The organism is Roseateles sp. GW821-FHT09H11 (assembly GCF_059415845.1).
Genome location: NZ_JBWKOA010000004.1, coordinates 55,633 through 170,254, shown reverse-complemented (window position 1 = coordinate 170,254; position 114,622 = coordinate 55,633). Strand labels below are relative to the sequence as shown.

Below are 114,622 nucleotides of genomic sequence, written 5' to 3'. Positions count from 1 at the left end.
GTTCCAGACCAGCCGAACGTTCCGCCATTGCAGTTGCTCGAGGACGATGCGGTCCTCGGTGCCGGGCAGCACGAGCTCGGCGCGGTCGACATCGAAGTCGCCCAGCAGCCGGCCGCGTGCGTTCTGCAGCGACAGGCCCGGCACTTTCGCCAGGATGTAGGCGGTGCCGCCTTCCGTCTTCAGCGCCCAGGTCAGGGCGAGCGCGATCAGGCCGATCAGCACCGGGATCGTGAGCAGCACCCACAGCAGGCCACGGCCGCGACGGCGGCGACGCGGTGCGGCCTCTGCCTCTGCCTCGACCGAAGCGGCGGGTGCCGCCGCCGGCGCGGGCGCGCCGCCGGGCGCCGCGTCCGGAGACGAGGGCGTGGGAAGGTCGTCGCGCGGGTCGCTCATCGGATTACAGGTTGATGCCGACGCTGAAATGCAGGCGCCACTTGTCGACCAGGTTGCCCTTGGCGAAGTCGAAGCGCAGCACGCCGACCGGGCTGCGATAGCGCAGGCCGGTGCCGTAGGCCCAGGCGGGGTGGTAGTCGCCCCAGTTCTGCGCGGCCTGGCCGGCGTCGATGAACACGGCGCCCATCAGCTGCGGGATGCGCGGCGTGAGCGGATGCGAGACCTCGACGCTGCCGTTGAGCAGCACGCGGCCGCCGGTCTGCGCGCCGGTGGAGTTCACCGGGCCCAGGTCGTTGTAGCCGTAGCCGCGCACGCTGTCGTCGCCGCCGGTGCGGAAGCGCAGCGCCTCCGGCAGGCCCAGCTTGCCCTTGGCCAGGATCTGGCCGCCCTCGAGCCGTGTCGAGAACAGCCAACGCCCCGACAGCGGCGAGTACCAGTAGACCTTGCCGGTCGCCCGCGCGAACGGGCCGTTCTTCTCCGCCGAGCTGTCGGCCCAGCCGCCGCCGACCGTGGCGGTGGCGCTCCAGCCCTTGGTCGGCAGCACGCGCGAGTCCAGCCGCCGCCACGTCATCTGCTGGTTCAGCGACACCGCGCCGGCCACCGTCGTCGGAACCGCCGGCTTGTGTTCCCAGGACCGGATGACCTCGACGTAGGTCAGCCGGTCCTCGGGCTCCGTCTCCTTCGCATAACCGAAGCGCGTGCTGAGGTTGAGGTTGACCTGGTCGTTGTCGTCGATGCGCTCGACCTTCACCAGCGCCAGGCTGCGCTGCATGTTGGGTTGCGGATGGGAGCTGATTTCCGTGTCCAGCGCCTGGCGGACGCGGGACAGCTCGAGCTTGCTGCGCTCGCGGATGTTGAGCCCGAAGGGCTTGCGGTGCGTGTATTCGATGTTGGCGCTCGGGCCGTCGACGGTCCGGTAGCCGACGCCCAGCGTGACCTGCTGGCGCGCGGCCTCGCGGATCTTCACGGTCACCGGCACCTCGACGGTCTCGGCGCCGGGCGCCGGGGTGACGCTCTCGGGCTGGATCTCGACGCTGGCGCTGTCGAACAGCTGCGTGCCCACCAGCCGCTCCTGGAAGTCGAGCAGCAGCTTCTCGTTGTAGGGCTGGTGCAGCTGGTAGCCCGCCAGCCGGCGCACGCTTTCCTCGGGCTGGTGGTTCAGGCCCTCGACGGTCAGCTCGCCGAGCGTGAACAGCGGCCCGCTCTCCAGCGTGACGGCGATGTCGACCTGGTTGTCGTCGGCCTGCACGACGGCCTCGCTGTGCGTCATCCGGGCCAGCGGATAGCCCTGCGCCCGCGCGCGCGTCAGCAGCGCGTTCTTGGCGGCGGCCCAGTCGCCCTGGCTGAAGCCCGTCTGCGGCGGCAGCAGCCAGCTCTGCGTCAACGTGCGGTCGAGGGCCACCGCGAGCTTGTCGCCGCGCTCGGTGGCGGTCTTCAGCGGGCCCTCGATGCGCAGGTCCATCTGCCGGACCAGCGCGCGCGGGCCGGTGTCGACGATCAGCCTCAGGTTGCGCACGCCGTCGGACAGGTCGCCCACTTCCTCGGTCCGGACCTTGGCGTTGAAGTAGCCGGCGGTCTCCAGCAGCTTGGTGGCCTGCTCGGGCGCGACGGCGGCAAGCCGGCGCAACTCCCCGGCGGTCAGGCGCATGTCCTCGGGCGTGTCGCGGAAGCGCGCCAGGTCCAGGTGCTCCATCAGCAGCGAGCGCAGCTCGGGCGGCGCCTCGACGGTCAGCTCATAGGCCGAGATCTTGCGCGTGCTGGTCACGTAGGGATTGTTGGCATCGGCTTCTTCGGTCGCCGCGACCTTCAGCTGCGCCTTGCGGTCGGTGGGCAGCAGCGAGCAGCCGCCCAGCAGCGCGAGCGCCGCGCCGATCGTGAAGATCGGCAGCGCGCGCCGCAGCCAATGAGTCACCGGACGCGTCAGGGTCGTCGCCGTCATCGGTTGAGCACGCGCATCGCCTGTTCGAGTCCGCCCATGGTGAGCGGCATCATGCGTTGCTGCATCAACTGCTGGATCAGCGAGATGCTCTGGCGGTATTGCCAGACCCCGGCCGGTTCGGGGTTGATCCAGACGTGCTTGTTGAAATGGGCGGTGAGCCGCTGCAGCCATTCGGCGCCGGCTTCCTCGTTGTTGTACTCGACGCTGCCGCCGGGCTGGAGGATCTCGTAGGGGCTCATCGTGGCGTCGCCGACGAAGATGAGCTTGTAGTCCCGGTTGTACTTGTGGATCAGGTCCCAGGTCGAGGTCTTCTCGCTGAAGCGGCGCCGGTTGTTCTTCCACACGAAGTCGTAGACGCAGTTGTGGAAGTAGAAGAACTCCAGGTGCTTGAACTCGCTCTTGACCGCGGAGAACAGCTCCTCGACGCGGTGCACGTGCTCATCCATCGTGCCGCCGACGTCCATCAGCAGCAGCAGCTTCACCTTGTTGTGACGCTCCGGGATCATGCGGATGTCGAGCATGCCGGCGTTGGCGGCGGTCTTGTGGATGGTGTCGTCGAGGTCGAGCTCCAGCTCCGACCCCTCGCGCGCGAAGCGGCGCAGCCGGCGCAGCGCGACCTTGATGTTGCGGGTGCCCAGCTCGATGTTGTCGTCGTAGTCCTTGTAGGCGCGCTGGTCCCAGACCTTGACCGCGCTGCGCTGGCCGCCGGGGCCGCCGATGCGCACGCCGCGCGGATTCGCGCCGCCGTTGCCGAAGGGACTGGTGCCGCCGGTGCCGATCCAGCGGCTGCCGCCTTCGTGGCGTTCCTGCTGTTCCTCGAGCCGCTGGCGCAGCGTGTCCATCAGCTCGTCCCAGTCCAGCGCCTTCAGCTGCGCGAGCTGTTCGGGCGTCAGCTCGCGTTCGAGCTGTTTCGTCAGCCATTCCTGCGGCAAGGCCTTGAACAGGTCGCCCATCAGCTCGACGCCCTTGAAGTAGGCCGCGAAGGCGCGGTCGAACTTGTCGAACAGCGCCTCGTCCTTGACCAGCGAGGTCCGGGCGAGCGCGTAGAACTTGTCCACCGTGGGGCCGCTGCCGCCGATGTCGGTGTCGTCGAGCACGCCGGCCTTCATGGCCTCGAGCAGGGTCAGGTACTCCTTGACGGAGACGGGCAGCTTGGCGGCGCGCAGCGTGTAGAAGAACTGGATCAGCATGGGCCTCCCCCTGGACTCCGGGGCATCAGGGCATTATCCATGCCGGCCGGCGGGTCCCAGGCGTAGCATCGGCGTCAAACACGGCTCCGCGGTCGCGGAACCGCGCAGCCTCCAACGTTGGGGTCGGGCGAATGGATCACGGGACAGGCAGCGGCGACGACAACGCCGAGGTCGAAGGCATGCTGCAGGCGCTGTACGGCGCCGTCGGCGAGGAGCGCGGCCGTTGGGTCGGCAGCTTCCAGAACTACCGGCTGACCAGCGCGTTCCAGCCGGTCTACAGCTATCCGCACCGCCGGCCGGTCGGCTACGAGGGCCTGATCCGCGTCGAGGACGAGCGCGGCCGTCCCATCACCCCGGTCACCGCCTTCGAGGGCGTCGGCAGCTTCGAGCAGCAGATCTGGCTCGACCGCCTGTGCCGGCTGCTGCACGTGCACAACTTCGTCGCGCAGCGGCAGCCGGACTGCTGGCTGTTCCTGAACATCCATCCGGCCGTCTTCATGCACGCGGCGCTGCAGGTGCGCATGCTGGCGCGCGCGGTCGAGGTCGTGCATCAGCTGGGCCTGCCGACGCATCGCCTGGTCTTCGAGGTCACCGAGGACGTGATGGCGCGCGACGACAGCTTCGAGGAGGCGGTCGAGGCCGCGCGCGCCACCGGCTGCCTGCTGGCGCTGGATGACTTCGGCGTGGGGCACTCGAACTTCGATCGCATCTGGCGGATCCGGCCGGAGATCGTCAAGCTGGACCGTTCGCTGCTGATGCGCTCGCGCGGCTCGCGGCGCATGGCGAGGGTTCTCTCGCAGATGGTGGCGCTGCTGCACGAGTGCGGTTCGCTGGTGCTGCTGGAGGGCATCGAGACCGTCGAGGATGCGCAGCTCGCGATGGATGCGGACGTCGACCTGGTGCAGGGTTTCGCCTTCGGCCACCCGGCGCCGTTCCTGCGCGACGGCGAGGGCGTGTCCGCGCTGGAGGATGTCTGGCGCCTGTTCAACGAGCGCCAGGCGCAACTGCGGCGTGATCACCTGGACCGGCTGACGCCGTTCCGCACGGCGCTGGCGCTGGCGCTGCAGACGGTGCAGCAGGGGCGTCCGCTGGTCGAGGCCTGCCAGCCCTTCCTCAAGCTGGACGGGGCGCAGATGTGCTACCTGCTGGACGACGACGGCCGGGAGATCGGTGCGCGCGCGGTGCCCGCCTCGGGCCCGGCGGAGATCGATCCACGTTTCCTGCCGATGGAGCGTGCGGGTGATGCCCGCTGGGCGCGCCGACCCTATTTCCGCCGCGCGGTCGAGACGGTCGGCGAGATCCAGACCACGCGCCCCTACCTGAGCCTGCACGGCGCCAGGATGTGCGTGACCGTATCCGTCGCCTACTGGCAGGACGGCCGCCTGCGCGTCCTCTGCGGCGACCTCGACTGGGACGAGGTGTAGCCAGCACCTCGCACATCCAGGCCCGCAGTCAACGGGCGATGCTGGGGCCGGAATGGTGCTGGGGGTTCCCGGAGGGATGCCCCCTGCGCCGTGGAGTGCCCGCGCTTGGCGACACGCAGTCGCGCCACCCACAGTCGCGCCACCCACAGTCGCGCCACCCACAGTCGCGCGACGCTCTCGGCGATACGCAGTACGCCTTGCGCAACACCTGTCCCCGGGTCCCGGTCTTGCCAAAGGAAGCTCGCGTTCAACTTTGCCGAGGTCCCACAGGGCCGTCGCCCTCCCATGTCACGACTGCAGTACCTGTTTGCCGCCTTTGCGGTTGGGGCGCTCCTCGCCCACGTGCCGGCGCGGGCTGCCGCGTCTGCCGCCTGTTCATGGGACCGTCCGGGCCACGACAGCTTCATGGGCGACGTGCCCGCGGCCGTCGACCGCTACACCGATCTGGCGCCGGCGGTGCGTGAGCGCCTCAAGACGCGGATGCGGGCGCACGAGTACGACGACGTCGTCGAGATCTCGCGTGATCGCATCGAGGGGAACGCGGGCTACGAGCCGCAGATCCGCGACATGCATTTTGGCCAGGGACGCGTCTGTGCGAGCGTCACGCGCGATCGCTGGTCCGACGTTCAGCGCGAGCGTGCGCTGGTCTATTGCGAGGGCACGGCCTGCGTGATGGTGCCCACCGTGTGCCGCAACGTGAGCCGCATCGCCCGCGTGCCGGGCGGCGGCGGGGGTGGAGGCGCCACGCCACCCGGCGAAGGCGAACTGCTCTTCGATCCGCCGGGTGCCGGTGCGCCGACACCGGTGCCGGCGGACACGCCGCCCTTGTCGACATTGCCGCCCACGCCCTTGACCGGCGTGCCGGAGACGCCGCCGGGCTCGTTCTCGAGTCCGCCGCGCGTCTCGATCGGGCCACCGCCCGCGGGACCGCCACCGTTCTCCGTGCCGACGCCGCTGTTCGTGCTGCCACCGCGTACCGAGCAGCTGCCGCCGCCGGCGGTGCCGGAGCCCTCGACGCTCGCGATGGCCGCGGCGGGCCTCGCGTTGCTGGTGCTGCTCCTCAGGCGCGCTGCTTCTTCGAGCCGCTCCTTGCGCCCGCTTTCGCTCCCGCGCCCGCTTTCGCTTTCGCCTCCGACTTCGCGCCGGCCTTGATGCCCGCCTTCGTGCCGGTCGTGTCGTGGCGCTTGAGCCAGTCGAAGAACTCGCCGTACCAGAGCCTGGAGTTGCGCGGCTTCATGACCCAATGGTTCTCGTCGGGGAACCAGACGAGCCGGGCGTCGACGCCCTGCGCCTTCAGCGTGTTGTAGAAGGCCAGGCCCTGCGCGTCGGGGACGCGGTAGTCGAGCTGGCCGTGGATGACCAGCGTCGGCGTGTTGAAGTGCTGCGCGTAGCCGATCGGGCTTTGCGCGGCGACCTTGGCCGGATCCTTCCAGTACGCCGTGCCCAACTCCTTGGCATGCCACAGGTAGGCGTCGTTCGCGAACATCGCCGTCCAGTCGAAGCAGCCCGCGTGGCAGACGTAGGCCTGGTAGCGGCCGGCCGGCACGTGGCCGTTCATCCACGCGACCATGTAGCCGCCGTAGCTGCCGCCCGTGGCGAAGACCCGCTTCTGATCGGCCCAGGGCTGCTTGAGCAGCAGGTCGGTCGCGATTTCCACGTCCTGCAGTTCCAGCTCGCCCCAACGCCCGGTGATCGAGTCGGCGAAGCGGTTTCCGAAGCTCGACGAGCCGTGGTAATTCACGCAGGCGACGACGTAGCCCTGCGACGCCATCGCCTGGTGGTTCCAGCGCCAGTGCCAGCTGTCGCCCATGGCGGTGTGCGGGCCGCCGTGGATCAGCTGCATCAGCGGCACCTTGGTCTTCTGCTTCGGGTCGAAGCCGGGCGGGTGGTAGAGCCACATCTGGACGAGCTCGCCCAGCGCCCCTTCGTACCAGAGCTCTTCGATCTCGCCGAAGCGCAATGAGGCGAGCGCCTCGTCGTTGAAGGATTCGATGCGGTGCAGCACCTGCTCCTCGGCGTCGCCCTCGCGATCGACGACGGAGACCTGCGGCGGGAAGGACGCGCTGTCGTGCAGCACGACCAGCGTGCCGGCCTCCAGCGCGAACGCGCCGACATGGCCGCCCTCGCACAGCGGGAACGCGTGCAGCGTCTTCACGTCGAAGCGGTAGAGATGGCGGCGCCCCTGGTCCTCGGCGCAGAAGAGCACGCCGAGGTCGTCCTCGTCCCAGCGCAGCGGGGCGGCGACTTCCTGGTCCCAGTCCTCCGACAGCACGGCCCAGTTGCCGTGCGTGTCGAGCACCGCCAGCTGCTGCGGCATCGTGTGCTTCAGGCCCTGGTGGGTGGCGATGAAGGCGATGTGGTGGCCCGCGTGGCTGTAGACCGGCGCGACCAGGTCCCAGCCCGGCTCGTGCAGCAGCACCTGCGCGCGGCCCGAGCGGACGTCGATCTCGGCCAGCGCGTTGCGGTGCTCCAGCGTCTTGGGCGTGTTCGGGTCGAAGCTGAACACGATGCGGCGGCCGTCCGGCGAGATGTCGAAGGTGTCGGCATCGGGCTCGGCGCGGCTGAGTTCGAAGTCGGTGCCCTCGAACAGGTCGCGGACCTCGCCGCTGGCCAGGTCGATCACGTGCAGATGCGGCACGCGGTTCATCGGCAGCGAGTGGTCCCAGAAGCGGTAGAAACCTTCCTCGGTCACGTAGGCCGATTCCTTGCGGTCCTTCTCGGCCTTGCGGCGCTCGGCCTGCGCGGCCTGGCCCTTCAGGCCCGGGTCGACCCAGGACACGAAGGCCAGGCGCTTGCCGTCCGGGAACCACTTGAAGGACTCGACGCCGAAAGGCAGCTTCGTCACGCGGCGGGCCTCGCCGCCATCAGGCGGGATCACGTAGAGCTGCGGTGCGTCGTCCTTGTCGCCTTCCTGGTCGCGACGCGCGATGAAGGCGACGGATTCGCCGGTCGGGCTCCAGCGCGGCTGGCCGTCCTTCTCGCCGGCGGAGGTCAGCACGCGCGGCTCGCCGCCCAGCGTCGACAGCAGCCACAGCGCGGTCGCCCCCTTGTTCTTCTCCATGTCGTAGCGCGTCACCGGCACGACGGCCTGCGCGCCGTCCGGCGACAGGCTCGGCGCGCCGATGCGCGCCAGCGCCCACAGCGCGTCGACGTCGAAGGTCTTCAACGCGGAGGCGTTCTTCTTCGATGCGCTCTTCGTGGCGGCGGGCTTCCGGATCGGGGGCTTCTTGGCGGGAGTCTTCGCGGGGGTCTTCTTCACGGCGGGCATCAGGCGCTCCGGGGTTTGTCGAGTAGCCACTGCAGGTGGGTCTGGATGGTCGGCCATTCGGCCGCGGTGATGCTGTAGACGGCGGTGTCGCGCGGCAGGCCGCTGGGCATGATCACGTGCGAGCGCAGGATGCCGTCGAGCTGCGCGCCCAGGCGCTCGATCGCGCGGCGGCTCTGCGTGTTGAGGCGGTTGGTGCGGAACTCCACCGCGATGCAGTCCAGTGTCTCGAACGCGTGCCGCAGCAGCAGCAGCTTGCACTGCGTGTTCAGCCCGCTGCGCTGGCTGGACGCGCGGGTCCAGGTGGAGCCGATCTCGACGCGGCGGTTGGTCGCGTCGATGTTCATGTAGGTCGTCATGCCGGCGACGCGGCCGTCGGCATCGAACACGGTGAAGGGGTTCATCGAGCCCGCGTCGCGCAGTCCCAGGCGCCGTTCGATCTCCGCGCCCATGCGGTCGGGCGCGGGCACGGTGGTGTACCAGAGCTTCCAGAGCTCGCCGTCGGCGACCGCGTCGACCAGCGCCTCGCGGTGATCCTGCGACAACGGCTCGAGCCGCGCATGCGGGCCGGTCAGCGTGACCGGCGCGGTGAAGGGGGTGGGTGCGGTCATGAGTCGAGCCGACCCTCGGCCGGCGGTGCGAGGAAAAGGGGGAGGGTGAAGGACGGGCGAGGGCAGGGCGGGCCTCAGCCCTTGTTGCCGAGCAGCAGCCGGCGCAGCAGCCAGCGGCAGCCGCCCATGCCGACGAGGATGGTCAGCAGGCCCAGGATCTGGGTCGGGCCCCAGCCGGGCTCGCCGATGAATTCCCATCCCAGCGAGCGGCCGACCAGCAGGCCGATCACGCCGCCGCCCACGAATCCCAGCGCGTCGGCCAGCGCGGTGCGCCAGGCGGCGTTGAAGTCTTGGCTCATGCCTGTCTCATCCTTGTTCCGTTCTTGTTCTGGCCCGGCGGCTTCGGCGGATCCTGCTCAGCTGATTCTGCTCAGCTGATTCTGCTCAGCGGTTGCGGCTCTGCATGTAGACGAGCTTCTCGAACAGGGTCAGGTCCTGCTCGTTCTTCAGCAGCGCGCCCACCAGCGGCGGGATCGCGACCTTGTCGTCCTGCGTCTGCAGCGCCTCCAGCGGGATGTCCTCGGCCAGCAGCAGCTTGAGCCAGTCGATCAGCTCGGACGTGGAGGGCTTCTTCTTCAGCCCCGGCAGCTTGCGCACGTCGTAGAAGGTCTTCAGCGCGGCGGCCAGCAGGTCCTTCTTCAGCCCGGGGAAGTGGACGTCGACGATGGCCTGCATCGTGTCGGCCTCGGGGAACTTGATGTAGTGGAAGAAGCAGCGGCGCAGGAAGGCGTCGGGCAGCTCCTTCTCGTTGTTGGAGGTGATGAACACCAGCGGCCGGTGTTTCGCCCGGACCCACTCGCGGGTCTCGTAGACGTAGAACTCCATGCGGTCGAGCTCGCGCAGCAGGTCGTTGGGGAACTCGATGTCGGCCTTGTCGATCTCGTCGATCAGCAGCGCCACCGGCGTGTCCGACGCGAAAGCCTCCCACAGCGTGCCCTTGACGATGTAGTTGGCGATGTCGCGCACCTTGTCGTCGCCGAGCTGGCTGTCGCGCAGCCGGCTGACCGCGTCGTACTCGTACAGGCCCTGCTGCGCCTTGGTCGTGCTCTTCACGTGCCACTGCAGCAGCGGCAGTCCCAGGGCCTTGGCGACTTCCTCGGCCAGCAGCGTCTTGCCGGTGCCCGGTTCGCCCTTGACCAGCAGCGGCCGCGTCAGCGTGATGGCCGCGTTGACCGCCAGCATCAGGTCGGGCGTGGCGACGTAGTCCTGGGAACCTTGGAATTTCATGAGGGGCTTCTCTAGCGCAGGGGTGAAAACCAGTATATAGGGCCCCCCCTATAATCGCGCCGCCCCAAATCCTAGAAGATCGGGACCATGAGAAGACAACTGCAGATCTCCCTCGCGTTGATGCTGGCCGGAAGTGCGTTTGTTGTAGCCGCTCAGTCCAACGCCCCTTCGTCGCCCGCGCCGGGACAAGCGCCGTCGACGACCACCCCCGCCGCGACGTCCGCGGCAACACCTGGCCCCCAGGCCCCGGTGCAGGCCAAGGTGGCCATGTGCATCGGCTGCCATGGCATCCCCGGCTATCAGGCCACCTTCCCCGAGGTGCACAAGGTCCCGATGATCGCGGGCCAGAACGCCAAGTACATCGCCAATGCGCTGACGGCGTACGCCAAGGGCGACCGCAAGCACCCGACCATGCGCGGCATCGCGCTGCCGTTGGGCGACCGGGACATCACCGAGATCTCCGAGTACTACGCCGGCCTGGCCAAGGTCGACGCGGTGCCCGCGACGGTCGAGGCGCCGGCCGACGTCAAGAAGCTGCTGGACAAGGGCGCATGCGCGAGCTGTCATGGCGCCAACTTCAGCAAGCCGATCGACGGCACCTACCCCAAGATCGCCGGCCAGCACGCCGACTATCTGTACGTGGCGCTGAAGTCCTACCAGATCGAGGGCAAGCCGTATCACGGGCGCACCAACGCGGTGATGGCGGGCCAGGTGAAGCAATTCAGTCACGCTGAACTGAAGCTTCTGTCGCAATATTTGGCAGGCTTGCCATCCGAACTCCGTACAGTCCCGCAATCGCGGTTCCGTTGATCCGTGGCAGGCTGTGAGCCAGCCGCGGTGCAAGCGAAGAGCAGTAGCCAACCGCCCGCCAGGGCGGTTTTTTATTGCCTGTTCTGACTGTGCGTGCGCCGGGGAGGGCGCCATACTGTGTTGTCCTGGACGAAAACGCCAGTCATGCTGAAGAAGATCCCGACGGCCCAGGTGAAGCTGGGCATGTATCTGCAAGGGATGGAAGGGTCGTGGCTGTCGCACCCTTTCTGGAAGACGAAATTCGTCCTCACCGATCCCGAGGATCTGAAGGCGCTGAAGGCCAGCGGCGTGCCGTTCTGCTGGATCGACGCGTCCAAGGGCCTGGACGTCGACGCCCCCGAGGCGCCGAAGGCGGCCCTGGCTCCGCCCGCTGCCGCGCCCGCCCCGTCCGCGGCGCCCGCGGCACCCGTGGCGACGGAGCCTCCCGCCGCCCCCGCCGTCATTGCCGCGGCGCCCCGACTCGAGTTGAGCACCGCGCCCGCGTCGATGGGCGAGGAGCTCGAGCGCGCCACGCAGGTGATGCAGCGCTCCAAGCGCGCGGTGATGACGCTGTTCGGCGAGGCCCGGCTGGGCAAGGCGATCGACGCCGAGCAATGCCTGCCCCTGGTCGAGGAGGTCGCGAGCTCGGTGGTCCGCAATCCGTCGGCGCTGATCAGCCTGGCGAGGCTGAAGACCAAGGACGACTACACCTACATGCACTCGGTGGCGGTGTGCGCGCTGATGGTGTCGCTGGCGCGGCAGATGGGTCTGGACGAGCCGCGCACGCGCGAGGCCGGCCTCGCCGGTCTGCTGCATGACGTCGGCAAGATGATGATGCCGCTGAACGTGCTGAACAAGCCGGGCGCGCTGACCGACGCCGAGTTCGCGATCATGCGCGACCACCCGACGCGCGGCTTCGAGATGCTCAAGGAAGGCACGTCGGTGCCCGAGGCGGCGCTGGACGTCGCGCTGCGGCATCACGAGAAGATGGACGGCACGGGCTACCCCGGCAAGCTGGCGGGCGAGCAGATCAGCCTGCTGTCGCGCATGGGCGCGGTGTGCGACGTGTACGACGCGATCACCTCGAACCGGCCCTACAAGAACGCGTGGGATCCGGCGTCGTCGCTGGCGCGGATGGCGCAGTGGACGGGGCATTTCGATCCGCGGGTGTTCCAGGCCTTCGTGAAGTGCGTGGGCATCTATCCGGTGGGGACGCTGGTGAAGCTGCAGTCGGGCCGCCTGGGGGTGGTGCTGGAGCAGAACGCCACGGCGCTGACGGCGCCGCGGGTGCGGGTGTTCTATTCGACGAAGTCGCAGATGCCGATCCCGACGCAGGTGCTGGACCTGTCGGCGAACCACGCGTCGGACCGCATCGTCGGCCGCGAGGATCCGGCCACCTGGGGCTTCCAGCGGCTCGACGAGCTCTGGCAGGCGCCGGCGAAGTGACGCCGGGGGATCGCCTCGGGAGAGACGGTCCACGCGATGACAGCAAGTCTTGGTGGCTGCCGCTGACTCAGAGCGGTGGCGCTCCTCAATCTTTGAGGTGAAAGTCTCCTAGTTCAGGCAATGGTTCGCCTGACGCGTCCGCTCGAAGATGCAGACCTCGCGCTGATGAATGGCGCTGGAGGGCATCTGATGGCAGTTCTTCTGAAGGAAGTGGCGCCGGCCAACGATGTGCCGGCCCAACGATCAAGGGCGGCGCCTCTGGCACCGCCGTTCGATGTAGTGACCTATGCGGGGCCGGTCACAGTCGAGGGCTATGAACGACTGAGCACAGTGCTCGACGAGCACCGCACGAACGAGCATGTCCTTGTCGTATTGGAGACGCCTGGTGGTGATCCGCATGCGGCGTTCCGTATCGCGAGGGCCCTGGGATTTCATTACAAGCGTGTCGAGGCGCTCGTGCCGCGCTACTGCAAGAGCGCGGGAACGCTGATCGTGCTCGGCGCGTCCGTGTTGCACATGGGCGATCGTGGCGAGTTGGGGCCTATCGACATGCAGGTTCCGAGGGTGGGCGAATTCTCGGTTCGCGGCTCCGGGCTCGAGTTCGGCGGCGTCCTGGACCAGCTGCTGCCACACCAGATACAGAGCTTCGCCATCGCGGTGCATGCCATCTCGGCCCAGGGCCTGTCCAACGAGGCGGCAGTCAATGCGGCTTCATTGATGACCGCGCGACTGTTCCGGCCGCTGCTCGAAAAGGTCGATCCTCGTCGGCTCGTCGAGGTGACGCGTGCGATGGCCATTGCCGCCGCCTACGGGGAGCGTCTGGCGCAGAAGGGCGGCAACATCGGTGCGGACGGGATCAATGAATTGATGCGGCGATATCCATCGCATGCGTTCGCGATCGATCGCAAGGAGGCTCAGCGGCTGTTCTACGACGTCCGGGAGCCGATGGATGCAGTGGCCGAGGTCGCGACGCGGCTCGGCCATTCGATGTCTTCGCTCAACACCCTCGCTGCGCCTACGGTCCAACTGCTCCCTTTTCCGTTTATCGACAAGGAACTTTCACATGTACACGACGGAACCCATGCACGAAGTTTTTGCGCGCTCACGCCAGCTGATGTTCGAAGCCATGTTGCGGATGTACCCCGGTCTGTTTGATATGAATCGAAAACGGCTGCCGATGCCCACGCCGACGTCGGGGGTTGCAGGGTCGTGGTCGGAAGAAGAGGCTGCGCGCAGGGCTTGGCACTACGCCCAGAATTTCACTGTCCCTTCTCGCGTACTGCCCGATGAGCAGTGACCCGTCCGGAAAGACCCCGACCTCCCGCTGAGCCCGTGCTCCCTACACTCCCCGACATCACACGACGTCGGGGAGCGCGGGATGACACGACTGCTCATGCTGCTGGCGCTGTGCGCCGGCGTGGTCGGGGGAGCCGTCGGCGGCGCGCCGGCGGCCCACGCGCAGACGCTGCGCTGGGCCAGCCAGGGCGACGCCCAGACGATGGACCCGCACTCGCAGAACGAGAGCCTGACCAACGGCATGAACTCGCAGGTCTACGAGCGCCTCACCGCCCGCGACCGCCAGCTCAACATCGTGCCGGGTCTTGCCTCCGAGTGGACGCAGGTCGGCCCGCTCGTCTGGCGCTTCAAGCTGCGCCCCAACGTCAGGTTCCATGACGGCTCGGCGTTCACCGCCGACGACGTCGTCTTCTCGCTGCAGCGCGCCAAGGCGCCGACCTCGCAGGTCGCCGTCTACGCCAACGCGGTCGGCACCGCGCGCAAGATCGACGAGCTCACCGTCGAGATCACCCAGCCGCGCTTCAACCCGATCTTCCTGCAGCACCTGGACCTGCTCTTCATCATGAGCAAGGCCTGGAGCGAACAGCACAAGGTGACGAAGCCGCTCAGCTTCAAGGACAACGAGGAGAGCTTCGCCAGCTTCAACACGAACGGCACCGGCCCCTTCATGCTGGTCCGCCGCCAGCCCGGCATCCGCACCGTCTACAAGCGCAACCCCAACTGGTGGGGCCGCTTCGAGGGCAACGTGCAGGAGGTGCAGTTCACGCCGATCTCGAACGACGCGACGCGGCTCGCCGCGCTGGTGTCGGGGGAGATCGACCTGCTGCTCGATCCCGCGCCGCGCGACGTGCCGCGGCTGCGCGCGACAGCGGGCGTGCAGGTGATCGAGGGGCTCGAGAACCGCCTGATCTTCGTCGGCATGGACCAGGCGCGCGACACGCTGGTGTACGGCCGCACACCCAACGGCAAGAACCCGTTCCAGGACCTGCGCGTGCGCCGCGCGATGTACCAGGCCATCGACATCGACGCCATCCACAAGCGGCTGATGAACGGCCTGTCGCAGCCCACCGGCGGGCTGACGCCGTCCCCGCTCGGCGCCTTCGGCGATCCGGCGCTGGAGACGCGCCTGCCGTTCGATCTTGCCGCCGCGCGCAAGGCAATGGCCCACGCCGGTTATGCGGACGGCTTCGAGGTGACGCTGGACTGCCCCAACAACCGCTACGTCAACGACGAGGCCATCTGCCTCGCCCTGGCGTCGATGTGGGCGCAGATCAAGGTGAAGGTGAAGGTCAACGCGATGCCGCGCGTCCTGTACTTCCCCAAGCTGGAGCGCTACGAGACCAGCCTCTACCTGATGGGCTGGGGCGGCGCGATCACCGACGCGGAGACCATCCTGACGCCGGTCTACCGCAGCGACGACAAGCCGTCCGGCGCCGGTTACTACAACTACGGCCGGTCGAGGAATCCGAAGTTCGATCAACTCGCGGGCGCGTCCTCGACCGAGGCCGATCCCGTCAAGCGCGAGCAGCTGATCCGGGCTGCGCTGCAGGAGTACCGTGAGCAGATCCACGTCCTGCCCCTGCATCGGCAGGCGGCGCCGTGGGCGGTGCGCCAGGGCGTGAAGGCCGTTCACCGCGCCGACAACTGGCTGGACTACGCCTGGGTCACGCTGCCGAAATGAGGGGCGGATGCCCCTAACATCCGCGCCCATGACCGCGCCTCCCGAGTCCTCGCCTTCCCCCGCTTCCGCCTCCTCCAACGATCCGGCCGCCAAGCAGTGGCTGGCCCGCCTGCGCGCCGACTACCGCGTCGAGCGCGGCCGCTGCGTCGTCAGCCATGACCATGAGGGGCCGCTGCGCCTGCTGAAGAGCCTTTATCCGGAAGGCGACGGGATCTGCCACAGCGTGCTGGTGCATCCGCCCAGCGGCCTGGTCGGCGGGGATACCTTGGACATCGCCGTGACGGTGGGGGAGGGCGCGCACGCGCTGGTGACCACGCCGGGCGCGACGCGTTTCTATCGCAGCCCGTCGGGCGCGCTCGCGACGCAGCGCGTGCAGGCGCAGCTGGGCGATCACGCGCGGCTCGAATGGCTGCCGCTCGAGGCGATCGCCTATCCCGGCTGCGAGGCGCTCAACGAGGCCCGCTTCACGCTCGCGCCGACGGCGGAAATGTTCGCGTGGGACATCACCGCGCTCGGCCTGCCCGGCGCGGGGCAGCCGTATGCGTCAGGACGTTTCCAGCAGCATCTGGAGATCCCGGGCGTCTGGCTCGAACGCGGTCTGCTCGATGCGGACGATGCCTTGCTGATGGACGGAGACCTCGGACTGGCTGGCCACCGTTGCCTGGGCACCCTGGTGTTCGCCGCCGGCACCGCGATCGGACGCGAACGTCGCGAGCAGGCACTGGACGCCGTCCGCGCGCTGATCGAGGCCGATCCGTTACGCCTCACCGCCGGCGCCACGGCGGCGCAGGACGGCGTGCTGGTGGTGCGGGCGCTGGGACCGGTCGTCGAGCCGGTGTCGCTGCTGCTGCGCCGCTGCTGGGCCGCCTGGCGTCAGGTCTTGTGGGGCCTGGACGGCACCTCGCCCCGCCTCTGGGCGATGTAGGCCCCGCATCGGGGCGATGCCAGGGCAAGTCTCCGGCCCGCGCGCATCCCCCACTCTGGGGACGCCCATGCATGTCGTTGTGGCAACGATGTCTCAGAGTTGTAGCCAGCACACTAAGGCAGCGCTTAGCATGGCCGTTCCACAGACGGTCTCCAGGGAGGTGATCGCATGGCTTCACGTACCGCTTCGTGCAGTTGCGGCCAATTGAAGATCGTGGTGCAGGGAGAGCCGTTGGGAACCGGCCTCTGCCATTGCCTGGCGTGCCAGCGTCGCACGGGCAGTGTCTTCGCGACGCTGGCGGCTTTCGCCGAGCCCTACGAGGTCGTCGGCATCGCCACCGAGTTCGTGCGCGCCGGGGACCAGGGCGCCCGTTTCCGCTTCCACTTCTGCCCGGTCTGCGGCAGCAACGTCTTCCACACGGAAGAGGGTGTCGAAGGCTCGGTCGGCGTCGCCGTCGGCGCCTTCGCGGATCCGTCGTTCCCGCCCCCGCAGGACTCGGTCTACACCTGCCGCATGCACGGCTGGGTCCGATTGCCCGAGGAGGTCAGAACCTACGACCGGGATCCGACGTAGCGGTCGAAACGGGAACACCGCGAGCGCTGCTGGGGCCGGAATGGTGCTGGGGGTTCCCGGAGGGATGCCCCCTGCGCCGTGGAGTGCCCGCGCTTGGCCTCCCGCACGTGCAACGCAACCACCGGTCCCGGGCGCCGCGCCTCCGCCATGACTCGTCGACGGGTGCCCGGGCCGATGGAGCGTTTCTCTGATCAGGCCGCCAGTCGCAGGTCCGGGCGGACCTCGGTGAACGTCGAGGGGCGCAGCGGCTGCGCCAGGCGCAGCAGGTGGCCCGGCTCGCTCAGGAAGCGCATGCGATCGGCATTCGACATCGTGTCGAGCGCACCCGGTTGCGCCGTCAGTTCGCTGATGCGATGCCCACGGACCTGTGCGCGCGTGCCCTGGCCGACGTCGCGGCGACCCATCGCTTCGGCTGCCAACGCGGTCAGGCGGCGGCTCGCCAGCAGGTCGGCGAAGCCGGGGAGATGACGCTCCTGGCGACCATAGGCCCAGGCGTTGCGCAGCACGGTCGGCGTGCGGCTTTCCTCCGGGATCACCAGCAGGCCGGCGCGGCGCATGCGCTCGCCCAGGCGGGAGCGGCTCGACAGCACCGTGATCGGCGCGGCCAGCAGCAGCGGCAGGGCGATCGGCGCGATCCAGATCAGCGTCGACGGGCTCAGCGCGCCGATCAGTGCGGTGAGGACCAGCGTCACCGCGCTGATGCGGCCGTAGGCGGCGAACGCTTCGCGCCAGGACACATCCTCGGCGGCACGCGGCGGGGACTTCCAGTCCAGCGAGATCCCCGTCAGCGCGACCACGCAGAAGATCGAGTGGGCGACCATCCGCAGCGGCGCCTGCAGCAGCGACATGCCGGCCTCGGTGGCGCAGGACGCCACCAGCTTCAGCGAGCCGCCGTACTGCGACTGCTCGCCGCGCAGGATCAGCGCGGCCACCGACAGCAGTCGCGGCAGGACCAGCATGCCGATCGTGCCGAACCACAGCGCGGCCACGCCCGGGGCCAGCGAGCCGTCTTCCAGGAAGGGCTGGAAGGCCTCGCTGCCGCCGACGTTCCAGAGCAGCACGCCCAGGCCCACGTACAGCAGCCACAGCGGCGCGGCCAGGTAGGACAGCGCGCCGGTGACCAGCATCGCGCGGTGCACGCCGTGCAGGCCGGGTTCGGCGATCAGGCCGGCGTTCTGGATGTTGCCCTGGCACCAGCGGCGGTCGCGCTGCAGCTCGGCCAGCAGGTGCGGCGGCTGTTGTTCATAGCTGCCCGGCAGGTCCGCCACCAGCCACACCTGATAGCCGGCGCGGCGCATCAGCGCGGCCTCGACGAAGTCGTGGGACATGATGTCCTTGCCGCGCAGCGGGGCCAGGGCGCAATGCTTCATGAAGGGCTCGACGCGGATGATCGCGTTGTGGCCCCAGTAATGGGCCTCGCCCAGCTGCCAGAACTGCATGCCGGCGGCGAAGAGGCGACCCGTCACGCGGCTCGCGAACTGCTGCGCGCGGGCGTGCGGCGTGTCGTGACCGCAGACCTGGTTGGCGGCCTGCAGGATGCCGGCGCGCGGGTGCTTCTCCATCAGACGGACCAGGCCCAGCAGGCAGTCGCCGCTCATTACGCTGTCGGCGTCCAGCACCACCATGTAGCGGTAGTTGCGGCCCCAGCGGCGGCAGAAGTCGGCGACGTTGCCGGCCTTCTTCTTCACCCGGCGCTGGCGCCAGCGGTAATGGATGCGGCCGCGGCCGGCGAACTGCGCGCGCAGCTCGGCCCAGGCGGCCAGCTCCTGCGTGCGGCGCTCGGGGTCGCTGCTGTCGGACAGGATGTAGACGTCGAACAGGCGCAGCGCGCCGGCGGCCGCGAGCGACTCGCAGCTGGCGCGCAGGCCGGCGAAGACGGTGGTCACGTCCTCGTTGCAGATCGGCATGATGAGCGCGGTGCGCGCGTCGGCGCCGAGCGCGTCGTTGCCGGCGTCCTTGATGCTGATGGCGTGACGGTCGCCGCGCAGCATGACCCAGAAGCCCATCACCGCGGTGACGCAGCCGGCGCTGACCCAGGCGAACAGCAGCGCGAACAGCGCCAGGTGCACGCATTGCAGCGCGAAGGCCCAGGGGTCGGCGGCCCAGCCGTTGTGGGTGCGCCAGAGCACGCTGGTCGCCAGCGCGGTGGCGCCGAGGATCGACAGCTTCAGCGCGTTGCGGCGGTGCTTCGCGGCGGTTTCCCAGGCCTCGGGGGGCTGGGCCGCGGGCAGCGACTCGACCGGCGGCGTGCGCTGGCCCCAGGCGCGGGGCACCATCGCGCCGCGCTTGATCGCCGGGGCGCTCGGTCCGACGGGACCCGGCGCGGAAGCCGCCTGATGCAGGGTGCCGGTGGGCAGGGATGCGGTCATGTCGTGCTCCTTCACTGGGGAGGAAGAATCAGGCTCCAGGTCTCGGTGAGGACCTGTTGCTTTGTCTGGAGGAAGCCGCGTAGCTCGGTCGACTGACCGGGGCGGAGCTGCTTGATGCGGACGGCCATGCGCCAGCCGCCGGTGACCGGGTTCGGGTAGGCGTTGACCTCGGTGACCTCGCCGTTGCCGTTCGTGCTCGCGACGGCCTTGACCTCGGCGCCGGCGGGCAGCGCGGCGAGCGACGGGCCTTCGAAGTCGACGATGAACTGCTGCTCGTTCTTGTCCAGCTTGGCGTAGCTGTAGCCGGTGCGCGTCTGCACGGCCCAGGCGCCGGGCGGGCGTTGCTGCTGCTCGCCCTGCAGGTGCAGGCGGTACGAGTAGTCCAGCGGCTGGCCCGGGGCCGGCTGCTTCGCCGGCACCCAGTAGGCGACGATGTTGTCGTGGGTCTCGTCGGGCGTGTGCAGCGACATCAGCTCCACGCGGCCCGGACCCCAGTCGCTGGTCGGCTCGATCCAGGCGGAGGGGCGCATCTCGTAGCGCGCCTCGGTGTCCTCGTAGCTGGCGAAGCGGCGGTCGCGCTGCATCAGGCCGAAGCCCTTCAAGCCCGGCAGCGTGAACGAGGTCGTCAGCGTGCCGTTCGGGTTGATCAGCGGACGCCAGATCCATTCGCCGCTCGCGCTGGCGACCATCAGGCCGTCGCTGTCGTGGACCTCGGGACGGAAGTCGCCCTTCTGCGGCTGGTTCTCGCCGAACAGGTACATGCTGGTCAGCGGCGCCAGCGCCAGCGTCGCGACGGGCGAGCGCAGGAACAGCCGCGCGCGCGTCTCGACGACCGTCTCGGCGCCCGGCTTGATCACGAAGGTGTAGGCGCCGCTGGCGCGCTGCGAGTCCATCAGCGCATGCACGGTCAGCGACTTCGCGTCGGCCGTGGGGCGCTCGATCCAGAACTCGCTGAAGCGCGGGAATTCCTCGCCCTTGCCGCCGACGGTGTCGATGGCCAGGCCGCGCGCCGACAGGCCGTAATGCTGGTTGGCGCCGAGCACGCGGAAGTAGCTCGCGCCCAGGAAGACGGCCAGCTCGTCCTTGTACTTGTCGTTGTTGAGCGCGTAATGCGCGCGGAAGCCTGCGTAACCGACGTCGCCCCACTTCTGCGGCGACAGCTGGCTGTTCTTGCCGTAGTCGAAGTCCTCGCGCTTGAAGGGGACAGGTCTTGCCTGGCCGCCGACGATCTCGTTGATGCGCACGGCCTGGGTCTGGTAGTGGCCCAGGTGGAAGAACATCAGCTCGAAGGGCAGCTTCTCCTCGCGCCACAGCGCGCGCGCCGGCTTGAAGCGGATGTCGCGCATCTGGTCGTAGTTGAGGTTCTTCAACTCGACCGGCAGCGAATCCGGCGGCGCGACGTAGGGCTTGGCGGCGAGCGCCTTGGCGCGCTCGGCCACCTCGTCGAAGCCGAAGGCGTGCGCCGCGACGGAGGCCGCCAGCAGCGCCGCGCCGACCGCGAGCCCGAGAACCGACCCCATCCACCGACGCTGGTCGGCCTGGAGGCGGGCACTGGCCGCCTGGATGAGGACCCGAGAGGAGGGGGAGTGAATATTTCTCATGTGACTGACCTAGTGCAAGGCCTGTGCCACATGGGATTTCCGTTATGAATCAACGACTTGCGTCGTTGGTGCGGTGCCGCACACGGGAATTTCTGTCGCCGTGAGGCGACGGGATTGCCGCCTCTTCTTCCAAGTCGTTGATTTGAAAGGGATTTTCTTGTCGCTAATCGGCGACAGGCCCGTCGGCGCGGAACATCGACGGCTCCAGTCCGTTGCGCTGCAGCAAGCGGTAGAACTCGGTCCGGTTGCGGTCGGCAAGCCGCGCAGCATCGGCGACATTGCCGTCGGTGAGCTTGAGCAGGCCCACCAGGTACTCGCGTTCGAAGCGCTGTCGCGCCTCGGCGTAAGGAAGTACTTCAATGCTGGGCAGGCGCAGCGCGCGCTGCACCAGCGAGAGCGGGATCAGCGGCGACGTGGCCAGCGCGCTGACCTGTTCCACGACGTTGTGGAGCTGGCGCACGTTGCCCGGCCAGGTGGCCATCGTCAGCGCCTTCAGCGCGTCGGGGGCGAAGCCGTTGACGCGCTTGTCGTACTTCGCGGCGAGCTTCTGCAGGAAGTGCTGCGCCAGCAGCGGGATGTCCTCGCGGCGCTCGTCCAGCGTGGGCAGCGTCAGGCTGACGACGTTGAGGCGGTAGTAGAGGTCCTCGCGGAACTGGCCCTCGGCCAGCGCGGCCTCGAGGTCGCGGTGGGTCGCGGACAGGATGCGCACGTCGATCGGCACCGAGGCGCTGGCGCCGACCGGTCGCACCTGGTGTTCCTGCAGCACGCGCAGCAGCTTGACCTGCAGCGGCAGCGGCATGTCGCCGATCTCGTCGAGCAGCAGCGTGCCGCCGTCGGCGGCCTGGAACAGGCCGCGGTGGTTCGCGAGCGCGCCGGTGAAGGCGCCCTTCACGTGGCCGAAGAGCTCGGACTCCAGCAGCGGCTCCGGGATCGCGCCGCAGTTGACGGCGACGAAGGGCCGCTTCGCGCGCGGGCTGGCCGCGTGGATCGCGCGGGCGAGCAGTTCCTTGCCGCTGCCGCTCTCGCCTCGGATCAATATCGGCGCCTGCGAGGCCGAGACCAGGCGGGCCTCGGCCAGCACCTCGGCCATCACGTTGGAGCGGCTGACGATGGACTCGCGCCAGGCCTGGTCGGGGCTGTCGTCCTGGTGGACGGCGGTGAGGGTCAGGGCTTGCGCGATGGTGTCGAGCAGCGCGCGGCCGTCGAAGGGCTTGGTCAGGTAGGTGTAGACGCCCTGCGCGGTCGCGGCGACGGCGTCGGGGATCGTGCCGTGCGCGGTCAGCAGGATGACGGGCAGTGCGGGGTGGCGCTCGCGGATCGTGTTGAACAGCGCCAGGCCGTCCATGCCGGGCAGTTGCACGTCGCTGAGCACCAGCGCGGGCCGCTGCACGTCCAGTTGCGCGAGCGCGGCCTCGGCGCTGCCGACGGCGGTGACGTCGTAACCGGCGGCCTCCAGCCGCATCGACAGCAGCTTGAGCAGGTCGGCGTCGTCGTCGACGATCAGCAGGCGTGCACCACCGCTCATGTGAGCCCCTCGGAACGACCCTGCGCGGCGCTCATGGCTTGTCCAACGCCGAGCGCGGCCCGCCGAGGCTGCGCTCGATCGCCTTCAGCGCCTCGAGCTTGCGGTTCGCCTCATCAAGGCGGCGCTGCAGGTCGTCGCGGGCCAGGCGGGTCTTGTCGAGCTCGCCTTCCATGCGGCGCTGCTCGGCGACGCGGTCGACGAGGAACTGCGCCATGGGGCGCCATTCGTCGGCCTCCGGGCGCGCGTCGCGCAGGACCTGGTCGAGCAGCGTCTGGGCGCGGAAGGTCTCGCCGTTGGCGTGGCTGAACATCAGCGCGAGCGCGAGCTGCACGGCGTTGCCGGGCGGCAGCGCGCCGTCGTCGCGCGGGGCGACTTCCTGCGCGAGTTCGAGCGGGCTCATCTGGCGCAGCCGGTCGTTGAGGTTGAGCACGATGCGCGCCGCGTTGTCCGTGGGCGCGACGACGGGCACCTGCACCGGCACCTGCACGCGCACTTCCTTGACGATGGTCCGGGGCGGCTGCTGCGCGCAGCCGGCGGCCACGATCGTCGACAGGCCCACGGCGAAGCAGGCGGCAAGGCGGACGGCGACGGGCGCGCACCCGCGCGGGCCGGCCGGCGCGGGGCGGGCCGTCAGGCGTTGGTGGACTTCAGGAACCGGGGCGTGTGGGCGCATGGCAGCGTGATTCTGAAATGGGCGCCCTGGTCGGCGGGCAGCAGGTCGATGTGACCACCGTGGGCGGCGATGTATTCGGTGACGATGGACAGGCCGATGCCCGTGCCCTTCAGGGCGTCGTCGGGCTGGCGTTCGCCGCGGTAGAAGGGCTCGAAGATCCGGGCCTGGTCCGCCGGCGCGACGCCCGGTCCGTCGTCCCGCAGGTCGATGGTGAGCTGGCCGCCCTGGCGCGCGAGGTCGATGTCGACGCGGCCGCCGGGCGGGGCGAAGCGTATCGCATTGGAGAGGAGGTTGCCGACGGCGGCCGCGATCTTGGCCGGGTCGACATCCGCCTCGAGCGGTCCGCCGTTGAGCGCGATGTGCAATCCGCGTGCCTGCCATTGCAGCCGCTGGTGGTCGATCGTGCCCTGGATCAGGGACATGAGCTCGGTGCGCTGCGGCTTGAGGTCGCGCGCCTCGAAGGCGGCGGCGTTGAAGCGCAGCAGGTCCTCGATCTGGCGCTGCAGCACGGCGGTGTTGTCGCGCAGGATGCGGGTCACTTCCTTCTGCTTGTCGTTGAGCGGTCCGGCGACCTCGTCCTCCAGCAGCGCCGTGCCTTCGCGCAGCGCGGCCAGCGGGGTCTTGAGCTCGTGCGAGACGTGCCGCAGGAAACGCGCCTTGTCGGCATCGAGTTCCGCCAGCCGCAGCCGCAGCCAGTCCAGGCGCTGGCCGATCACGCGCAGGTCGGCGGGGCCGCGGATCTCGATGCGGTCGTCCAGGCGGTTCTCGCCCAGGCCCTTGATGGCGCGGGCGAGGTGGCGCAGCGGACGGGTCAGGAAGATCCCGAACACCAGCGACAGCAGCGCCGCGACGCCGATCGCGCCCAGCACCTGCTGGCCGAGCAGCACGCGGCCGTTCTCGAGCTTGTCCTGCAGCACGCGGTTGCTGGTCTCGGCGTGCTTGCGGACGTCCTCGGCGAGGCCGCCGGTCTGGCCGCCGAGCTCGCGGAAGCGCGTCATCAGGTCGGTCTCGCGCTTGCGCGGATTGGCGCCGCGGGGCGTGTCCATCAGCGCGCGGATCTCGTCGAGCTTGGTCTTCCAGGCGTCCAGCGGCGCGGGGGTCAGGCCTTGCGCGCGCAGCAGGCCGAGCAGCCGCTCGGCGTCGTCGGCGTCCTCCTCGAAGCGCTGGCGCAGCACGTGGTCCTCCAGGACGGCGTACTGCCGCGCGGCGCGTTCCATGCTGACGCCGCGGTCGCCGAGCTGCTGCACCTCGCTGCTCATGCGCGCGGCGCGCACGACGGCTTCGCGGCTCTGCACGGTCAGCCGCTCGAGCGTCAGCAGGCCGCCCAGCGACGCGGCGGCGAGCAGGCCGGCGATCGACAGGAAGCCGATCAGCAGCATCTGGCGGAAGGAAATGCGGTTGAGCATCGGGCGGCAGTGTAGTGGGCCGGTCTGAGGCCCGGCTTGCGGTCCGGCTCGAACGGCGCGCCGCTGACCTGCAGGCGCGCTCTTTCGGCGAGTTCGGCCGCATGCGTGGTCCGGTCTGCGGCCCGGTCTGAGGTCCGGTTGTCGGATGCCCGGGTTCGCCGTCGGGAACCGTCGGCGAACACGACAACCGCGGGACGGAGGTTGTCACTGAGGCGCTGTTCAGATTTCCTGCGACAGCTTTCATGACTTCCCAAACGCACACCTCCGCTCCGTCCGCTGCTGCTCTCGACGCGCCGTCTCCCGTTCCCCAGCAGGAAGGCGCGACGGCGTGGACGCCACCGATGCGACGCCACCTCGGCCGCAAGACGGAAGCGTTGATCCGCGCGGCGGGCACGGAGCCGCATCGGCTCGAAGCCCGGGCGAACCAGGGTCTGCTCGACCTGCTCTCGCAGGATCTGGAGCGGGTGCTTCCGACGTTTGCGAGCGGCGGCGGCCTCGAATCGACGGCCGTCGACCGCTCGGTCGCCGCGCTCTGGAATGTCCTGACCCTCGATTCGGAGGTGAAGCCGGAGGCTTCGCCGGAGATCGCGACGCGGTCCGCCATGGCCGACATGACGTCGAGATCGAAGTCGGACCCGTCGATCGTGGTGCAGATGGAAGCGCAGCTCCGCCAGGCGGGCGAAACACTCGTCGAGGCGCTGCGCGACGTGGATCCACGCAAGCTGTACGACGCTTACCGGAAGGTCGAGTCGGCGTTCAAGATGACGCGCGGCAAGTTCAGGGATCGCGTGATGCTGCGAAGCGACGCTCCGGGATGGTTTGCGGCGGAACCTGAACTCGAGCTTCGCGGTCGAGCGGCACTGCAGGTCGGACGGGCGGTGAGACGGGACAAGGCCGCATGGCTCGTTGCCATGTCCGACGCGCTGGAGGTCGTGGCGACCGCCCCGGGCATCGACGGCGCGCGGCTGGCGTCGGCGCGCGTGATGGAGCAGGTGTTCAGGGCGGCCGTCCTGCGCGAGCCGTTCATGATCGACGCTGGCGCTGTCACGGCCATGGCCGCCTCGACGGCGGACGCGGACCGGTCCCGGCTCGATGCGCTGCGGTCGGTCTACCCGATGCTGCAACGGCTGGCCAAGCGCGGCCTGTCGAAGACCCCGCGCTTCGTCTCCGACTTCAACCGCCCGGAGTGGCGCGAACTGCCTGACAGCCGACTGATGTTCACCGACGCGGACCTCCTGGACGCGTTGTCGGCACCGTTGCCGCCGCCGCTGCCGATGAGACCGGATGCGCCGGTCGATCCGAAGGCACCCCTGCGCGCGTTCTGGGCCGATCAGGGGACCGTGTCGCAGAGGCTCGATCGCGCCAAGGGGCGCATCGTCGTTGAACGTGGCGCCACGGGGGGCATCGGCGCGTTCAAGTCGATCGTGCGATTCGATCCTCTGCCCGACAAGGCCTCCGCCGAAGCGCGCGCGAATCAGAATCGTCAGATCCGGCTGCTCGACGACTTCGTGCGAGCGCATTTCACGCCGGACATCGTCGATCCGTCGGTCGTCTTCCCTCCGGAGATGCAACTGGACGGAGACAGGATCCTGGCGGGAAAACTGGTCGTCGCCACCCGGACAGGGGGACGCTGGTCCGCCGATGCCGCCGCCATCAACCAGGCCCTCACCGTGCTGGCCTCGCACGATGTCGTCGGGTCCTTTGCAGACATGCAGTCGCGCGTGGCCCCGAGGCGTGCCTCTCAAGACCCAGCCGTGCCCCGTCTGCGCCTCATCCTGCAGCTGGAGCCGGACGGGCCCAGGGAGGTCGATATGCAGGGCACCGCCGCGGCCTTGATGGCGAAGCACCCGGGGGAGTCCGTCCACGTCCAGCTCAATCGCTCCCACGGTGTGCGGGTCGTGTCCGGCGAGGAACTCCTCGGCCGTCTGGCGAAGGACGGCACCGTCAAGCTGGAGATCGTCGGTCACGCCGGCCGGCAGGGGCGCGGGGCGCAGGCCGCGCTCTCCGGTTACTCGCCCAGGGCCCTGGCTCAACGGGTGCGCAAGGCACTCTGGGAGCTGCGACTGCCCACCGGGCTGGTCGACCAGATCACCCTCGACACCTGCGTCCTTGCCACCCCGGTCCTCCCGCATGATTACGGCAGCGAGTTCCTCCGTGCGGCGCACGGCGAGCGCCTGCTCAGCCCCGGCGTCACGACGCTGACCGCCTATGCCCACGCGCTCCGGGTGGCGACGGGCGGATCGCGCGAATTGCAGTCCTACATCGGCGGGCCGTACGAGACGCACGCCCCTGAAGGGACCTTCGTGTACGAGTTCGATCCGGCCACGCGGCAGGTCACCCGGCGCGACAAGTTCCCCCCCGACGTTGCACCGATCGGCGGACCGTCGATGCCGCCGATCGATCGGACGGACGGCGCCGCCGACGAGGGGGCGCGCCGGCTCCCGGTCCTCAAGGACGACTGGGACGGGCTGCCTGATACCGGGGCGCGCTTCATGCACCGGACCAACCCGTACGACAACGGGCCGTCCGGCATCGAGGCGGAAGGGGCTTTGCTCCTGTTGACGCAGCGATGGAAGGCGTCGTGGGCGACCGAGGCGTCGTCCACCACGATCCCCCTCTGCCCACCGGAGCTTGTGGAGGCAGCCCGGCAGATCCTCGGACCGAAGCGGGACGTGACCCGCTCGGGGCCTTCGCATGCGCGGCTGCTGGAAGAGGCTTCTTCGGCGCTCGCGCGAGGGCTCTGGGAAGCTGATCCTGAACAACTCTATCGGGCGTACGACGTCATCCGGCAGATCGTCGGGAAGAGTCATCCGGAGACGTACGCCATCGGCACGACGTCCGAACAGTACGTCAACCTGCTGCCCGATGAGATGTTGAGCGGCACCGACGTGAGTGCCAAGGTGGATCCTGAATCCGTCAAATACGCGTTCTCATCGCACAAACCGAAGAGTGCGAAGCTGTCGAGCGTCACCGCCTTCTTCCTCCAGGCTGTGCAGGCCGTGAACGAACGGATCCGTGACTTGGCATCGTCGGGAGAGTTTCCGGCCGATGCTGCCGGACCCGGCGTGCGGGGGCAGCTGTCCCACCTGATCGAGGAGGTCCTCCGAGCCGCCATGGCCGGACAAACGCTCAGGGTCAACGCGGAGACCATCGAGGCGCTGACCGGCTCCTCGGCACCCCGTGATCAGGCGCGTCTGGAGGCGTTCTGGAAGGTCTTTCCAGACGTGCAATGGGCAGCCGGGCAGGGCGCGTTGGCGCCGCCGGCGATCATGTCCTGGAAGGATGGCGCGGTGGTGTCCAGTGCCGCCGGACCCGCTGGCCAGCCGGTCCGGCGTGAGTCACCGGTCATCGACGAGCGCGAGCCCTGGAAGATCTTTGCGATGCGCTCTTCCGAAGCAGATCAGATCCTGGATCGCGGCAAGGGGACGCTCACGCTCGAACTGACCGACGCGCGCGCACCGTATACCAAGACCATCCGGTTCGAGCCCTGGCAACCGGAGGACGGAGAGGCTGCGCGAAGGCGCCAGGACGAGACGCTCCGTTCGATGGAGGCGTTCGCCGTCGCTCACTTCGACGGTACCTGGAACCTGCCCGACCACCTTGTCATGGAGGCCGGACGCATCAGGGCCGGGCGCCTGACACTGGCCGAGCATGCCCCTGAGGGCTGGCGCCTCGATCGAGCGGCAGTCCGGGAAGCCATCTCCTCCTTCGGCACGTACTGGATCACGGAGGAACCTGCGCTGTCCGAATGGTCGTTGCCCGGCAAGTCGCTGGGTGTCACGCGAACGGCAGGGATCCTGGACGAGTTGCGCATCGTCCTTCAGGTCCAGGCGGACGACGCCAGCCAGGCATTGGGCAACGCGCTGGCCGACAAGGCGCCCGCCTTCACGATCTGGATTCAGCGAGGCCCCTCCGGGGAGTCGCGCATCGTTCACGGCGAGGCGCTCGCGCAGCTGGTCGGACCCGAAACGTCCATCAAGCTGATGATCGCCGGTCACGGATTCCGGGTGTGGAACGACGGTGGAACCATCACCGTGGGCAACCACGGACCGACGGAGTTGTCGCGACTGGCCACGGACACCTTGCGCGGGTACGGGATACACCGGCCGGCGGATCATGTCGTCCTGTTTTCATGCGCTCTGGAGTCCCTGGCAGCCGACACCGGCTTTGCCGAGCCGTTTCTTCGCAGTGCCTACGGCGACGGGCTGGTGACCCCCTCGGCGTCCGTGACCGCCTACAGGCACTTGATGTACGTCCCCGAGAGACACTGGCGGCGCACCTCGTCGCCGTTCAGGGGCGCGGAGAGACGCCATCGCGCGCCCGATGTGACGCTGATCTATCAGCGGCATGCGGAGACCGGAGAAATCACGGTCCGGGACAAGTATCCGGCGATGCCGGTCCAAGCCTTGGCGCTGGGGCTGGGGCGGGGAGAGGTCGATGATCTTTCACCGGAACATCGGCGATCGGCCCTGTCGTTCGATGGTGCCGATGACGTCGGCGTCGCCCCGGAGCGAGCACGCGGGATTCCCCAGGCCGGTCAGGCCGGCAAGCTGTTCGAGCTGTTCTCGACGCTGAAGGGCACGTTGAAGAAGGTGCCGATCGACGCGATGGAGGGATTCCAGGCCGTGCTCCTCGGCGAGACGCCCGATGCGATCGCGACGGCGATCCTGCGCCGCCTGGGGGACCTGGGCGCCGAGCAGCCGCAGGCGGACGCTGACCTCCTGCCGCGCGCCGCGCGGTTGATCGCCGACGGCCTCTGGCGACAGGACCCGGACCTGATGCACGACGGGTTTGTCGCGCTCTCCCGTGCGTACGACCCTTTCCCGCAGGCGCCTCGTCACTGGCAGGTCGACGATCGCCCGATGGGTGTCGTCGATCGAGGGCGCATGCCGTCGGCGCTGCTGTCGCGCTCCCCCAGGACCCTGGCACTCCCAATCGATGAATTCGCGTTCATGGAAAGCGTGGACGCCGGCGTGCGCGCGTTGGACGGGGGGGCCGCCGGGACCGCGAACGATCCGGTCCGTCTTCAGCTGGGGCGACAGACCTTGGCCTTGCTGCAGGCCACGCTGAGTGGACGGCCGTTCACGGTCGATGCGGATCACCTGGATGCCCTGGCCGCGTCCGGAGAGGCCGGTGATCGCGCGCGACTGCGCGTCCTCGAGATCGTGCACGGCACGTCGATGAAGCTCGCCCGCAAGGGCGTCATGCCGGCGCCGGTCTATCTGACGGATTTCGCGCGGGAGCCATCCGACGCCGGATGGGTGCGCCATGAGGACGGCAGTCGCGTCCATCACGGTGATCTCCTGCCGGATCTGCTGGCGGGGCGTCGAGCGCAGATCACGCGGGCGCGGACCAACGGCCGCGCCGACTTCGACGAGGTTCATCCGCTGTCCCGCCTGTTCGCGTTCATGCCGGACGCGAAGCAGCAGCTTGACCGGGGAGCGGGCACGATCACGATCGTCTGGCCCAAGACCCCGGAGGGACCGCAGGCCGATTCGGTGCTGCGGTTCGCGGCGGCCGATGCCATGCCCGGCTCGCACAGCCAGCGCGTTCAGGAGGCCGAGATCCGTGCCGTCGACGAGTTCCTCGTCGGCGCGTTCTTCGACTCGTCCGTGTCGTCGTTGAACGCCGTGCCCGGCGACTTGAGGTTCGACGGGGTCGCGCTGACCGCCGGCCGCGCCACGCTTGCCGGTCGGAAGGACGGCGGGTGGGTGCCGGTCCATGAAGCGCTCCGCCAACATTGGTCGGCCGTGGGGCACGGCGGAGGCTCGGCGGATCGATCGAAGCCGGTGTCGTCGTGGGACTTCGATCTCCACGGCCTGCGCTGGCCGAAGGAAGGACTTCCCCGCGGAGGCGCTTCGAAGCTCCGCGTGCTGCTGCAGATGGAGGACGATCCGGTCACGCTCCGTTATGCGCGTCGGAGCATCGTCCGCCATCGGGATGAGATGGTCTGGATCCAGGTGGACAGCGCCGGCAACCACGTGATCCGGTGGGGAGAGCGCCTGCTGCGGCAGTCCGCCGCCGATCTCCCCGTCAAGATCGAGATCACAGGCCATGGACGACATGACCTGGCGACACGGTCGCAGGCCTTGTCGGGGTATCTCTCCACGACGCTGGTGGACAGGGTCGCCCAGGTGCTCGACCAGCTCCAGCTGAAGGGCCGGGCCGAACAGGTCACGCTGGTCTCCTGCGCGCTCGAGACGCCGTCGGTCCAGCACAGCTTCGGCGCCGAGTTCCTGGATCATGCGATCCGCCAGGGCGTGATCCGCCAGGACGCCGCACTGGTCTCGTACAGCGAGCACTTGAAGATGCACCTGGAGGCGGGCGAAGAGGCGCGGTCCCGGTTCACGCGACGGTATCCGGGCGCGGACGAGACGACCCGTGCGCCCGACGTGACCTGGGTCTTCAAGAAGAACCCCGGCACGGGCAAGATCGTCCGGACCGACAAGTACCCCGCCGGGGAGGGCGATTCCTACGGACTGGCCGCCATCCAGACCGTCGAGCCGTCCGAGGTCCGGGATCTTCGACCGGGCGCGGCCGGCAGGCTCTCCGAGCTGTTCTCCACGCTGACATCGACTCAAGCCAGGGGCGGCCTCATGACACTGACGGCCGGCGCTCCCAACGCCGTGGTCGAGAACACGCGGGCCAATCTGGCAGCGCTGTTCTCCCAACTGGACGACGACATCCCGGTCGGCGCCTTGCCCCCTGTGGCGAGCTTGATCGCCGACGGCGTCTGGCAGCGGGATCCAGAGAAGCTCCGCGCGGCCTACATCCAGCTGTCCGACATCGGCGATCCCCTTGGCCGGGATGTTGCGGAGCTGTCCTGGAGCGGCCTCCCGACGGGTCTGGTCGAACGGGCGCGGATGCCGTCGCAGTTGCTCCAGCGCTTCGACCCGTCGATGGACGTCCCGCTTCATGACGCGGCCCTGCTCTTCGGTTTGCAAAGCGCGGTGAGCGCCATGGACAGGCTCCCCCTCGAGACCCGGCCCGATCCCGTCGGGCGGTCCTATGCGCGGCAGACCCTGGCGCTCCTGGAGGTCATGCTGAGCGAACGCCCGTTCGTCGTCGATGCGGACGCCGTGATCCGGATGTCCCTGTCGGACGACGCGAATGACCACGCGGCACTGGACGTTCTGGACGTCGTGCACGGCACGGCGATGCAACTGGCCCGCAGCCATCTGCTGCAGACGCCGATCTATCTGAGCGACGCCCCGGCCCCGGGCGTGGGATGGACCTCGTATCCTGATGGCAGCCGGGTCCATCGCGGCGATCTGCTGGCCAGCCTGCTGCCACAACGGCAGGCGAGGATGGCCTCGCTGCAGACCCCGATCGATGTCGGGGTGGACGAGGCGACCCCGTTGGCGCGTCTGGCCCGGTTCATGCCCCAGGCGACACAGACGCTCGACCGGGCGGCGGGGACGATACGGATCGTCTGGCCCGGGATGAAGGACGGCCCGCAGGCCGACTCGCTGCTGAGGTTCAGGCCGTCCGATGCCGGGAGCGGCCCGGAAAGCCGACGGCTGCAGGACGCCGACCTGCGGATGCTCGATGAGTTCATCGTCGCCGAGTTCGGCCACTCGCCTGGCCTGGTGCGCAATGGCGTGCCCGGCGAACTGACGATCCATGAGGACCGGGTGACGGCGGGGCGGTCCGTGCTCGCCGAACGCAAGGAGGGGCAGTGGCGCTGGGACGTCCCGGCGCTGCAGGAGCTTCACGGAATTCTGGACCCACGGGAGTTGCCGATCAGGGCATTGGAGCCGGCCACGTCGTGGCGCCCCGCCGATGACGGCGCGCTGCCGGACATGCGCGCCGCCGGCGAAGGGGCCAGGTTGCTCGTCCACCTGCAGATGGAGGACGACCTCGTCATGTGGAAGGGCGCGCATCGGACCCTCCGCAGCCATCCCGACGAGACGGTGTGGATCCAGGTGGATCGGGCCGGCCATCACGTGATCCGGTACGGGAAGGACCTCCTGGAGCGGGCTGGCGCCGCCCTGCCCGTCAAGATCGAGATCAGCGGCCACGGCAGCCACGATCACGCCACGCGGACGCAGCAGTTGTCGGGCTACGGCGCCACGGCGCTGGCGGATCGGGTGGCCTCGGTGATCGAGGACATCGGGCTGACGTCGAGGGCAGGCAAGCTCACGCTCGTCTCTTGCGCGATCGAGACGCCGGTGCTGGCGGACAGCTTCGCCGACGCCTTCATGGCGGCCGCCATCGACAAGGGCATCCTTCGCAAGGACGCGACCATGGTGGCGTATGGCGAAGTGCTGACCCGCAAGCTCGAGCTCGAAGGGAAGGAGCCGTCCCGCAGGACTGTCAGGTATCCGGGGGCCGCGGCCACGAACCATGCGCGCGGCGTGACGTGGATGTTCAGGAGGGATCCCGACACGGGCCGGATCGAGCGGATCGACAAGTATCCGGACGGCGGGCCGGGGGCCGGGGCCGAGGCCGACGATGAGGACTCGGCGTGGAACCGCCTCGCCGAGCATCTGGACGACCGGCACGCGCGGACGCGGGAATCGGTGGCGGACGGACTTGCCGGACGCTCGCTGCACGTGGACGGCATCGAGGTGCCGATGGACTTCCTGGCCACGCTGGGAGCGCAGATCGACGGAGAGCCTTTGACGCGAGATCTGCTGCGCGCGATCGCCGATCTGCCGGGCGATCCCGTGGCTCGCCTCAAGATCGATGCCGACCTCTTCGAGCAATGGGTGACGCTGCTGACCGACCGGCCCGACGCCGAGATCGCCGACCGGCTGCGCGCCATGGGCGAATGGATCGGCGCGCGGGAGAACCAGTCCGGCGCAGGATCGGCGTTCATCGACGAGCCCTCGCCGACGGCCCGTGAGATCGCGGACCGGCTGACGGCGGCAACCGCCCCCGACGCCGATGGGATCTTCTCGAACGATGCCGAGCTGCTCAAGGCAGCGCGCGGCGACGACGCCGCCCCCACCAGCCTGCTCGGCGACATCCTGCGGGACCTGTCGCCGGAGACGCGCGCGGGCTTCGACGACTGGCTGGCAAGGACCGGTCAGCGCATCGACGACGTGGCGGGCATGGCGCCGCCGAGGGGCTCTCACGCGGCGGACACGCCCATCGAGAAAGTCGCGAGGGAGATCGGCCGACGAGCCGGCAACGACGACGGCATCGATTTCAACAAGATGCAGGGCCTGAACAGGAGCAACTCGCTCGCCAGTCTCCAGGAGATCGGCGTGGTGACGGCCGATGGCAGCGGACTGCGGCTGGATGCAGGGCGGATTCAGGCGTTCATGGACAGCAGGGAACTGGTGAAGCTCGCCTATGCGGATCGGGCGTTGCACAAGCTTCCCGACAAGGCCTATCGCCTGCTGGTCGACTCGGCGCCGGACGGCGTCCGGCGCTTCATGACGGCAGCGCGTGAGCGGCCCTCGGCCAGCAGTCAATCCGTCGCAGCGTTCTCCGACAAGCTGGACGGCGCGGTCGACTTCATGGACACCATCCTGGGCATCTCACAGATCCTGGCGAACTGGGATCAGATGAGCCCGACCACGAAGGGGTTGAGCGTCACGCAGAGCCTGAGCATCGTCATCTCCCCGCTCGCGATGATGGCGGGCCGCGCGATGAGCACGCTGGGTCCGGTCGCGCGCTCCGGCGTGCTCCGCGGGATCAGCGCCGGGCTCGCGGGCGGCGTCGCCAATGTCGCGATGGCCGGTCTGGGCGTGGCGTCGTGCGTGCTGCAATGGCAGGACTTCATCGCAGGCGGTCAGGCGTGGGACAGCCACGCCGGCAAGAGCCTCATCGCCAACACCGTCATGACGTCCGTCTCGGCCGCCATGGCGGTGACAGGCGCGGTGATCGGCACCGCGACCTTCGTGGCGGGCGGCGCCGCGGCCGTCTCCGGCACCGCGCTCGGCGTGGCGTCGAGCATCATGGGCAGCGTGGCGGCGCCATTGGCGTTGGCCATGTTCGTTGCCAACGCGCTGACGCAGGCGGTCCTCTGGTTCGACGAGTTCGGCCAGCATCTCCGCGCATCGACCAGCGACGGTGACATCGCGCTGGCCTTCTTCGCGAAGGCCTTCGGATTCTCGACCGAAGTCACCATGCGCGCCGAGAAGGAAAAGAGCGCCTGGTTGAATGCGGTCAGCCTGGAACGGTCGATCGAGGCTCAGCAGCAGGAGCTCCTGGAGTTCCGGGTCGAACAGCTGTCCAAGCAGGGTTACGACCGCTTCGTCGTCCCGAAGATCCAGGCAGGCGCCAGGCCAGCGACCTTCAGGAATGAGACTGCGGACCGCACGGAAGATGATCACTACAGCTACGTGCTGCAGCCGACGCGCACGTCGGCACTGGATGTGCTCAGGATCGTCCGCGATCGCCAGCGTGCGGATCTTCAGCCTGGAACCGCGTGGCTCTCGTTGAGAAGCTACCCCCGCTACCACCGTCAGATGTACAACATCGACACGCGGAACGAGCGATCCCGCCAACTGTTCGAACTCGAGGGCGTGAGGGATGGATCTGTCCACGGCGGTCCGGGGGACGAGATCTACCAGATCGATGGGAAGACCGCAGTCGACATCTTCGGCGGCGGCGGTGACGACGAGGTTCGAATCGACGCCGGACAGTCCAATCTGACGATCGAGTTCACGCCCTTCGCCCACAAGCGAGCGGCCGCCCATCCGCCTCTGTCCCCAGGGTTTCCGTTCGAGCCCGCGGGATCGGATCCCGGCTTCCGCGTGCATTTCGACCACAACAATGTCTTTCAGCCGAGCAGGGTCGTCGGGGTTCATCGGATCAACATCCGGAATGCGAAGAAGGCCGAAGTCTTCGGCTCGGAGAAGGACGAACGCTTCGACATCTCGTCCGAGGACGGGGAGATCCGAGGGCTGGGGGGACGCAACACCTATCTGATCCGCAACGACAACCGGATCTTCGTCACGTCCAATGACGCGGCCGTGTGGACGCGCGGGGTCAGCGGCGCGAGCGTCGACGTGGGTGGCGACGCCACCTCCAGCCTGCTGCTCAAGATCGACGTGCTGCACGAAGCGCTGTCCTTGCGCCGCGACGGACAGGATCTGGTCGTGCTCATCGGCGCGGAGTCGCTGACGCTGAAGCGCTACTTCGACGGGCTCGAGCCGTCGCGCGGCGTCTCCGCGCCGGCGGTGGTGTTCGTCGATGCGGTCGGGACGGTCGTCTCCCTGATCAATCCCGGGATGATCGGGGACAAGGCCGTTCCGTTGACGGAGCTCGACAAGCACCTCGTGATCAACACGGAGCTTCCCGACTCCCGAAGGACGCTCTCCGGCGACGGGGCGTACAACCGTTTCCAACTTTCTTCCGGGGGGGGCGACGTCCGCGTGATGCCGATGACGGGGATGCCGATGGACCTTTCCCTCGACGTTCCCGTCGAGCACCTTCGCCTGTGCGCGGAAGGTGACGACCTGCTCATCGTCGAGACGCCGCCGGCCGACGCCAAGACCGGCTTCGCCCCGTTGCGCTTGCGGCTGTCGGGGCAGCGGAACGTCGCCGCGCCAGCGAGCGCGGTCGGCATCATGGTGTGGGCGAAGGACAAGAGCCATGCGCCCGTCGCCCTGGTCCTGCCGGAACCCGGCCAACCGGCCGACGGGCCGGTTCGCGTCCGTGCCTCGCTCAAGGCCGCCAGCGTGGGTGACAAGGGCTTGCAGCCTGGCCCCGCGTCCGGGATGCCCGCTCCGGCCTCGATCCCGGGCCACGGCACGGAAAAGGAAGACAGGATCGATGCCCGGCAATTCCCGGACGACACCGTCCTGCGGGGCGGCGGTGGTGCGGACACCTACCGGATCCGCGCCGGGCAATCGCTCGTCATCGACAACGCCGCGATGGATCCGGCGCAGGACGTCCTGTTGATCGAGGACATCGGCGCACGCGAATTCCTGGAGGGCATCCGCTTCTCACGTTCGGACGGAGATCTCGAGATCCACGTGGCCGGTGGCAAGGTCACCGTCCGCAACCACGCGACCTCGCCGCGCGCGCGCCACCTCTCGCTGGAGGTGGCTGGCAGGCGCTATGCGCTGCCTGTCATGCAGGGCGGGTTCATGGTGCATCTGGCTGCCGGCACGGAAGGGGACGTGCTGGCCACGGCGCCCGGCGCGCATCTGGTCCTGTTCGACCCGAAAGAGCGCTGGGACCTCTCGGCGGCACCGCGAAAGGTGTGGATGCATCAGTCCGTCGAATGGCGCAGGCACGGAGCGAGCGAGGAGGGCCGCAGCACCGGCGACCACCCGGCGACGGTCCTGCTGATGGACTACCACCGCGATCCCGCGGTCTGGCAGGTGTCGACGCTGGCCGGCCTGGAGGTCTCCCATCTCCGCGCCTCCGAGACGCAGCTCGACGCCGTTTCCAAAGGCGTCGCGGACATTGCCGCCGCGATCCGTGCCGACGGATCCCGCCGCCATCCGCAGGCCGACGTCGTGGCCTATCTGAAGGCGCGGGGAATGCCGGAGCCCGTCGCCACGCAGATCCGCAGCAGCACCACGGACGAATTGCGGCGATTGCATGCGCTGCTGACCGTCTTGATCGATGAGGGGACGTGGTCACTGCCCGCAGCCTTCATCGACGACTACATGGCGAGCGATCTGACGCCGTCCGATCGCCAGGCGCCGATGCTCAGGCAGCTCGCTTCACGCCGTGCGCCCTGGGCGTACGACGAGCGGATCCTGCGTCGCGAACTCTCCATGGCGCAATTCGAGGCTTTTGAGTCCTGGGCCATCGCCCGCTTCCAGAACCAGCGGGGGGACGACGCGCTCGAGGCGCTGGACGACTTCATCCGCATGCTGGATGGCGAGAAGCCGTCGACCCCTTTCGCGCTGCCATTGCTCGCGACGGTCCTGGCACTGAAAGGACGTCCGCCTGCCGTGGTGCACGAGCTGGCACTCGCCATGCTCGCCGCGGACACCATGGATGACCAGTGGACGGCAGGCATGCTGCAGGCGGGTGTCGTCCACCACGGCGCCTTGTCCGGCCTGCGGGAGGCGGGTGTGTCGCCGCAGGACGTGGCGCTGGGCAATGCGAACCGTCGACGCTACGAAGGGTCGGCCGACCGCTCGGGACTGGTCAGCGTCGAGGCCTCGGAGGCGTTCGGGGAGCCGATCATCACCGCCTACCGGTATGTGTCGAAGTACTTCCTCAAGCTCAACGATGCCGGTGACGACTTCAGCGTGAAGGACAGCGAGAGCACGTGGCAAAAAGGTGTCGCGTACGACCTCCGTCCCGGCGCACTCGTCGGTGAGGGCGGGGACGTGCCGAAAGAGCATCCCGACGAGCTGATCGCCAGGCATGACGCAGCCATTCGAGTGCGGGATGCCATACGGAGCAGGCTGACGTACTCGGGCGCTCACAGTCCGGGTCCTTCGCTACCCATCGTTCCCGCATTGCCCGAACTGGTCGTCCTGTACAAGAAGGGTCTTGTCGCTGTCGAGGAATATGAAGCCGGGGGCGCCTGGGACGGCCGCTCCCAGCCTCAGAACCTCGTCGACGGCTTTGAAGGGGCTGACGAGGTCGTCGCGTGGCGACCGGCCACATCGAATCCTTCGCCGAAGGAAGGCAAGCCGAAGCCGGACGTCTCGGTGGATCCCGAGAAGTTCATCCAGTTCGACTTTGCACATCCCATTGCGTTGAAAGGCTTGACGCTGACGCACGCTTCATCATCGTCGTCCCCAGAGCTTTCGCAAGACCAGCGCAATTCACTGTCCGAGTGGAAGGTGGAGGCGAGGCGCAAGGACGGCGCGTGGATGGACGTCTCCATGCCGTGGACCATTCGCGGCGTGGAACACGGCAGGAACGAGTTCGGACTGATCGACACGAAAGGCATTCCCTACCGCCATTACCGCCTCACTGGCGTCAGCGGCGCATTCCCGAAGGAAGCCTGGTTCAGCGAGGTCACCTTCACCACCGTCGAAGCCGGCGCGAGCCCGCGTCCCGCCGTCAATGCGCTGCAAGGCGCCGGATTCGGCGACGAGGAGATCCGGTCCTTGTTCCTGCTTGGCTTGCGTGAGGAGGCGCAGATCAAGCGGGCGATCGACCTGCGGCGCCACTTCGGCCCGCTCCCGCTGGCTGTCCTCATGGACGACGTGCAAGGTCATGATTCGCTGGGTGAGGAGGAGATCAGGATATTGAACGAGCTGAGGTCCCACTGGAGCGATCAGCGTCTGCGGTCTTCCGAGACGCTGCTCGAAGTGGTCCGCCTCCGCGCCGCCGGTCGGCACATCGATCGGCTCAATGCCCAGTTGCCGTTCTTCGACCCCGGCTCGGTCGAGGACGATGAACACCGTCAATTCGTGGCGCAGATCCAGGCGGCACTGAACGCCAGGCGCGATCCGTCCGCGCAGGTGGACGAACAGGAGGGCGACCAGGACGCGACCGCCGATCCGGCGATCATTCCCTTCGGCCCCGTGTTTGCCAGACATCTTGTGGACAGGCTGCGCGACAGGCTTCTGGCGCGCCACGAAGAGGCGAAGGCCATGCGCGTCACCGCGCCGTGGTATCTCCACCTGACCGCGCTGGAGGCCGCAGCCTTCGATCGGACGCTCCACCTGCGGGTGCGGCCAGGGACGTCGCAGCAGGAGGCGGCCCTCCGTTCCGTGATCGAGGACGCCCTGCCTCGGCTGCAGATTGCCTTGGACCATGGCCTGCTCGATGTGGTGTTCGTTTCGTCGATGCCTCCGGTGGGCGAGGCGGCGCCTTGGGCGCCGCTGGGGCCGAACGGGAAGGCCTTGCACCTCTCGCCGGGTGTCGACCTCGTCGCCGAGCACCGCGAGGCTCAGGCCGGCCAGCCCGTCCCGCGCCTGCTGGCCGGCGGCTTCACCGGGGAAGAGGCGAAGGCATTGTTCGAGCGCGGCGTCCAGACGCTGGAACAGGTGACCCGTGCGATCGACTTGCGCAAGCTCTTCGACGGCCTGTCCTGGAAGCTCGTCGCCGAGAACGTGCTGGAGCAGCAACCCTTCGACGACGGACAACTCAAGCTTGCGCATTACCTGAGCTCGTTACCCTGGTGGAGGCGCCGCCCGCAGGCCAGCTCCGCGGCCGTCCGTCACGGTCTCGCGCCAGCCCAGCGCACCGGTCTGATCGACGGACTCCTGCCGGACAACGGCCATCCGTTGATCGAGATGAGCATGCTTCGATCCTTGGTGTCGAAGGTGCGCACGTGGCTGCATGAGGCCCAGGATTCCAATCCCCAGGGTGTCCACGCCTCCGCGAACATCACGATCGCGCTGCGTCTGATCCAGGCGGCGGGCGGCATGAACCGGGCGTTGCAGGACGCCATCGAGCTTGCCGCCAAGAGCGGACTGCGCGTTGCCGGTCAGTCGACGGTGGGCGACTCTTCCGCCTGGGACCCGCAGGCGCTGCGCGGCTTCGCATCGCTGGCTCCGCCGGAAGACGGTGCGCAGACGGTCACCTTCGATGCGCCGCTTTACATCGTCCTCTTCACCTACGAGCGACTTCTCCATACGTTGGACTACGAGCTTCGGAGGATGGGGCATCACGAGGCGGACGTGGCTGAAGCCCTCCGACCGAAATATCTGGACCTGGCCGTGCTCCGCGCCGCCGTCGGCGGACAGCAGCTCCGGCTGCATGTGCCGCCGGGGGAGTCGCCGCGGGAGCAGGCGTTCATGGCCCTGATCGAGGCGAGGCTGCCCGCGCTACAGAAGGCGGGAGAGCTCGATCTCCTCGACGTCGCGATCGCCTCGCCGATGCCCGTCGTCGATCTGCTCCGTCCGTGGACGACCCAGGTGGTGGACGGCAAGACCTGGTACCTGTCACCGGAGGGAGCTCTGGAAGCAGCCTGGCGCTCAGGCAAGGTCAGTCAGGCGATCCCGGTGCTGATGGATGGCGGATTCGACGCGGAGGATGCGCGGAAACTGTACGACCTGAATGTCCGGACGGAGGCGCGCGTGACGCGTGCGATCCTGCTGCGCAAGCACTTCGGCGCACTGCCGGTTGCGCTGGTCGCCAGCGACACGCCCGAGCCGACCCTGCAGATGCCTGAGCAACTGGAGCAGGCCCTCGGCCCGCACCCCCTGCATCTGGCGGCATTGCGCGCAGCCGTCGGCAGGCAGCCGCTGCGTCTGCAAGTGCCCGCGACCGGCTCGCCCGAGGATCGGTTGGACCGGCGCCTGATCGAGGCCGCGCTCCCCTTCCTGGAGCAGGCCAGGCGCGACGGCATCCTGGATGTCGCGATCGTTTCGTCGAGGCCGCCTGTCGGTCGGGAAGACGACTGGACGTCGCAGGACGTGGGAGGCAAGACCTTGCATGTCTCGTCGAAGCAGCCTCTGGAAGCCGCCTGGCGCGAAGGTCTGCTCGGCCACCCGTTCCATCGTCTGGTGGCCGCGGGCTATGGCGAGGACGACGCGCAGGCGCTGCATGACGGCGGCATCCAGACGGCAGAGCAGGTCGACCGTGCGGTTCAGTTGCACGGCTTCTTCGGCGATCTGTCGCCGGAGGTCGTCTTGCAGGACGTCCTCGTCAATCCGCCCTTCAGCCTGCTGGAAACCGAGCTTGGCTCGCGCTTGGGCAGGCTGTTGCGGCATCTCGGGATGGATGCGCTCGGACTCGTCCGGGGCGGACTGAAAGGAACCGCACCGATGATCCAGATGAGCGACGCAAGGAGGTTGAGGGGTCTTCTCAACTTCGATGATGAGATCGCACGCGCTTATGCGGCAAGGTTTCTCGAGTGGCTCTCGGAAACGCAGGGCCCGGAGTGGTCTTCGGACGCCACCGCCGTCACTGCGCTCGCGGGTGCCATGGGCTGGGCGGCAAGCGGGAACTGGCGGGCATTGGCCAATGCGCTCGGCCTCGCCCGAGGGCTGGGCCTGCTGCATCATGGCCAGGCCCAAGTGGTCGACGCCGACGACTGGATGCCGGCGTTCATCGGTCGCCATGCTCGGCTCGTCCGTCCGGATGATGGGGAACAGGCCCCCACCATGGCGGCACCGGATTACGTCGTCCTCCAAGGTCTCAAGCGTCTCCTCGATGCGGTCCGTTCCGAGCACATCAGGCTGCGTGCGTCCTCGGGCGCCGGTGTGGTGCTGGACACGTCCTATCTCCACCTTCAGGCACTGCGCGCCGTCGCGACAGGGCAGCGCATCGAACTGGGCTCGCCGGAGGGCCGTTCCTATCGGGACACCGAGCTTCAGAACTCGTTGAACGACTTGCGGCGTTCACTGGAGGAATCCCGGTCGCTGGGATTTGTCCAAGCCGACATCCTGTTCGAGGTCGCGACTCCGGAGACGGACGAGCCGTCCGTCCCCGATGCACCTGACGCTCAAGCTCAGGACGGGGACAGCACGCACGGTGCGGAGGATGCGGCGTCGGACCGGGCCCATGGCGGCGACTCCGCGCGCCAGGCCAACCTGCTCAAGCAGGCGATGTCGTCGCACCAGGAGGCCGACTTCGGCGGGACCTCATCCTTCGGGGTACCTCGGATGCCGTCACCGCAGGCGCTGCTGTCCGCGCAGACGACCTGACGCAGCGACTGTCGGGCGGTGAACCGCCGCGCCGTCGCCCTCGCGGCGGCGGCGCGGACGGATACTCCCTCCGCCATGAACCTGCATCGCGTCGATCTCGTCTCGCTGTCGCTCTTCAGCCTGGTGGCCCGCACGGGCAGCATCAGCAAGGGGGCGGCGCTGGCCGCGCTGGCGGTCGGCGCGGCGAGCAAGCGCCTGAGCGACCTGGAGCATTCGCTCGGGACGACGCTGCTGGAGCGGCATTCGCGCGGCGTCACGCTGACGGCCGCGGGTCTGGCGCTGCAGCAGCACGCGCAGCGCATCCTCAGCGACGTGGACCAGATGACGGCCGACCTGTCCGACTATGCGTCGGGCCTGACCGGCGTCGTGCGGCTGTGGGCCAACACCTCGGCGGTGACGCAGTTCCTGCCGGCCCAGGTGTCGGCCTTCGTGCGCGACAACCCGCGCATCCGGATCGAGCTCGAGGAAGCCGACAGCCACGAGATCGTGGTCGCAGTGCTGGACGGCCGCGCGGACCTCGGCATCTTCGCGGATCGCACGCCGGCGCTGGGCCTGCACGTCCTGAACTACCGGCACGACCGGCTGGTGCTGGTCGCGCCGGCCGGGCATCCGCTGACGAAACGCAAGACCGTGCGGTGGGAGCAGGCCGTCGAACACGACTTCGTCACCTTGGCGAAGGCGACCTCCTTGCAGAAGCGCCTGGAGATGGAGACCGAGAAACTCGGCCGGCGCCTGAAGAACCGCATCCAGGTGCGCAGCTTCGACGCGATGTGCCGCATGGTCGCCGCGGGCATGGGCATCGCCGTGCTGCCGGACGTGGCGGTCGAGCCGCTGCTCAAGCCGCTGAACCTGCGGCGCGTCGGACTCGACGAGGGCTGGTCCGACCGCACGCTGCTCATCGGCGTGCGCGACCTCGATGCGCTGCCCAGGCATGTGCGGGTGTTCATCGATCATCTGTGCGAGAGCCGTTGAGAAGACTCGTGCCTGCAATCGGCAGCATCGTGCCGGTAGCGGCCTCGCGCCCAGTCAATCGGCAGAGTTTTGCTGCTTAAGGAATTTCATCTGTGCTCACCGATGACGAACTCGAAAAGGGCATTGGCGAGAAGATCCGATTGCTTCGTCTTCAACGCAACCTCGATCAGGCGACGGTGGCGGAGCGTTCGGGTATCAGCGTCCGAGCGCTGCGCAATCTCGAAAAGGGAGCTGGATCGACCTTACGCACATTGCTGGTGGTGATGCGTGTGCTGGGGCGCGAGTCGTGGTTCGACTCAATGGCGCCTCTGCCGACGATCAACCCGCTGACGCTGCCACGCAGGAAGAGTCAGCGGCAGCGGGCCACCGCAACCAAGGTGAAGCAAGCGCAGGAAGCGGTCAGGAAACTGAGGGTCAAGCGGCAGCTCGTCACCCTGATTTAGGGGGCAACCCCACCCCGCTTTCGCGATCCGTGAAAGCTGGCGCCGCCACTCCGTCATTCCCACCGGAGGCGGACCTTCCCAGAATCCGTCTCCATAAACAGGAGACATCGAGCATGGAAGGTCTGCAGGCCCTGCAAGGGTTGCGCATCGTCGAGATGGGGCAACTGATCGCCGGCCCGTTCGCCGGCAAGACGCTCGGCGACTTCGGCGCCGACGTCGTGAAGATCGAGGCGCCCGGCAGCGGCGACCCGCTGCGCAACTGGCGCATGATCCAGGACGGCACCTCCGTGTGGTGGCAGGTCCAGTCCCGCAACAAGCGCTCGATCGCGCTCGACCTCCGTCAGAAGGACGGCCAGGACATCGCCCGGCAACTGATTGCCGAAGCAGACGTGCTGATCGAGAACTTCCGCCCCGGCACGCTCGAAGGCTGGGGCATGTCCTACGAGGAACTCGCGAAGACCAACCCCGGCCTGATCATGCTGCGCATCAGCGGCTACGGTCAGACGGGGCCGTATCGCGACCTGCCGGGCTTCGGCGTGATCGGCGAAGCCATGGGCGGCCTGCGCCACCTGACCGGCGAACCCGGCCGCGTGCCGGTGCGCTGCGGCATCTCCATCGGCGACACGCTCGCCGCGCTGCACGGCACGATCGGCGTGCTGACCGCGCTCTACCACCGCAAGGTCAACGGCGGACGCGGCCAGGTCATCGACGTCGCGCTCACCGAAGCCGTGCTCAACGTGATGGAGAGCCTGGTCCCCGAGTACAGCGCCTTCGGCGCCGTGCGCGGTCCCGCCGGCTCGGCGTTGCCCGGCATCGCGCCGTCGAACGCCTATCCCTGCGCGGACGGCGTGGTGCTGATCGCGGGGAACGGCGATTCGATCTTCAAGCGGCTGATGCAGGTGATCGGCCGCGAGGACCTCGCCAACGACGAGGCGCTGGCCAACAACGCCGGTCGCGTGGCCCGCGTCGAGGAGATCGACGCCGCCATCGGCGCGTGGGCCGCGACGCGCAGCGTCGACGACGTGCTGGCGCCGCTCGCCGAGGCCAGCGTGCCCGCCGGGCGCGTGTACACGGCCAAGGACATCGTCGAGGACCCGCACTTCCGCGCCCGCGACATGATCATCAAACAGCAGACGCGCGACGGCCATGAGCTCGACGTGCCGGGCATCGTGCCCAAGCTGATGGGCACGCCCGGCGCCGTGCGTCGCGCCGCGCCGCGCCTGGGCGGCGACACCGACGAGGTGCTGCGCGAGATCGGCCTCACCGCCGAACAGATCGCCGCGCTCCGTGATCGCAAGATCGTTTCCTGAAGGCTCCGCGATGACTGCTTCCTCTTCCCCTTCCTCTGCTGCTTTCTCCGCTGCCACCGGCGCGGCAGCCCGCGCGCCGTCCGATGTCTGGACCGGCGCCGGCCGCCGCATCTTCATGCAGGACGTCGGCACCCGCGACGGCCTGCAGGCGGAGACGACCTTCGTGCCGACGGCCGAGAAGATCGCGCTGGTCGATGCGCTGTCCGACGCCGGCCTGGCCAAGGTGGAGGTCACTGCCTTCGTCTCCCCGAAGGCGATCCCCGTGCTGGCCGACGCGTCCGAGGTGATGGCCGGCATCGTCCGCAAGCCGGGCGTGATCTACACGGTGCTGGTTCCCAACGTCCGCGGCGCCGAACGCGCGATCGAGGCCCGGGCCGACGAACTCAACCTGGTGATGTCCGCCAGCGAGAGCCACAACCTGTCCAACCTGCGGATGACGCGCGAGCAGTCCTTCGCCGGCCTGGCCGAGGTCGCCGCGATGGCGCACCAGGCCGGCATCGCGGTGAACGTGTCGCTGTCGTGCTCGTTCGGCTGCCCGATGGAAGGCGACGTGCCGGTCGACACCGTGCTCGGCTGGTGCGGCCACTTCCTGGACGACCTCGGCGCGCGCGGCGTGACGCTGTGCGACACCACCGGCATGGCCTATCCGACGCAGGTCGTCGCGCTGGTGCGCGCCTTCCGCGAGCGCTGGCCCGAGGCCCAGCTCACGCTGCACTTCCACAACACGCGCGGCATGGGCCTGGCGAACGTGATCGCGGCGATCGACGCCGGCGCGGACCGCTTCGACGCGTCGCTCGGCGGCATCGGCGGTTGCCCGTATGCGCCCGGCGCGACCGGCAACGTCTGCACCGAGGAGATCGTCCATGCGCTGCAGTGCATGGGCTGCGACACCGGCGTCGACCTCGAACGCCTGATCGCCGCGGCCAAGCGCCTGCCGCCACTGATCGGCCACGCGGTGCCGAGCCAGATCGTCAGCGCCGGCCGCCGGCTGGACCTGCATCCGCGGCCGCGCGACTTCGACGCGATCCGCGAACGCGCGCTGGCCCGCGACGCCTGAGTTCCCACCCGCCGAACGGTCCCCTCAAAGTCTGACCCCGCACGACTTCCCGCTTCACCCCCAACGACAACGCCGCCACGAGCGGCTTCCCGGAGACAAGACCATGAACCGAATCCGCCGCCGCCTCGCCGTGGCCGCTCCCGCCTTCGCGCTGCTCGCGATCGCCGCTGCTGCGTTGGCACCGATGACCGCCGCGCACGCGCAGGCCTATCCGAACAAGCCGATCACCATGCTGGTCGGCGCCGCGCCCGGCGGCACCACGGACATCGCCGCGCGCATGCTGGCCGAGCCGCTGGGCAAGGCGCTGGGCCAGACCGTCGTGGTGGACAACCGCTCCGGCGCCAGCGGCGCGCTGGCCGCCGTCGCCACCAAGCGCGCGGAGCCGGACGGCTACACGATCCTGATGCAGTACTCCGGGTATCACGTGATCACGCCGCACATCCAGAAGGGCGCGTGGGAGCTGAAGGACCTGCGCCCGGTGGCCAACGTGCTGACCGCGCCGCAGCTGATCGTGCTGCGCGAGGGCGTGCCCGCGAAGACGACGGCCGAGCTGATCGCCTATGCGAAGAAGAACCCCGGCAAGCTGTCGTTCGCGTCCTCGGGCAACGGCTCGCTGCAGCACGTCACCGGCGTGATGCTGGAGCAGCAGGCCGGCATCCAGATGATCCACGTCCCGTACAAGGGCACGGGGCCGGCGCTGCAGGATCTGCTGGGCGGCCAGGTCGACCTGACCTTCGGCACGCCGCCGCCGTTCATGCCCTTCATCGCGGCGGGCAAGCTGCGCGCGGTCGCGGTGACGGGCAAGGAGCGCCTGTCCTCGCTGCCGGACGTGCCGACCGCCGCGCAGGCGGGGCTGCCCAACCTGGATGCGGGATCGTGGTTCGCGGTGTTCGCGCCGGTCAAGACGCCGCAGGCGGTGGTGGACCGCTTGACCAGCGAGATCCAGAAGATCATGGCCACGCCCGAGTTCAAGAAGAAGGCCGCCGAGCTCGGCGCCACTGCGGACTACATGAACCCGCAGCAGCTGCAGGCGCATTCGGACGCGGAGTTCCAGCGCTGGGGCAAGGTGATCTCGTCCGCCAAGATCCAGGCGGACTGATCCCACCCTGCCGCCGCTGCTGCCGCTACCGCAGCCGCGCCTGTTCCGACGACTTCAGCCGTGCTGCGGCACGAGCAGCGCCGACGATGACACCCGAGGCGCCGGCGGGAGGGTCAGGTCTGAAGTCCCTGGACGTCCTTCCGCCGGCATGCCGGCGATGAAGGCGTTCAAGCGGAGCGCCTGCAACCGGAAGGTCGCCGCGGTCACGTGACCGGTCTTGTCCATCGTCAGCCGGGGCACCCTGGCGCGCGGGTCGTCGTCGGTGGCGATGGACCAGTCGATCGAGCGTCCGGTCGAGCGGCCGACGTGCTCCTGTGCTGCAACCATGTCCAGCAGGTTGTCGTTGACGAGCTCGCCGAACGACCACGATCCATCGTCCTGGCGGATCCGCGTCAACAGCGCGCGGTCCGTGCGGGACGCCTCGGCGTCGCCGCCCGGCGCGTCGGGATCGAAGAACCACGGCAGACGTTGCTCGTCCCATCCGTCGCCCGATCGCGCGACGAGGTCGCCGCCGTCCCGCGCCAGCGACAGACGACGATCCCTGAGCGTCAGGATCGGGACGTCGAGACGCTCGGTGGGCAAGGCGAGTGCCGTCGAGATCGGGGTCGTCGTCGACATCGCGGCAGCCCCCGTCCCCGTCCCCGTCGCCGTTGCCGTTGCCGTTGCCGTTGCCGTTGCCGTCGCCGTCCCGGGAACGCGCCGGGAGATCGTCAACGCCGGATCGGGCATCAGCACGTGGCCGGAGGCGTGGCCCCCGACGAGCAGGGCGTCGCGGATGCGGATCAGGGGAGAAGCTGGCCGGGCGGCATCGAACACGAGCAGGTCCGGGCCGTTGTAGGCGGACCGGATGTCCGCGCCGGCCTCTTCGTCGAGGCGAAGGCGGCGAGGCGCTTCGTCGACCTCGGGCAGGACCACGGCCTCGTCGATGTCCCGCCTGCGCAGCGTCGACGAGAGGTCGATCTCGCGCCCGTCGCCCTGGATCAGCGTGCGGGAGAAGGGCTCGGGCGGTGTGGCGTCTCCGCGCCGGCGCGACTTCGGCGTCAGGTAGTCGTCGATCTCGATCAGCCGCCGCAGGTCCTCCGTGAACAGCGCCAGCGCGTCGGCGTTGGCGTCGTAGCGGTCCTGGACGCTGCCCCGGTCCACGCCTCTTGGGGAATCGCCGTTGTCGATCACGATGTCCACGCCGGCGCGGCGCAGGCGGAACACGAAGTCGCGCGACTGCGCCGGGGTGTCGCCGAGAGGCACCCACGGTCGACCACCGTCCATCGCCTGCGCGGTGAAGCGCTTCAGATCGGTGAGCAGCGTCCTGCGCTCGGCACGCTGCAAGGCGCCTCGATCCGGCGAAGGCTGGAATGGCGCGTGGCTGACGGATGACACGCCTCGGTCGTCGCCCGCCGTCGTCGTCCGGTGCCAACGCGCGGTTCGGCCGCGGCCTGTGGCGGTGGGAGCAGCAGCGGGAGCGAGCGAGGGCGCGGGGTCGTGGATCCAGAGCGTCTGATCGCCCTGCAGGACCGCATGACCGCTCTTGAGATCGACGTAGCCGCCGAGCGGCGCGCGGCGGCTCGCGCCCGCCAGTGCCAGGTCTTGCGGCAGACCCGGCGTGGAGCGCACGTCATCGCCGGGGATCGACGCGTCGACCGCGTCGGTCTGAGCCGTCAGCAGCACCAGCCCCTCATCCCGTCGTGGCAGGACTTGCGCGGTCAACCCGCCCTCCAGGAGGCGATGGCCCAACGCGTCGAGGTGGGTTCGAACCTCTGCCGCCGGATCGATGTCGTAAGGCGAATAACCGAGATCGACCACCAGCGCGGCCCGCTTCCGACCCAGGTCCAGCCACACGCCCAGTTCGGGCTGCCGGGGGTCGACCACGGTCACGGGCGTGCGTGGCATCGACTCGAACCGGATCGTCTGTCCGTTGAGCCTGAAGCCGATGGCGGCACTCTCGCCCTCGCTCTCGCCCTCGCTCTCGCCCTCGCCCTCGCCCTCGCCCTCGCCCTCGCCCTCGCCCTCGCCCTTACCCGCACGCTTGCCCGGGCCATGGCCGTCGAGGAACTCGAAGGCCTTGCCCCCGGCGCTCAACGCGCCGTCGAGCAGCACGGTCCACGATTCGCCGGGCCGCGCGGACGGGACGATCGTCACCGGGTTGCGGACCGTGCCGTCGGCGGGCAGCATCAGCACGACCTGACCCCCGCCGCCGATCAGCCGGCAGTCCACCAGCGACTGGTCCAGCGGGTGGATGCCGCGATCCGGTTCTCCGTCGTGGTTCCTGAAGGTGAAGCGCGCGTCGTCCAGGCCGGCGCGACCCGGCAGCGCGAGCAGTCGCGCCTGCTGGTCGAGTACGACCGTGAGCGCGCTCTTCCGGTACGCGTAGCGCCACACATCGGCGGACTTGGCCATGCTGCTGGAGGTGACGTAGTCGCCGACGAACTGCCCGCCGCTGCGACGCTCCATCCGGTCCAGCCGCGCATCGCCGAGGACGGAGAAATCGCCGCCGGCGCGGCTGTTGGAATAGGCCTCGAAGTCGATGTCCACCGCGGGGCTGGTCGCCAGCACCAGGATGCGGGACGGATCCCGTTGCTCCCCGGTGAGCGCGGCCACCGGACGGATCGCGCGTCCCGGCTTCCACAGCAGGGACCACAGATCCAAGTCCATCCCTTCGCGCGACTTGGCGAATTGGGCGTCGGACCCGTCGTTGATCTTCCAGTCATGCGCATGGCCGCCGGACGTGTAGAGACCGGAGAGATGGACCGAGGTCTCCCCAATGGTGGCGTCGTCGAAGCCGACCTCGCCCTTGACGAAGTCGATGCGGTTCACCGGCGCCCAGCCGGCGACGGCCAGGAACTGCCGGTCGCCGCCGCTGCCACCGCCGCTGTTGCTGTCGCTGCTGCTGCTGCTGCTGCCGGCGGGCAGCGACCGGAGCGGCGTGTCGTACCCCTCGTCGATCCCGTGCAGGGGTTGCAGATTGAAGTTGAGCCGCTCCTCCTCTTCGGCGACGGCTCGCACCAGGCCGGTGACGCCGATCGCGATGCCCGCGAGCGGCACGGCCAGTTCCCTCAGGCCGGTGGACAGCAGGGTGAAGCCGGCCAGGGCCGCGATGGCGCTGGCGCCCAGGAGGCCCAGTCCGGCGATGTCGAAACCCAGCTGCGTGCCCGCGACGCCGATCGCGGACGCCCGTCCCGAGGCGATCGCATCGACCAGGTTCTTGATGTCCAGGCCGACGACACCGGCCTGGAGCACCGAGCCCAGTCCGCGCAAGCCCTTGGTCAGCAGCGCCGTGGCCTGGGAGAGACCCGAGACGACGGCCGCGTCCGTGCTCTGCATCGTCGTGCGGATCATGTGCGCCAGCGTCGCGGCATCCGCCCCCAGGAAGGCCGCCCCCTGCGTCATCCCGAGGTAGGTGACGGCCGCCTGGTAAGGGGATTCCGCCGGTGAGGTCCGCGAGAGCTGGCTCAGCGCCAGCGCGAGCAGTCCCACATTGAGGCCGTCGGGCGCCTGGGCGCCGACGGGTTCCGTGGACATCGCGCGGGCCGTCTCGGCCGGCATCTCGTCGAGCAGCATGGACAGCTGCCGCAGGTAGGCGTCCACGAGCCGCGCCTCGGCCGCATCGTCGACCGGTATCGCCGCGGTCGCGCCGGTCGACTCGTCGAAGAAGCTCAGCGTCGAAGCGGCGGCGTCGGGCGTCGCGGGCAGCAGGTGATGGCGCGCGGTGGGACGCAGGCGCTCGATGACGCGTCCTGCCGCGCCGAGGATGGTGCAGCGCTCGAGGCTGATCGCCGACGCTTCCCGATAGACCGTGTCCGCCGGTCGCTGACCGGGGGCGGCCGGGTACTTGTCGCGGCGCGCGATCCGACCGGTCGTCGGATCGCGCGTGTAGATCCAGGTCTTGCCAGGGGCATGGCGTTCCTCGGCGGCGCCGAGGAAGCGCATCGTGACCCGGGGCACGTCCGGACGCAACAGCGGCGCCATCCACCAGTCCCATCGGTTCAGGACGAACCCCAGCAGCTCCGAGTAGGCGGTCACCTGTGCGTCGCCGGTCAGCAGGCCTTGCTCGACGCCGGCCTCCAGGAAGCGCTCGGCGAACGATCCAGGGGCGGCCCGGCTGACGAGCGCGCAGGACCGCAAGGTCACCTGGCTCGCGGTCCGGCTGATCCCCAGCTCGCGCAACGCCGTCTTCACCCGGTCGATGAGCGCCGCGGGGGCGTAGTGTTCGAACTCGAGCGCCCCCGTGTCGCTCAGGCTGTCGTGGCCTTCGATCTCGAGCTTCACCCGCGTGTCCGAGGTGAGGCGTGACAGCAGGGCCTCGCCGCCGACGATGCGCTGATGGCCGTGGCGATCGATCTGGACCCAGACGGCCTCGTCCGGGTAGCGGTATCGCTCGAGCGCCAGGTTCGAGCTGTCCGCGCTCATCTGGAGGAACAGGCGCAGCTGCCGCACCTCCGTCGCACGGATGCGCGGCTCGAAGAACCGGTACGCGTTGCCGTCCCACCATTGGTCGATCGTCGAGTGCGTGGACGGCCGCTCGATGACCGTCGTCACGCTCCGTGCCTCCTTGATGGCGTCGAGGTCCGGGATCCATGCGCCGCGGCGGGATCGGGTGGCGACGGGCAGTTCTCCGACCAGGATGTCATCGCCCTTGAGCGTGACGGCGAGCCGATTCGTGACCCCCTCCTGGAACAGGCGGACCAGTACGAAATCGCGGAGCAGCCGGAACTGCCGGTCCTGGCTGGCGATGTCTTCGGTGGAAGCGGTCGCCGGCAGCGGATCGACGTGGAGGGTCGCCCGGGATCCATGGCGGTCGGGCTGGAACACCCAGGACCCGCGCTCGCGGTCGGACGGCGTGGGTCCGGGTTCAGGCACGCTCTGTGCGCTCCACGGGGCCGGGGTGTCCTGGGCGACCTGCCCGGCGGGGCGGTCCGTCCCTGCGGCCTGGAGGGCCCTGATGAGCGCGCGATCTTCCGGCGTCCGAGGCGAGGCGGGCGTCGGGCCGGGGGAGACGAACCGGGTCGCGGGCACCAGTCCGCGGCGCACCAGGCGCTCCTGCGCCGAGACGACGTCGCGGATCGCCTCGAACGCGGGCGATTGCCGCGACGCCTCCGTCCGCCACAGGGTGCGCGCGTGGCTCATGTCGACCTTGAGCGGCTGCTCGCAGAGCAGCGCCTTCAGCGCCTGCAATCGCGCGCGCACACCGATCGTGGTCCCGGCGGGGCTGGCGGACCGCGCTGAGGCCAGAGCCACGTCGAGCAGCTTCAGCAGCAGGCCTTCCGAGAGCGGCAGCACGACCTCGGTCGCCTTGGCAGGGGCGGGCGAGAGGCCGTTGTCGGAGGTGAAGCGGCACAGGCGTGGCGGCTCGCCGGGATCCTGGCCCAGCTGGAGCATGCTGCCCAGCCCCTGCGCGGCGTCGGCGATGCCCGAGAAATCGGCGGTGCGAACCGCCGTCAGGATCGACTCGACCATGCCCGACAGCATCGACGTCCACATGCCTTGCAGCTGGGCGAGCGAGAGACCCTTGCGGGGCAGGGCGTCCACGACGACGTCCACCGCCCACGCCGTGAGGGCGTCTTTCGTGCCGGCGGCGAACTGGATGTCGCCGGACGGTGATCCGCCCACGCGGGGCGGAAGCTCGCGCACGAACAGTGTCAGCAAGCCGTGATGCGGATCCAGCGCGTCATCGACCCGGGATCGGTCGACGGGTTGCAGGCGAGGCAGGGTGTTGAAGAGAGCGGGGTCGAAGAGGGGCATGGCGGGAGGCTCGGCGGTGGAACCTCCCTAGTGGCGTGGCGCGTGCCAGGTCTTGCCCTGGACGCTCGAAACTCTTCTCGAAAATTTCTGCCGCTGCCGCGGATCCCGCAGGCCTCAGATCGCCACCAAGCCTCGGATCTCCGGCGTCTGCATGTCCGCGTTGTCCCCGCGCGCGATCACGCTGCCGCGTTCGAGCACCAGGAATTCGTCGGCGAGTTCCGCTGCGAAGTCGTAGTACTGCTCGCACAGCAGGATCGCGACGGGGTGGCCGTCGAGTCCCTCGTCGGCCAGGCGCCGGATGACGCGGCCGATGTCCTTGATGATGCTCGGCTGGATGCCCTCGGTCGGTTCGTCCAGGATCAGCAGCCGCGGCGACGCCGCCAGCGCCCGCGCGATCGCGAGCTGCTGTTGCTGGCCGCCGGACAGGTCGCCCCCGCGCCGCTTGAGCATCTGCTTCAGCACGGGAAACAGCCCGTACAAGTGCTCCGGGATTGGCGTGCCGCCCGGCTTGCTCGCCAGACCCATGCGCAGGTTCTCCTCGACCGTCAGCCGCGCAAAGATCTCGCGCCCCTGCGGCACGTAGCCGATGCCCGAGCGCGCGCGCTGGTAGGGCGTCGCGCGCGTGATGTCCGCGCCGGCCAGCATGACGCTGCCCGCGCGGATCGGCACCAGGCCCATCAGGCTCTTCAGCAGGCTGGTCTTGCCCACGCCGTTGCGCCCCAGCAGCACGGTGATCCGCCCCGGCGAGGCGCTCACCGACACGTCGCGCAGGATGTGCGAGCCGCCGTAGTACTGATGAATGGACTCAGCGGTGAGCATGGCAAGTCATCTCGAAGTTGTCGTCGTGGTGGATCCGCGCCGATGAAAACCCAGCGGACCCCATGGAACGGGCTCCGCCGGGCCATCGGGGTCGCCCCCTTGAGGGGGCCGGCGAAGCCGGTAGGGGGAGGGCCTTACCTCCCAAGATACACCTCGATCACGCGTTCGTCGGCTTGCACTTGAGCGAGCGTGCCCTCGGCCAACACTGAGCCTTCGGCCAGCACCGTCACCTTCTCCGCAATGCGGTCGACGAACCCCATGTCGTGCTCGACGACGATGATGCTGTGCTTGCCCTTCAGCGTCAGGATCAGCTCCGCCGTGCGTTCGGTCTCCTGGTCGGTCATGCCGGCCACGGGCTCGTCGAGCAGCAGCAGCTTCGGATCCTGCACCAGCAGCATGCCGATCTCCAGCCACTGCTTCTGCCCGTGGCTCAGCAGCCCCGCGGGGCGCGTCATCTGATCCTGCAGGCGGATCAGCGTCAGCACCTCCGCCAGCCGGTCCTTCTGCGCGCCGCTCAACACGCCCCACAAGGACGCCCGCAGCGCGCGCGAGCCCTGCAGCGCGAGCTCGAGGTTCTCGTAGACGCTGAGCGCCTCGAACACCGTCGGGCGCTGGAACTTGCGGCCGATGCCGAGCTGCGCGATCTCGGCCTCGCTGTGGCGCAGCAGGTTGATCGTGCCGCCGAAGAACACGGTGCCGGTATCGGGCCGGGTCTTGCCGGTGATGATGTCCATCATCGTCGTCTTGCCCGCGCCGTTCGGGCCGATGATGCAACGCAGCTCGCCGGGCGCGATGTCGATGGACAGGCCGTTGATGGCGCGGAAGCCGTCGAAGCTGACGAACACGTCTTCCAGGTACAGGATGCGGCCGTGCGCCAGGTCCAGCTGGCCCGGCAGCACGACGCGACCGTAGCCGGGGCCGCTCGCGGCGCGCAGGCGCTCGGCGCCCTGTTCGAGCAGGTCGGGGTTCATGGCGTCGTCTCCTCGGCACCGTCGACGGGCCGGCCGTCGGTCTTCTTCCCGAACTTGCGCTTGACCAGCCCCGCGATGCCGTCCGGCATGAACAGCGTGACCGCGACGAACAGCGCGCCCAGCAGGTACAGCCAGCATTCCGGCGCGAACTGCGTCAGCCAGCTCTTGGCGCCGTTCACCGCGAAGGCGCCGACGATCGGCCCCACGAGCGTGCCGCGTCCGCCGACCGCCGCCCAGATGGCGATCTCAATCGAATTGGCGACGCTCATCTCGCCGGGGTTGATGATGCCGACCTGCGGCACGTACAGCGCGCCGGCCAGGCCGCAGATCAGCGCCGACAGCACCCACGCGGCCAGCTTGTAGGGCAGCGGCGAATAGCCGCAGAACATCAGCCGCGACTCCGCGTCGCGCACCGCGCTGAGCACGCGGCCGAACTTCGCGCGCGTCAGCCAGCGCAGGCCGAGGTAGCAGCCCACCAGCGCCACGGCGCTCAGCACGAACAGCGTCATCCGCATGCCCGGCGTCGTGATCGACAGGCCCAGCAGCCGCTTGAAGTCGGTGAAGCCGTTGTTGCCGCCGAAGCCGCTCTCGTTGCGGAAGAAGAACAGCATCGCGGCGTAGGTCATCGCCTGCGTGATGATCGAGAAGTACACGCCCTTGATGCGCGAGCGGAACGCGAAGAAGCCGAAGACGAAGGCGATGCCGCCCGGCACCAGCAGCACCAGCAGCATCGTGGCCAGGAAGCTGTCGCTGAAGGCCCAGTGCCAGGGCAGCTCCTTCCAGTCGAGGAAGACCATGAAGTCCGGCAGCGTGCTGCGGTACTGGCCGTCGGTGCCGATCTGGCGCATCAGGTACATGCCCATCGCGTAGCCGCCCAGCGCGAAGTACAGCCCGTGGCCCAGCGACAGGATGCCGGCGAAACCCCAGATCAGGTCCATCGCCAGCGCGCACATCGCGTAGCAGCAGAACTTGCCGAGCAGGCTGATCCAGTAGCCGTCCACATGCAGCGGATGGCCGGCCGGTACGAGCAGGTTCAGCGACGGCAGCAGCACGCAGGCGACGGTCAACGCGGCCAGCACGGCGACCCAGCCGGCGCCGCTCAGCAGGGCGGGGCGCTGCGGCAGCAGCAGGGCGGCGTGAGGGGCCGCCTGCGGCGCGGCCGGTGCGGTCGGCGCGGTCGGCGATATGGCGGACGCCGCGGTGGCGGAGACCGCGGGCGGTGGGGTGGAAGCGGGAGAGGTCGCGGTCATGAGGGGATCCCTGCGCATTCAGGACTCCTGCGCGCGGCCCTTGACCGCGAACAGGCCCTGCGGCCGCTTCTGGATGAAGACGATGATGAACAGCAGCACGGCGATCTTGGCCAGCACCGCGCCGACGACGCCTTCGAGCGCCTTGTTGGCCAGGCCCAGGCCGAGCGCCGCCAGCACCGTGCCGGCGAGCTGGCCGACGCCGCCCAGCACCACCACCATGAAGGCGTCGACGATGTAGCTCTGGCCCAGGTCCGGGCCGACGTTGCCGACCTGGCTCAGCGCGCAGCCGGCCAGGCCCGCGAGGCCCGAGCCGAGCGCGAAGGCGTAGGTGTCCACGCGCGCGGTAGGCACGCCCATGCAGGAGGCGATGGGGCGGTTCTGCGTGACGGCGCGGACGAACAGGCCGAGCCGCGTGCGCGCGATCAGCAGCGACATGCCGCCGAGCACCACGAGCGCGAAGACGATGATCACGAGCCGGTTCGCCGGCAGTGCGAGCCCTGGCAGCAGCGCGAGCGAGCCGCCCATCCACGACGGGCTTTCCACCGCGACGTTCTGCGCGCCGAAGAGCGAGCGCACCGCCTGCATCAGCACCAGGCTCAGGCCCCAGGTGGCGAGCAGCGTTTCCAGCGGCCGGCCGTAGAGCCAGCGGATCACGGTGCGTTCCAGCGCCGCGCCGACCAGCGCCGACGCGAGGAAGGCGGCGGGCATCGCGACGAGGAGGTAGGCGTCGAACCAGCCCGGCAGCCATTGGCGGAAGGCGACCTGCACCAGGTAGGTCGCGTAGGCGCCGATCATCATCAGCTCGCCGTGCGCCATGTTGATGACGCCCATCAGGCCGTAGGTGATGGCCAGGCCCAGCGCGACCAGCAGCAGGATGCTGGCCAGGCTGATGCCGGTGAACAGCGCGCCCAGGCGTTCGCCCCAGGCGAGGGTGTCCTCGACGGCGCGCAGCGAGCGCTGCAAGGCGCGCTTGACCTCGGGGTCCTGTTCGTCGGACAGGCGTTGGTTGAGCAGCAGCCGCGTCTCGGGGCTGTGCGATTCGCCGAGCAACTTCGCGGCGGCGAGGCGCTTGGCGGCGTCGGGGCTCGCGGCCAGCGCTGCCGCGCGGGCGAGCTTCAAGGCGTCGAGGACGGTGGCGTCCTGCTCCTTCGTGATGGCGGTCTCCAGCAGCGCGACGCGCGCGTCGTCGCCGCCGGCTTCCATCAGCGCCTTCGCGGCGGCGAGGCGTTCGGCCTTGTCCGCGCTCGACAGGCGCAGCCCGGCGAGCGCGCCATCGAGCTCACCGCGCAGCCGGTTGTTGAGCATCACGTCCTCGAGCGCGGCTTGCGCGTCCGGTGTCAGCGTCACCGATGCGCCGGTCGCGGCGTCGACGACGCCGGCGTCGGTCGTGATCAGCACGCGCTGATCACGACCGAGCTTCACGCGCTCGTCGGACAGCGCCTGCAGCAGCACCGCGGTGCGTGCGTCGGGTGCCGCGACGAGCTTGCCGAGCGCGGCGATGCGGTCATCGGTCTCGCCCTGCGCGACGGACAGCGCCTGCGGCTGCGTCAGCGCCTGCGCCAGGGGCGCGAGGCCGCACAACGCCAGGATCCATCCGAGGAGCAGGGCGCGCCGCATCACTTCTTCGCCGGCTCGTCGGGCTTGCCTTCATTGCCCGCGATGTACGGGCTCCACGGCTTGGCCTTGACCGGGGCGGGCGTCTTCCACACCACGTTGAACTGCCCGTCCGCGCGGATCTCGCCGATGAACACCGACTTGTGCAGGTGGTGGTTCTTCTCGTCCATCTTGGACGTGATGCCCGACGGCGCGCTGAAGGTCTGGCCGGCCATCGCGGCGATCACCTTGTCGGTGTCCGTCGACTTGGCTTTCTCCACCGCCTGCTTCCACATGTTGATGCCGATGTAGGTGGCCTCCATCGGGTCGTTGGTCAGCGGCTTGTCCTTGTGGCCCGGCAGGTTCTTGGCCTTCGCATAGGTCGACCACTTCTTGATGAACGCATCGTTGGTCGGGTTCTTGATCGACATGAAGTAGTTCCACGCCGCCAGGTGGCCGACCAGCGGCTTGGTGTCGACGCCGCGCAGCTCTTCCTCGCCGACGGAGAAGGCCACCACCGGCACGTCCTTGGCCTTCAGGCCGGCGTTGCCCAGTTCCTTGTAGAACGGCACGTTGGAATCGCCGTTGATCGTCGAGACCACCGCCGTCTTGCCGCCGGCCGAGAACTTCTTGATGTCGGCGACGATGGTCTGGTAGTCGCTGTGGCCGAAGGGGGTGTACTTCTCGTCGATGTCGCTGTCCTTCACGCCCTTGCTCTTCAGGTAGGCGCGCAGGATCTTGTTGGTGGTGCGGGGGTAGACGTAGTCGGTGCCCAGCAGCACCCAGCGCTTGGCGCCGCCGCCGTCCTTGCTCATCAGGTAGTCGACGGCCGGGATCGCCTGCTGGTTGGGCGCCGCGCCCGTGTAGAACACGTTCTTGCTGAGTTCCTCGCCCTCGTACTGCACGGGGTAGAAGAGCAGGCCGTTGAGCTCCTCGACCACCGGCAGCACCGACTTGCGCGACACCGAGGTCCAGCAGCCGAAGATCACCGCGACCTTGTCCTGGGTCAGCAGCTGGCGGGTCTTCTCGGCGAACAGCGGCCAGTTGGAGGCCGGGTCGACGATCACCGGCTCCAGCTTCTTGCCCAGCACGCCGCCCTTGGCGTTGATCTCGTCGATGGCCATCAGGACGGTGTCCTTGAGCACGGTTTCCGAGATCGCCATCGTGCCCGACAGGCTGTGCAGCACGCCGACCTTGATGGTGTCGGCGGCGAAGGCGGGCAGGGCGGCCAGGTTCAGGCCGGTCAGCGCGCCGGCGACGGCCAGGGTCTTGAGCGCGTGGCGGCGCTGGGGACGGGAGGATTTCGGATGCGAGGACATGGGGAGCTCCGGTGGAGGAAGGAAGACTTCGGATGGACTTCGCAGGACTTCGGGAAGTGAGCGGATGCTAGGAAGGAGGGGACGCGGGGCATATACGGCACATGGCGTACATGCGGTGAGAATGGGTCATGCACATCCAGACCCACAACGACCGCGTCTTCACCGTGCCGGGTTTCCTCTCCCCCGAGGAATGCACCGAGGTGATCGCGCTGGCGGAGCAGAGCGGCTTCGACGCCGCGACGGTCCGCCTGGAGGCGGGACAGCAGCTGCTGGCCCACATCCGCAACAACGAGCGGACGATGGTGGCGAGCGCCGCCTGGGTCGAACGCCTGTGGGGACGATTGCGACAGTTGCCACTGCCGGAGCTCGACGGCACGCGCGCGGTGGGCCTGCCCCGGGAGCTGCGCTTCTACAAGTACACGGCGGGCCAGCGCTTCCGGATGCACAAGGACGGTCCGTGGCGCGAGGACGGGCTCGTCAGCCGCCTGAGCTTCCTGGTCTATCTGAACGAGGGCTTCGAGGGCGGCGAGACGGGCTTCCGCGACTTCGCCGTGCGGCCCAGGACCGGCGGCGCGCTGGTCTTCGTCCACGACACCTGGCATGAGGGCGCGCCCGTGACCTCGGGCACCAAGTACGTGCTGCGCTCGGACGTGATGTATGCGCCGGTGGTCGACGCACCGGAGTCGAGGTTCGATTCGAAGTTCGACTCCGGGTTCGACTCGCGCTTTGACTCACGGTTCGACTCGACGTTCGGTGGTGGTGACCGCTCGTAACACCTCGAAGAAGTGTGCGTGCACCGGCGATCGTGTCACGCCGTTGATGCAACATGCTGCCCCTTCCCCGGGCGAGGCACTTGCCTCCCCGGGGACGAGGACTCAAGAAGAACTCCGAACAACAGGAAAGAACCAGGAGGTACCGCGATGACGATGACTGCAATGACGATGACGGCCCCGCGGCCGGACCGCGCGATGGGCCGGATGGCCAAGGCGCTGCTGGCGGCCGTGATGCTGCTGGTGGCGATGCTGACGGGCACGTCGGCCTGGGCGGCGCGCGACGACGGCCAGTGGCAGATCCTGAACGCGCGCTATGGCACGGCGCAGCGCAACATGGACGTGACCGACCGGCTGCGCGACCTGGCGCGACGCGATGACCGCGTGCGCGTGACCAACGAGCTGTTCGGCAACGATCCGGCCTACGGCCAGACGAAGACGCTGCGCATCTACGCGCGCAACCGCAACGGCGACAACCGCACCTTCGAGTTCCGCGAGGGCAGCGTCATCGACGGCAACGACTTCACCGGCTGGCGCGGCGGGGAGTGGGGCCAGGGCGGCGGCAACGGCAACTGGGAAGGCGGCGGCCACGACGATGGCGCCTACGCGATCCTGGGCGCGCGTTACGGCGTGCCTGAAGCGAGCATCGACGTGACGCCCCGCCTGCGCGAGCTGGCGCGTCGCGACGCGAAGGTGCGCGTGACCAACGACCTGTTCCGTGACGATCCGGCGGTGGGCCGCACGAAGATGCTGCGCATCTATGCCCGCGACCGCAGCGGCCAGGTGAGGACCTTCGACTACCGCGAAGGCGCGTGGATCGACGGCGGCCAGTTCACGGGCTGGGGCCGCGGCGACTGGGGCCAGGGCGGCTGGAACGGCGGCTGGGACGGCCGGCCGGGCAGCGCCACCAACCCCGGCGGCTACAACCCCGGCGGACAGGGTCCGTCCCAGGACCAGCGCCTGAACATCGTGCGCGCCACCTACGGCAGCGGCGGCCGCACGGTCGACGTGACGGACCGGGTCCGCAACGCCAGCCGCGGCGGCGTGCTCGACCTTCGTGTCGACAACGACCTGGCCGGTCGCGATCCGGCCTACGGCGAGCAGAAGACGCTGCGCGTGACCTTCACGGTCGGCCGCGGCCGGGAGCAGACGCGGGAAGCGCGCGAGGGCGAGCGGATCCGGCTGCCTTGAGGGCGAGGCGACCCGCCGCCTTGACGGCGAGCGCCACCGATGTCGGACTGAGGAGGGCCCCGCAAGGGGCCCTTTTCATTGCTTGTGAGAAAATCTCAAGTTGTGGCAGAGTGCCACAACCGAGTGCAACTTCCCACGGTGGAGCCATGAGTTCGAATTCGATCCGGATCAGCAACCAGCTCTTCAGGGACGCTCAAGAGACTGGCGAGTACGTGGCCCGCTCCGCGGCGCAGCAGGTGGAGTTCTGGGCTCGCATCGGTCAGGCCTTGGAGGTCTCCGGTGTCCGCTCGCAACTGCTGTTGGAGCTGCTGCGCGGCGATCACGGCACGCAGGCCACGGCTCGCATCGAGGACGATCTGCGTGCGGCCAAACAACTCGCACAGACGCGCGACATCGAAGCGGTCAAATCCGGGAAGTCGAAACCCGCTGATTTGATCCGGTTCACCGAAGAGCGGGCCAAGAATGCGAAGGCCCTGGACTCTCCCTATTGACCATGACGACGCGCCCGCAGCTGCCCGACGATGAAGCTCCGCTGGAGGGACCTTTGCTGGATCGGGTGCTGACCAGCCTGCCGGTCGGCGTGATCCTGGTGGGCGGACAGGCGTTGGGCTTCTGGATGAAGCGCTTTGGCCTCCCGACGGACGGCGCGGCGGTCACCGCGGATGCGGACGTGATCGGTGGCGTCGCGGATGCGAATGAAATGGCCAGGCGCCTCGGTGCCCGCGTGCAACTGCCCAAGAAGACCGCGCGCACCTCGCTGGTCGCTCAGGTGCGGATTCCGGCGCCCGCGATGAAGGAAGGCAATGTCGATGTGCTGCACATGCTCTTCGCCAGCGGCGGTCTGCAGAAGTGCGGTGTGTTCACTCGGCGCGTGATCGCGGGATGCCTGACCTTTGAATTCGGGGATGGGCAGATCCTGCGCGTGATGAGTCCGTTCGACGTGCTCGAGTCGCGCATCCACAATCTCGTGGGCCTCCGCGATAGCAAGGGTGAACACGTCGAGACCCAGACCAGATGGGCCGTGCAGGTGGCCAAGGCGGCGCTGTTCTCCCAGGCTGGGGGAAGTGCCGAGTTCGCCGCCCGCCTCGGAGCGGCGATCCAACGGATCTACCAACTGGCCAAGAGCTCACCGGGACGTCGGGCGTACCGTCAGTATGGGATCGACGTGCTCGACGCCATCGACGCCGACCTGCTGCAGGCCATGGTGCCGTCCTGTGCGGCCCAGCTGGTTCCGGTTCGGGAACTCCAGAGGGAGCGCGGCACGAGCTGCCCTTGATCCCGAGGGATCTGCCATAGGAGGGCGCTCGCGGAGCCCGGTCAGAACATCGTCGACCGATGCGCGCCGAAGCCGGCCATCGCGCCGTCGGACACCGCGAGCGTGACGCTGCCGGCCGCGCGGGCGGCGTCGCCGCAGGCGAAGACCTTGGGCACACTGGTGTCCTGCATCGGGCCGACCTTGATGAACGGTCCCATCGGTCCGTCCTCCATGACGCAGCCGAACTGCGCGGCGATCGTGCTCGACGGTGTCGTGCGCGGCTGGGTGAAGAGGCCGTCCATCGTCAGCGTCCGGCCATCCCGCAGCACGACGTCGGCGACGCCGTCGATACGAGCGATCGGCGTGGGCTCGACGCGCGTGCCGCGGCGCGCGAATTCATCGAGGTCCTCGGCGCTGGGCTCGTAGGCGCCGTTCAGGAACAGCGTCGGCACGCCCCAGTCCGGCAGCATCATCGCGTGGTGCTGCGCCAGCGGAGACGCGGCGACGATGCCGATGCGGCCCTGGTTCAGCTCGTAGCCATGGCAGTACGGGCAGTGAAAGACGCTGCGTCCCCAACGTTCGGCGAGACCGGGCACGGGCGGCAGCTCGTCGCGGACACCCGTGGCGAGGATCAGCCGTCCGGCGCTCACCGCGACGTCGCCCACACGGAACTCGAGCCGGCCGTCCGGCGCGACGCGTCCGTCGTCGGCGAGCCCGGACATCCACTGCACGGTCGGATAGAGCCGCAACTGCCGGCGCGCTTCCTCCGCGATCGCAGCGGGCGCGCGCCCGTCCTGCGTCAGGAAGCCGTGCGCCTCGCCGCCGTGGTCGTCGACGCATTGGTTGCGTCGCTTCCCCGCGTCGACGACGAGCACCTGGCGACGCGCCCGCGCCAGCTGAAGGGCCGCGGCCATGCCGGCATAGCTGCCGCCGATGACGGCGAAATCAATCTTCATGGTGATGCTCCTCGAGCCGATGGGGCGCATGGCCGAGCTCGACCATGCGCTGATGGAAGTCGCGGGACAGCGTGGCCAGCGTCACCGCGCCGAGCCGCTTCAGCAGGAGCGCCTCGGCCTCTTGCACGGCGTTGCCGAGCGCGTCGTTGACGGCGCGGGCGACGAGGCATTCCGGGTGCTCCTCGCGGAAGCCGAGCGACACCAGCGACGGGCCGCCGAGCGCGTCATGGACGTCGCGAAGGGTGATGCGGTCGAGCGGACACGACAGCACCCAGCCGCCGCCGTGGCCCTTCGCGGACGCGACGAAGCCCGCTTCGCGCAGGCCGCCCATCAGGCGGCGCAGCACGACCGGGTTGGTCTGCATCGCGGCGGCGAGCGATTCGGACGTGGACGGGCCGTCGCCCTCGGCCATGTGCAGCAGCACGTGGAGGACGTCGGACAGCTGGCTGTTGGATTTCATGCAACATTATGAGTTGCATGATTGAAACCTTGCCGTCGCCAGGGTTGAATCCTGGACGCAGAGGGGGCAGTCAGGACCCCAACTGCTCCCGCCACTGCGCCGGCGTCCTTCCCTCCCAACGCCGGAACGCGCGCTGGAACGAATTGGCCTCTTCGAACCCGAGGAAGAACGCGATCTCGCCTGGCGTGAATGCGGTATCCGCGAGCAGCCGTCTCGCCGTCTCCAGCCGGACGTGATCGAGCACGCCCTGATAGCTGGTACCTGCCTCGCCGAGCCGACGCTGCAGCGACCGGGCACTCATGTTGAGCGCACGTGCCAGCGTGTCGATGGTGGGGCGGTCGCCGCGCATCATCTTCATCAGGACCGAGCGCGCCTGCGTCTCGATGCCGGGCTCGCCCATCGCGTCAAGCTGCGCATCGAGCGCCGGCACGAGAACCGCGAGCAGATCCTCGTTGCGCGTAACGAAGGGGATGGCCAGTGCCTCGGCGTCGTAGACCAGCGCGTCCCCGACGCAACCGGTGCGCACCTCACAACCGAAGTACGCCGCGTAGGGCGCGGTCTCCGGCGGTGTCCGCATCAACTCCAGGCGGCGCGGCACAACCGTGCGACCGGAGCCCACGCGCGCCAGTGCGTGCGCCGCCGCGAAGGCCGCATCGCTGATGATCGGCGGGCAGGACTCCTTGACCAGGATCCAATGAAAACTCAGGCGAGCCAGACCGCGTTCGTCGCCGCCGTTGCCGTTGGCGCTGTCGCCGCCGCTGCCGTCCGCGCCAGAACGCTCGACGCGCACCTCTTCAGGACAGCACAGCCCCTTGTAGCGCGCCAGGCGGGCCAGCGCATCGCCGAAGGTCGCCGAATGCAGCGCGGCCACCGAGACGGCCTCCAGCTGGGACGGACCGACCTCGCCGCCGATCTTCAAGCCGATCAAGGGGTCGCCCGAGAGCTCGGCGACGGCGCGCCAGAAGGCGAAGAACTGCCGCGTGTCCAGGCTCGTCCCCGGTCGCCGGTTGAATCCCGCGGGAATCCCCGCCCGGGCGGCGACGACGTCGACATCGAGGCCGAGCGCGGCGAGCCGCGCCGAGACCGACGCCACCATCGGGATATGGGTCGCCCTCATCGCATCGCCATGATGATCATGCGGTCGAAGAGCCGATCGGACAGGATGTAGCGCAGGAAGAGCATCGGGCCCGCGAGGAAACCGCCGTGGTAGCGCGCCTTCGGGCGCTTCGCCTTCAGCGCCTTGACGATGAGATCACTGATCACTTGAGGTCCCGGCACCTGGGTCTGCTGCTTTTGCAGATCGTTGAACTTGTGGGCCATCCCTGCGTAGGCGCCGCTGCCCGAGTACCGCAACGCTTCATCGGAAGCGATCCGGGCCCACTCTGACGCGACGCCACCGGGCTCGATGACGACCACGTCGATGCCGAACTGTGCCACCTCGTTGCGGAGCGCGTCGGAGTAGCCTTCCAGCGCGAACTTCGAGGCGTGGTACCAGCCGCCCATCGGCGTCGCCAGCTTGCCGCCGATGGAGGAGATGTTGAGGATCTTCCCGCGGCCCTGCGCCCGCATGTGAGGCAGGCACAGCTGGATCAGCCGCGCCGCGCCGATCAGGTTGGTCTCCATCTGCCGACGGCCTTCGGCCATCGGCACATCTTCCAGCGCGCCGTACTGACCGTAGCCGGCGTTGTTGATGAGGACGTCGATGCGTCCCTGCTCCGCCAGGATCCGATCGACGACGGACGACATCGAGTCGTCATTGGTCACGTCCATGGCCAGCGTTTTGCCGCCGGCCACGCGGATCTCTTCAAGCCGGTCGAACCGCCGAGCCGTGGCGTAGACGATGTAGCCCTCGGCGATCAGCCGCAGGGAAAAGTCCTTGCCCATGCCGGAGGAGGCGCCGGTGACGAGGGCGACGGGTTGTTGCTGGAGACGCATGTCGACGTGCTGGAGGTTGACGTGCCCCATGGTCCGGGAACGGCAACCGGCGCGCCAATCCGATTCCGCCAGCCTGGCATCCGATCGCGCCAAGGACGCTCACACCTCCCACTGCGGATGGATCTCCCTCACCCTGGTGAGCGCCATCGATGCCGCCGCCGTGCGGGTCTCCACGCCGAGCTTGGCGTGGATGCGCTCCAGGTGTTTCTTCACCGTCGCCGGGCTGGCGCCGAGGATCTCGCCGATGTCGCGGTTGATCTTGCCCTTGACGACCCAGTAGAGCACCTCGGCCTCGCGCGCCGTGAGGCTGAAGGCCAGGCCCAGCGAGCGGATCACCGCAACGTCCGACACCTCGCGCATCACGATCAGCCAGTCGCCGCCGGCCGCCGCACCGACGCCCGCCACGCCGGGGGTGTCCTCGCCGCCGATGCAGTGATGCAGCCGGAAGCTCAAGCGCCGCGCGCCGAGCTCGGCGCACAGCCGCGCCGGCTCCTGCGGCGGCATGCCGTCGGCGGGCGTGTGAGCCGCCATTTCGTCGAGCGTCTTGCGCAGCCACGCCAGCACCGGCGCCGGCGTCTGCGGCGCGATCGTGCCGTAGTAGAGCTGCAGCAGCTCGCGCGCCAGCGGCGTCTGCCACAGCAGGCGGCCCGACGAGGCCCGCACCGCGATGCTCGCGTAGCCGAACGCGTCCAGCGCCTGACGCGTCTGCCGCGCCTGCCGCGCGCCCTGCAGGTGGACCTGCATCCGCGCCAGCACCGCGCGCGTGTCCAGCGGCTTGGTCACGTAGTCGACGCCGCCGGCCTGCAGCGCGGCGACCAGGTGCTCCGTCTCCGTCAGCCCCGTCATGAAGATGATCGGGATGTGCGCCGTCGCGGGATCCGCCTTCAGCCGCCGCGCGACCTCGAAGCCGTCCATGCCCGGCATCATCGCGTCCAGCAGCACGATGTCCGGCCGGCCCTGCTGCGCGCAGGCAAGCGCGGCCTCGCCGCTGGTCGCCGCCAGGACCGTGTAGCCGTGCTCGTCCAGCGCGTCATGCAGCAGCGACAGGTTGTCGGGCACGTCGTCCACCATCAGGACACGATCGCCTTGCTGCTGATCCAGCAGCGCCGCCACGGCGGAAGGAAGCGAAGAGTTCATCGCAGGTCGTCCAACATCTGTCGCGGTCACGGCCACGCTCACCGTCATGGCCGCGCTCACGCGGGGTTCTCGCTGCGCGCCAGGCCGCGCAGCATCGCCTCGAACTGGAACTGCCGCGCCAAGGCGCGCTGCGCCTCGCAGAACGGGCGCCATGCGCCATCGGCCGCTTCGATCTCGTCGAGCTGTTGTAGCACGCCGCGGTAGTAGCCGAGCTGCAGCGCCTCGCGCAGTCCGGTCAGGCGTTCGGCCGGCGGCGTCTCGACCGGCTCGGCGGCCGGCTGCGGATCGGGCGTCGCGCGTTCGGGCCCGACGCGCCAGGACAGCGACAGCTGCTCGGTCAGCCAGTCCAGCAGCAGCTCGTGCCGGACCGGCTTGAGGATGAAGTCGCGCGCGGAGATGCCGGCATCGTTGTCCTGGCCGCGCTCGAAGGCGTTCGCCGACACCACCGCCACGGCCGGCGCGTTCACGCCGAGCTCGCCCAGCATGCGCCGCAGGCGCCGGATCGTTTCCCAGCCGTCGATGCCGGGCATCGCCAGGTCCATCAGCACCGCGTCCGGCACCCAGCCGGCGGCGACGAGGTCCAGCGCATCGTGGCCGCTCGACGCGTCGCGCACCGTGAAGCCGAGCGGCTCCAGCAACTCGGTCAGCAGCTGGCGATCGTCCGACTCGTTGTCGACGATCAGCACCCGCGGCGAGACGCCGTCCAGACCGAGGCGCTCCTTCGCCGCGCGGCGCATGCGCGGCGTGTCCCAGATGCGGCCGTGCAGCTCCGGCAGGAACAGCCGCACGCGGAAGGTCGAGCCGCGGCCGGGCTCGCTGGTCGCCGACATCTCGCCGCCCATCAGCGCCGTCAGCATCTTCGAGATGGTCAGGCCCAGCCCCGCTCCGGGCGCGCCGCCGGCGCCGCTCGTGCCCCGGGCGAAGGGCTCGAAGATGCGTGCCAGTTCCGCCGCGTCCATGCCGGGGCCGGTGTCGGCGATCTCCAGGGTCGCCATCTCGCGGCCGTGCCGCACGCGCAGCGTGACCTCGCCCTCGGTGGTGAACTTGATGGCGTTGCCCAGCAGGTTGATCAGGATCTGACGCAGCCGCTGCTCGTCCGCGCGGACCCACTCGGGCAGCGTGCCCTGGGGCTCGAAGCGGAATCGCAGGCCCTTCGCCGCGGCCTGCGGCTCGAACATGTCGGCCAGCTCGCGCAGCAGCTCGTCGAAGCGCACCGGCGCGGGCTCCAGGCTGAGCCGGCCAGCCTCGATGCGCGCAATGTCCAGCGTGCCGTCGATCAGCTGCATCAGGTGTTCGCCGCCGCGCTTGATGACCTGCACCGCCTGGCGCCGCTGCGGCGGCAGCGAGGCGTCCGCCGCCATCAGCTGCGCGTAGCCGAGGATGCTGTTGAGCGGCGTGCGCAGCTCATGGCTGATGGTGCTGATGTAGCGGCTCTTGGCCTGGTTGGCGGCTTCGGCGGCAGCCTGCGCGCGCTCGGCCTGCAAGCGGGCGCCCTGCAGCGCCTCGTCGGTGCGGCGGTGCGAGGCGATCTCGCGCATCAGCGCCTGCGTCTGCCGCTTCGATTCCTCCTGCGCGACTTCGCGGCTCTGATGCGCCAGCACCAGCCACCACGCGACCGTGCCCGCCACCAGCAGCAGCGCGAAGAAGGCCTTCAGCATGCCTGCCTTCAGGCTGGCGCGGAGCGCGTCCTGCGCGGCGGCGTCGATGAGCGGCAGCTGTTGCAGCTGCTGGTGATAGAGCAGTCCGAACAGCGTGGCTAGCAGCGGCGTGAGGACCAGCATCAACAGCAGGTAGTGGCCCAGGCCGGTGTCGATGTAGCGCCAACTGCGCTGCGGCAGCACGCGGCGCAGCGCGGCGGTCCATTGCGCGGACAGGCTCGCCTGCGGCTTGCACAGGTCGCCGCAGCGCGCGTCCAGCGTGCAGCACAGGGAGCAGATCGGACCGCGATAGGCCGGGCAGTGCGCCATGTCCGGGCCTTCGTAGTCGCGTTCGCAGATCACGCAGCGGCGCACGCCTTCGGCCGATTCCGTCTGGAGCCCAGCGGCCTGGATCTCCGCCAGCGGACGTGCGAGGTAGTAGCGCCCCTTCGTCGCCCACGCAATCAAGGGTGCGGTGACCAGCGCGGTCACCATCGCGATCGCCGCGGACCACGCCTGCGCCAGGTCGCCCATCATCCCGAGGTGCGCCGCCACCGACAGCACCGACGCCAGCGCCATCGCGCCGACGCCGACCGGGTTCACGTCGTACAGATGGGCGCGCTTGAACTCGATGCCTGGCGGCGAGAGACCCAGCGGCTTGTTGATCACCAGGTCCGCGACGACGGCCATGATCCATGCGATGGCGACGTTGGCGTAGAGGCCGAGCACATGCCCGAGCGCCTCGAACACGTTCATCGACATCAGCATGAAGGCGATGAGCGTATTGAACACGACCCAGACGACGCGGCCCGGATGGCTGTGGGTCAGCCGCGAGAAGAAGTTGCTCCACGCCAGCGAGCCCGCGTAGGCGTTGGTGACGTTGATCTTGAGCTGCGAGACGACGACGAACAGCGCCGTCACCGCGACCGCCCAGCCGTATTGCGGGAACACGTACTCGTAGGCGGCGAGGTACATCTGGTTGGGATCGACCGCGCGCTCGGCGGGCACCGCGTGGCTGACGGCCAGGTAGGCGAGCAGCGCGCCGCCCAGCATCTTCAGAACCCCCAGCACGATCCAGCCCGGCCCGCCGGCCAGCACCGCGGCCCACCAGCGCAGGCGGTTCTCCTTCGTCTGGCGGGGCATGAAGCGCAGGTAGTCGGCCTGCTCGCCCATCTGGGTGATCAGCGCCACGCCGACGGTCAGCGCCGCACCGAAGGCGTGCACGTCGAAGGCCGCCGTGCCCGACTGCGACCCAATCTGGGTCGTGATGCCGTCGAATGCACCAGGATGAAGCCACCCGACCCAGGCGAAAGGCAGTACCAGCAGCGCCAGCCACAACGGCTGCGTCCACAGCTGCAGCCGGCTGATCGCCGAGATGCCGTGCGTCACCAGCGGGATCACCACCACCGCGCAGATCAGGTAACCCCACTGCGGCGGGATGTCCAGCGCCAGCTCCAGCGCATAAGCCATCACCGCCGCCTCGAGGGCGAAGAAGATGAAGGTGAAACTCGCGTAGATCAGCGAGGTCAGCGTCGAGCCGATGTAGCCAAAGCCCGCGCCACGCGTCAGCAGATCCATGTCGACGCCGTGCCGCGCCGCATAGACGCTGATCGGCAGCCCGGCCAGGAAAATGATCAGCCCGGTCGCCAGGATCGCCAGCGCGGCATTGGTCCAGCCGTAATGCAGCAGCAGCGTCGCGCCCACCGCCTCCAGGATCAGGAAGGACGCCGCACCGAAAGCCGTGTTGGCCACCCGCCAGGTCGACCAGCGACGGAAACGCTGCGGCGTGTAGCGCAGCGCGTAGTCCTCCAGCGTCTCCCTCGCCACCCAGGCGTTGTAGTCCCTCCGCAGCTTGATGATGTGCTGCGGGGCGTCCTGAGGAGGGAGGGGGGCGTCCATGGGCGGGGTGCCTGGGAAATGCACGAAACATGCCGGGACCGAGCGCGCCGGCCGAGGAACCGGGGGCCGTTTCCTCCGTGTCCCTCCTTCAACTGCCTCCCGGCAGTCGAATTCCCTCCTTGACCTCCGGAAACGGCCCCCGGTCCCTCGGCCTTCGATACGCTCGTGGTGTACGCCTCATTGCACCGGCATGGGGCTTGCTAGAGAGGGAAGACCATGGAATTGACGCCTCGCGAAAAAGACAAGCTGCTGATCTTCACCGCCGCGCTGCTCGCCGAGCGGCGAAAGGCGCGAGGCCTGAAGCTCAACTATCCGGAAGCCGTCGCCTTCCTCAGCGCCGCCGTGATGGAAGGCGCCCGCGATGGCAAGACCGTCGCCCAGATGATGAAAGAGGGCCGCGAGCTCCTCACCCGCGACGACGTCATGGACGGCGTGCCGGAAATGATCCCCGACATCCAGGTCGAAGCCACCTTCCCCGACGGCACCAAGCTCGTCACCGTCCACCAGCCGATCCCCTGATCGCGGATCCCCGATCTCCGATCCCAGATCCCCCGATCCATTGATTCCCTTGAGGACAGCGATGACCGCACGACTCCTTCCCGCGTCCTTCGCCGACGCCGCCGTGACCGCCCTCCAGGCGCTTGCCCTGACCGTCGCCGCCGTGCTCCCCGTCTTCGTGTTCGCCCACACCGGCGACGGCAGCCTGCACGACCACGGCACGCAGAGCGCCGGCGCCGCCTTCGGCGAAGGCTTCACCCATCCGTTCACCGGCCTCGATCACCTCGCCGCGATGCTCGCCGTCGGCCTGTGGAGCGCGCTGACGCAGACCGGCCGTCGCATGCTGGCCGCGCCGTTCGCCTTCGCGGGCCTGCTGCTCGCGGGGGCGTTGGTCGGTCTCGCGCTGGCCGACGAAGGACTGCGGGTGCCAGGTGTTGAGCCGATGGTTGCCGCATCGGTGCTGGTGCTGGGTCTGGTCGCCGCCGCGCGCTGGCGTCTGGGCGCGACGATGTCGGCCGCGCTGGTCGGCGCGTTCGCGGTCTTCCACGGCCTGGCGCACGGCGCCGAGCTGCAGGGCGGCGCCGCGCTCGCCGGCATGGTGCTCGCGACCGCGCTGCTGCATGCGGGCGGTCTTGCCCTCGGGCTGAAGCTGCGTTCGCTCGCGCCGGTCTGGTCGCGCGCCGCGGGCGGCGCGATCGCGCTGCTCGGCCTGGGTCTGGTCGCTCGGATGGTGGTCGCATGACGCCCGGCGAGCTGCTGGTCGACGACGGCGAACTCGCGCTCAATCCGGGCCGTCGCACGCTCGTGCTGACCGTGGTCAACGGCGCGGATCGCCCCATCCAGGTCGGATCCCACTACCACTTCGCAGAGACGAATGGCGCGCTGGTCTTCGACCGCGAGGCCGCGCGGGGCATGCGCCTGAACATCGCATCCGGCACCGCCGTGCGCTTCGAACCCGGCCAGCAGCGCACCGTGGAGCTGGTCGACTACGCCGGCAGCCGCGAGATCTGGGGATTCCGCGGCCTGATCCAGGGAGCGCTGTGATGGCCCGCATCGGCAAACGTGCCTACGCCGAGATGTTCGGCCCGACCGTCGGTGACCGCGTCCGGCTGGCCGACACGGCGCTGGTCATCGAGGTCGAGCAAGACCTGACCCTGCGCGCCGGCGGCTACGGTGAGGAAGTGAAGTTCGGCGGCGGCAAGACGATCCGCGACGGCATGGCCCAGTCGCAGCGCACGCGCGCGCAGGGCGCCGTCGACACGGTGCTGACGAATGCGCTGATCCTCGACCACTGGGGCATCGTGAAGGCGGACATCGGCCTGAAGGACCATCGCATCGTCGCGATCGGCAAGGCCGGCAATCCGGATACGCAGCCGGGCGTGGACATCGTCATCGGCCCCGGCACCGAGGTCATCGCCTGCGAGGGCGCGATCGTGACCGCCGGCGCGATCGATTCGCACATCCACTTCATCTGCCCGCAGCAGATCGAGGAAGCGCTGGCCAGTGGCGTGACGACGATGCTGGGCGGCGGCACCGGTCCGGCGACCGGCACCTTCGCGACCACCTGCACGCCCGGCCCGTGGCACATCGAACGCATGCTGCAGGCGGCCGACGCGTTCCCGATGAACCTCGGCTTTCTCGGCAAGGGCAACGCGAGCCGACCCGAAGGGCTGGTCGAGCAGATCGAGGCCGGCGCGATCGGCCTGAAGCTGCACGAGGACTGGGGCACGACGCCGGCCGCGATCTCCAATTGCCTGGACGTGGCCGAGGTCACCGACACGCAGGTGGCGATCCACACGGACACGCTCAACGAAAGCGGTTTCGTGGAGGACACGGTGGCCGCCTTCAAGGGCCGCACGATCCACACCTTCCACACCGAGGGCGCGGGCGGCGGTCATGCGCCGGACATCCTGAAGGTCGTCGGCGAGGCCAACGTGCTGCCGAGCTCGACCAACCCGACGCGGCCGTACACGATCAACACGCTCGACGAGCACGTCGACATGCTGATGGTGTGCCACCACCTGGACCCCGCGATCGCGGAGGACCTGGCCTTCGCCGAGAGCCGCATCCGCAAGGAGACGATCGCGGCCGAGGACATCTTGCATGACCTCGGCGCGATCAGCATGTTCAGCTCGGACTCGCAGGCGATGGGCCGCGTGGGCGAGGTGGTGATGCGCTGCTGGCAGACCGCGCACAAGATGAAGCAGCAGCGTGGCCAGCTGCCCGGCGACAGCGAGCGCCACGACAACGGCCGCGTGAAGCGCTATGTCGCCAAGCTGGCGATCAATCCCGCGATCGCGCACGGCGTGAGCCATGAGGTCGGCAGCATCGAGGTCGGCAAGTGGGCCGACCTGGTGATCTGGAAGCCGGCCTTCTTCGGCGTGAAGCCGTCGCTGATCCTCAAGGGCGGCGTGATCGCGATGGCCGCGATGGGCGATCCGAACGCGTCGATCCCGACGCCGCAGCCGGTGCATTACCGGCCGATGTTCGGGAGCTTCGGCGGCTCGCTGGCGCGGGCGTCGCTGAGCTTCGTGTCGCAGTCGGCGATCGCCGCCGGCGTGCCGCAGCGCTACGGCCTGGCCAAGACCGCGGTCGCGGTGAAGGGCATCCGCGGCGTGGGCAAGAAGGACATGGTCCACAATGCCTACGCCCCGCGGATGGAGGTCGATCCCCAGACCTATGCGGTGCGCGCCGACGGCCTGCTGCTGCACTGCGAGCCCGCCTCGGTGCTTCCGATGGCGCAGCGCTACTTCCTGTTCTGAATGATCCAAGTTTCCAAACTGCTGGCGCAGGGCGCCGGCCTGGCCCCCGTGCTGCTCAAGCGCGCCGCCGCCGTGACGCTCGACTGGGACACGCGCCAGAAGAGCCGCTTCCAGGTCGCCGACAGCCAGGGCCGCGAGCTCGGCGTCTTCCTGCCGCGCGGCACCGTGGTGCGCGGCGGCGACGTGCTGGTGGCGGAGGACGGCTCGCTGGTCCGCGTCGTCGCGGCGCCGCAGGCGCTGCTGCGCATCACCGCCTGCACCGCGCACGGCTCGCCCTTCGACCTGGTGCGCGCCGCGTATCACCTCGGCAACCGCCACGTGCAGATCGAGCTGAAGCCGGATCACCTCAAGATCGAGCCCGATCACGTGCTCGCCGACATGCTGCGTGCGATGCACCTGATCGTGAACGAGGTCGAGGAAGGCTTCGAGCCCGAGGGCGGTGCGTACGCGGCCGGTGGGCATGGCCACGAGCATTCGCATGACCACGGCCACGCGCACGACCACAAGCCCGCGGCCAAGAAGACCATCGCGATCCAGGCCGCTCCGGCCCCGCACGTGCACGGCCCGGGCTGTGGACACGACCACTGATCCCGTCACCGATCCCGTCCCGCCGCAGCTGCGGCTGACCTGGCTCGCGTCGCCGGCCTTGCCGATCGGCGCGTTCTCGTATTCGGAGGTGCTGGAGGCGGCGGTCGAACACGGCCTCGTGCACGACGACGTCAGCGCCGGTGCATGGCTGAGCCAGCAGTTTCGACTGCTCGCGCGCGGCGACCTGGCGGCGATCGCGCAGGGCATCACGGCCTGGCGCGCCGGCGACGAGCCCGCGCTGCGCGAGATCGCCCGCTGGCTGCGCACGACGCGCGATGGCGCCGAGGCGCGCCTGCAGAGCGAGCAGATGGGGCAGTCGCTGCTGGTCTGGCTGCGCGGCCAGCCGATGGCCTCGCCCGGGCAGCTTGCGCTGCTCGTCGAGTGCGGCGAGGGCCAGCCGATGCCCCATGCCTTCGTGATGTCGCTCGCGCTGGCGACGATCGATGTCCCGGTCGAGCAGGCCTTGTTCTCGCAGGCCTTCGGCTGGGCCGAGAACCAGGTCCAGGCCGCCCTCAAGGCGGTGCCGCTGGGCCAGACCGCCGGCCAGCGCGTGCTGACGCGGCTCGCGTCCGAGATCCCCGCCGCGGTGGCCGAGGCCATCGCCACGCCGCCCGCGCGGCGGCAGCTGTTCGCGCCGATGCTGTCCGTCCTCGCGGCGCGCCACGAAACCCAGTACTCCCGATTGTTCCGATCATGAGCACGACCTCTCCCTCGACCACCGCGGCTTCCGCCCTCCATCACATCCCCGGCCGCATGAAGCGGCTGCCGCCCTTGCGCGTCGGCATCGGCGGTCCGGTCGGTTCCGGCAAGACGACGCTGCTGGAGATGCTCTGCAAGGCGATGCGCGACAAGTGGGACCTGGTCGCGATCACCAACGACATCTACACCAAGGAAGACCAGCGCCTGCTGACGATCAGCGGCGCGTTGCCCGCCGAGCGCATCCTGGGCGTGGAGACGGGCGGCTGCCCGCATACCGCGATCCGCGAGGACGCGTCGATCAACCTCGAGGCGATCGACCGCATGCTGGTCCAGTTCCCCGACGCGGACGTCGTGTTCATCGAGTCCGGCGGCGACAACCTCGCCGCGACCTTCAGCCCGGAGCTGAGCGACCTGACGATCTACGTCATCGACGTCGCGGCCGGCGAGAAGATCCCGCGCAAGGGCGGGCCCGGCATCACGAAGAGCGACCTGTTCGTGATCAACAAGACCGACCTCGCGCCGCATGTCGGCGCCGATCTCGAGGTCATGCGGTCCGACACCCAGCGGATGCGGCCGACGCGGCCCTTCGTGATGACCAACCTCAAGACCCTCAGCGGGCTGGCCGAGGTGGTGGCCTTCATCGAGCAGAAGGGGATGCTGGGCACCGCCTGACCCCCTTGCATCGTCGCCGGGAGCCTCCGGTCGCCCGACCACGCCCGAAGGAGGGAAGAACCCGTCCCCTGACCGCCGGACTGATGGGCGATGCATCCTTCCGCCTCGTTCACCTCCACGGCGTCGTCGGCTTCTTCCTGGGGCGACGACACCCGGCCCATCCTGCCGACCCCGCGCGCCGCCGCGTCTTCCGTCCGGCAGTCCCGCAGTCCGCCGATAGCGGAGGCAGTGCCGACATCGCCACCGTCGCCGGGCTCCCCGACGTCGGAGGCGCTCCTGATCGACGGCGCGCTCGAGGCTCTCGGGCCGCGCGGCGTGGACGAGACCGCGGTGCTGGTCCGGCAACTGGTCCGCGGCGTCGATCTGCAGGTCGTGCGAGGCTCGCCGGGCGAGGGGGTGGACCGCTTCGTCCGCGACGGCGAATGGCGGGACCTGCCACGGGACCTGCGCGGGCCCGCGGCCCAGGCGCTCGACCAGGAGCGTGACCGCGACTGCCCGAGCGGCCGGCTGCGCGCGTTCATCGCGGCGCTGGGACGAGCCGCGATCAACCTTGCCCACTGCGGGGCGCGCAACTTCGCGTCGGTGGCGCTGCCCACGATGGCGCGCCAGGCCATCGGCCGCGCGCTGGATCTGGCGTTGAGCGACGGCGTGTCCGAGGCGGCGCGCACTTGGCTGTCCTGCGGCGCGCTCGCGGTCCCGGTGGTCGGCCAGGCCGTGCTGTTCATCCGCGACGAGGCACGCGGCGAGGCGACGCGGTACTCCCGCGCCACGCGCTTCGCGCTGATGGCGTTGCCGGCGGGGGCGTGCGCGCTCGGTGCCTCGACCGGCACGATGCTGTTCGCCGGCACGCGCTTCGCGGAAGCGGTGCTCTATCCGCTGATGCGCGACAGCATCCAGGCGCGCTGGCCGATGTTCACCGAACCCGACAGCGGTCCGACGCGGAGCTCGCTCGCGCTGGCGGGGCTCGGTTATGCGATCAACCAGCTGGCGGTGAGCCGCGTGTTCAGCGCCGCCCCCGATCTCGATCTGGACGCGCACGCGTTGCTGCCCGGCGGCATCGCGCTGCGCGGCCTGTCCAACTGGGGTGGCGAGGCGCTCGACCTCTGGACCCTGTTGATGATGCACCACGCCTGCCGTCATGGCTTCGGCACGCAGGTCCGCATGCGCACCGGGCAGGCCAGCCTGCCCGAGGCGATGCGCTCGCAGCGTCACTGGGACACGATGGCCGCGCGGGGCTGCTTCGTCGCGAGCCTCAACCAGCTCTACGACTCGCTGCTGGACGATCGGACGATGGCGCGATGGGTGCGTCCGACCTTCGGTGCCGGCGCGCCGGTGGCCGGAGACTGGCTCACCGAATTGATCGTCGGCAGCCTGACGGCGCCGAGCTACCTGTTCTGGACCGACCCCTTGCATTCACGCGGCGTGGAGTTGCAGACGCTGGACGAGCAGGACCGCGGACTGCCGCCGCCGCGCCAGTACGCGGGCAACAACGCGGAGCCGGCGGTCGCCTCGGACGAGCGCGCCGGCGGGGTGGCGCTGACGGCATTCCGCCGTCCGCCGCGCCCGTAAAAAAGCCGCCGGTCGTGGGACCGGCGGCTGAAGGTGGAAGAGCGCGCCCGAATGCGCTCGGCGCGGCGGCGAACGCCGCGCCGATGGGGATGAATCAAGCCACCTGCGGCGTCACCCCGCCGCCGTCCTTGCCCTTGGTGTCGTCGTCGTCATGACCGCCGGCCGGCTTGGCGCCCTTGCGGTTGGCCAGGATGAACGCGATGAACTGCCACACGATGAAGACCGAGATGATCCCCAGCAGCGTCGCGCTGATCGGGCGCTGCACGAAGACGTCGAAGTGGCCGCGGCTGATCAGCATCGCGCGGCGGAAGTTCTCTTCCAGCATCGGGCCCAGGATGAAGCCCAGCATCAACGGCGCGGGGTCCATGTCCAGCCGCATGAAGATGTAGCCGGCCAGGCCGAAGGCCGCGGTGACGAAGATGTCGTCCAGGTTGTTGTTGACGCTGAAGGTGCCGATGCAGCAGAAGAACAGGATCGACGGGAACAGCACGTTGTACGGGATCTTGAAGACCGACAGCCAGTAGCGCACCAGCGGCACGTTCAGCACGACCAGGAACACGTTGCCCACCCACATCGAGGCGACCAGGCCCCAGAAGATGTCCGGGTGTCCGGCGATCATGTTGGGTCCCGGCTGGATGCCCTTGATGATGAACGCGGCCATCATCAGCGCCATCACCGGGTTCTCCGGGATGCCGATGCTCATCAGCGGGATGAAGCTGGTGCGCGCGGCCGCCTCGTCGGCCGCGGCCTGGCCGGCCACGCCCTCGATGGCGCCGTCGCCGATCTCGTGGCGGTACTTGCTGACCTTCTTGTCGACGGCGTAGGCCGCGAACTGCGCGATCGTCGGGCCGCCGCCGGGCAGGATGCCCAGGATCGAGCCCACCACGCTGCCGCGCAGCGCGCTCGGGATGATGCGCTTGAACTCGGGCCAGGTCGGCATCAGGTGGATCTTGCCGTTGAAGGGCGTGCGCTCGTTCTTGGCGTCCAGGTTCTTGGAGATCTCGGCGATGCCGAAGCAGCCCAGCGCGATGCTCACCAGGCCCACGCCTTCCGCGAGGAAGGGCATGTCGAAGGTGTAGCGCTCCATGCCGCTGTTGACGTCGGTGCCGATCTGGCCGAAGAGCACGCCGATCAGGCACATCGCCAGCCCGTTGAGCAGGCTGCCGGTGGTCACGAAGCTCACGCAGAGGAAGCCCAGCAGCATCAGCGAGCAGTAGTCGGCCGGGCCGAACAGGAAGGCCACCTCGCCCAGCGTCGGCGCCAGGCAGGCCAGCACGATGATGGCGACGGTGCCGCCGATGAAGCTCGAGATGCCCGCAGTGAACAGGGCAAGACCTGTCTTCCCCTTCAAGGTCATCTGGTACCCGTCGATGCAGGCCACGATGGAGCTGGCATGCGGGATCTTCATCGTGATGGCGCTGACGCTGTCGCCGTACTGCGCGCCGTAGTAGATGCCGGCGAGCATGATCAGCGCGCCGTTGACGGGGATGGAGTAGGTCAGCGGCAGCAGCACGCTGATCGTGGCCAGCGGGCCCAGGCCCGGCAGCAGGCCCACGAGGGTGCCGACGACGCAGCCGATCGCGCAGAACATCAGGTTCTGCCAGGTCAGCGCGTGCTCGAAGCCGAAGGCGAGGTTGTGCAGGATTTCCATGATCGGTGCCTTACAGCAGCGGCAGGTTGAGGCCGAGGAACTTCTGGAAGGCGAAGGCGATGGCCAGCAGGCCGATCGAGATCACCACGTTGCGCTTCCAGGAGTAGCTGCTGCCGGCGGCCGTGGCGATGAAGACCATCACGACGATGCCGGCGGACATGTTGAGGAAACGCGAGGTCAGCGAGAACGCGCACAGCGCGGCCAGGATCAGGCCGATGTTCTTGACCTTGAACTCGAGGCCGGGGCCGCCGGCGACGATGCCGCGCACGATGGTGGACAGCGCCACCAGGCCCAGCAGGACGCTGATCATCAGCGGGAACATGCCGGGACCGGCATGGTCCATGCGGCCGATGGGATAACGCAGGGCGCCCAGTCCGAAGAACAGGGCCACCGCGGCGAGGAACAGGCCTCGTGCAAGCGAACGGTTGAGGGTCATGGCACACCGGGGAGGTATCGAGATGTGCCCATGGTTCCGGCGCGGCCCCCGCGTGTCGTACGCATTTCTGCGCAGCGATGACTCATTGCAGGGGCTTGGACAGCTTGCTGACAGCTTCAAGTCAAGCAGGCGTTATGCATGCGTTTGACGTACGTTGTGATGACGTCGCCGCGTCGTTGATTCGCTACGCCTTGCCGAGGTCGAAGGCGCCGACGACACGCGTCAGCTGGCTGGCATGCTCGTCGAGCGTCGTGGCCGCCGAGGCGGACTCGACGACCAGCGCCGCGTTGCGCTGGGTCATCTCGTCGAGCTGCGCGACGGCCGCGTCGATGCGTCCGAAATCGCGGCGCTGCTCGCTGGCGGCGTCGGCGATGTCGTTGATCAGCGCGGCCACGCGCTGGACCGCGCCGACGATGTCGACCATCGTGCGACCGGCGTCCTGCACCAGCGTCGCGCCGGCGCCGACCTGCTCGGTCGAGGCACCGATCAGCGACTTGATCTCCCTGGCCGCCTGCGCCGAGCGTTGCGCCAGCGTGCGGACCTCCGCCGCCACGACGGCGAAGCCGCGGCCCTGCTCGCCGGCGCGCGCTGCCTCGACGGCCGCGTTGAGCGCCAGGATGTTGGTCTGGAAGGCCAGGCCGTCGATGACGCCGATGATGTCGGCGATGCGGCCCGAGGCGCGATGGATCTCCTCCATCGTCGAGACGACGCGCGTCACGGCGCCACCGCCGGCGTCGGCCACGCGCATGGCCTGATCCGCCAGCTCGCGGGCCTGCTGCGCCGCGTCGGCGGTCTGGCGCACGGTGGCGGCCAGCTGCTGCACGGAGGCGGCCGTCTCCTGCAGGCTGGCGGCCGCCTGTTCGGTGCGACCCGACAGGTCGGTGTTGCCGGCGGCGATCTGTGTCGATGCGCTGCCGATGTGCAGCGAGGCGTCCCGCACGCGGGCCATCGCCGCGTTGAGCCGTTGCAGCGATTCCTTGATGCGGACGCCCGCCGGCGTGCTGGCCTTCACGTGGCCGACGTCCAGCGCGAGGCGGTCGTCGCGGCTGCCGAGCGCGCGCACGAGGTCGTGCAGCTCCAGGCCTTCCTTGGTGTTGCGGCGCATGTGGGCGGCCATGACCAGCTCGATGCCGGTCTGCGCGACGACGTAGGCGGCGTGCAGCACGATGCGTCCGAAATCCGGCTCGCTCAGGCAATAGGTGCCGAAGCCCGCGGCCAGCAGCCGGTCGAAGAGCAGGTGATGCACCGCGAAGAGCGCCGCGCCGAGCACGAGCACGCGCCAGTCGCGGTACATCAGCAGGTAGGCCAGCGTCACGAAGACGCCGAAGTGCAGCTCCACCATCCCGCCGCCGAGGTGGATGTGCAGCATCACCATCAGCGCCTGCGCGGAGGTCAATGCCATCCGGGTGACGATGGCGCCGGGCGCGGCCGCGTAGATCAGCGCGGCGCCCGCCAGGAGGGTCGTGCCCAGGCCCGCGGCGAGGCCGATCTGCGCGTAGCGCCAGCCCAACCCCAGCGCCAGCAGCCAGCTGACCGCCAGGATCAGCAGCATGGCGCGGTCGCAGCCCGCATAGATCTTTCGGAATCCGGTCGGTCCGGTGACGTGTTCCATCCTGGTTCTCCCTTGGGCGCGGCGGCGGTCCTCGTGGCGGGACCGCTCACACCTCGCGGGGCGGATGTTCGTATCAGGATGTGAGCGAGCCCTTGGGGCAAACGCCAGGAGGTACCCACCGCGGTGCGACGGATTTCACGACTCGGCGCCGCCGGTGTCAGGTTTTGCGCGAGAGGCGGCCACGGCGTGGACCTGGTCGCGCAGCCATCGCTGGGCGGCATGGCCCTGGTTGCGCTCGTGCCAGACCATGGCGATGTCGAAGCCGTCGATCGGCAGCGGCGGTGGGAGCACCAGCAGGCCGGCCGCGCGGCCCTTGACCAGACGCTCGGGCACCAGGGCCACGAGCTCGGAGCGGCTGACGATGTCCGGCACGAAGAGGAAGGAGGCCGCGGAGAGCACGACCTGACGCTTCAGGCCGAGTCCGGCCAGGGCCTGGTCGACCGGCGTGGAGAACGCGCCACCGGCCGGCGAGACGATGACCTGCTCGAGTTTGGCGAAGGCCTTGGCGCTCAGCTTGCCGCCGGGCTTTCCGACCTGTTTTCCGCTCTGCTTTCCGCCGACCTTTCCGTCCAGGGCCGGGTGGCCCCGGCGCGCGATCAGCACGTAGCGCTCGTGGAACAGCGCGCGCATGCGCAGGCTGGGCGCGGCCTCGATGGGCTGCATCAGCCCGAGGTCGATATCGCCGCGCGCCATCTGCGCGGCGTGCTGGCTCGGATCCATGTGCCGGACGGCGATGCGCACGTTGGGCGCCTCGCGGCGCAGGCGCAGCACCAGCGGCTGCAGGACGCTCGCCTGCAGGTAGTCGGAGGCGGCGATCGTGACCGTGAGGTCGGCGGTGGCCGGGTCGAAGTTCAGATGCGAAGTCGCCACGCCGCGCACCTGATCCAGCGCCTGGCGCAGCGGCTCCAGCAGCGACAGCGCCTTCGCTGTCGGCGTCATGCCGCGCTGCGCGGGGAGCAGCAGCGGATCCTCGAAGACGTCGCGCAGCCGCGCGAGCTGCGCGCTCACCGCCGGCTGGCTCAGGCTGAGGCGCGCGGCGGCGCGGGTCACGTTGCGCTCGGTCAGCAGCGCTTCGAGCGTCACGAGCAGGTTCAGGTCGAGGCGGCTGGTATCCATGCCATCAATGGTAGGACAGAGAAGACGTGATTTCACGGATGGCTCGGGGATCGTCAGACTGACGTTCATTCCCGATCCACTTCGATTTCCGGAGCCCGACATGACCCGTTCCCCTGACACCGACTTCCCCGATCGCAAGACCGTGCTGATCGTCCATGCACAACCCGAGCCGACCTCGCTGACGCGCACGCTGGTCGACGTCGCCGGGCAGACGCTGCGCGCCGCGGGCCACGAGGTGCTGCAGTCCGACCTCTATGCGATGGGCTGGAAGGCCGTCTACGACGAGCAGGACTTTCCCGTCCGCGCCGACACCGGACGCCTGGACTTCGTGCGCGAGTCCGGCCACGCCTTCGAGCAGGGGCACCAGCCGGCCGACGTCGTCGACGAGCAGCGCAAGCTGCTCGCCGCGGATCTGGTGATCCTGCAGTTCCCGTTGTGGTGGTTCGGCATGCCGGCGATCATGAAGGGCTGGATCGATCGCGTCTGGGCGCGCGGCCTGGCCTACGGCCGCAACGGCCAGGGCAATCGGCTGCGTTACGGCGAAGGCGGCTTCGAAGGCCGGCGCGCGATGGTGTCGGTGACGACCGGAGGACCGGCCGCGGACTACGCGCCGCGCGGGATCAACGGGCCGATCGATCAGCTGCTGTTCCCGATCACGCATGGCACCTTGTTCTATCCCGGCATGTCGGTGCTGAAGACGCATGCGGTGCATGGGGCGGGACGGATGACGCCTGAGGCGGTCGAAGCGGCCGCCGCCGCGTGGCGCGCACGTCTGGTCCATGTCTTCGATGAAGCGCCCGTGGCGTTCCGCGCGCAGAACGGCGGGGACTATCCCGACGGGCACGAACTCGCCGACGAGGTCGCACCGGGCCTCACCGGCTTCGCGGCGCACATCGCCGCCTGATCGGCGAAGCGCCCGTCGGAGCGTCGCGCGTCAGTCTCGCAGGGACGCCGAGGCGGCGATCGTCTGCAGCACGCGCTGCAGATGCGCCGGCACCGTGGGGTCGCCAAAGGTCAGCGACGCGCCCGATGCGAGCAGATGGAAGCCCAGGTTCTCCAGCGCGATGATCCCGGCGGGCTCGCGTCGATCGCTGGCGCGGGCGGCGTCGATGACCGTCGCCGCGCCGCTGCCGACGACGCGCAGGCTCACATCGGGGCGGATGAGCAGGGCGGTGTCCTCGTCGATGCCGACGCCGAGCCGGCACGGATCGAGCGACACGAGGTGCAGCAGCCGCGCATGGCGCTTGCGCTGCGCGAAGTGCTGATCGATGACGAGCGCCGGCATCAGCCCGAGGGCGCGATGCAAGGCCCGCGGCGGACCGGCGAACTGCTCGTCGAGATCGCCGACCGGCATGTGCGCGCCGAGCGCGGAGGCCCCGGCGCTGGTGCCGGCGATGGCGAGCTCGCCGGCGCGGTGGCGCTCGCGGACGAGGGCGTGCAGCGGCGTGTCGATGATCACGTCGACGAGCCGTTCCTGGTCGCCGCCGGTCATGAAGAGCAGGTCCGCCGCCCGCACGGCATCGAGGGTGTCGTCGCGGCCGGCCGCGTCGCGATCGCGCGGATCGAGCCACTGCGGCGTCGCGCCGAGCGCACGGAAGGCCGGTTCGTACTGGGACCAGAGCAGGTCCGGTTCGCCGCTGGCGGTGCTGAGGACGACGACCTGGAGCGGCGTCCGCACGGCGTGCGTGTCATGACAGGCCGCGATCAGTTCGCGCAGCACGGCACCCGGCGTCAGCCGGTCCTCGTTGCCGCCGATGAGGGCGAGCAGGGCAGGGGGGCGAGCGGACGTGCGGGCGTTCATGGATGGCGGAGACGGTGAGATTCGAACTCACGGAGGGCGCGAACCCTCGGCGGTTTTCAAGACCGCTGCCTTAAACCACTCGGCCACATCTCCTGGAAGAAGGCGCGCATTGTATGCGCGGCCCGGGCGGCTCAGTCCGCTCCCGGCTTCTTCGCCTGCACGCAGTCCACCTGGATGATTTCCAGCGCCTGGCCGTCGGCCACGCGCGCGGCCGTCAGCGCGCCGCCCCAGACGCAGCCCGTGTCCAGCGCCAGCAGGTCCGGCCGCTGCACCAGCCCCAGCGTCGACCAGTGCCCGAACGCGATCGGATGCCCCGCCGTGCGGCGCTCCGGCACCTCGAACCAGGGCATGAAGCCTTCGGGCGCCGTGCCCAGGCCTTCCTTCGTCTTGAAGTCCAGCCGGCCCTTCGCGTTGCAGAAGCGGATCCGCGTCAGCACGTTGATGATGAAACGCAGCCGCGGCGCGCCCGTCAGATCGTCCTTCCACCGGTCCGGCTCGTTGCCGTACATCTGCGGCAGGAACTCCGCCAGCTCCGGACCGCGCAGCAGCGCGTGCACCTCGTCGGCCAGCGCCAGCGTCTGGTCCGCGTCCCATTGCGGCACCACGCCGGCGTGCACCATCAGCCAGCCCTGCGCGCGCATCGCCAGCCGCTGCCGGCGCATCCACTCCAGCAGCGCCTCGCGGTCGGGCGCCTGCAGGATCGCGTCCAGTGTGTCCCCTTTGTGCGGGGCCCGCACCCCCGCCGCCGTCGCGAGCAGGTGCAGGTCGTGGTTGCCGAGCAGGCATTGCGCCGCATCGCCCAGCGACTGCAGGCGACGCAGCGTCGTGAGGGAATCGGGGCCGCGATTGACGAGGTCCCCCAGGAGGTAGAGCCGGTCGCGGGACGGGGAGAAATCGATCTTTTCCAGGAGACGCGCCAGCGCGTCGCAACAGCCTTGGAGATCGCCGATGAGGTAATGCATAGCGGGATTTTGCGGTGCCGATGTCACACAGGCTCTGCTAACCTTGCCGACCTTGTGTTTTGGGCGCGACTCGGGGTTAGTACCCGGTCCGCGCTGTCAATGGATACCGCCCTAGTTCTCTTCCTGATCCTGCTCAACGGTTTGTTCGCCATGTCGGAGATGGCCCTCACGGCTTCCCGCAAGGCACGCTTGCAAGTGATGGTGGAAAGCGGGGAAGCGGGCGCGCAGGCCGCGATGGACCTGCACGAGAACCCCACCAAGTTCCTGTCCACGGTGCAGATCGGCATCACCTCGATCGGCGTGCTCAACGGCATCGTCGGCGAGGCCGCCTTCTCCGGCCCGCTGGCCGACGTGCTGCGCGCCAGCACCCCGCTGAGCTCCCGTGCCGCCGACATCACCGCCACCGGTCTGGTCGTGCTGGTGCTGACCTTCGTGACCATCATCTTCGGCGAGCTCGTGCCCAAGCGCCTCGGCCAGATGTACCCGGAGAACGTCGCGCGCCTGGTCGCGCCGCCGATGGAGATCATGTCGCTGGTGACGCGGCCCTTCGTCAAGCTGCTGAGCTTCTGCACCGAGTTCACGCTGAAGCTGCTGGGCATGGGCGGCCGCGCCAACCGCGCGGTGACGGAAGAGGAGATCGCCGCCAGCCTCGAGGAAGGCCTGGACGCCGGCGTCATCGAGGAACACGAGCACCAGATGGTGCGCAACGTGTTCCGCCTGGACGAGCGCCAGATCGGCTCGATGATGATCCCGCGCGCCGAGATCGCGTGGCTGGACATCAGCGACCGCCCCGACCAGATGCTGCAGATCCTGCGCGCGCACGGCTACAGCCGCTATCCGGTCTGCCGGGGCGGGCTGCACGACGTGGTCGGCACGGTCAGCGCGCAGAATCTGCTGGCGCGCTCGCTGGCCGGGGAATCGATGGACCTGTCGACCGGCCTGGAGCCGCCGGTCTTCGTGCCCGAGACGCTGTCCGGCATGGAACTGCTCGCGCACATGCGCGGCGCGGAAACCCCGCTCGTGTTCGTCGTCGACGAATACGGCGAAGTGCAGGGCGTCGTCGCGATGCGCGACGTCCTGGAAGCCATCGCGGGCGAGTTCAACTCGTCCGATGGCGAGGACGCCTGGGCGGTCCAGCGCGAGGACGGCAGCTGGCTGATGGACGGCCTGATCCCCGTCACCGAGCTGAAGGACCGCCTGGATCTGAAGGAACTGCCCGAGGAGGACCGTGGGCGCTACAACACCCTGGCCGGCATGGTGATGCTGCTGTTGGGGCGCTTGCCGCGCACGGCCGATGTGGCGGAGTGGGACGCGTGGAGATTCGAGGTGGTCGACCTCGACGGCAAGCGTGTGGACAAGGTGCTGGTCTCGCGACTGGCGGACGATGGAGTGAATCAATGAGCAACCCCCCGATGTATGAAAACCTGGTCCCCGTGGACCGGGTGCAGCACAAGAACACGCGCATGAAGATCGGCGCCCCGGTCCTGGACCGCGTGACGCAGCTGAACTCGCTGTTCGTCGCCGTGGCCGAGTTCGCCGACGCCAGCCTCGAATACCCGGTGGTGTTCGTGCGCGTCGGGCAGGCGACCGACGGCCAGCGTCCGGCGGTGGCCCCGCTGGCCGTGTTCGGCCTGAGGCAAGGCAGCAACCTGTTCATCAAGGACGGCCAGTGGACCGGCCGCTACGTGCCCGCCTACATCCGGCGCTGGCCCTTCGCCATGGCGCGCATCGAGGAAAGCACCTCCGACATGGCGCTGTGCCTGGACCTGGGTTCGGGCGCCTTCTCCGAGGCCGGTGACGATGGCGAGCCGCTGTTCAAGGCGGACGGCGAACCCACCGAGCTGCTGCTCAACGCCAAGCAGTTCTGCGAGGACTTCGAGCGCGAGGCCGAGCGCACCCGCCAGGCCTGCGAGCTGCTGCAGGACCTGGACCTGCTGCAGGACATGCGCTTCGAGGCGCAGCTGCCCAGCGGCGAGAAGCTCGACGTGGACGGCTTCCTGACCATCAATGAGAAGGCCCTGGCCGAGCTGCCCGACGCGAAGGTCGTCGAGCTGCATCGCAACGGCCTGCTGGAGGTCATCACGATGCATCGCCTGTCGCTGCGTCTGATGAGCCGTCTGGCCCAGATGTACGTGCCGGCGAACTGAGCCCGATTCGGCGGGCGATCACCGGCTGAGACAAACCCCAAGCGGGTTTGCTTGAGTACGGCGTACGCGGGAGCCTCGATAGCATCGGAAGTCCTTAAAGGACGTTGGATGCTGTTCGAGGCTTTTTTGTCGTCCACCGCGATGGAATCGGTGTTCTCGCCGACCGCGGTGGTCCAGTCGATGATGGATGTGGAGGCCGCGCTGGCCCGTTCCGCGGCGCGCGTGGGCTTGATTCCCGCGCCGGCGGCGCAGGCCATCGCCAGCCTGTGCCGGGCCGAGCTCTACGACGTGCCGGCCCTGATCGCCGCCGCGCCGCACAGCGGCAACCTGGCGCTGCCGGTCGTGCAGCGCCTGCGCGAGACGGTGGCGCTGTTCGACCCCGCCGCCGCGGTCTACGTGCATCGCGGCGCGTCCGCGCAGGACCTCGTCGACACCGCGATGGTGCTGCGCACCCGCGAGGCGCTGCGCCTCGTCGACGATGACCTGCAGCAGCTCTGCGGCCGGTTGCTGGATCTGGCGGAACGCCACGCCGCCGTGCCGATGCTGGGCCGCACGATGATGCAGCCGGCGCAGGTGATCAGCCTGCGCTACAAGCTCATGAACTGGTTGATGCCGCTGCTGCGCAGCGCCGAACGGCTGCGTGAGCAGGGTTGTGCCTCGCTGCTGCTGCAACTGGGCGGTGCCGTCGGCACGCTGGACGCGATGGGCGACCGCGCCGACGACATGCTGACCGCCGTCGCCGCCGAGCTCTCGCTGCCGCGGCCCGACATGTGCTGGCACACGCAGCGCGACCGCTGGCTGCGACTCGGCCTGGAGGTGGGCCTGCTCTGCGGCAACCTCGGCAAGCTGGCGCAGGACTTCGCGCTGATGGCGCAGGCCGAGGTCGACGAACTCCACGAACCGCCGGGCGAGGGCTACGGCGCCTGCCTGTCGATGCCGCACAAGAAGAACCCGGTCGCGGCGCTGCAGGCGATGGCGGCGGTGCAGCGCGCGCCGCAGCGGGTCGCCGGGCTGATGAGCTGCATGACGCCGGAGCACGAACGCGGGCTGGGCCAGCATCAGGCCGAGCTGGCCGAGTGGAGCGGGCTGATGGGCGGCGCGCATGCGGCGGTGCAGGCGCTCAACCGCGCGCTGGCCGAACCGGTCATCCGCGTCGACCGGATGCGCGCGCATGTCCTGGAACGCCAGGGGCTGGTGGCCAGCGAGCGCCTCGAGCATCTGCTGATGCCGCGGCTCGGGCGTCAGCGCACGGGCGCGATGATCCGCGACCTGATCCACCGGGTGCGCCAGGGCGAGGGGTCGCTGGAGCAGCTGCTGCGCACGGCCATCGACGTCGGCGATCTGCCGGCGATGGCAATTTCGCCTATCGAACTGGCCGCCATGTTCGACCTGGATGCCATCGCAGCGCAGGCCGATGGCCGTGTCGAGGCTTTGATGGCAGAGGCGCGTCAACGTCTGGATGCGCTGGCTGCGCAACCGTGCACCTGACCGGTTCGTGACTGGTCTCACGACCGGCAGCAAGACGCAACGCGATACGAACTTTGTGATCGCTCAGCGGTCAAATCGCGCCTGACGCGACAAATATCCCCAGATGCCGTATGGATTTCCGCAAAAAAGTGGGGGTGGGCTGTCCCATGAATTCGGCATTTGAACGAAAAGCATCCAGTTACACCTGCAACAAATGGGGCGCCGGGAGGCGCCTCGCCGCGGGGCTCGGGATTCGATGAATACACACGCTGGCGAGGCCCGGCGCTGTATTCCCCGTAGGTGCCCGCTATGTAACGGAATTCCCTCAAATGCGGGGTTTCGTCCTGGCAAGGGATTGACCCGCGCTCGAACCCGGGACAGACCCGTAAGACGAGGGTCGCATTTGTTAACTATCGTAGCGACCTGCAGTAATTACTTTGAGTGGGCCATAGACTCGCCTTTGATAACCAAGCAGTCTGGAGTTGGGAATGAGCGACGAATCTCGCATGTCGAACATTGAAATGGAAGCGCCCGCAAGCCCTTTGCAGGCGCTGCAGTCCATTGGTTCGGAGATGTCGTTTGTCCGCTCCGATTCCGTGGAGCTCGTTTCCCGCGATACCGAGTTCGGACGCATCGAGATCCGTGCGCTGATGGAAGGCACCGGCCACGCGCTGCTGGAGCGCCGGTACGCGTCACGGGGTTACAGGCTCAGCCGTTCCGCGGACGTGACGCTGGGGGCGTATTGGGAAGGCCGGCTGGTGTCCACGCTGGGGTTGCGGCGTGACAGCGGCAACCTGGCCGCGGACCAGAGTTTCCCGGCCGAGATGGCCGGCATGCGCCAGCAAGGCTGGCAGCTGTGCGAATTCACGCGGCTGGCCGCCGATCCGGATGGTCCGTCCAAGCTGGTGCTGGCCAGCCTGTTCCACCTGGCCTACCTGCATGCGGCCCACCACTGGGGTGCCGAGTTCCTGGTGATCGAGGTCAATCCCCGCCACAAGGCCTTCTACCGCCGCATGCTGGACTTCCAGCCGCATGGTGAAGAGCGCCTGCACCGCAGCGTCGGCGCGCCGGCGGTGCTGATGAGCCTGTCGCTGGCCTACGGCCGCAAGAAGGTGGAGAAGTTCGGCGGATCGCTGAACGAGGACGAGGACAGCCGCTCCCGCACGCTGTTCCCGTACTTCTTCTCGCCGAAGGACGAGCCCGCGCTGCTGAGCAAGCTCGCGGACGTGTACGGCTACGACGCCTGACGGCCCGTCGCGTCTGAACGAAGACGCCCTCCGATCCCCCGGGGGATCGAACCGATTCCGCCTTCTGCCTTCAAGCCTCCAGCCAATGCAGGCTGAACCAGCGCTGATCGTCCGTCCAATGCGCTGACGGCTTGAACCCGGCTTCCCGCGCCAGCGCCTGGAAGGTCTCCACGCTGTACTTGTAGGAATTCTCGGTGTGCAGGCTCTCGCCCGGCACCAGCGTGTAGCGGCGCCCTTGCAGCTGCAGGTGCTGCTCGCCGCGGGGCATCAGGTGCATCTCGATGCGGTGCTTGCGCGGGTCGTAGAACGCGTAGTGGTCGAAGCCGCTCGGATCGCATTCCAGCTTCAGTTCGCGCTGGGCGTGACGCAGCAGGTTCAGGTTGAAGCGCGCCGTCACGCCTTGCGCGTCGTTGTAGGCCGCATGCAGCCGGGCCGGATCCTTGATCAGATCCACGCCGATCAGCAGCGCCCCGCCGTCGAGTTCCTCGCGCAGCAGGCGCAGGAACTCCAGCGCCTCGTCCGGGTTGAAGTTGCCGATGCTGGATCCCGGGAAGAATCCGACGCGTCGCCCGTCCGCCGGCGCATCGGGCAGCACATGCATGCGGGTGAAGTCCGCCACCACCGGCAGGATGCGCAGCGCCGGCTGCTCGCGCTGCAGCGACTCGCAGGCCGCCAGCAGATGAGGACCGGAGATGTCCACCGGGACGAAGCTGTGCAGCTGCTCCGCGCGTTCCAGCAGCAGGCGCACCTTCACGAGCGCGCCGGCGCCGTACTCGATCAGCTGCGCGCCCGGGCCCATGCGTGCGGCGAATTCATCGGCATGCCGTTTCAGCAGCGCAAGCTCGGTGCGCGTCGGGTAGTACTCGGGCAGTTCGCAGATCTGCTCGAAGAGGGCCGAGCCCTGCGCGTCGTAGAAGTACTTGGGGGAGATCGCGTGCTCGGGGCCGGCGAGCGCCGCGTGAAGGTCCTCGGCGAAACTGCTCATGCGGGGGTCTCCGTGCGCGGGCGCGCATCGCGGGCCAGTCTCAGCCCGGTGAACTGCCAGCGCGCCGCCGGCGGAAAGAAGTTGCGGTAGGTCCGGCGCGTGTGGCCGGGCGGCGTCGCGAGGCTGCCGCCGCGCAGCACCAGCTGGCCGACCATGAACTTGCCGTTGTATTCGGACGCGGCCCCGTCCATGGGCCGGAAGCCGGGATAGGGGTGATAGGCCGAACGCGTCCACTGCCAGGCCTGGTCGTCGAGCTGCGCCATGCCGGGCAGCGTCGAGGCGGCTTCCCATTCCGGCTCGCTCGGCAGTCGTGCGCCGGCCCATTCCGCATACGCGGCGGCTTCGTAGAAGCTGAGCTGCATCACCGGCGCGGCGGGATCCATCGGACGCAGTCCGTGCAGGCCGAAGACCGACCAGCGCGATCCGGCGCCGTCGCCGTCGCTGTCGTCCACCCAGTACAGCGGGGCTCTCCAGCCGTGCTGCTGGACCGTGGCCCAGCCGTCGGACAACCACCAGCGCGGCTCGCGGTAGCCGCCGTCGTCGATGAAGCGCTGGAAGTCGCCGCAGGTCACGAGGCGGCTCGCGATCTCGAAGGGCTCGAGCCAGACGCGATGTCGCGGTCCTTCATTGTCGAAGGCGAAGCCCGTCGACGCTGTGCCGGCGGGGCGCGTGTCGTGGCCGATGTCGACGAGGCCGCCGTCATGGCGCAGCCATTCGCTGGTGCCGCCCACGATCGGCGCGGGGGGGGCGTCGATCAGCGCCGGCCGCCACGGATGGCAGGACAGCAGGTGCAGCGCATCGGTCAACAGCAGTTCCTGGTGCTGCTGCTCGTGATGCAGGCCGAGTTCCAGCGTCGGCGCGATCTCTTGCCACTGGGCGTCGCTGCAGCGCGCGATCAGCTGCTGGATGTGCGTGTCCACATGGCGGCGGTAGGCGCGCACCTCGTCCAGCGACGGGCGCGTCAGCAGGCCGCGCTGCGGGCGCGGGTGACGCGGCCCGAGGCCTTCGTAATACGAGTTGAAGAGGAAGTGGAAGGACTCGTCCAGCGGCCGGTAGTCCGGCAGATGCGGGCGCAGCAGCAGCGCCTCGAAGAACCAGCTCGTGTGCGCCTGGTGCCATTTGGCCGGACTCGCGTCCGGCATCGACTGCGCGGCCTGGTCCTCGGCGGACAGCGGCTCGGCCAGCGTCAAGGTGTGGCGCCGGACCGCTTCGAAACGGCGCGCGAGATCGCGCCGCACCAGCGGCAGATCGTGATCCGACATGCAAGCAACTCCTGCAGGCCCCAGGGGGAGGAAGGCCCGAACGACAACGGTAGCCGATTTGCCGTGTCCGCGTCCGGCGTGGGCCGCTTGCCAGACCACGGCGGGACGGCTCAACTGCCACCCGATGTCAGGTAGGGCAAATCGGGTACCCGCGCAGGCCGCTGCCGCGATTCATGCGATTCATCGGCGCGTCATGCCGCGCGGGCAGGCTGACGGCGACCCGGCTCACGCCTTTGCCCATGCCCATGATGCCGCCCTCGATCTCCTCGTCGCTGCCGCCGCTGCTGCCCTCGACCGCTTCGCCTGCCGTGGCGCCGCCGGCATCATCGTCGGCGCTGCCGGCGATGGGCCTGCCGCTCCACGGCGGGGTCGACGGGGACGGCCTGCCCTTGTCCTGGCTGCAGGACCACGTGCTCGCCGAGCGCCTGCTGGAGGCGCTGTGGAGCGCGCGACAGCCGGCGACCCCGGCGCAGTTCTTCGTCTGGAGCCAGAGCCGCCTGCAGCCGCTGCTGCCGCACCGGCTGATGGTCTGCGTCGGCGACCAGCCGCCGTCGCCGCGCCTGACGGCGCAGCTTTTCCACCTGAAGCCCATCGGCGACGGGCTGCACACGCAGCTCGAATCGGCCGATCACGGCCTGTGGCTGCACCTGGTCCGACGCTGGGGCGATGGTCGGCGGCCGCTGCACATCGACCTCGCGCGGGAATCGGACCTGGCCCTGTTCCAGCCGCTGCTGGAAGCCGGCTTGCGGGAACTGGCCCTGCACGGCGTGGCCGCCGATGGCGAGCGGCCGCAGAGCCTGTTCCTGTTCGCGGGCGAGGGCTGGCAGGACGACCACCTGCGCCGCCTGGAGCTGCTGACGCCGGCGCTGCACGCGGCCTGGCGGCGCGCGCGGCTGCAGGCGCGGGGTCAGGCCTTGCCGCGTCGCGCCGGGTCGCTGGTGACGCCGCGCGAGCAGCAGATCGTCGAGGGTCTGCGCGCGGGTCTCAGCAATGAAGGGATCGCGATCCAGCTGGGCATCAGCATGTTCACGGTCAAGAACCACGTGCGCAAGATCCTGCGCAAGCTGGGCGCGAACAACCGCGCGCAGGCGGTCGCGATCGCGATGTCGCGCCGGGAGTTCAGCGAGCCGGAGTCGCCCGGGGCGTGAGCAGGCGCAGGATCAGCGCGTGCACGGCGACGCCGATGACGGCGCCGATCATGTCGGCCAGCACGTCCTGCGCGTCAGCGTCGCGGCCGGGGATCTGCGACTGGACGAGTTCGATCAGGACGCCGTAGGCGAGCAGCATCGCCAGCACGATCCAACGGCGGCGCGGGCCGGCGGCGAAGCACTGCATGCCGATGACGGCGAGCGTGCCGAAGGCGGTGAAGTGGTTCGCCTTGTCCCAGCCCAGGTCGGCCGAGGGCGGCGGATGTGGTGAGAACGCGAGCCAGCTCGCGCCGACCACCACCGCCAGGAAGAGGAGGCGCCAGGCGTTGCGCCAGCGCGGGTCGTGCAGGACTTCAGACATGCGGGGCAGTGTGCCACGCACGTGTGAAGCGAAAGTGAGGCGGCACGCCGTCCGCCTCATCGTCCGCCTCGCCGTCCCACCCGCGTCGCGGCCCCCGGCCGTTCACTCCAGATGCTCGTGATGATGGCTGGCGCCGCGCTTCCAGTAGGCCGAGGCCCGGATCGCATGGCGATCGTGACCCTTCTCGTCGACGAGGATGCGGCGCACCGCGGCCATCGCCGCGGCTTCGCCGGCGCACCAGGCGTAGCCCTCGCCGGACGGCAGCGTCAGTGCGCGGGCGGCGGCCAGCAGTGCGTCGTCCCCGTCGACCCAGCGCAGGTCGAGATCGGCGCGGGTGTCGAAGCGGCGGCGATCGTTTTCCGGCACGTTCAGCAGCGCGACGACGCGCGCGCTGGACGGCAGTTCCTCGAGGCGGCGCGCGACGGCGGGGAGGGCGGTCTCGTCGCCGACCAGCAGGTGCCAGGCGAAGTCCGTCGGAATGATGAAGGAGCCGCGCGGACCGCCGACGGTCAGCGTGTGGCCCGGCTGCGCCTGCGCGGCCCAGGCCGCGGCGGGGCCGTCGCCGTGCTGGGCGAACTCGATGACCAGCTCGCGTGCCGCGTTGTCGAAGCGGCGCGGCGTGTAGTCGCGCATGACCGGAGTGCCGTCGGCGTCGGGCGCGAAGATCAACTTCACATGGTCGTCGAAGGAGGCGCTGACGAAGTCGGCCAGCGAGTCGCCGGTCAGCGTCACGCGGCGGAAGTTCGGCGTCACGTCGTCGACGCCGGTCACGGTCAGCTCGCGGCGCTTGAGTTCGTGACGCACGCGCTGGACGCGGCTCGCGGCGGGCTCGGCGGCTGGCGCCGCAGCGGTGGAGAGGGTGGAGGAAGCAGTGGGGGTGTTCAGCGGATCGGGCTTCATTGCCGGTGGTCTCTGTTTCGTTGACAATGTCATCCATCTTGCGACGGAACGATTGACAATGTCAACTAACACCACTGGCCGGAGGGGCAAGGACGACGACGTGCTGGAGCTGGTGCATTCGGTGATGCACCGCTACCGCGCGCTGCAGTACCGCTTCCTGCGCGACGGCCCGCAGGACATCACGCACATGGAAGGCAAGGTGCTGTTCTTCTTCGAGCGGCACCCGGATGCGACGCAGAGCGACCTGGCGGCGCACAGCGGGCGGGACAAGGCGCAACTGGCGCGGCTGATCAAGACCTTGCGCGACAAGGGACTGCTCGAAGCGCAGACCGACGAGGTCGACCGCCGCCAGGTGCGGCTGCGGGTCAGCGACGCGGGCCTGACGGTGCAGCGCGAACTGAAGCGGCAGGCGCGGCAGGTGTCGGTGCAGGCACTGGCCGGTCTGAGCGCGGACGAGCAGACGCAGCTCGCCGCGTTGCTGAAGCGCGTGCAGGCGAATCTGGGCGAGGAATGAATCGGCGGCTGACGTTGCCTGCGTGCGACGTGGGTGCGGAAGTTGTCGACGTCGAAAATCTCGGCTATAGTCTCAGACTCTGTTGTTCGCGACAGCGCCGATGTAGCTCAGTTGGTAGAGCAGCGCATTCGTAATGCGAAGGTCGGGAGTTCGACTCTCTTCATCGGCACCAATCTGGAAAAGCCGCTTGGGTTCCCAAGCGGCTTTTTCTTTTGCGGCGCACATGCGGCGGGGCTTCAGTCCCAAGGCACTCCCACCTTTGGTGTCCCGGGCATCGGGTCGACACCTTCGATGGGGGACAGGTCTCATCACCCTTGAGGATGTCCGCCGTCGGAGCGGCTTTCTAGCATCCCGCCGTCGCGCATGTCGCGCGTCGCGATCAAGGGAGAGTGACATGAAACGAGCATTGAGCGTCGCGCTGTTGAGCGCGGCTGCGGCCCTGTCGGCGCATGGCGCCGCCGTGGTGAACGGCGACTTCGAGGGCGGCAGCCTGAGCGGGTGGTACGCCACCGGGGCCAACGTCAACGGATCCTCGACCGCCATCGTCAACGCCGGCAACGGCTATCCAGCGCTGGCCGGCAACAACTCGGCGCTGATCGTGGCGATCTCGACGTGGCCGCTGAACCAGAACGTGACCTGCGCGTCCGACATCTGGAACGTCGCCTGTCCGCTGCCGGTGCAGTTCAGCCCGTCGGGTGCGGGTGCGCCGACCTTCTTCTCGCAGAACGTGGCGGGGCGCTACATGCGCGGCGGCTTCATTGCGCAGGACGTCAACGTCGAGGCCGGCGACACGCTGGACTGGGTCTCGCAGCGGCTGGGTGAAGTTGCCTCGGGCAATGTGGGCTCTCCCGGGAATGTCGACAACGCCTTTTTCGTCGCCTTCAACGGGAGCACGGAAGCGGTCGTCGACCTGCGCGGCAATGTCTCGTCCTACACCTTCGCGCAGGGCGGGCTGTGGTCGATCTTCTTCGGCGTGCAGCAGACCGAGGATCCGTATGTCTGGAGCGCGCTGAAGGTCGACTCGATCGCGTTTCGCGCGGCCGAGGTGCCGGAGCCGGACTCGCTCGCGCTGGCGTTCGCCGCGGGCGGCGTGCTGTTCTGGCAGCGTCGCCGGCAGCGTTTGGCGAACTGAGCGGCGGCCCACGCGCGACCGCTCGTGATCCCCGGCGCCAGCCGCCGGGAGGGCCAGACGCGCCGCATCTGGCGGGCGCGTCGCGCCACCGGCGCCCGCCGACGGTGGCAACATGGCGCGCCATGAGCCCACACGACCACGACGATCAGCCCGGCCACGCGCCGGTGACGCTCACCCTCTCGGCCCTCGAGGCCGAGCCGCTGCCCGGCACGCTCAAGGGCCTGCCCGCGGTCGCTGAGGGCGTGCCGCTGGGCGGGCTCGGCGCGCTGGGGCTTTCGCTGCTGGACGGCGACCTGCCGCTGCCGGCGGCAATCCTGAAGGACTCCGCGCTGACGCACAACGCGCGCTGGATGCGCGAGTTCACCGCGCGCGCCGGCGTCAGCCTCGCGCCGCACGGCAAGACGACGATGGCGCCGCAGCTGTTCCAACGCCAGTTCGACGAAGGTGCCTGGGGCATGACGGCGGCGACCGCGGCGCATGTGCGCACCTACCGGCGCTTCGGCGTGCCGCGCGTGCTGCTCGCGAATCAGCTGATCGGCAAGGCGGATCTGGACCTCGTGTTCCGCGAGCTGGAAGCCGCCCCTGATGTCGATTTCTATCTGCTGGTCGATTCCGCCGCGGGCCTGGACCTGTTGCGCCGCGCCGCGGTCGAACGTGGCTTGAAGCGACCGCTCCAGGTGCTGCTGGAAGTCGGCACGCCGGGCGGACGCACGGGCGTCCGCACGATGGAGGAGGGCGCCACGCTGGGCCGCCTCATCCGCGATGCCGCGCCGACGATCACGCTGCGCGGCGTCGAGGCGTTCGAAGGCGTCTACAGCGGCGCGGACACGGCGCGCGTGGAGCTCGGCGCGCTGACGATGATCGAGACGGTCGCGGAATTGACGCGACTGGGCTGCGCCGAAGGCTGGTTCGCCGCGGACGAGGTGCTGCTGACCGCGGGCGGCTCGGCGTTCTTCGACATGGCGGCGAAGACGCTGGCCTCGGTGGAGGCCGCGGGCACCGGCCACGCCTTGCGCGTGGTGCTGCGCAGCGGTTGCTACCTCAGCCACGACAGCCTGCAGTACGAGCGCATGCAGGACCGCATGCGCCAGCGCGCCGGCGCGCTGTGGGGCGAAGGCCCCGGCCTGCGCAACGCGATCGAGGTCTGGGCCTACGTGCAGTCGGTGCCCGAGCCGGGCCGCGCGATCTGCACCGCCGGCCGCCGCGACTTGAGCTACGACGCCTGCCTGCCGCAACCGCTGTGGTGGTACCGCCGCGGCCTGCATGACGCGCCGCGGGCGACACCCGCCGACTGGGCGGTCACGAAGCTGAACGATCAGCACGCGTACGTCGATGCCGGCGGGGAGGGCGGCACGCTGATGCTGCAGGTCGGCGACATGATCGCGTTCGGCGTCGGCCATCCATGCACGACCTTCGACAAATGGCCATTGCTCTACACGGTCGACGACAGCTACCGCGTCATCGGCGGCGTGCGGACATTCTTCTGAATCGATGACCGCCTTGGTGCTGCTGCCCGGCATGGACGGGACCGGCGATCTGTTCGAGCCGTTCCTGAAAGCCTTGCCGTCGCGACTGCGGCCGGTGGTCGTGCGTTATCCCGTGGACCGCTGGCTCGATGACGACGAGCTCCTCGCGCACGTGCGCATCGCGTTGCCCAACGACGAGCCATTCATCCTGCTTGGTGAGTCGTTCTCCGGGCCGGTCGCATTGAAGCTGGCGGCGGAATGTCCGCCCGGCCTTCGCGGTGTCGTGCTCGCTGCGTCGTTCGCGCAATATCCGAATCGCGCGCTGGCGCTCTTCAAGCCTGTGGCGGGTTGGACGCCCTTGCGCCTGCTGCCAAAGTCCGTGATGAGCGTGCCCCTGCTGGGCCGCTTCGCGACTGAGGCGCTGCAAGAGGCGCTGCATCGCGCGGTGAGTCGCGTGGCGCCCTCGGTGATGGCGCATCGAGCGCGCCAAGTGCTGTCCTTCGATGCGACAGCGCAGGCGGCTCGCCTCGCCGTACCGATCCTGTGCCTGCGGGCGATGCGGGATCGCGTGGTCGCCGCGAGCGCGGCCACTGAGATTGCCGCCCGGAACCCTCGATGCACCATCGTTGATATCGAGGCGCCGCATATGCTGCTGCAATGCGCGCCCGCCGCCGCGGCGCGGGCCATCGTCGACGTCTTTGAAGAACAAGAGAAGGGGAGTCCCCATGCATGAAATCATCTGCCCGCACTGCAACAAGGCCTTCAAGATCGACGAGGCTGGCTACGCCGACATCCTCAAGCAGGTGCGCGACACCGACTTCGAGAGGCAGCTGCACGAAAGGCTCGCGTTGGCCGAGCAGGACAAGCGCAACGCCGTGGAGCTCGCGCAGGCCAGGACCGCCAGCGAGCTGCAGAAGGCCGCCGCGCTCAAGGACGGCGAGATCCAGGAACTGAAGGCCCGGCTCGAAGCTGGCGAGGTCCAGCGCAAGCTCGCGGTGACGGAGGCGCTCACCGTGCTGGAGAAGCAGGCGCAGCAGGCCGCCGCGACGAAGGACGCCGAGATCCAGGCGCTGAAGGCGAAGCTCGATGCGATCGGGCTGACGCAGCAGCTGGCGTTGACGCAGGCCGTCGGCGCGGTGGAGAAGGAACGCGATCAGCTCCGCAGCGGGCTTGAGCGCGCCGAGCTGGAGAAACAGCTCGCCGAGAAGGCGCTCAAGGACAAGTACGAGACGCAGATCAAGGACCGCGACGACGCCATCGAGCGCCTGCGCGACATGAAGGCGCGACTGTCGACCAAGATGGTCGGCGAGACGCTTGAGCTGCATTGCGAGACCGAGTTCAACCGCATCCGCGCGACCGCCTTCCCGCGCGCCTACTTCGAGAAGGACAACGACGCGCGTTCGGGCAGCAAGGGCGACTACATCTTCCGCGATGCCGATGAGTCCGGCACGGAGATCGTCTCGATCATGTTCGAGATGAAGAACGAGAACGACCGCACTGCCACGAAGAACCGCAACGAGGATTTCCTGAAGGAGCTCGACAAGGACCGCGTCGAGAAGGGCTGCGAGTACGCGGTGCTGGTGTCCCTGCTCGAGCCGGAGAGCGAGCTCTACAACACCGGCATCGTCGACGTGTTCCATCGTTATCCGAAGATGTACGTCGTGCGGCCGCAGTTCTTCCTGCCCATCATCACGCTGCTGCGCAACGCGGCGATGAACTCGCTCAAGTACAAGACCGAGCTCGCGCTGGTCAAGGCGCAGAACATCGACATCACCCACTTCGAGACGCAGCTCGAGAGCTTCAAGTCGGCGTTCGGGAAGAACTACGAACTCGCGTCGCGGCGCTTCCAGACCGCGATCGACGAGATCGACAAGTCCATCGACCATCTCCAGAAGACCAAGGAGGCCCTGCTCGGCACCGATCGCAACCTGCGCCTGGCCAACGACAAGGCGCAGGACGTGACGATCAAGAAGCTGACCAAGGGCAATCCGACGATGGCCGGGAAGTTCGCCGAGCTCAAGAACGATGACAAGCCTGCCGCCGCCGATCGCGGCAACGACGGCAGCGACGACAAGCGCGACGAAGGCAGTCTGTTCTGAGGGCTGAGCCCCGAGGGCGTCCAGAAGCACGAAGGCCGCTCATCGAGCGGCCTTCTGCGTTCTGCGTTCCGCGTTCCGCGTGATGGACGTGAGGTGTCCGGGGTGAGTCGGACGGGGCCTCACATCCGTCAGCTCACTTGGCCTTGTCGGCCTCCAGGTGGTACTGCGTCACCCGCTCGACCTCGTTCTTCGAGCCGAGCACGACCGAGACGCGCTCGTGCAGCTTGCCCGGTTGCAGATCCATGATGCGCTGGCGGCCGTTGGTCGCCGCGCCGCCCGCCTGCTCGACGAGGAAGGCCATCGGGTTGGCCTCGTACATCAGGCGCAGCTTGCCGGCCTTGTTGGGCTCGCGCTTGTCCCACGGGTACAGGAAGACACCGCCGCGCGTCAGGATGCGGTGCACGTCCGCCACCATCGACGCGATCCAGCGCATGTTGAAGTCCTTGCCGCGCGGACCCGTCGTGCCGGCCAGGCACTCGTCGATGTAGCGCTTCACCGGCTCATCCCAGTGCCGCATGTTGGACATGTTGATCGCGAACTCCTTGGTGTCCGCGGGGATCTTCACGTCGTCGGCGGTCAGCACCCACGAGCCCTGCTCGCGGTCCAGCGTGAACATCGCCACGCCGTCGCCCACCGTCAGCACCAGCGTCGTCTGCGGTCCGTAGACGCAGTACCCCGCCGCCGCCTGCGCGGTGCCGGGCTGGTGGAAGTCCTCCTCGCTGATGCCCTTGGCCCCCTCGGGCTTCTTCAGCACCGAGAAGATGGTCCCGATCGACACGTTCACGTCGATGTTGCTGGAGCCGTCCAGCGGGTCGAACATCAGCAGGTACTCGCCCTGCGGGAAACGGTTGGGCACCAGGTGGATGCTCTCCATCTCCTCCGAGGCCATCGCGGCCAGGTGGCCGCCCCACTCGTTGGCTTCGATCAGCACCTCGTTGGCGATGATGTCCAGCTTCTTCTGGACCTCGCCCTGCACGTTCTCGGACCCGGCCGTGCCCAGCACGTCACCCAGCGCGCCCTTGTTGACGCTGATGGCGATGCGCTTGCAGGCCCGCGCGACCACCTCGATCAGCAGCCGCAGCTGCTGGGGGATGTGGCCGTGCAGCCGCTGCTGCTCGACGAGGTATTGGGTCAGGCTGACGCGTTGACTCATGAAACGACTCCGATGGTTGCAAATCTAGTGCGCCGCGCGTGGCATCAATGCTGCGTGTCCGAGGCCAGCGCGCGCTCGATGATCTCGCGCACGTCGTTGGACAGGTCCGGCTTGGCGGCGACGCGGGCGATGGCCTCGCGGGCGGCGCTGCGGTACGGCTGCGCCAGCGCGGTCCAGCGGTCCATCACGCGCGCCAGCCGACCGGCGACCTGCGGATTGATCGCGTCCAGCGCCAGCACCTGCTCCGCCCAGAAGACGTAGCCCGCCGCGTCGGCGCGGTGGAAGGCCGCCGGGTTGAACATCGTCAGCGAGAAGATCAGGCTGCGCGCGCGGTTCGGGTTCTTCAGCGTGAAGTCGGCGTGCTTCATCAGCTGCTTGACCTTGGCGAAGGTCTTGCCGTCGCGCTCGGCCGCGCGGCCTTGCAGCGCGAACCACTTGTCGATGACCAGCGCCTCGCCCTTGAACTGGGCGTGGAAGCGCGCCAGCGCGCTGTCGGCCAGCTCCGCGTGCGCTTGCACCAGCGCGGACAGCGCGCCCATGCGATCGGTCATGTTGGTCGCGTCCTTGAAGCGCTGGTAAGCGCGGCCCGGCCACACGCCGTCGCCGGTGTGGGTCGCGTTCAGGACCAGCATCGCCAGCGACAGGTTCACCAGCGCGCGCTTGCCGCTCTGCACCGGGTCCGGGTTGTAGCCGGTCGTGACCTGATGCGCGTCGAAGGCCCAGGCCCAGTCGGCCTGCAGTGCCGACGCCAGCTGCGTCTGCGCCGCCTCGACCGCGGCATGGATGGCTTGCGGATCGACGACGTCGAGCTGCTCGGCGATGTAGGCCTCGTCGGGCAGTTGCAGCGCCAGCGCCTTGAAGGCGGGGTCCAGCTCCGGATGACGCAGCACCGCGCGCATCGCGTCGATGTAGGCCGCGTCCAGCACCAGCGGCTGGCCCGAGCGCACGGCGCCGAGGATGCGGTTCAGCGCCAGGCGCTGGCTGGCTTCCCAGCGGTTGAAGGCGTCGCTGTCATGCTTGAGCAGCACCAGCAGCTCGGCGTCGCCCAGGCCGTCGTCCAGCACCACCGGCGCCGAGAAACCGCGCAGCAGCGACGGCACCGGCTCGGACGGCACGTTGACGAAGACGAAGGACTGTTCGACCTGATCCAGGACCAGGACGCGCTCGGTGTCGGTGGCGCCGGCGGCGCCGCCCACCACGTCGTCCACGCCTTGCTGCATCAGCGGCAGCGACTGGCCGTCGCGCGACAGCAGACCCAGCGACACGGGGATCACCTGCGGCAGCTTGGCCGTCTGGCCCTGCGAGGCCGCGCTCGATTGCGTCAGCGTCAGCGTCCAGGTCTGCGCGGCGGCGTCGTACACGCCACGGGCCTGCAGGCGCGGCGTGCCGGCCTGCGCGTACCAGCGCTTGAACGCATCCAGGCGCGTCGTCAGCGGCGAGCCCGGGTTCGCGTCCGCGATCGCCTGCGCGAAGTCGTCGCAGGTCACGGCCTGGCCGTCATGCCGCTGGAAATACAGCGCCATGCCCTTGGCGAAACCGTCGCGACCGACCAGCGTCTGGTACATGCGGACGACTTCCGCGCCCTTCTCGTAGACGGTCGCGGTGTAGAAGTTGTTGATCTCGACGTACTCGTCGGGACGCACCGAGTGCGCCATCGCGCCGGCATCCTCGGGGAACTGGCGGGCGCGCAGCGCGCGCACGTCCTCGATGCGGCAGACCGCGCGCGCGCTCGGCGTGGCGGCCATGTCCTGGCTGAATTCCTGGTCGCGGAAGACGGTCAGGCCTTCCTTGAGCGACAGCTGGAACCAGTCGCGGCAGGTGACGCGGTTGCCGGTCCAGTTGTGGAAGTACTCGTGCGCGACGATGGACTCGATGCGGGCGAAGTCCGCGTCGGTCGCGGTGGCGGGGGAGGCCAGCAGCGCCGAGGTGTTGAAGATGTTCAACCCCTTGTTCTCCATCGCGCCCATGTTGAAGTCGGACACGCCGACGACCATGAAGCGCTCCAGATCCAGCGGCAGGTTGAAGCGCGCTTCATCCCAGACGACCGACGCGATCAGCGAGTTCATCGCATGCTCGGTCTTTTCCAGGTCGCCCTGGCGGACGTAGACCTGCAGCAGGTGGTCCTTGCCGCCGCGGGTGCGGATGCGCTGCTCGCGCGCGACCAGGTCGCCGGCGACCATCGCGAAGAGGTAGCTGGGCTTGGGGAACGGATCGTGCCACTTGGCCAGGTGGCGGCCGTTGTCGAGCGTGGCCGACTCGACCAGGTTGCCGTTGGACAGCAGCACCGGATATCTGGCCTTGTCGGCGCGCATCGTCACCGTGTAGACCGCCATCACGTCGGGGCGGTCCAGGAAGTAGGTGATGCGGCGGAAGCCTTCGGCCTCGCACTGCGTGAAGAAGCTGCCGCCGGAGGTGTACAGGCCCGACAGCGTCGTGTTCTTGTCCGGGCAGCAGGTGTTGCGGATCTCGAGCGTGAAGTCCGCGTCGGGCACGTTGTCGATGATCAGCTCATGGCCTTCCTGGCGGAAGGACACGCTCTCGCCGTCGATCAGCACGCGCAGCAGGTTGAGCTCCTCGCCATGCAGGCGCAGGGGGCCGTGGGGCACCGCGGCGTTGCGTTCCAGGCGCATCTTGCTGGCGACCAGCGTCTTGGCCGGATCGAGGTCGAAGCACAGGTCGACGGTGCGGATCCAGAAGATCGGCGCGACGTAATCGGCGCGGCGGATCAGGGTGGCGGTGCCTTCACGCATGACGGACTTCCTTGTAGGAATGAAGAAGCCCCGGGCCGGGGATCGAGCACCGGGGCATGGGTCTCATTGTTTTTCTTAGACGCCCTGTTTGAGGGACGCCGTGATGAATGCGTCGAGGTCGCCGTCCAGCACCTTCTGGGTGTTGGAGATCTCGACGTTGGTGCGCAGGTCCTTGATGCGGCTCTGGTCCAGCACGTACGAGCGGATCTGGTGGCCCCAGCCCACGTCGGTCTTGCTGTCCTCGAGCTTCTGCTGCTCGGCCATGCGCTTCTTCATCTCATGGTCGTACAGGCGCGAGCGCAGGCGCTTCCAGGCGACGTCGCGGTTGCTGTGCTGGCTGCGGCCGTCCTGGCACTGCACGACGATGCCGGTCGGGATGTGGGTCAGGCGCACCGCCGAGTCGGTCTTGTTGATGTGCTGACCGCCCGCGCCGGACGCGCGGTAGGTGTCGGTGCGGACGTCCGACGGGTTGATGTCGATCTCGATCGAATCATCCACTTCCGGATACACGAACAGCGAGGCGAAGCTGGTGTGGCGGCCGCCCGAGGAGTCGAAGGGGCTCTTGCGGACCAGGCGGTGCACGCCCGACTCGGAGCGCAGCAGGCCGAAGGCGTACTCGCCTTCCACCTTGATGGTGGCGCTCTTGATGCCGGCGATCTCGTCGTCGGTCTGCTCTTCGACGTCGGCCTTGAAGCCCTTGCGCTCGCAATACTTCAGGTACTGGCGCAGCAGCATGCCGGCCCAGTCGCAGGCCTCGGTGCCGCCGGCGCCGGCCTGGATGTCGATGAAGCAGTTCAGCGGGTCGGCCGGGTTGTTGAACATCCGGCGGAACTCGAGTTCCTCGACCTTCTCGGCCAGCTTGACGGACTCGGCCTCGATGGTCTGGATGCCGGCGATGTCGTTGTCGTCCTTGGACATCTCGTACAACTCGAGGTTGTCGGCGATGTTGGACGTCAGGTGGTTGATCGTCTCGACGACCTGTTCCAGCGTGCGCTTTTCCTTGCCGAGCTCCTGGGCCCGCTTGGGGTCGTTCCAGACGTTGGGGTTCTCCAGGGCGGCGTTGACTTCATTCAACCGCAGTGCTTTGCGGTCGTAGTCAAAGGTACCCCCTTAGCGCGTCGGTACGCGCTTGCAGATCGGTCAGCGTGTTGCCGATCGCATTGATTTGTTCGATGTCCATGATTCGCTCGAAGGGTGGAGCCCCCGAGAGGGGCCCGAAGCCGGGTATTTTCTCATGCTGACGCGAACGGGCTCCCTAAGATGGCGGGATGCGTCCGAAACCGCCTGTCCCCGATGCGGGTTACCCGTCCGGCACCCCCTCCGGCACCCCGTCCGGAACCTTCCGCGCCCGGCGCCGGCGGGTGCGCCGCGGCAATTGGCGGCTGACGCTCATGCTGCTGGTCGTGTGGGCGCTGGTGACCTTCGGCGTCGCGTATTTCGCGCGCGTGCTCAGCTTCGATTTCTTCGGCTGGCCGTTCAGCTTCTGGGTGGGCTCGCAGGGGGCGTTGATCGTCTATGTGGCGATCGTCGTCATCTATGCGACCGTCATGAACCGCCGGGAGGCGGAGGCCGGGGTGCAAGACCCGGCACCGTATTTCGACGAGGTGGAGGCCAAGCGGCCCGAGCGCGAGCGCGCCGGGCCGATCACCGGGTTCTGAACGTCAGAAGGGCGACGAAGAGTCCTGCTTCGCCGCGGCCAGTTGCGCCTGCAGTTCCGCGACTTGCGCGCGCAGCTTGATGTTCTCGTCCTGCAGCGCGCCGACCTGCGCGCGCAGCAGCGCGACGGCCGGATCGGCCTCGAGTTCACCCTCCTCGTTCGTCGGTACGCCCAGCAGCTCCACGGCCACTTCGGCGACGGCGTCGCCCGCGGCCTTCTTGCCGACCTTGGACTCGCGCACGCGCTTGGCGGCCTGGCGCAGTTCCTTCTTCCCGCCGGCGGCGGCGGCGGCCTGTTCCTCGGCGGGCAGGTCGGCGATCACGGCGGCCGCGCTGATCGAGACCTCGCCCGACTTCACGGCCGCCACGAGTTCGGGCGCGGCGGCCTTCTGGATCTTCTCGATCTGCGTCACGGTGGCGCTGCTGATGCGCGCGGCGCGCGCGATCGCTTCGCGGCTTTTCAGCGGCGGGGCGTCGGGCACGGGGGCGGCGGTCGCGTCGGCGACGGGGGCCTCCGGGGCCGGGTCGTTGAGCACGGCCAGCCGGCGCGCTTCCATGATCTCCTTCTTGCGCAGGGCGAGCACGCCGCGCTGGAAGTCGGAGACGCTGCGACGGCCCAGGTGCTGGTCGATCATCCACAGGTGGACGTCTTCCATCGACTTGAAGCGGGTGTTCTGCACCGTCTGGAAGGGGATGCCGTGCTTGGTGCAGATGCCGTGGCGGTTGTGGCCGTCGACGAGGATGTCGCCCCAGAGCACGAGCGCGTCGCGGCAGCCCTCGGCGAGGATGCTGCGCTCGAGCGCGGCGTATTCGTCCTCGGACAGTGGATCGATGTAGGCCTTGAGTTCTTCGGTGACGATGATGTTCATGGGGACGGGCAGCGGGACGGCAGGGAGAACAGGGGAAGACGCCGGCAGGGCATGACCCTGCCGCGCGGTGTTCGGAATGTGCGACTGGCGCGCGGGTCGCACGGGCGACGGAGGACGCCGGAAAAGGGCGGCATTCTGCCTAACTCGCGACGCTAACCTGTCGCACCCCGAGCGCGAGCGTCGGAAATCCCACGGAACCCACCCCCAGATGAGCGCCCCCCGATGAGCGAGATGAACGAAGCGATCCCCGCGCCGGTCGACCCGTTGTCCAGCGGCTGGGACTACCCGTCCCCCCATCGGTTGGCGGTGAGCCCCCAACCGGCGGACATCGACGGACTGAACCACACCAACAACGCGGTCTACGTGAAGTGGTGCGAGCAGGTGGCGTGGTCGCACTCGGTGGCGCTGGGGCTGGACATCGAGGACTACCGCCGCCTCGACCGCGCGATGGCGATCCGCCACGGCGGCTACGACTATCTGCTGCCGTCCTTCGAAGGCGAGGCGCTGGTGCTGGGCACCTGGCTGACGGCGGGGGACGGCAAGCTCGCGATGGAGCGCCGCTTCCAGCTGCGCCGCGCGAGCGACGGCCAGACGCTGATGCGCGGCCGCTGGGACCTGGTGTGCATCGACATCAGCGGCGGCCGCCCGAAGCGGATGCCGCCGGAGTTCATCACGGCGTATCAGGCGGCGGTGGTATCGCGAGACTAGACACGAACCTCGCTCATTCTTGCTCCCTCGCCCGCTTGCGGGAGAGGGCAGGGGTGAGGGCCGGGGTCGTGGCAGTGAGAAGGGCGACGGCTAGCCAAGAAACTCCTGCACCGCGCGCGCCAGCGCCTCTGGCTGGTCGTGATGCATCATGTGCGCCGCCTGCTGAAGCGTGATGCGCTGCAGGTCCTTGACCACGCTGAGCCGGGTCTCGAAGTCCTCGCGCGGATAGCGGTCGCCCCACCACTGCGAGAGCTGGGTCTCGCTGCCCTCGACCCACAGCGTGGGCGCCTCGATGCGCGACCAGCAGGCGAGCGCCTCAGCCTTCTTGTAGAGCACCGGATTGGTCCGCTTGTGCGCGGGATCGCCGAGGATGTGCCAGCGCCCGTCGTCGCCTTGCCGCGACCAGTGCGGCGCGAGCCAAGCGGCCTTGTCGGCGGAGAGCCGCGGATTCGTCTTCATCAGCCGTTGCGCCACACCCTCGACACTGTCGTAGGTCTTCAGGCTCTGCGGCTCCTTGAGTTCGTCGAGCCAGCTCGCGAGCCGCGCCGGCGCCATCTCGGGTGTCGTGTCCGGCAGCCCGAAGCCTTCGAGGTTCACGAGCTTGCGCAGCCGCTGCGGCCGCACGCCCGCATAGGTCATCGCGATGTTGCCGCCCATGCTGTGGCCGAGCAGGTCGACCGGTGCGTCAGGACTGATGGCATCGAGCAACGCATCCAGATCGCCGAGGTAGTCGGGGAACCAGTACGCATCGCTTCCGTTGGCATCGGTGAGCCCGAAGCCACGCCAGTCGATGGCGACGACGCTGCGCTCCTCGCGGAACGCGTCGACCATGAACTGGAACGACGCGCCGACGTCCATCCAGCCGTGGACCATCACGAGCAGCGGTCGCTGCCCGTCGGGTTCAGGTCCCCACCTCAGGACGTGATGGCGCAAGCCGCGCAGCGTCATGAACTCGCTGCGATGCGGGCGGCGGACGGTGTACTCGGAAGAGGGCGCGGTACTGGAGTCGGTGCTCATGGACGGCGACTGTAGTGCGGCGCGGGGAAGGGCGCTTTCGCCATGGAGACAATGGCGAACCTCAAGATCCGTCAAGGTGCCGGAGCGCTCTACTCAAACTTGTCGCACTCGGGCAAAGATTCATTCGTCCCAGCGGCCCGGCGTTGAAATTTGGAGAAGCAGCCTGGCGGCAATGTGGGAATCAGCGACGGAAGGCTTTCGGGGCAAACCGGGTCTGAGCCACTGCGCAACTCGTCGTCGCTATATGCGCATCGGATTCGCTTGGCGCCGTCGTGGATAGCAACGAAGGTCCCTCGCGAGTACTCAAACCTCACGATCAGTTGCGAACCGGTCTTTGTGCGGCCCCAGATGGACTGGCAGCCGGTGAAACGGTCCCCGGCGTCCTTCGCCCGCGGATAGACCAGCAGGAGCTCGCCCATGTGCGCCTCTTCGCCTGCCGTTGCCGGAGGCTCCGACATCTTGCACGTGTCGGGCGCCGCGTTGGCCGAATGCGCAACGGCGACGATGACCGAAGCGGTCAAGGTACGCCAGGGCATGGGGCCGATGGGCATGACGAGCCTGAGGGGTTTCTTCATGGTCCGATTCTAGAAATCTCTTCGAACACTGACCTCACTGAACGATGTTCGCTCACGCGGGTGCGTGACCCGATGTCGCCAGCAGCAGGCCCGCGGAAAACAGCGTCCAGTCGTTGAGCACATGCGCCAGCGTCGACACCCAGAGGTTGCGGGTCCACAGGTAGGCCAGCGACAGGACCAATCGAGCCGAGCCGATGACCACCACGCACTGCACCCAGTTCCATTGGTAGGTGGGCAGATGGGCGAGGCCGAAAATCAGCGCGGAGATCCACCACGCGGCCACGATCGCGGTCCGTCTGGACCAACCCGCGCGCGTCGTGAAGAGCGTCATCAGCGCGAGGAAGGGCAGCATCGTCAGCACCTCCTCGCCCAGCAGTTGAGGCAGGGTCCTCAGGGCGAAGAGCCATCGGTCCGCGGTCGACTCATGCGCCAGGACGTCGAAGACGGGATTGGCGCTCACGCCGAAGAAGCGGGTGGTCAGCAGGCCCAGGGCAACCGTGACGACCAGATTGAGCAGGGCGATCCCCACCGCGATCGCGATCGCCTGGATGCCCACGCGTTGGAACAGCGCCCGCCAATGCCGGCCCGCCACGGCACGCAGCACAAGCAAGGGAATGGCGGGGAAGAGGACGGCCGGGACGAAGGCCAGGAGCGGCGAAGACTCGCCGATCGGCAGGTAGAGCGTCAAGAAGCCCGCCACCACGGCCAGCATCAGCCACGCCCATTGAACAGGGCGCAGGGCGACGGGTTCACCGTTGTAGAAGGGGAAGTCTCTCGTCATCCATACAGAATACCCACATGTCCGCAATACCCGACCCCTACACCCTCCGCCCCGCGCGGCCCGACGACCTGAGCGCCATCGTCGGCCTCATCGGCGAGCTCGCCGACTTCGAGAACCTGTCGCACCTGATGGACGTGACGCCCGAGAAGCTGCTCCCGCACCTATTCAGCGATCGCCCCGTTTGCGAGGCCATGGTCGCCGAACACGACAGCGGCGCGGTCGTCGCGTTCGCGCTGACCTTCACCAACTTCTCGACCTTCCTGGGCAAGCCGGGGATGTACCTCGAGGACCTGTACGTGCAGCCCGCGCATCGCGGCGCGGGCCTGGGCAAGCGCATGCTGACGCGCCTGGCGCAGATCGCGATCGAGCGCGACTACGGCCGCTTCGAATGGTGCGTGCTCGACTGGAACGAGAACGCCATCCGGTTCTACGAAAAGATGGGCGCGACGATCATGCCGGACTGGCGGCTGTGCCGTCTGACGGGCGATGCGCTCGCGCGGTTCAAGGGCTGATCCAGCCCCTGCCGATCACTTCAGCCAGTCGTTCAACAGCTCCGGCGGACGCGCGATCAACGCGCGGTCGCCCTGCACGACGATCGCCCGCTGCTGCAGCTTCGGTCGGTCCGCGACCGCCTGCAGCAGCTGTGTGTCGGTCAGCGAAGCGTCCGCCAGGTTGAGCTCGCGATAGTCGTCCTCGTTGTCGCGCACCATCGCGCGCACCGGCGTGCCGAGCTGCCGGTGCAGCGTCTGCAGCTCGGGCAGCGTCAGCGGCGTCGCCAGGTACTCGACGACCTCGGGTCGAAGGCCACGGGACTCCAGCAACGCGAGCGCCTCGCGCGACTTGGAGCAGCGGGGGTTGTGCAGGATCTTGAGGCTCATGCGGCCCAGTGTAGGAGGCGTCCCGGCCCGCGGCTTCCGCAGCGCGCCCACGTTCACCTTCGCGATTCGGATATCGATATTCGGATCGACCGCCGTTGCCCATGCACCTCCCGCGGGCATCGCGATCCTCCCGGGCACCGACATGGCGCTACGGGCTTTCCATGACGCCCGCCCCGGACCCGCTCGCTAGCATCCACGCTCTTGTTCCAGGATGGAGACCCGATGACCGGCAAGACCGCCAAGGACGCCGGCCCGGCCGACGGCATCACCGTGCCCCGCGCGGCGACTCGCGCCGCGCCCGACGCCTACGCGCTGGTCCATGGCGCCTTCCGCTGGCAGGTGCCCGAGCGCCTGGCCATCGCCGAGCTCTGCTGCGGCCGCTGGGCCCGCGAGACGCCCGATGCGCCCGCCGTCTTCTTCGACAGCGACAGCGGCTGCCGCGCGCAGTACTCCTTCGGCCAGCTGCAACGCGCGGCCAACCGGCTCTCCAACGCGCTGAAGCGCCTGGGCGTCGAGGCCGGCGACCGCGTGGCACTCGTGCTGCCGCAACGCTTCGAGACCGCCGTCGCGCACATCGCGATCAACCAGCTCGGCGCGGTCGCGATGCCGCTGTCGATGCTCTTCGGGCCCGATGCGCTCGAGTACCGCCTCAGGGACAGCGAAGCCTGCGTCGCGATCGTCGAGGGCGGCGCGCTGGACGCGCTGCGCTCGGTGCGCGCATCGTGCCCGGCGCTGCGCCATGTGATGGTCGTCGGCGAGTCCGATGCCCACGAGGGCGAAGCCGGCTGGATGGCCGCCCTGCAGGCCGAGGACGCGCGCTTCGCCGCGCGCGACAACGCGGCCGAGGACCCCGCGATCCTGATCTACACCAGCGGCACGACCGGCGCGCCCAAGGGCGCCTTGCTGCCGCAGCGCGCGCTGCTCGGCAACCTCACCGGCTTCATCGCGAGCCAGAACTGGTTCGGCTTCGATCCGCACGATCCGACCGTGCGCAGCGAGGCCGTGTTCTGGAGCCCCGCCGACTGGGCCTGGACCGGCGGCCTGATGGACGCGCTGCTGCCGTCGCTGTGCTTCGGCCGGCCCATCCTCGGCTACCAGGGCCGCTTCTCGCCGGAGAAGGCCTTCGAGCTGATGCAGCACTACCGCGTCAGCCATACGTTCCTGTTCCCGACCGCGCTGAAGGCGATGATGAAGGCCGTGCCGCATCCCGCCGAGCACTACACGCTGCACCTGCAGGCCGTCATGAGCGCGGGCGAAGCCGTCGGCGACGCGGTCTTCGACTGGGGGCAGCGCGAGCTCGGCGTGACGATCAACGAGATGTTCGGGCAGACCGAGATCAACTACGTCGTCGGCAACTGCGCGCGGCTGTGGCCGGCCAAGCCCGGCAGCATGGGCCGCGCCTATCCGGGCCACCGCGTCGCGGTCATCGATGACGAGGGGCAGGTCTGTCCGCCCGGGCGGATCGGCGAAGTGGCCGTGCATCGGCGCGACGCGCAGGGCGTGCCCGATCCGATCTTCTTCCTCGGCTACTGGCGCAACGAGGCAGCGACCGCCGCGAAGTTCACCGGCGATCCGGCGGACAGCTGGTGCCGCACCGGCGACCTCGCCCTCGCCGACGAGGACGGCTACCTCTGGTACCAGGGGCGCTCCGACGACCAGTTCAAGGTGGCGGGCTATCGCATCGGCCCGGGCGAGATCGAGAACTGCCTCGTGCGCCACGAGGCCGTCGCCAACGCCGCCGTCGTGCCCAAGCCCGATGCCGAGCGGGGCGCGCTGGTGAAGGCCTTCGTCGTGCTGGCGCCGGGTCGGCAGCCGTCGGCCGCGTTGGTCGCGGAGCTGCAGGACTTCGTCAAGCAGCGGCTCGCGCCCTACGAGTACCCGAAGGAGATCGAGTTCCTCGACGCGTTGCCGATGACGACCACCGGGAAGGTGCAGCGCCGCGTGCTGCGGCAACTGGAAGCGGATCGCGCGACGGGACGCGTTGTCTGATCCGTTGACTGCCTAGGCCGCTGGCCCTCACCCCCGCCCTCTCCCGCAAGCGGGAGAGGGAGTCGCGAGAGGCTCCGGCATGACCCCCTCTCTCGCTCTCCCGCAAGCGGGAGAGGGAGTCGCGAGAGGCTCCGGCATGACCCCCTCTCTCGCTTGCGGGAGAGGGCAGGGGTGAGGGCCAGCAGCCTCACGCACGAACCACCAGCCAGACCGCGAGAGAGAGCACGCCCGGTCAGCTTGCGCGCGTGTTGCGCAGCTTCACGTAGAGCTTGGTGTTGGCGCCCGGTTGCGGCTGCAGCAGCGCCGCGTCGGGCCATTGCTCCTGGCCGGTCAGCACGGTGCAGGCGCGGGACGGCTTGCCCTTGGGTGTCTCGGGCTCGCGCTGCTGGGCCTCGGAGGGGAGCGGCAGGCGCAGGTGCTGACCGCCCTCCGTCCAGTCGAGGTTCCACTGCGGCTGGTCGCTGCACACGATGACGCCGTCGATCTGCGGGAACATCCAGCGCACGTACCAGGGCAGCAGCTCGGTGCGCAGCCGCTGCCCGACCGCGACGATGCGCCGCACCGTGGCCATGTCCAGCATCTCCGGCGGCGTCGCGAGGTCGATGCTCAGCCGCACGCCCAGATCCCCCTTGGGCACGTTGGTGCCGAAGTCCATGTCCTTGGCCTGCTGCTCGGGGAAGGTCGGCAGGTCGAAGCGGCCCTTGTCGTCGAGGGGGATGGGGATGTAGTCGTCGTCGCTCATCAGCGCGAGCTTGGTGCCGGCCGGCGGCGGCTTGGTCGTGTCCTTCGCGTCGGTCAGCACGAAGCGGCTCACGAACAGGCCTTCGCCTTCGGTGCGCAACTTCGACAGCAGCTCGTTGAGCCGCTTGTAGGGGAAGGAGGCGCCGCGCTTCATGTCGCTCTGCACCGTGGGCAGGGCGACCGCGCCGGAAGCCGGCGGTGCGGCCGCGACGGCGGCCGACGTCTCGGCGGCGGTCGCCGCGGCGACCGGATCGCAGGCGGCGAGGGTGCTCACCACGGCGATGGCGATCGCGACGACTGGAACGCGGCGCGCCGCGCGGGTGAACTGCTGGGGCTTCACTTCGACTCTCTCCCTGTGTCGCAAAACGCGATCTGCGCTGAACGGTGCGCGGCCGGTGTGGGTTGACGACGCGTGTCCCGCATCGGGGTGTCATCGATCAGGCCGTGGCGCGAGCACGCGTCCGTGCTCATCGCCGGCACTTGCCGCGCGCCTCGGCGAGCAGCCAGAACGGCGCGCTCAGCAGGCCCGCGCCGCCGCCCGCGAACTCGCCCTTCAGGCAGTCGCCGCTGGCGCCTTTCATCATCTCGTTGCCGAGCTTCGTCGACGCATCGATCTTGTCGGGCGCGAGGCTGGCTTGGTCCGCGCGCTCGGCGAGCAGCGGCTGGCCCTGCGTCGACTGGCGGACCGCGCGCTGCGTCGCGGCGCCGTACATCAGGTCCCGGCCGGTTGCACCGGAGGCCGCCGAAGCCGGCGCCGGCGCGGCGACCACCATGGTGGAGCGTGGTTCTTCCGCGTGGCGGTCGACCTCGGGTCGCGGCGCCTGGACACGCGCTGACAGCGGTGTCGACGGGGCGGTCTGCGAGGACGGCATGTCGGGGTCAGGCCTTGCCCGACGATCCGCAGACCGGGCGACCAGCGTCGTCTTCGGCGCCGGCTTCGGCAGCGGCGGCAACTGGATCGTCACCATGCGGATGGACGAACTGCGCTGCTCCCGGTGGGCGTCGGCCCCGTGCCAGGCATGCTGGAGCCAGCCGATCAGCGCGACGTGCAGCAGCAATACCGCGCCGATCGCGAGCGCGCGTGGGCCGAGGCGGCGCTTCTGCCCACGCGAGGCACGAGGATCGAGAGGATCTCGGGCCTCACGCGCCGCCATCGGAGCCTCCGTCCTCGGGTTCGTCGCCCGGCTCCCAGGCGAGCAGGTCGCCGGGCTGGCACTGCAGCACCGCGCAGATCCGCGACAGCGTGTCGAAGCGCACCCCGCGCACCTTGCCGGACTTGAGCAGCGAGAGGTTGGCCTCGGTGATGCCGATGGCCTCGGCGAGCTCCTTCGAGCGCATCTTGCGCTGCGCGAGCATCACGTCGAGTCGGACGACGATGGGCATGGGCGGGGTTCCTGGGCCGGTCCGCTCAGACGAACTCGGCGTTTTCCTGCGCCATGCGCTGGGCCTCGCGCATCACCATCGCCATTGCGATCAGCACCAGGCCCAGCAGCAGCATGATGTAGTGCTCGCTGGCGAGGTGCACGGACAGTATCCGCTGCCCGGGCGGATTGCCGAGCGTCAGCGCCAGGATGGTGACCGTGAAGGTCAGCGGCATGACCAGAGCCATCGTGGTCACCGACTGACCCAGGCGCCGCAGGTGGCGCGTCGCGCCATCGGTGAAGACCTCGCCGCGCAGGTAGGCGCCGAAGAGGCGCCACAGGCACAGCAGCGCGAACAAGGTCAGCAGCGTCTGCGGCAGGTTGACCACCAGGCCCCACGCGCGCGCGACGGCGTCGAATTGCAGGGGGCAGTCCAGGCCCCAGTCCGAGCGTGCGGTGCGTTCCACCAGGCCGCGGTTGGTCCAGAACATCGCTTGGAAACCCACCACCACCGCCATCGCGATCAAGGCCATCGCACGCACGCAGTGAGCAATCCAGCGGATGCGCTGGTGGCTGGCAGGGAAGGGGGCGTCGCTCATGGTCTTACCGTCGGGTGGCAAGAAATTACTGTAAAACAATAATTTGATCGGTGCAACGGCGCGGGGTGTAAAGGCGGAGCGGCGCGCTCGCGCGGCGATCGCCCGGCCATCGCGTGGACCGGCGCGTGGACCGGCGCGCAGATCGTGCAGGCCTGCGAGGACAGCCTGCGTCGCCTGCAGATCGAGACCATCGACCTGTTCCAGATCCACTGGCCGGCGCGCCATGTGCCGATGTTCGGCGGCGTCTACTTCGACCCGGCGCAGTGAGCGCCCCTCCGCCGTTCACTCGATCAACAGCTCGAACGCGCCGCCGGCCAGCTTCTGGCCGTTGACCATCACCTCGATCGCGTGCGTGCCCGCATAGTGCGTGCGCGTCGTGAAGTTGCGCAGCGCGCGACGGATGCGGATCGGCGTCGACGCGCCCGCTTCGAGCTCCACCGTCTTCAGCTTGAAGACCTTCGGCGACGCGCGGCCGTTCTTCTTCACGTAGTGCACGGCGTAGTCGACGACCAGGCGTTGCGTCGTGTCGGCGGTGGAGCGCAGTTCGAAGGCGATCTCGACCTCACCGCCGATCGCGACGCGTGCGGGCTCGATCGCGAGCCCTTCGACGACGGCCAGCGCGCCCTCGCTGGCGCCGATCAGCTTCAACGCCCGCGCATCGCCCTGCTTGATCCGCGAGCGCAACGCATGCTTGACGATCCACGCGCTGCGCTCGTCGGCCAGGTCCCAGCCGGCCACGTGGGCGAAGACCCAGTCCGCATGGTCCTTGGTGATGTCGTTCAGGTTGTTGGCGACGGAGCGCCGCACGTAGAGGCTGTCGTCGGCGCGCAGCGCG

89 protein-coding genes and 2 tRNA genes (2 of these 91 running past the window's edge) are annotated in these 114,622 nt (G+C 69.0%); 43 read left to right on the top strand and 48 right to left on the bottom strand.

The genetic code is table 11. The features are described from left to right. The 3 genes in view from AC07PR_RS14730 to AC07PR_RS14720 are tightly spaced (at most 4 nt apart) and all read right to left on the bottom strand, a layout consistent with a single transcriptional unit that may run on beyond the window. Positions 1-393, bottom strand: partial view of a translocation/assembly module TamB domain-containing protein gene (locus AC07PR_RS14730; RefSeq protein WP_495135725.1) — the 5' portion only. The gene continues 3,906 nt to the left of window position 1, outside the view; only the first 393 of its 4,299 coding nucleotides appear in the window; its start codon is at positions 391-393; its stop codon lies off the left edge, out of view. 4 nt (positions 394-397) lie between these two features. Further along, complete coding sequence (locus AC07PR_RS14725; protein WP_495135724.1) at positions 398-2,332, bottom strand: autotransporter assembly complex protein TamA; 1,935 nt, start codon at positions 2,330-2,332, stop codon at positions 398-400. Continuing rightward, entirely contained in the window at positions 2,329-3,522 is a 1,194-nt protein-coding gene (locus tag AC07PR_RS14720; protein ID WP_431102068.1) for a vWA domain-containing protein, read from the bottom strand. The genes AC07PR_RS14725 and AC07PR_RS14720 overlap by 4 nt, the downstream gene beginning before the upstream one ends. A 131-nt stretch (positions 3,523-3,653) precedes the next feature. Between AC07PR_RS14720 and AC07PR_RS14715 the strand changes: the two genes are divergently transcribed. After that, complete coding sequence (locus tag AC07PR_RS14715) at positions 3,654-4,946, top strand: EAL domain-containing protein (protein WP_483109121.1); 1,293 nt, start codon at positions 3,654-3,656, stop codon at positions 4,944-4,946. A gap of 405 nt (positions 4,947-5,351) precedes the next feature. Further along, positions 5,352-6,098 carry an MHFG family PEP-CTERM protein gene (locus AC07PR_RS14710; RefSeq protein WP_495135723.1) on the top strand — a complete coding sequence of 249 codons (747 nt, stop codon included), beginning with the start codon at positions 5,352-5,354 and terminating at the stop codon, positions 6,096-6,098. On the opposite strand, the gene AC07PR_RS14705 is transcribed toward AC07PR_RS14710, so the two are convergent. The 4 genes from AC07PR_RS14705 to AC07PR_RS14690 form a co-directional block, all read right to left on the bottom strand. Next, positions 6,007-8,214 (bottom strand): S9 family peptidase, encoded by a 2,208-nt coding sequence (locus tag AC07PR_RS14705; protein WP_495135722.1) that lies wholly within the window; start codon positions 8,212-8,214, stop codon positions 6,007-6,009. The genes AC07PR_RS14710 and AC07PR_RS14705 overlap by 92 nt on opposite strands. Further along, positions 8,214-8,822, bottom strand: a complete 609-nt coding sequence (locus AC07PR_RS14700) for a GNAT family N-acetyltransferase (protein WP_495135721.1) — start codon at positions 8,820-8,822, stop codon at positions 8,214-8,216. Before AC07PR_RS14700 ends, AC07PR_RS14705 begins: the two co-directional genes overlap by 1 nt. A gap of 74 nt (positions 8,823-8,896) precedes the next feature. Beyond that, positions 8,897-9,121 (bottom strand): hypothetical protein, encoded by a 225-nt coding sequence (locus tag AC07PR_RS14695; protein ID WP_483109125.1) that lies wholly within the window; start codon positions 9,119-9,121, stop codon positions 8,897-8,899. A gap of 85 nt (positions 9,122-9,206) precedes the next feature. Then, complete coding sequence (locus AC07PR_RS14690; protein WP_088406056.1) at positions 9,207-10,049, bottom strand: AAA family ATPase; 843 nt, start codon at positions 10,047-10,049, stop codon at positions 9,207-9,209. 87 nt (positions 10,050-10,136) lie between these two features. On the opposite strand from AC07PR_RS14690, the gene AC07PR_RS14685 reads away from it, so the two are divergent. The 6 genes from AC07PR_RS14685 (at position 10,137) to AC07PR_RS14660 (ending at position 16,759) form a co-directional block, all read left to right on the top strand. Next, positions 10,137-10,859, top strand: coding sequence for a c-type cytochrome (locus AC07PR_RS14685; protein WP_483109127.1), 723 nt, complete (start codon positions 10,137-10,139; stop codon positions 10,857-10,859). A 144-nt stretch (positions 10,860-11,003) separates the two neighbouring features. Further along, a complete protein-coding gene (locus tag AC07PR_RS14680; protein ID WP_495135720.1) occupies positions 11,004-12,284 on the top strand; it encodes a cyclic di-GMP phosphodiesterase in 1,281 nt (426 codons plus the stop codon). Positions 12,285-12,473: 189 nt separating this feature from the next. Next, positions 12,474-13,439, top strand: coding sequence for an SDH family Clp fold serine proteinase (locus tag AC07PR_RS14675; protein ID WP_495135719.1), 966 nt, complete (start codon positions 12,474-12,476; stop codon positions 13,437-13,439). Between the two features lie 223 nt (positions 13,440-13,662). Then, positions 13,663-15,261: an ABC transporter substrate-binding protein gene (locus tag AC07PR_RS14670; RefSeq protein WP_495135718.1), complete on the top strand. Its 1,599-nt coding sequence runs from the start codon at positions 13,663-13,665 to the stop codon at positions 15,259-15,261. A gap of 28 nt (positions 15,262-15,289) precedes the next feature. Then, positions 15,290-16,186, top strand: a complete 897-nt coding sequence (locus AC07PR_RS14665; protein WP_377156991.1) for an urease accessory protein UreD — start codon at positions 15,290-15,292, stop codon at positions 16,184-16,186. A 168-nt stretch (positions 16,187-16,354) separates the two neighbouring features. Beyond that, entirely contained in the window at positions 16,355-16,759 is a 405-nt protein-coding gene (locus AC07PR_RS14660) for a GFA family protein (protein WP_377156989.1), read from the top strand. A 191-nt stretch (positions 16,760-16,950) separates the two neighbouring features. Here AC07PR_RS14660 and mdoH read toward each other — a convergent pair whose 3' ends face one another. The 5 genes from mdoH to AC07PR_RS14635 form a co-directional block, all read right to left on the bottom strand. Next, positions 16,951-19,128 carry a glucans biosynthesis glucosyltransferase MdoH gene (gene mdoH / locus AC07PR_RS14655; RefSeq protein ID WP_377156987.1) on the bottom strand — a complete coding sequence of 726 codons (2,178 nt, stop codon included), beginning with the start codon at positions 19,126-19,128 and terminating at the stop codon, positions 16,951-16,953. Between the two features lie 11 nt (positions 19,129-19,139). Continuing rightward, positions 19,140-20,648, bottom strand: a complete 1,509-nt coding sequence (locus tag AC07PR_RS14650; protein ID WP_495135717.1) for a glucan biosynthesis protein G — start codon at positions 20,646-20,648, stop codon at positions 19,140-19,142. A 244-nt stretch (positions 20,649-20,892) separates the two neighbouring features. Continuing rightward, positions 20,893-22,254, bottom strand: a complete 1,362-nt coding sequence (locus AC07PR_RS14645; protein ID WP_377156983.1) for a sigma 54-interacting transcriptional regulator — start codon at positions 22,252-22,254, stop codon at positions 20,893-20,895. A gap of 31 nt (positions 22,255-22,285) precedes the next feature. Then, positions 22,286-22,927, bottom strand: coding sequence for a hypothetical protein (locus tag AC07PR_RS14640; protein WP_377156981.1), 642 nt, complete (start codon positions 22,925-22,927; stop codon positions 22,286-22,288). Continuing rightward, complete coding sequence (locus tag AC07PR_RS14635) at positions 22,885-24,333, bottom strand: HAMP domain-containing sensor histidine kinase (RefSeq protein WP_495135716.1); 1,449 nt, start codon at positions 24,331-24,333, stop codon at positions 22,885-22,887. The genes AC07PR_RS14640 and AC07PR_RS14635 overlap by 43 nt, the downstream gene beginning before the upstream one ends. 341 nt (positions 24,334-24,674) lie before the next feature. On the opposite strand from AC07PR_RS14635, the gene AC07PR_RS14630 reads away from it, so the two are divergent. The 6 genes from AC07PR_RS14630 (at position 24,675) to AC07PR_RS14605 (ending at position 46,688) form a co-directional block, all read left to right on the top strand. After that, on the top strand, positions 24,675-41,807 hold the full coding sequence (locus AC07PR_RS14630; protein WP_495135715.1) for a C80 family cysteine peptidase: 17,133 nt from the start codon (positions 24,675-24,677) through the stop codon (positions 41,805-41,807). 75 nt (positions 41,808-41,882) lie between these two features. Further along, positions 41,883-42,779 (top strand): LysR substrate-binding domain-containing protein, encoded by an 897-nt coding sequence (locus AC07PR_RS14625; RefSeq protein ID WP_495135714.1) that lies wholly within the window; start codon positions 41,883-41,885, stop codon positions 42,777-42,779. A gap of 92 nt (positions 42,780-42,871) precedes the next feature. Then, positions 42,872-43,222, top strand: a complete 351-nt coding sequence (locus tag AC07PR_RS14620) for a helix-turn-helix domain-containing protein (RefSeq protein ID WP_495135713.1) — start codon at positions 42,872-42,874, stop codon at positions 43,220-43,222. 113 nt (positions 43,223-43,335) lie between these two features. Beyond that, on the top strand, positions 43,336-44,532 hold the full coding sequence (locus AC07PR_RS14615; protein ID WP_495135712.1) for a CaiB/BaiF CoA transferase family protein: 1,197 nt from the start codon (positions 43,336-43,338) through the stop codon (positions 44,530-44,532). 115 nt (positions 44,533-44,647) lie between these two features. After that, on the top strand, positions 44,648-45,589 hold the full coding sequence (locus AC07PR_RS14610; RefSeq protein WP_495135962.1) for a hydroxymethylglutaryl-CoA lyase: 942 nt from the start codon (positions 44,648-44,650) through the stop codon (positions 45,587-45,589). Positions 45,590-45,692: 103 nt separating this feature from the next. After that, a complete protein-coding gene (locus AC07PR_RS14605; RefSeq protein WP_495135711.1) occupies positions 45,693-46,688 on the top strand; it encodes a Bug family tripartite tricarboxylate transporter substrate binding protein in 996 nt (331 codons plus the stop codon). 54 nt (positions 46,689-46,742) lie between these two features. On the opposite strand, the gene AC07PR_RS14600 is transcribed toward AC07PR_RS14605, so the two are convergent. The 6 genes from AC07PR_RS14600 to urtA form a co-directional block, all read right to left on the bottom strand. Next, the gene (locus AC07PR_RS14600) at positions 46,743-52,424 is read right to left on the bottom strand and encodes a TcdA/TcdB pore-forming domain-containing protein (RefSeq protein ID WP_495135710.1); all 5,682 of its coding nucleotides are present in this window, start codon (positions 52,422-52,424) and stop codon (positions 46,743-46,745) included. A gap of 114 nt (positions 52,425-52,538) precedes the next feature. Continuing rightward, positions 52,539-53,243, bottom strand: a complete 705-nt coding sequence (urtE, locus tag AC07PR_RS14595; RefSeq protein WP_495135709.1) for an urea ABC transporter ATP-binding subunit UrtE — start codon at positions 53,241-53,243, stop codon at positions 52,539-52,541. Positions 53,244-53,377: 134 nt separating this feature from the next. After that, positions 53,378-54,214 carry an urea ABC transporter ATP-binding protein UrtD gene (gene urtD / locus AC07PR_RS14590; RefSeq protein ID WP_377156967.1) on the bottom strand — a complete coding sequence of 279 codons (837 nt, stop codon included), beginning with the start codon at positions 54,212-54,214 and terminating at the stop codon, positions 53,378-53,380. Then, positions 54,211-55,464: an urea ABC transporter permease subunit UrtC gene (gene urtC, locus AC07PR_RS14585; RefSeq protein ID WP_495135708.1), complete on the bottom strand. Its 1,254-nt coding sequence runs from the start codon at positions 55,462-55,464 to the stop codon at positions 54,211-54,213. Before urtC ends, urtD begins: the two co-directional genes overlap by 4 nt. Before the next feature lie 18 nt (positions 55,465-55,482). Further along, a complete protein-coding gene (gene urtB, locus AC07PR_RS14580) occupies positions 55,483-57,081 on the bottom strand; it encodes an urea ABC transporter permease subunit UrtB (RefSeq protein ID WP_495135707.1) in 1,599 nt (532 codons plus the stop codon). After that, the gene (urtA, locus tag AC07PR_RS14575) at positions 57,081-58,376 is read right to left on the bottom strand and encodes an urea ABC transporter substrate-binding protein (RefSeq protein ID WP_377156961.1); all 1,296 of its coding nucleotides are present in this window, start codon (positions 58,374-58,376) and stop codon (positions 57,081-57,083) included. The genes urtB and urtA overlap by 1 nt, the downstream gene beginning before the upstream one ends. Positions 58,377-58,504: 128 nt before the next feature. On the opposite strand from urtA, the gene AC07PR_RS14570 reads away from it, so the two are divergent. From AC07PR_RS14570 to AC07PR_RS14555, 4 genes are all read left to right on the top strand, one after another. After that, positions 58,505-59,149 (top strand): prolyl hydroxylase family protein, encoded by a 645-nt coding sequence (locus AC07PR_RS14570; protein WP_377156959.1) that lies wholly within the window; start codon positions 58,505-58,507, stop codon positions 59,147-59,149. Between the two features lie 147 nt (positions 59,150-59,296). Then, positions 59,297-60,337, top strand: a complete 1,041-nt coding sequence (locus tag AC07PR_RS14565; protein WP_495135706.1) for a hypothetical protein — start codon at positions 59,297-59,299, stop codon at positions 60,335-60,337. A 146-nt stretch (positions 60,338-60,483) separates the two neighbouring features. Then, positions 60,484-60,828 carry a TA system antitoxin ParD family protein gene (locus tag AC07PR_RS14560; protein ID WP_483109146.1) on the top strand — a complete coding sequence of 115 codons (345 nt, stop codon included), beginning with the start codon at positions 60,484-60,486 and terminating at the stop codon, positions 60,826-60,828. Next, positions 60,825-61,613: a hypothetical protein gene (locus tag AC07PR_RS14555; protein ID WP_483109147.1), complete on the top strand. Its 789-nt coding sequence runs from the start codon at positions 60,825-60,827 to the stop codon at positions 61,611-61,613. Before AC07PR_RS14560 ends, AC07PR_RS14555 begins: the two co-directional genes overlap by 4 nt. Positions 61,614-61,654: 41 nt before the next feature. On the opposite strand, the gene AC07PR_RS14550 is transcribed toward AC07PR_RS14555, so the two are convergent. The 6 genes from AC07PR_RS14550 to AC07PR_RS14525 form a co-directional block, all read right to left on the bottom strand. Beyond that, a complete protein-coding gene (locus tag AC07PR_RS14550; RefSeq protein WP_495135705.1) occupies positions 61,655-62,548 on the bottom strand; it encodes an NAD(P)/FAD-dependent oxidoreductase in 894 nt (297 codons plus the stop codon). Then, the gene (locus AC07PR_RS14545; RefSeq protein ID WP_377156955.1) at positions 62,538-63,008 is read right to left on the bottom strand and encodes an Rrf2 family transcriptional regulator; all 471 of its coding nucleotides are present in this window, start codon (positions 63,006-63,008) and stop codon (positions 62,538-62,540) included. Before AC07PR_RS14545 ends, AC07PR_RS14550 begins: the two co-directional genes overlap by 11 nt. A 70-nt stretch (positions 63,009-63,078) precedes the next feature. Then, positions 63,079-64,125 (bottom strand): AraC family transcriptional regulator, encoded by a 1,047-nt coding sequence (locus AC07PR_RS14540; RefSeq protein WP_495135704.1) that lies wholly within the window; start codon positions 64,123-64,125, stop codon positions 63,079-63,081. Next, positions 64,122-64,943, bottom strand: a complete 822-nt coding sequence (locus tag AC07PR_RS14535; RefSeq protein ID WP_495135703.1) for an oxidoreductase — start codon at positions 64,941-64,943, stop codon at positions 64,122-64,124. Before AC07PR_RS14535 ends, AC07PR_RS14540 begins: the two co-directional genes overlap by 4 nt. Positions 64,944-65,042: 99 nt before the next feature. Continuing rightward, positions 65,043-66,080, bottom strand: a complete 1,038-nt coding sequence (locus AC07PR_RS14530; RefSeq protein WP_495135702.1) for a response regulator — start codon at positions 66,078-66,080, stop codon at positions 65,043-65,045. Between the two features lie 56 nt (positions 66,081-66,136). After that, on the bottom strand, positions 66,137-69,616 hold the full coding sequence (locus AC07PR_RS14525) for a hybrid sensor histidine kinase/response regulator (RefSeq protein ID WP_495135701.1): 3,480 nt from the start codon (positions 69,614-69,616) through the stop codon (positions 66,137-66,139). Positions 69,617-69,832: 216 nt separating this feature from the next. Here AC07PR_RS14525 and AC07PR_RS14520 point away from each other — a divergent pair, with 216 nt between their 5' ends. The 8 genes from AC07PR_RS14520 to AC07PR_RS14485 all read left to right on the top strand — a co-directional run bounded on the left by AC07PR_RS14520 (position 69,833) and on the right by AC07PR_RS14485 (position 76,404). Then, complete coding sequence (locus AC07PR_RS14520; protein ID WP_067283776.1) at positions 69,833-70,135, top strand: urease subunit gamma; 303 nt, start codon at positions 69,833-69,835, stop codon at positions 70,133-70,135. A gap of 61 nt (positions 70,136-70,196) precedes the next feature. After that, a complete protein-coding gene (locus AC07PR_RS14515; RefSeq protein ID WP_377156951.1) occupies positions 70,197-70,856 on the top strand; it encodes a HupE/UreJ family protein in 660 nt (219 codons plus the stop codon). Continuing rightward, positions 70,853-71,158 (top strand): urease subunit beta, encoded by a 306-nt coding sequence (locus tag AC07PR_RS14510; protein ID WP_297528887.1) that lies wholly within the window; start codon positions 70,853-70,855, stop codon positions 71,156-71,158. Before AC07PR_RS14515 ends, AC07PR_RS14510 begins: the two co-directional genes overlap by 4 nt. Beyond that, positions 71,158-72,876 carry an urease subunit alpha gene (gene ureC, locus AC07PR_RS14505; RefSeq protein WP_495135700.1) on the top strand — a complete coding sequence of 573 codons (1,719 nt, stop codon included), beginning with the start codon at positions 71,158-71,160 and terminating at the stop codon, positions 72,874-72,876. Before AC07PR_RS14510 ends, ureC begins: the two co-directional genes overlap by 1 nt. Next, a complete protein-coding gene (gene ureE / locus AC07PR_RS14500; RefSeq protein ID WP_377156949.1) occupies positions 72,877-73,464 on the top strand; it encodes an urease accessory protein UreE in 588 nt (195 codons plus the stop codon). It begins immediately after the preceding gene. Continuing rightward, entirely contained in the window at positions 73,448-74,161 is a 714-nt protein-coding gene (locus AC07PR_RS14495) for an urease accessory protein UreF (protein ID WP_495135699.1), read from the top strand. Before ureE ends, AC07PR_RS14495 begins: the two co-directional genes overlap by 17 nt. Then, positions 74,158-74,835, top strand: coding sequence for an urease accessory protein UreG (gene ureG, locus AC07PR_RS14490; RefSeq protein WP_495135698.1), 678 nt, complete (start codon positions 74,158-74,160; stop codon positions 74,833-74,835). Before AC07PR_RS14495 ends, ureG begins: the two co-directional genes overlap by 4 nt. Positions 74,836-74,925: 90 nt before the next feature. Continuing rightward, positions 74,926-76,404: a hypothetical protein gene (locus AC07PR_RS14485; protein WP_495135697.1), complete on the top strand. Its 1,479-nt coding sequence runs from the start codon at positions 74,926-74,928 to the stop codon at positions 76,402-76,404. A gap of 94 nt (positions 76,405-76,498) precedes the next feature. On the opposite strand, the gene AC07PR_RS14480 is transcribed toward AC07PR_RS14485, so the two are convergent. The 4 genes from AC07PR_RS14480 to AC07PR_RS14465 all read right to left on the bottom strand — a co-directional run bounded on the left by AC07PR_RS14480 (position 76,499) and on the right by AC07PR_RS14465 (position 81,219). Beyond that, positions 76,499-78,055 carry a tripartite tricarboxylate transporter permease gene (locus AC07PR_RS14480; protein ID WP_377156941.1) on the bottom strand — a complete coding sequence of 519 codons (1,557 nt, stop codon included), beginning with the start codon at positions 78,053-78,055 and terminating at the stop codon, positions 76,499-76,501. Positions 78,056-78,065: 10 nt separating this feature from the next. After that, positions 78,066-78,491, bottom strand: coding sequence for a tripartite tricarboxylate transporter TctB family protein (locus AC07PR_RS14475; RefSeq protein ID WP_377156939.1), 426 nt, complete (start codon positions 78,489-78,491; stop codon positions 78,066-78,068). 184 nt (positions 78,492-78,675) lie between these two features. Continuing rightward, on the bottom strand, positions 78,676-80,103 hold the full coding sequence (locus AC07PR_RS14470; RefSeq protein WP_495135696.1) for a methyl-accepting chemotaxis protein: 1,428 nt from the start codon (positions 80,101-80,103) through the stop codon (positions 78,676-78,678). A 135-nt stretch (positions 80,104-80,238) separates the two neighbouring features. Further along, positions 80,239-81,219, bottom strand: a complete 981-nt coding sequence (locus AC07PR_RS14465) for a LysR substrate-binding domain-containing protein (protein WP_495135695.1) — start codon at positions 81,217-81,219, stop codon at positions 80,239-80,241. Between the two features lie 100 nt (positions 81,220-81,319). On the opposite strand from AC07PR_RS14465, the gene AC07PR_RS14460 reads away from it, so the two are divergent. Then, positions 81,320-82,123, top strand: a complete 804-nt coding sequence (locus tag AC07PR_RS14460) for an NAD(P)H-dependent oxidoreductase (protein WP_483109161.1) — start codon at positions 81,320-81,322, stop codon at positions 82,121-82,123. Positions 82,124-82,153: 30 nt separating this feature from the next. Here the strand turns inward: AC07PR_RS14460 and AC07PR_RS14455 are convergent, their stop codons facing one another. The 3 genes from AC07PR_RS14455 to AC07PR_RS14445 form a co-directional block, all read right to left on the bottom strand. Continuing rightward, on the bottom strand, positions 82,154-83,020 hold the full coding sequence (locus AC07PR_RS14455) for a cyanophycinase (protein ID WP_495135694.1): 867 nt from the start codon (positions 83,018-83,020) through the stop codon (positions 82,154-82,156). Between the two features lie 3 nt (positions 83,021-83,023). Then, positions 83,024-83,113 (bottom strand) — tRNA-Ser (locus AC07PR_RS14450). A gap of 38 nt (positions 83,114-83,151) precedes the next feature. Next, complete coding sequence (locus AC07PR_RS14445) at positions 83,152-83,982, bottom strand: symmetrical bis(5'-nucleosyl)-tetraphosphatase (protein WP_495135693.1); 831 nt, start codon at positions 83,980-83,982, stop codon at positions 83,152-83,154. A gap of 99 nt (positions 83,983-84,081) precedes the next feature. Here AC07PR_RS14445 and AC07PR_RS14440 point away from each other — a divergent pair, with 99 nt between their 5' ends. From AC07PR_RS14440 to AC07PR_RS14425, 4 genes are all read left to right on the top strand, one after another. Next, the gene (locus AC07PR_RS14440; RefSeq protein WP_377156932.1) at positions 84,082-85,383 is read left to right on the top strand and encodes a hemolysin family protein; all 1,302 of its coding nucleotides are present in this window, start codon (positions 84,082-84,084) and stop codon (positions 85,381-85,383) included. Further along, a complete protein-coding gene (locus AC07PR_RS14435; protein ID WP_431102130.1) occupies positions 85,380-86,129 on the top strand; it encodes a SapC family protein in 750 nt (249 codons plus the stop codon). Before AC07PR_RS14440 ends, AC07PR_RS14435 begins: the two co-directional genes overlap by 4 nt. 108 nt (positions 86,130-86,237) lie before the next feature. Continuing rightward, the gene (locus AC07PR_RS14430; RefSeq protein ID WP_377156928.1) at positions 86,238-87,617 is read left to right on the top strand and encodes a lyase family protein; all 1,380 of its coding nucleotides are present in this window, start codon (positions 86,238-86,240) and stop codon (positions 87,615-87,617) included. Positions 87,618-88,102: 485 nt separating this feature from the next. Then, positions 88,103-88,843 (top strand): N-acyl amino acid synthase FeeM domain-containing protein, encoded by a 741-nt coding sequence (locus tag AC07PR_RS14425; protein WP_495135692.1) that lies wholly within the window; start codon positions 88,103-88,105, stop codon positions 88,841-88,843. Between the two features lie 70 nt (positions 88,844-88,913). Here AC07PR_RS14425 and egtD read toward each other — a convergent pair whose 3' ends face one another. Then, a complete protein-coding gene (egtD, locus tag AC07PR_RS14420) occupies positions 88,914-89,828 on the bottom strand; it encodes an L-histidine N(alpha)-methyltransferase (RefSeq protein WP_377156925.1) in 915 nt (304 codons plus the stop codon). After that, positions 89,825-91,090, bottom strand: a complete 1,266-nt coding sequence (gene egtB, locus AC07PR_RS14415) for an ergothioneine biosynthesis protein EgtB (RefSeq protein WP_495135691.1) — start codon at positions 91,088-91,090, stop codon at positions 89,825-89,827. The genes egtD and egtB overlap by 4 nt, the downstream gene beginning before the upstream one ends. A 239-nt stretch (positions 91,091-91,329) precedes the next feature. On the opposite strand from egtB, the gene AC07PR_RS14410 reads away from it, so the two are divergent. Further along, a complete protein-coding gene (locus AC07PR_RS14410; RefSeq protein WP_495135690.1) occupies positions 91,330-92,238 on the top strand; it encodes a helix-turn-helix transcriptional regulator in 909 nt (302 codons plus the stop codon). On the opposite strand, the gene AC07PR_RS14405 is transcribed toward AC07PR_RS14410, so the two are convergent. Together AC07PR_RS14405 and AC07PR_RS14400 are read right to left on the bottom strand one after the other, a co-directional pair. Beyond that, the gene (locus AC07PR_RS14405) at positions 92,210-92,599 is read right to left on the bottom strand and encodes a VanZ family protein (RefSeq protein WP_377156919.1); all 390 of its coding nucleotides are present in this window, start codon (positions 92,597-92,599) and stop codon (positions 92,210-92,212) included. The genes AC07PR_RS14410 and AC07PR_RS14405 overlap by 29 nt on opposite strands. Positions 92,600-92,701: 102 nt before the next feature. Beyond that, the gene (locus AC07PR_RS14400) at positions 92,702-93,499 is read right to left on the bottom strand and encodes a siderophore-interacting protein (RefSeq protein WP_495135689.1); all 798 of its coding nucleotides are present in this window, start codon (positions 93,497-93,499) and stop codon (positions 92,702-92,704) included. Positions 93,500-93,557: 58 nt separating this feature from the next. Here AC07PR_RS14400 and AC07PR_RS14395 point away from each other — a divergent pair, with 58 nt between their 5' ends. The 6 genes from AC07PR_RS14395 to AC07PR_RS14370 all read left to right on the top strand — a co-directional run bounded on the left by AC07PR_RS14395 (position 93,558) and on the right by AC07PR_RS14370 (position 98,710). Further along, complete coding sequence (locus AC07PR_RS14395; RefSeq protein WP_377156917.1) at positions 93,558-94,013, top strand: MarR family winged helix-turn-helix transcriptional regulator; 456 nt, start codon at positions 93,558-93,560, stop codon at positions 94,011-94,013. 96 nt (positions 94,014-94,109) lie between these two features. After that, positions 94,110-94,185, top strand: a tRNA-Thr gene (locus AC07PR_RS14390). A gap of 222 nt (positions 94,186-94,407) precedes the next feature. Continuing rightward, entirely contained in the window at positions 94,408-95,145 is a 738-nt protein-coding gene (locus AC07PR_RS14385) for a hypothetical protein (protein ID WP_483109173.1), read from the top strand. Between the two features lie 122 nt (positions 95,146-95,267). Further along, positions 95,268-96,632, top strand: coding sequence for an alanine racemase (locus AC07PR_RS14380; protein ID WP_377156914.1), 1,365 nt, complete (start codon positions 95,268-95,270; stop codon positions 96,630-96,632). 16 nt (positions 96,633-96,648) lie between these two features. Further along, on the top strand, positions 96,649-97,344 hold the full coding sequence (locus AC07PR_RS14375; protein WP_495135961.1) for a serine aminopeptidase domain-containing protein: 696 nt from the start codon (positions 96,649-96,651) through the stop codon (positions 97,342-97,344). Continuing rightward, a complete protein-coding gene (locus AC07PR_RS14370) occupies positions 97,337-98,710 on the top strand; it encodes a DUF2130 domain-containing protein (RefSeq protein ID WP_495135688.1) in 1,374 nt (457 codons plus the stop codon). Before AC07PR_RS14375 ends, AC07PR_RS14370 begins: the two co-directional genes overlap by 8 nt. Before the next feature lie 133 nt (positions 98,711-98,843). On the opposite strand, the gene AC07PR_RS14365 is transcribed toward AC07PR_RS14370, so the two are convergent. The 3 genes from AC07PR_RS14365 to prfB all read right to left on the bottom strand — a co-directional run bounded on the left by AC07PR_RS14365 (position 98,844) and on the right by prfB (position 103,793). After that, positions 98,844-99,863 (bottom strand): class 1 fructose-bisphosphatase, encoded by a 1,020-nt coding sequence (locus tag AC07PR_RS14365; RefSeq protein WP_088408768.1) that lies wholly within the window; start codon positions 99,861-99,863, stop codon positions 98,844-98,846. 44 nt (positions 99,864-99,907) lie between these two features. Then, complete coding sequence (gene pepN, locus AC07PR_RS14360; RefSeq protein ID WP_495135687.1) at positions 99,908-102,613, bottom strand: aminopeptidase N; 2,706 nt, start codon at positions 102,611-102,613, stop codon at positions 99,908-99,910. A 75-nt stretch (positions 102,614-102,688) separates the two neighbouring features. Continuing rightward, positions 102,689-103,793 (bottom strand): peptide chain release factor 2 gene (gene prfB, locus AC07PR_RS14355; RefSeq protein ID WP_431102144.1). Its coding sequence is split into 2 segments (ribosomal slippage): positions 102,689-103,711 and positions 103,713-103,793, totalling 1,104 coding nucleotides; the frame shifts between segments, so codons are not numbered across the junction. Positions 103,794-103,881: 88 nt separating this feature from the next. Between prfB and AC07PR_RS14350 the strand changes: the two genes are divergently transcribed. After that, positions 103,882-104,271 (top strand): DUF4212 domain-containing protein, encoded by a 390-nt coding sequence (locus tag AC07PR_RS14350; protein WP_377156905.1) that lies wholly within the window; start codon positions 103,882-103,884, stop codon positions 104,269-104,271. A 3-nt stretch (positions 104,272-104,274) separates the two neighbouring features. On the opposite strand, the gene AC07PR_RS14345 is transcribed toward AC07PR_RS14350, so the two are convergent. After that, positions 104,275-105,138 carry a ParB N-terminal domain-containing protein gene (locus AC07PR_RS14345; protein WP_495135686.1) on the bottom strand — a complete coding sequence of 288 codons (864 nt, stop codon included), beginning with the start codon at positions 105,136-105,138 and terminating at the stop codon, positions 104,275-104,277. A 222-nt stretch (positions 105,139-105,360) separates the two neighbouring features. Here AC07PR_RS14345 and AC07PR_RS14340 point away from each other — a divergent pair, with 222 nt between their 5' ends. Further along, complete coding sequence (locus AC07PR_RS14340) at positions 105,361-105,846, top strand: acyl-CoA thioesterase (protein ID WP_495135685.1); 486 nt, start codon at positions 105,361-105,363, stop codon at positions 105,844-105,846. Positions 105,847-105,936: 90 nt separating this feature from the next. Here the strand turns inward: AC07PR_RS14340 and AC07PR_RS14335 are convergent, their stop codons facing one another. From AC07PR_RS14335 to AC07PR_RS14325, 3 genes are all read right to left on the bottom strand, one after another. After that, positions 105,937-106,863 (bottom strand): alpha/beta fold hydrolase, encoded by a 927-nt coding sequence (locus tag AC07PR_RS14335; protein WP_495135684.1) that lies wholly within the window; start codon positions 106,861-106,863, stop codon positions 105,937-105,939. Between the two features lie 89 nt (positions 106,864-106,952). After that, positions 106,953-107,438, bottom strand: a complete 486-nt coding sequence (locus tag AC07PR_RS14330; protein WP_495135683.1) for a hypothetical protein — start codon at positions 107,436-107,438, stop codon at positions 106,953-106,955. A 52-nt stretch (positions 107,439-107,490) separates the two neighbouring features. Next, positions 107,491-108,219, bottom strand: coding sequence for a CPBP family intramembrane glutamic endopeptidase (locus AC07PR_RS14325; protein ID WP_495135682.1), 729 nt, complete (start codon positions 108,217-108,219; stop codon positions 107,491-107,493). A gap of 17 nt (positions 108,220-108,236) precedes the next feature. Between AC07PR_RS14325 and AC07PR_RS14320 the strand changes: the two genes are divergently transcribed. Next, positions 108,237-108,731 carry a GNAT family N-acetyltransferase gene (locus AC07PR_RS14320; RefSeq protein ID WP_495135681.1) on the top strand — a complete coding sequence of 165 codons (495 nt, stop codon included), beginning with the start codon at positions 108,237-108,239 and terminating at the stop codon, positions 108,729-108,731. Between the two features lie 15 nt (positions 108,732-108,746). Here the strand turns inward: AC07PR_RS14320 and arsC are convergent, their stop codons facing one another. Further along, on the bottom strand, positions 108,747-109,097 hold the full coding sequence (arsC, locus tag AC07PR_RS14315; RefSeq protein WP_495135680.1) for an arsenate reductase (glutaredoxin): 351 nt from the start codon (positions 109,095-109,097) through the stop codon (positions 108,747-108,749). Positions 109,098-109,319: 222 nt separating this feature from the next. Between arsC and AC07PR_RS14310 the strand changes: the two genes are divergently transcribed. Next, positions 109,320-111,086: an acetate--CoA ligase gene (locus AC07PR_RS14310; RefSeq protein WP_495135679.1), complete on the top strand. Its 1,767-nt coding sequence runs from the start codon at positions 109,320-109,322 to the stop codon at positions 111,084-111,086. A gap of 232 nt (positions 111,087-111,318) precedes the next feature. Here AC07PR_RS14310 and AC07PR_RS14305 read toward each other — a convergent pair whose 3' ends face one another. From AC07PR_RS14305 to AC07PR_RS14290, 4 genes are all read right to left on the bottom strand, one after another. Next, positions 111,319-112,167 carry a hypothetical protein gene (locus tag AC07PR_RS14305; RefSeq protein ID WP_495135678.1) on the bottom strand — a complete coding sequence of 283 codons (849 nt, stop codon included), beginning with the start codon at positions 112,165-112,167 and terminating at the stop codon, positions 111,319-111,321. Between the two features lie 127 nt (positions 112,168-112,294). After that, a complete protein-coding gene (locus tag AC07PR_RS14300; protein ID WP_495135677.1) occupies positions 112,295-112,981 on the bottom strand; it encodes a hypothetical protein in 687 nt (228 codons plus the stop codon). Next, entirely contained in the window at positions 112,968-113,210 is a 243-nt protein-coding gene (locus AC07PR_RS14295) for a helix-turn-helix domain-containing protein (protein ID WP_088408757.1), read from the bottom strand. The genes AC07PR_RS14300 and AC07PR_RS14295 overlap by 14 nt, the downstream gene beginning before the upstream one ends. Before the next feature lie 25 nt (positions 113,211-113,235). Further along, the gene (locus tag AC07PR_RS14290; protein ID WP_377156892.1) at positions 113,236-113,787 is read right to left on the bottom strand and encodes a DUF2975 domain-containing protein; all 552 of its coding nucleotides are present in this window, start codon (positions 113,785-113,787) and stop codon (positions 113,236-113,238) included. Between the two features lie 108 nt (positions 113,788-113,895). On the opposite strand from AC07PR_RS14290, the gene AC07PR_RS14285 reads away from it, so the two are divergent. Next, complete coding sequence (locus AC07PR_RS14285; protein ID WP_495135960.1) at positions 113,896-114,054, top strand: aldo/keto reductase; 159 nt, start codon at positions 113,896-113,898, stop codon at positions 114,052-114,054. Positions 114,055-114,069: 15 nt separating this feature from the next. Here the strand turns inward: AC07PR_RS14285 and AC07PR_RS14280 are convergent, their stop codons facing one another. Then, positions 114,070-114,622, bottom strand: partial view of a DNA alkylation repair protein gene (locus AC07PR_RS14280; protein ID WP_495135676.1) — the final stretch only. The gene runs 557 nt beyond the window's last position; the window shows 553 of its 1,110 coding nt (coding positions 558-1,110); its start codon lies off the right edge, out of view — the gene reads right to left on this strand; the stop codon is at positions 114,070-114,072.

Excerpts from the sequence above, each read along its gene's own strand:
- AC07PR_RS14725 (WP_495135724.1), bottom strand. The coding sequence starts at position 2,332 with ATGACGGCGACGACCCTGACGCGTCCGGTGACTCATTGGCTGCGGCGC.
- AC07PR_RS14720 (WP_431102068.1), bottom strand. The coding sequence starts at position 3,522 with ATGCTGATCCAGTTCTTCTACACGCTGCGCGCCGCCAAGCTGCCCGTC.
- AC07PR_RS14715 (WP_483109121.1), top strand. The coding sequence starts at position 3,654 with ATGGATCACGGGACAGGCAGCGGCGACGACAACGCCGAGGTCGAAGGC.
- AC07PR_RS14710 (WP_495135723.1), top strand. The coding sequence starts at position 5,352 with ATGGGCGACGTGCCCGCGGCCGTCGACCGCTACACCGATCTGGCGCCG.
- AC07PR_RS14705 (WP_495135722.1), bottom strand. The coding sequence starts at position 8,214 with ATGCCCGCCGTGAAGAAGACCCCCGCGAAGACTCCCGCCAAGAAGCCC.
- AC07PR_RS14700 (WP_495135721.1), bottom strand. The coding sequence starts at position 8,822 with ATGACCGCACCCACCCCCTTCACCGCGCCGGTCACGCTGACCGGCCCG.
- AC07PR_RS14695 (WP_483109125.1), bottom strand. The coding sequence starts at position 9,121 with ATGAGCCAAGACTTCAACGCCGCCTGGCGCACCGCGCTGGCCGACGCG.
- AC07PR_RS14690 (WP_088406056.1), bottom strand. The coding sequence starts at position 10,049 with ATGAAATTCCAAGGTTCCCAGGACTACGTCGCCACGCCCGACCTGATG.
- AC07PR_RS14685 (WP_483109127.1), top strand. The coding sequence starts at position 10,137 with ATGAGAAGACAACTGCAGATCTCCCTCGCGTTGATGCTGGCCGGAAGT.
- AC07PR_RS14680 (WP_495135720.1), top strand. The coding sequence starts at position 11,004 with ATGCTGAAGAAGATCCCGACGGCCCAGGTGAAGCTGGGCATGTATCTG.
- AC07PR_RS14675 (WP_495135719.1), top strand. The coding sequence starts at position 12,474 with ATGGCAGTTCTTCTGAAGGAAGTGGCGCCGGCCAACGATGTGCCGGCC.
- AC07PR_RS14670 (WP_495135718.1), top strand. The coding sequence starts at position 13,663 with ATGACACGACTGCTCATGCTGCTGGCGCTGTGCGCCGGCGTGGTCGGG.
- AC07PR_RS14665 (WP_377156991.1), top strand. The coding sequence starts at position 15,290 with ATGACCGCGCCTCCCGAGTCCTCGCCTTCCCCCGCTTCCGCCTCCTCC.
- AC07PR_RS14660 (WP_377156989.1), top strand. The coding sequence starts at position 16,355 with ATGGCTTCACGTACCGCTTCGTGCAGTTGCGGCCAATTGAAGATCGTG.
- mdoH (WP_377156987.1), bottom strand. The coding sequence starts at position 19,128 with ATGACCGCATCCCTGCCCACCGGCACCCTGCATCAGGCGGCTTCCGCG.
- AC07PR_RS14650 (WP_495135717.1), bottom strand. The coding sequence starts at position 20,648 with ATGGGGTCGGTTCTCGGGCTCGCGGTCGGCGCGGCGCTGCTGGCGGCC.
- AC07PR_RS14645 (WP_377156983.1), bottom strand. The coding sequence starts at position 22,254 with ATGAGCGGTGGTGCACGCCTGCTGATCGTCGACGACGACGCCGACCTG.
- AC07PR_RS14640 (WP_377156981.1), bottom strand. The coding sequence starts at position 22,927 with ATGCGCCCACACGCCCCGGTTCCTGAAGTCCACCAACGCCTGACGGCC.
- AC07PR_RS14635 (WP_495135716.1), bottom strand. The coding sequence starts at position 24,333 with ATGCTCAACCGCATTTCCTTCCGCCAGATGCTGCTGATCGGCTTCCTG.
- AC07PR_RS14630 (WP_495135715.1), top strand. The coding sequence starts at position 24,675 with ATGCGACGCCACCTCGGCCGCAAGACGGAAGCGTTGATCCGCGCGGCG.
- AC07PR_RS14625 (WP_495135714.1), top strand. The coding sequence starts at position 41,883 with ATGAACCTGCATCGCGTCGATCTCGTCTCGCTGTCGCTCTTCAGCCTG.
- AC07PR_RS14615 (WP_495135712.1), top strand. The coding sequence starts at position 43,336 with ATGGAAGGTCTGCAGGCCCTGCAAGGGTTGCGCATCGTCGAGATGGGG.
- AC07PR_RS14610 (WP_495135962.1), top strand. The coding sequence starts at position 44,648 with ATGCAGGACGTCGGCACCCGCGACGGCCTGCAGGCGGAGACGACCTTC.
- AC07PR_RS14605 (WP_495135711.1), top strand. The coding sequence starts at position 45,693 with ATGAACCGAATCCGCCGCCGCCTCGCCGTGGCCGCTCCCGCCTTCGCG.
- AC07PR_RS14600 (WP_495135710.1), bottom strand. The coding sequence starts at position 52,424 with ATGCCCCTCTTCGACCCCGCTCTCTTCAACACCCTGCCTCGCCTGCAA.
- urtE (WP_495135709.1), bottom strand. The coding sequence starts at position 53,243 with ATGCTCACCGCTGAGTCCATTCATCAGTACTACGGCGGCTCGCACATC.
- urtD (WP_377156967.1), bottom strand. The coding sequence starts at position 54,214 with ATGAACCCCGACCTGCTCGAACAGGGCGCCGAGCGCCTGCGCGCCGCG.
- urtC (WP_495135708.1), bottom strand. The coding sequence starts at position 55,464 with ATGACCGCGACCTCTCCCGCTTCCACCCCACCGCCCGCGGTCTCCGCC.
- urtB (WP_495135707.1), bottom strand. The coding sequence starts at position 57,081 with ATGCGGCGCGCCCTGCTCCTCGGATGGATCCTGGCGTTGTGCGGCCTC.
- urtA (WP_377156961.1), bottom strand. The coding sequence starts at position 58,376 with ATGTCCTCGCATCCGAAATCCTCCCGTCCCCAGCGCCGCCACGCGCTC.
- AC07PR_RS14570 (WP_377156959.1), top strand. The coding sequence starts at position 58,505 with ATGCACATCCAGACCCACAACGACCGCGTCTTCACCGTGCCGGGTTTC.
- AC07PR_RS14565 (WP_495135706.1), top strand. The coding sequence starts at position 59,297 with ATGACGATGACTGCAATGACGATGACGGCCCCGCGGCCGGACCGCGCG.
- AC07PR_RS14560 (WP_483109146.1), top strand. The coding sequence starts at position 60,484 with ATGAGTTCGAATTCGATCCGGATCAGCAACCAGCTCTTCAGGGACGCT.
- AC07PR_RS14550 (WP_495135705.1), bottom strand. The coding sequence starts at position 62,548 with ATGAAGATTGATTTCGCCGTCATCGGCGGCAGCTATGCCGGCATGGCC.
- AC07PR_RS14545 (WP_377156955.1), bottom strand. The coding sequence starts at position 63,008 with ATGAAATCCAACAGCCAGCTGTCCGACGTCCTCCACGTGCTGCTGCAC.
- AC07PR_RS14540 (WP_495135704.1), bottom strand. The coding sequence starts at position 64,125 with ATGAGGGCGACCCATATCCCGATGGTGGCGTCGGTCTCGGCGCGGCTC.
- AC07PR_RS14535 (WP_495135703.1), bottom strand. The coding sequence starts at position 64,943 with ATGCGTCTCCAGCAACAACCCGTCGCCCTCGTCACCGGCGCCTCCTCC.
- AC07PR_RS14530 (WP_495135702.1), bottom strand. The coding sequence starts at position 66,080 with ATGAACTCTTCGCTTCCTTCCGCCGTGGCGGCGCTGCTGGATCAGCAG.
- AC07PR_RS14525 (WP_495135701.1), bottom strand. The coding sequence starts at position 69,616 with ATGGACGCCCCCCTCCCTCCTCAGGACGCCCCGCAGCACATCATCAAG.
- AC07PR_RS14520 (WP_067283776.1), top strand. The coding sequence starts at position 69,833 with ATGGAATTGACGCCTCGCGAAAAAGACAAGCTGCTGATCTTCACCGCC.
- AC07PR_RS14515 (WP_377156951.1), top strand. The coding sequence starts at position 70,197 with ATGACCGCACGACTCCTTCCCGCGTCCTTCGCCGACGCCGCCGTGACC.
- AC07PR_RS14510 (WP_297528887.1), top strand. The coding sequence starts at position 70,853 with ATGACGCCCGGCGAGCTGCTGGTCGACGACGGCGAACTCGCGCTCAAT.
- ureC (WP_495135700.1), top strand. The coding sequence starts at position 71,158 with ATGGCCCGCATCGGCAAACGTGCCTACGCCGAGATGTTCGGCCCGACC.
- ureE (WP_377156949.1), top strand. The coding sequence starts at position 72,877 with ATGATCCAAGTTTCCAAACTGCTGGCGCAGGGCGCCGGCCTGGCCCCC.
- ureG (WP_495135698.1), top strand. The coding sequence starts at position 74,158 with ATGAGCACGACCTCTCCCTCGACCACCGCGGCTTCCGCCCTCCATCAC.
- AC07PR_RS14485 (WP_495135697.1), top strand. The coding sequence starts at position 74,926 with ATGCATCCTTCCGCCTCGTTCACCTCCACGGCGTCGTCGGCTTCTTCC.
- AC07PR_RS14480 (WP_377156941.1), bottom strand. The coding sequence starts at position 78,055 with ATGGAAATCCTGCACAACCTCGCCTTCGGCTTCGAGCACGCGCTGACC.
- AC07PR_RS14475 (WP_377156939.1), bottom strand. The coding sequence starts at position 78,491 with ATGACCCTCAACCGTTCGCTTGCACGAGGCCTGTTCCTCGCCGCGGTG.
- AC07PR_RS14470 (WP_495135696.1), bottom strand. The coding sequence starts at position 80,103 with ATGGAACACGTCACCGGACCGACCGGATTCCGAAAGATCTATGCGGGC.
- AC07PR_RS14465 (WP_495135695.1), bottom strand. The coding sequence starts at position 81,219 with ATGGATACCAGCCGCCTCGACCTGAACCTGCTCGTGACGCTCGAAGCG.
- AC07PR_RS14460 (WP_483109161.1), top strand. The coding sequence starts at position 81,320 with ATGACCCGTTCCCCTGACACCGACTTCCCCGATCGCAAGACCGTGCTG.
- AC07PR_RS14455 (WP_495135694.1), bottom strand. The coding sequence starts at position 83,020 with ATGAACGCCCGCACGTCCGCTCGCCCCCCTGCCCTGCTCGCCCTCATC.
- AC07PR_RS14445 (WP_495135693.1), bottom strand. The coding sequence starts at position 83,982 with ATGCATTACCTCATCGGCGATCTCCAAGGCTGTTGCGACGCGCTGGCG.
- AC07PR_RS14440 (WP_377156932.1), top strand. The coding sequence starts at position 84,082 with ATGGATACCGCCCTAGTTCTCTTCCTGATCCTGCTCAACGGTTTGTTC.
- AC07PR_RS14435 (WP_431102130.1), top strand. The coding sequence starts at position 85,380 with ATGAGCAACCCCCCGATGTATGAAAACCTGGTCCCCGTGGACCGGGTG.
- AC07PR_RS14430 (WP_377156928.1), top strand. The coding sequence starts at position 86,238 with ATGCTGTTCGAGGCTTTTTTGTCGTCCACCGCGATGGAATCGGTGTTC.
- AC07PR_RS14425 (WP_495135692.1), top strand. The coding sequence starts at position 88,103 with ATGTCGAACATTGAAATGGAAGCGCCCGCAAGCCCTTTGCAGGCGCTG.
- egtD (WP_377156925.1), bottom strand. The coding sequence starts at position 89,828 with ATGAGCAGTTTCGCCGAGGACCTTCACGCGGCGCTCGCCGGCCCCGAG.
- egtB (WP_495135691.1), bottom strand. The coding sequence starts at position 91,090 with ATGTCGGATCACGATCTGCCGCTGGTGCGGCGCGATCTCGCGCGCCGT.
- AC07PR_RS14410 (WP_495135690.1), top strand. The coding sequence starts at position 91,330 with ATGCCCATGATGCCGCCCTCGATCTCCTCGTCGCTGCCGCCGCTGCTG.
- AC07PR_RS14405 (WP_377156919.1), bottom strand. The coding sequence starts at position 92,599 with ATGTCTGAAGTCCTGCACGACCCGCGCTGGCGCAACGCCTGGCGCCTC.
- AC07PR_RS14400 (WP_495135689.1), bottom strand. The coding sequence starts at position 93,499 with ATGAAGCCCGATCCGCTGAACACCCCCACTGCTTCCTCCACCCTCTCC.
- AC07PR_RS14395 (WP_377156917.1), top strand. The coding sequence starts at position 93,558 with ATGTCAACTAACACCACTGGCCGGAGGGGCAAGGACGACGACGTGCTG.
- AC07PR_RS14385 (WP_483109173.1), top strand. The coding sequence starts at position 94,408 with ATGAAACGAGCATTGAGCGTCGCGCTGTTGAGCGCGGCTGCGGCCCTG.
- AC07PR_RS14380 (WP_377156914.1), top strand. The coding sequence starts at position 95,268 with ATGAGCCCACACGACCACGACGATCAGCCCGGCCACGCGCCGGTGACG.
- AC07PR_RS14370 (WP_495135688.1), top strand. The coding sequence starts at position 97,337 with ATGCATGAAATCATCTGCCCGCACTGCAACAAGGCCTTCAAGATCGAC.
- AC07PR_RS14365 (WP_088408768.1), bottom strand. The coding sequence starts at position 99,863 with ATGAGTCAACGCGTCAGCCTGACCCAATACCTCGTCGAGCAGCAGCGG.
- pepN (WP_495135687.1), bottom strand. The coding sequence starts at position 102,613 with ATGCGTGAAGGCACCGCCACCCTGATCCGCCGCGCCGATTACGTCGCG.
- AC07PR_RS14350 (WP_377156905.1), top strand. The coding sequence starts at position 103,882 with ATGCGTCCGAAACCGCCTGTCCCCGATGCGGGTTACCCGTCCGGCACC.
- AC07PR_RS14345 (WP_495135686.1), bottom strand. The coding sequence starts at position 105,138 with ATGAACATCATCGTCACCGAAGAACTCAAGGCCTACATCGATCCACTG.
- AC07PR_RS14340 (WP_495135685.1), top strand. The coding sequence starts at position 105,361 with ATGAGCGAGATGAACGAAGCGATCCCCGCGCCGGTCGACCCGTTGTCC.
- AC07PR_RS14335 (WP_495135684.1), bottom strand. The coding sequence starts at position 106,863 with ATGAGCACCGACTCCAGTACCGCGCCCTCTTCCGAGTACACCGTCCGC.
- AC07PR_RS14330 (WP_495135683.1), bottom strand. The coding sequence starts at position 107,438 with ATGAAGAAACCCCTCAGGCTCGTCATGCCCATCGGCCCCATGCCCTGG.
- AC07PR_RS14325 (WP_495135682.1), bottom strand. The coding sequence starts at position 108,219 with ATGACGAGAGACTTCCCCTTCTACAACGGTGAACCCGTCGCCCTGCGC.
- AC07PR_RS14320 (WP_495135681.1), top strand. The coding sequence starts at position 108,237 with ATGTCCGCAATACCCGACCCCTACACCCTCCGCCCCGCGCGGCCCGAC.
- arsC (WP_495135680.1), bottom strand. The coding sequence starts at position 109,097 with ATGAGCCTCAAGATCCTGCACAACCCCCGCTGCTCCAAGTCGCGCGAG.
- AC07PR_RS14310 (WP_495135679.1), top strand. The coding sequence starts at position 109,320 with ATGACCGGCAAGACCGCCAAGGACGCCGGCCCGGCCGACGGCATCACC.
- AC07PR_RS14300 (WP_495135677.1), bottom strand. The coding sequence starts at position 112,981 with ATGGCGGCGCGTGAGGCCCGAGATCCTCTCGATCCTCGTGCCTCGCGT.
- AC07PR_RS14295 (WP_088408757.1), bottom strand. The coding sequence starts at position 113,210 with ATGCCCATCGTCGTCCGACTCGACGTGATGCTCGCGCAGCGCAAGATG.
- AC07PR_RS14290 (WP_377156892.1), bottom strand. The coding sequence starts at position 113,787 with ATGAGCGACGCCCCCTTCCCTGCCAGCCACCAGCGCATCCGCTGGATT.